Below are 114997 nucleotides of genomic sequence, written 5' to 3'. Positions count from 1 at the left end.
CTCCAACATAAGGAAAAAGATGGCCTTCCCGTCTTGACTCACGTGGGACGAGACGTGGCGCGCATTCCAGTCGATCCGCGAATGGCCCGCATGCTCGTCGAGGCCAATACATCAGGCTGCCTTACCGACGTCATGATCATTGTCGCCGCCATGACTATCCAAGACGTGCGCGAGCGCCCTATGGACAAGCAAACTCAGGCAGATCAGTCCCATGCTCGCTTCAAGGACAAGACCTCCGATTTCCTGTCCATGCTCAACCTCTGGGACTTCGTACAGGAAACCCGCGAGGAGATGAGTGGCAATGCTTTTCGCAAACGAATGAAAGCGGATTACCTACACTATATACGCATCCGCGAGTGGTTCGACCTCGTGCGCCAATTGCGTGACGTGGCCAAGCAACTGGGGTGGAAGGCTCAGGAAGGCACGGAACGGCGCCCAGATGACATCCATATATCTCTGCTTTCTGGATTGCTCTCCAACATTGGCGCCCGCGACGGCAATTCCAAGGAGTTTATTGGCGCGCGGAATACCCGCTTCCTTGTCTTTCCAGGCTCCGCGCTAGCGAAGAAACCTCCGGAATTCCTCATGGCCGCTGAACTAGTGGAGACCTCCCGGCTGTGGGCGCGCGATGTCGCTGCAATCGACCCTGCTTGGGTAGAAAAGCTGGCAAAAGACCTGCTTAAGCACAACTATTCTGATCCGACGTGGTCTCGCAAACGCGGTTCCGCGGTAGCGACGCAGCGTTCGACGCTGTACGGCGTCACCGTCGTGGCGGACCGTACGGTGCCCTACCACTATGTGGATCAGGCTGCGGCTCGCGATATGTTCATTCGTCACGCGCTTGTCGACGGCGACTGGACCACCCACCACCACTTCTTCCATGACAATAAGCGCAAGCTCGCTGAGGCGTCTGAGTTTGAGGAGAAGGCCCGCCGACGCGGACTCGTCGTGGATGAGGACACGTTGTTCGATTTCTATGACCAGCGTATCCCGGAGAATATCACCACGGCGAAGCACTTTGACTCCTGGTGGAGGAAGCAGAAGAACAAGCATCTCCTTGACTTTGACCCAGCCAAGCTTCTCGACGATGACCATGACGTCACGGAAGAGGCTTTCCCGGATCGCTGGCTCAAGGGCAGTATTGATTACGACCTCTCCTACAAATTTGAGCCTGGTGATCCCCTCGACGGTGTCACCCTCATGGTCCCTGTGCCGCTGCTTGCAGGCCTCGACACCGAGGGTTTCGACTGGCTCGTTCCTGGCCTGCGCCTCGAACTCGTTACTGAGCTCATTCGTTCCTTGCCCAAGGCGCTGCGCCGTACCGTCGTTCCGGCATCGGAATTTGCTGAAAGGGCACTGCCCAAGCTTTTGCCCTACGAAGGGCGCATCACTGAACAGCTTGCAGCCGTTCTCCAGGAGATGGGCGGGCACGGCATCAATGCGAGTGACTTCCGTCCCGACCAGCTGGACCCGCATCTGCGTATGAATTTCGCTGCGGTGGACAAACGCGGCAAGGTCATTGATTCAGATCGTGACCTCAAGGCATTGGTCCAGCGGCAGGCGGGGCATATTTCCTCCTCGGTATCCCGCGTGGGCCGGAAATCTGAATCCAAGGCTGTCAAGGAGTGGTCCGACGACACTTTGGGCAGCATCGATGAGGAAGTTACCACCGTGGTGGATGGCCATGAAGTCACTGCCTATCCAGCGCTGGTGGCAACCAAGGAAGGCGTTGCCCTTAAAGTGCACCCCACTAAGGCGGCTGCCGACGCCTCCATGATCACCACTACACTCACTCTTCTTCTCCGTGAGATTTCCGTGAACACACAGCAAATGGTCAAGGGTCTACCGTTGCAACAACGAGTTGCTGTTGATGCATACCCGCATGGAGGCGCAGATGGTCTCATTAATGACGCCCGTGTTGCCGCTGTACGGGACATCATGATGGAAAAAGGCGGCCCTGTTCGCAGTCCAGCGGAGTTCACCGCACTTCTCAACGCAGTTAAACCAGAGGTACCAGGCCGTGTACGACAGTCTGTAGTTGCGATTGCTCCGGGCTTGGCAGAATATTCCAACCTGTCGGCAGAACTAAAGCACTGGGAAGGCCCGGCTATAGACGATATACGCGCGCAGCTCGAGTTCCTGCTGCCGCCGAATGCTCTGACGATCCACGGTATTCAGCATTTGCGTCACCTCCCCCGCTATATTCAGGCCGCACGGATCCGTCTCGAGGACATGAACCTCGATCCGGACCGTGACGCTGACCGCCAGGCCGACGTTGATGAGGCCAAGGCTTACCTAGCCAATCGTCTCCGTAATTTCCCTGCCGGGCGAGAAAAGACGCGTGAGGTCAAGGACATCTACTGGATGATAGAGGAGCTGCGCGTATCGCTTTTTGCTCAGCGCTTAGGCACTGCTCACGCAGTATCGCTGCGCCGAGTACAGAAAGCAGCCGATAAGTTGCGTTAAAAAGAGTCCCTATCCCGACGGCGCATAAGACGAATCTCCGACTCAAAGTCGTCCGCGCTTTCAAAGGACTTGTAGACCGAAGCGAAGCGAAGGTAGGCAACCTCATCAAGGTCACGCAGGGGTTCTAGGATTGCCAAACCAATGTCATTGGCATTGACTTGGGAAGAACCGTGGCTGCGGATAGTTTCCTCAACTTCCTGCGCCAGCTTCTTCAGCGAATCGTCGCTGACGTCGCGGCCCTGGCAGGCTCGCTGCACACCGCGAATAAGTTTGTCGCGACTGAAGGGTTCCGCGAGGCCACTGCGTTTGACCACCAACAGAACGGCTTTTTCAACCGTCGTAAAACGGCCTTTACACGCAGTGCACTCTCGCCGACGGCGGATCGAGGTACCGCTATCTACTACGCGAGAGTCAATAACGCGCGACTGTTCATTGTGACAGAACGGGCAATACACGGCGCGGCATCCTTCCTCGGGGTCGTACACATGTGCCGCTCCGAGTGAACTAACCCAGAAAATGGGCCGTTGATTCTCATAAAACAAGGCGCGGCATATCGCCCCGTAGTCTACTCACTGCTTAACCGACTGGGTACCTACCAGTCCCGTTGTTGGCCCCTAGTGAGAAGATGCCACTGCAGAAGGCGACGATGCCGGCACAAACGACGCCTCACTGTCGATGCTCAGCCCTCCCCACACAGTGCCGACGAATACTGCTACACCAAAGACAGCGCCAAGGACATAGTTACCTACGTTCGAGCTACCCCAGCGTCGATTCGAGTCCGAATTCAGGGTAGAAGCACGAGAGCGAAGCTTTTCCCGGCTACGCTCCTGTGTTCTATCTATCGGAGATAAAGTTCGAACACCAGGAGAGTGACGCAATGATTGACGTGGTGCGGATTGAGGTGCCGCAGGTTCCCACACCATCGCTGGCGGAACAACTGCAGGTCGAGAAACTCCTACCTCGTCACGAGAGATTCCGCGCTTGTTCGGGGTGTTAAGTACGATAGCCATATTCTTCCCTTTCAGATTGCAATAACTCGGTAGCGATGATGACTAGAGTGTAGGAAACCAGTCCGACACTTTCGAACATCTCCATCGACCAATCGTTCGATTTGGTCTGTATGTTCGATCTATAACAGCCTCTCGAAAGTTTGTCCACATTTGCGTGGCAACTGTCGAACATTTTTTCTTTCCATGCTAAAAAGGAGACAAGCATTCGATATGCCCTACCCCGTTTACCCCACCCAATAAACGCGCCCACCGCCCTTCCCCGAGTCACAAGGAGAAAACATGGCCCGCAAACCGAAGAAGAGCGATCAACCCACTCTCGAATCTCTGTCCGCTCGCCAGCGTCGCATTCTCGAAGTCATCCACGATGCCGTAATGCTTCGAGGCTACCCACCAAGCATTCGCGAGATTGGGGATGCCACCGGACTTCAATCCACCTCTTCCGTGGCCTACCAACTCAAGCAGCTGGAGGAGAAAGGCTTCCTGCGCCGCGATCCCAACAAGCCGCGCGCCGTTGATGTTCGCCACTTCCCTAGCGCTGATGAGTCCAAGAAACCTGGCCGCAAGTCCGCCGCCACCATGAGCGTCGTCGAGCCTGCAACTGGAGATGTTCCTGAAGAAGCCTCGGCGCCGACATACATCCCAGTCGTTGGACGCATCGCCGCTGGTTCCCCCATCACTGCGGAAGAAAACATTGACACCTATTTCCCGATGCCCGATGACATCGTGGGCAATGGGGAGCTTTACATGTTGCAGGTTGTGGGTGACTCCATGCAGGATGCCGGCATCCTTAATGGCGATTGGGTCATCATCCGTTCCCAGTCCGTAGCGGAAGAAGGAGAATTCGTAGCAGCCCTCCTCGACGGCGAGGAAGCCACCGTTAAAGAGTTCCACCGTGACTCTTCAGGCGTGTGGCTCCTTCCGCATAACGACGCCTACTCGCCCATCAAAGGTGACGAAGCAGAGATTATGGGCAAGGTCGTCTCGGTGTTCCGCAAGCTCTAGCTGTCGCGTACCCACAGCTTTCTTTCCTCCCTCCATTTCCCCCGCTCGATTTCCCCTTCGCTCCACACTCAATGTGGACATATTGAGCGGGGACTATTTATGCTCTTACCCCCTTGTGTGTGTAGATGCCCGATTTATGCCCGCTTAGCGGCCAAGATCACAGATTCCCAAATTTGCTGGACAGAGCTAGGTTTGACGTGAGATTAAGCCTTTTTAATGTGTAGGTCTATTTGTTTAGTTCCGTTTTGCCCGCACGCAATGGGAGAATGGGAACATCACAGCAACACGTGTTGCTCCATCCGCTAAGCCGCCTCGCGAATTACTCCATTCCTACTTGGCGCTGCGACCAGACCCGATGGAGCCCCTCAAAGGGAGGAACTATGTACGCCGAAGAGCGCCGTCGTCAGATTGCCTCGTTGACCGCCGTGGAGGGACGAGTCAACGTCACCGAACTCTCGGAACGTTTCGATGTCACAGCCGAAACCATCCGCCGGGACCTTGCTGTCCTCGACAGAGAAGGTGTTGTCCACCGCGTCCATGGTGGCGCTGTGGCTTCCCAGTCTTTCCAGACCGCAGAGTTCACTTTGGACACGCGTCAACGATCTGCAACTGGCGCCAAAATGGCTATCGCACGGGCCGCTCTTGATCAACTACCAGATGGCGGAAGTATCTTCCTCGATGCAGGTACAACGACTAACGCCCTCGCCGACTTGATTGGGCAACGTTTCTCCGCCGGACAGTTCAGTATTGTTTCTAACAGTCTTCCCATTGCGCTTTCTCTAGCCAGCAATGGGGTGTCTGACGTCCAGCTGCTCGGCGGTACCGTTCGTGCCATTACCCAAGCCGTTGTTGGCGATACCGCCCTTCGCACTATGGCGCTTATGCGTGCCGACGTTGCTTTTATTGGCACCAACGCACTGACCATCGATCATGGGCTCTCTACTGCCGACTCTCAAGAAGCTGCGATTAAGTCAGCATTCGTAACTAACGCTCATCGTGTTGTTGTTCTCTGCGACTCTTCCAAGCTGGGCAATGACTACCTAGTCAGCTTTGCCTCACTCGATGACATCGACGTTGTCATTACTGATGCAGCTGCACCTGAGTCCTTCATCGAGGCTCTCAAGGAGCACGGTATCGACGTCATCATTGCCAAGGACAAATAAGAGGCTTCGCTAGGTCATAGGATTTTTATCCTTCGACGAGGCTTAGGCCTCCGGTCCAGCGATAACACAATCCGCCCCCAATCCTCGACTTTAAAAGTCAAGGGCTGAGGGCGGTTTTCGTGTCGCGCTAGAGACGCACTAGAGACAGAGTGCGGACATCTAGAATTCCTCTAGCAAAGCAATTACTTTCGTACGGGCCTCGGACGGTCCCTCCGCGTTAACGGCGGCTTCCGCCATCTTCTCGCACTGCTCGAAGGTAAGCTCAGCCAGCTGCGCGCCAACACCAGCAACGGCTGTCGACGCAGCCGAGAGCGATGTCACGCCCAAACCAGTAAGAACACAGGCCAGCATCGGATCAGCTGCTGCCTCACCGCACACGCCAACCGGAACGTTGTTGTCACGGCCCACCACACAAGTGTGCTGAATAAGGCGCAGAACAGCAGGCTGCCATGGGTCGGTCAAGTAGGCCAGCTGCGGTGACAGTCGGTCTGCTGCCATCGTGTACTGCGTAAGGTCATTGGTACCGATTGACACGAAGTCCAAGTGCGGCATGATGGTGTCGGCCATGAGGGCCGCTGCAGGAACCTCAATCATGGCTCCAGCAGTGAGTCCGCGCTCACGACACAGATCTGCAAACCACTTCGCCTCCACAGCGGTGGCGACCATCGGAGCCATAACCCACGTGGTTGCCTCCTCACCACGGTTGGCTGCAGCTTGAGCAATAGCGTCAAGCTGACGGGTGAGCAGTGCCTCATTATCGCGAGCCACGCGCAGTCCGCGCACGCCCAGTGCTGGATTCTCCTCAGAATCTAGGGTGGCGTAAGAAATTGGCTTATCCGAACCTGCATCGAGGGTGCGAACAACCACCTTGGATTCAGGGAAGGCATTGAAGACCTTTCCGTAGATTCGTGCCTGCTCGTCAACTGTCGGTTCCTCGCTCGCAGAGAGGAAGGAGAGCTCTGTACGATACAGGCCAATGCCTTCTGCCTGAGAGTCCGAGGCAATACGTGCAGCGTTTCCATCGGCGACATTGGCAAGCAACTGCACGCGGTGACCATCCTTGGTCTGCGCTGGGCCACGCCACTCAGCAACACGCGCAGCCTTCTCGCGGTACTCCGCCACTGCTTGAAGAGAGCTCTCACGGTCAGCACCAAGTGCAACCGTGCCCACCGAGCCATCAACAAAGACCTGGGTACCAGCTTCGATTGTGCGCAAATCTGCCCCGACTGCCACGATGCAAGGAATATCGAGCTGACGGGCGATGATTGCCGTGTGGCTGGTCGGACCGCCGAGCTCAGTGACGAGAGCCTTGATGTGGGAGGTATCGAGGGTAGCGGTATCAGCGGGGGCCAAGTCGTCTGCAAGCAAGACAGCCTCGCCTTCAACCATGGGCAGACCCGGTTCCTGTTCACCACGCAGCTGCGCGATCACACGATCACGCACGTCCTTCAAGTCCGTCGTGCGCTCGGCCATAACACCGCCAGCGGCTTCAAACATCGTGACAAACTTGTCCGTGGCTCCCACGGTTGCGTATTCGGCGTTCTTGCCACCACGGATTCCTTTACGCACTGCCTTGTGCCAGCCACGGTCCTTCGCCATGCCGGCCGTAGCGCCGAGCACCTCGGCAGCTTGTCCTTCGGCACCAGCAGCTCGCTGCTCTAGGCGGCTGGCCACAACATCGACGGCTTCCAGAAAACGGTCGTACTCAGCATCGCGCTTGTCCTCCGCGATGGTTTCACCGGCCTTAGGTAGTTCTGGACGGGGGCGGACCCACACTGCCTCAGCATATGCAACGCCGGCGACAACTCCGGTTCCTTTGATTGTGGATGGGGATGCGGTTTCCATGACACATTTCCTTAACGGAGACGATTGTTTCTCTACCCCAGATCATCACAAGTCGGATGAAAATGCAACGAAAACCACAGTGATTCTATTGACTTTCGGACACAATCAGACAACAATCGGAATAGAAGCAACATCTATATGTCGCTGACTGGGGCAACCCGCGTCGTGGCACCAATCGCCGCGAAGCGCGTTGGCACCCAATATACGCACACTGCGAAAGGGGACGATTGTCCAGAATGATTCTTACCTTGACCCCCAACCCCAGTATCGACGCCACGATCTCTCTGAACGATTCCATACGTCCGGGTTCCGTTCACCGCGCCGAATCTGTCTCCCATGTCGCAGGTGGCAAGGGAGTCAACGTAACCCACGCGGTAACGATGGCAGGCGTCGACAGCCTTGCCCTCTTACCAGCGGCGGCGTCCGATCACTTCCTCGCTCTAGCAGCCGCAGACTCCATCCCTGTGCACGCAGTGCCTATCGACGGCACCGTTCGCACCAACACCACCCTCACCGAACCTGACGGTCGCACAACGAAGCTCAACGGCCCGGGCCCCACACTAACGGCAGAGGACCGCAGCGCTATCGCTGCTGCGCTGAAGGAACATGCCCCACAAGCCGAGTGGCTCGTCATGTCAGGCTCTCTTCCGCGGGGAGTTCCCACCGAGTGGTACACCGAACTGATGAGCGTTGCTCGCACCGCCAACCCTGAGCTCCGCGTCGCTGTGGATACCTCCGACGCCCCCATGGCGGCCTTGGGTGAGAACCTCAGCACCGCGGCCCCAGACCTCATAAAGCCCAATGGCCTCGAGCTGGGTCAGCTTGCGGGCGTCGATGGCGAAGCGCTGGAGGCCAACGCCGAAAAGGGTGACTTTAGTGGTGTGGTGGAATCCGCAAGAGTCATCGTCGAACGCGGCATCCCTGAGGTGCTCGTCACCCTCGGCGGAGCTGGCGCCGTGCTCGTCACCGCAGATGAAGCATGGGTCGCTACTCCCCCGCCAATCAGCGTGAAGTCCACAGTGGGCGCGGGTGATTCATCCCTGTCTGGATACATCCTCGCGCGCCGAAACGGTTCCTCCTACGCGGAGGCGCTGCGACAGGCTGTCGCTTATGGTTCCGCGGCCGCTTCCCTGCCTGGGACTCAACTGCCTTCCCCAGAACAACTCGATATCGATCAAACTGCAGTTTCTGCAGTGCCCGCCCTATAGCACCTGTTAGGAGTGCATAAACATGGCATCCGATCTTATTACCACCGACCTCGTGGCGCTCGATGCCGACTTCGGTGACAGCATCGAATCCGTCATTACTACCCTCGCCACACTGGTTCATGATACCGGCCGCGCTAGCAGCGTCGATGAGCTCGCCGCACCTGCCATTGCTCGTGAAGCCAAGGCTGGCACAGGCGTTCCCGGGGGCGTCGCCATTCCCCACTGTCGTTCTGCAGCAGTCACCGAACCAACTCTGGCCTTTGCCCGCTTGTCTCGCGGTGTCGACTTCTCAGGTCCCGATGGTGACGCACAGCTGGTTTTCCTCATCGCCGCTCCGGAAGGCGGTGGCAAGGCACACCTGAAGATCCTTTCGAAGCTAGCCCGCGCGCTGGTGAAGAAGGACTTCCTCGAGGCCTTGCGCAACGCAGAGACCAAGGACGAAATCGTCAAGGTCGTTCTCGACGTGGTCAACGCTGAAAAGCCCAAAAAGAAGGCTGTACCAGCAGAATCTGCGGCTGCCGGCGCCACTGTTCCCGCTTCTACTTCTTCATCCGCTTCCACGGACGAGGCCAAGGGTTCGAAGAAAACGCGCATCGTCGCTGTGACTGCCTGCCCCACCGGTATCGCGCACACGTACATGGCTGCTGATGCCCTTACCCAGACCGCCGAAGAGCGCGACGATGTCGAGCTCACCGTTGAGACGCAAGGTTCCTCCAACAACACCGCTGTGTCCGCTAACGTCATCGAGAATGCTGACGCCGTCATTTTCGCCACCGACGTCGGAGTGCGCGACCGTGAGCGCTTCGCAGGTAAGCCGGTCATCGAATCCGGAGTCAAACGCGCCATTAACGAACCGGGCGTAATGATCGACGAGGCTATTGCTGCCTCGAAGAACCCGAACGCTCACAAGGTGTCAGGCACTGCTGGTGCCGCTTCCTCGAACGCTCAAGAGGAAGGCGAGGGCCTCGGCTGGGGCAAGCGCATCCAGCAAGCCATCATGACCGGCGTGTCCTACATGGTGCCCTTCGTCGCCGCAGGCGGCCTTCTCCTGGCGCTGGGATTCTTGCTTGGCGGCTACGACGTAGCCAACGGATGGCAGGCCATCACCACCGACTACTCGCTGACGAACCTGCCTGGCCATGACGTAGTGGTCGACGGCGCAACGATGACGTTCAAGCACTCAGGCCTTGGTCTCTACCTTGGCGCCGTGCTCTTCGCCATCGGCCAAGCGGCGATGGGATTCATTGTCGCGGCTCTCTCCGGCTATATTGCCTTCGCACTGGCGGGACGCCCAGGCATTGCGCCGGGCTTCGCCGGCGGCGCCATCGCCGTCACCTTGGGCGCCGGCTTCATCGGCGGTCTGGTCACCGGTCTTATCGCTGGTTTCGTTGCCATGTGGATTGGCAAGTGGAAGGTCCCACGCTGGGTCGGCTCCCTCATGCCGGTCGTCATCATTCCGCTTCTTGCCACCATGATTACTGGTCTGCTCATGTACCTGCTACTCGGTGCTCCATTGGCCGCCATCATGAACGGTTTGCAGAACTGGCTCGCCTCCATGTCCGGCTCCTCCGCTGTGTTGCTGGGCATCATCCTCGGTCTCATGATGTGCTCTGACCTGGGCGGTCCGGTCAACAAGGCCGCTTACCTCTTCGCCACCGCAGGTCTGTCCACCGGTGACGAAGCTTCCATGAAGATCATGGCCGCTGTCATGGCCTCCGGTATGGTCGCCCCCATCGCACTGTCTATCGCTACCTTCGTGCGCAAGAACCTCTTCACCCCGGCGGAGCAGGAGAACGGCAAATCCGCATGGCTGCTGGGCCTGTCCTTCGTCTCCGAAGGTGCTATCCCGTTCGCTGCCGCCGACCCGCTTCGCGTCATCCCGTCCATGATGCTCGGCGGTGCGGTCACCGGCGCACTGTCGATGGCGCTGGGTGTCATGTCCCGCGCTCCGCACGGCGGCATCTTCGTCATCTTCGCAATCGAGCCTGCATGGGCTTACTTCGTGGCCATCCTCGCGGGCGTGGCGGTGGCGGCCATCGCTGTCATCGCTATGAAGCAGTTCTGGCCAAATAAGACCGCGGAAGAGGCTGCTGCGAAGGCAGAAACCGCCAAGGCTGCCGCATAAACTGCGCCGTCTTTCTTAGAAGGCGCGTACACTTGAAACCACGAAAAATCTTTAAGTCGAAAGGACTATCATCATGGCTTCTAAGACCGTCAAGGTTGGTTCCTCCGTCGGATTGCACGCACGTCCGGCTTCCATCATCGCTGATGCCGCTGCTGAGTTTGATGAGGACATTTTCCTGACCCTCGTTGGTGACGATGACGAGGATGAGACCGATGCTGCTTCTTCCCTGATGATTATGGCTCTCGGCGCCGAGCAGGGGGACGAGGTCACTGTGACCTCCGACAACGAAGAGGCTGTTGAGAAGATTGCTGGCCTCATCGAGCAGGACCTCGACGCTTCCTAAACAGCGCCCCGCCGATTAAAAGCATTCGCTCCCGCTTCCCTCATAGTTGAGGGTAGCGGGAGCTTTTCGTTTCGCCTTTCTAGGGCGTCTCGGACTCTGCATCTTTTTCATCGCCGCTCGATGAAGTGACCCGCTGTGTTAGTGTCAAAGATATGACCGACCAGCCCATAACGCCCTCAGACTTCGGCATCGAAGCGCTGAATCTGGCGCTGATTGCGGAATGCTTAGCCCCGCGCTTGGATAGCTTTACCGCTTCCGAGAATCATTACCGGCACGAGGGCATGTGGAAAGAACCGAAATTCACCGTCGTCGCGCTCATTAGGCACAAGCTGGCCATCGATACTGTGCTGGCCATTGAGACTGAACGCGAACAGGGATTGGCCTTTCTGGGCTACGAAGTCATGGGAGCGTTGACCCGGTTCCGCAGCGACCTCGATACCGATACGCTCCATCACGGAGTTGCCTCACTCCTCTGGGCCGATCAGCTAGCTGGAGACTATCCAATTGGAAAGGCAGATTTCACCCATCCCGAAAACGTCACGTGGCCGACTCATACTGAAGACGAGGTCTATGTGCAGACGGTGCGAGAGCTGCTTGACTACATACAGGCTCGACCCGGCAGTGATGATGTCTGGCTGAACGACGATTTCGTTGCGAGGCTGAAGCCTCAGTGGAAAGTACCAGAGTAATAGCACCTTATGCAGTTTCCTGCACGGATTCACCTGGGGATTTAGCTGAAATCGGCTCCAAATGGTGCCTTTACTCCCCTCCCGCCCCTGCCTCGGAAGCAATGTCCCACGGAGGCAGCGCAGGGCACGGCTAGTACTTGGCGTGCTGCCCCTCACCAACGGACTCGTAGAGCTTCTTCATGACTGGGTACAGCACGATGATGCCTACTGATCCCCAGGCGATGCCCTCCAAGGTGACACCGAAAACGTCGAGAGTGTTAGGACCACGGATTTAGTAACGCCGTGGTGAGCAAGCAGTAACGCCCGGGTGAGTATTGAGTAACACCCGGGCGTTGACTATGAGCAACTATTCTGCGTTGGCTTCTAGGCGCATGTTGGGTCCTTCCAGTGTGATGATCTCAGCGCCAACGACGAGTCGATTCAGGATTGACTCGGCGATGACAGCGTCCGGGATGGATTTGTACCACTCATCGGGCGTGAACTGGGAGGTCACGATCGTTGATCCCCGGTGTTCGCGTTCGGCAAGAATATTGAGCAGCTGGTGTGCTGTGGCAGCATCAATCGGGGTTGTTAGGAAGTCGTCAAGAACGAGGACGTCTGCCAGGTGCAGGTCTTGAAGAAACTCCATGCGTGCTGTGTCATTATGGCGTAGCACCATTAGCTGGTTGGCTAGTGTGTCTGTGCGGAAGAAACGGGCGGAGTAGTCGTTTCTGCACGCGGCGGTAAGCAGTGCTTGGGCCAGGTAGGTTTTGCCGACGGATGATTTGCCGAGGATGACAATGCTTTGCGCTTTTTGACACCATTGGCAGTGAGCGAGTCTGGTGATTTGCTCTTTGTTGAGGTTGCGGCTGGGCGCGTAGGTGATGTCTTCGATACATGCATCGAGATTTGGCGATCGGGATGCTTTGAGTAATTTGTTGACTCGTCTCTCACGCTTGGCCGCGACTTCTTTATCGAGTGCGTAGAGCACCTTGTCGGAAAAACTCCACGAGTCGAAGACAGGATCTGCGGCAATATCAATCACGGTTCGCCCGAAGGCCGTCATTCGCAGATCGGTAAAGATCGGCAGGACCGATTCATCTAGAAAGCGTGCTGATGCTGATGCTGGTTGTGGCTGTGTCATGACTTCGAAGGTCCTTTCTTCCTAAGGTTTTCCATGCTGAACTGGGCAGACCCACCCAGATACGCGCCGCGGGTATCACGTGCGTGAACTGCTGGTGGTGTTTCAGGCGGTGTTGTTGGCGCAAGATCATGGCCTGTCGGGCGGGTGGATTGGTCTTTGCGTACCGCAGCCATCATGTTTTTCACCGCGGTATACGACACGGCCCTCCTTGCGCCATCAGGTGCGATCAAGCGGGCACAGGCTTGTTCCAAAATCGCCTTGTTGGCGTGCTTGCCCATATTTAGTACGTTTCGACACGACTGATACGCCTGGGCAGGGATTGCCTTTGCGCTGATGAGTTCTGCGATGACTTTCTGGGTCGCTGGCCCGATCTTGGCCGCTTCACGGTAGAAGTAGTCACTGGTCCACAGCCCTGTGGTATCAGCCATGTTGGCAGGAATATGATCCACGTCAGTGACATAGATCCCCCGGGCTTGGGCAAGCCGGTGGGTGGCAACACGCTGCCCAGCGTCAAAGACAGTAACTTCGTTGCCAGTGATACGTACATCGACAGTCCGGCCGACGAGCTGGTAGGGCACCGAATAGTGAGCAGTATTGACGGTGATGTGGAAGTTGGGGGCGACTTTCGCACGTTTCCATTCGGTATGCTGCCACGGTGTTGTGGGAAGTTGGCCAAGCACATCACGTTCAAACTCATTAAAGAGCATTCTTCTGCTGGTGTAGGTGCCACGAAACGGGACCGCGTCATTGATATCGTCAACTAGGCTGCGGATGCGTGCATTGAGTTCATCAAGCCCAACGCATTGATGCCCGTGGAGGGTATGGATGACTTTTTGGGTGATGATCTTGACAGCCGCTTCCACGTTCGCCTTGTCCTTCGGACGCCGAGCACGAGCAGGCAGCGCGGCAGTGTTGTAATGCTCGAGGAATTCCTCGTAGGTGGAATTAACCTGCCGGTTGCGGTCAGCAGCACCAATTGCGTGTGACGCTGTCGAAGCATTATCAGGCACAATGACTTCAGCAACGCCACCGAAGTATTCAAACGCTTGGATATGTGCCCACAGCCACGCCGCTTGCCGCTGGTTCGGGCAAGCACAGGCAAACAGCATTCCCGAATATGGCAGTGACGCCACGAAAATACTGACTTTTGTACCCCGGGCATCAATCGGGTCAAACAGCCGCATCGTGGTACCGGCCCAGTCGACTTGCATAGTGTGTGCCGGGATATGCGTAATGCGTGCGGTAAGTCCTGTGGCATCAACGTGTTCGGCGACAAGCTGGCGGAACCGCTCGTAGCTGTAGTAACGCTGAGACGGACGAGCAGGTTGGGTGGTGTAGCGACCCCACAAGACTTGGAGAGTGACTTTGTTTCGGCCGGTGCGTGCTTTAGCCACCGCGTCGAAGTCGATGGGCACGAAATCTCCTTGGGCAAGACTTCGACCATCAACAAACCATGTGGCCATTTCTTCGTCGGTGATACCGGCGAGTTGTTCATCGGTTGCGATCTGGTGTGCCGCCATTGCCTGGCGGGCCTTTTGAACTGTGGTATGCGAGCAACGCACAGTCGAGCAGATTTGACGGACGGACCAGCCTTGTAAGACAAGATCCATCACGGCCCGGTAATCAGTCACGATCGGACTCCTCTGATTATGCCGCGAGCCCTTTTGTCACGCGGTCAGAAGAATCTTCTCCCAAAGTGTTACTCGATACTCACCATCCCGTTACTGGATAGTCACCACGGTGTTACTAGATACCCCCGCGCAACATCGAGAGTGAGGTTACCAATGCCGGCAATGAGCGCCACAGCCGCAGCAGTGAGGTTGACAGGGTTGTTGAAGTTGACCTTGTTGTCCATCCAGATGCGCACACCGAGCATGCCGATGAGCCCGTAGAGCACCAGGCAGGCACCACCCAATACGCCAGTAGGGATGGTGAAAATGAGCGCGCCAAACTTCGGGACGAAAGCCAGCGCAATAGCGGTGAGAGCAGCGACCCAATAGGCGGCCGTGGAGTAGACACGAGTTGCAGCCATGACACCGATATTCTCAGCGTAGGTCGTGGTGCCGGAGCCACCGAAGCCACCAGCTAGGGAAGTCGCGAGGCCGTCAGCAATAAGGGCATCGCCGGCCAGATCATCGAGGTCACGCTTCGTCATTTCGGAGACGGCCTTGACGTGGCCGACGTTCTCAGCGATGAGGACGACGAGAACCGGCAGCGCCGCCAGGATGGCAGAGACATGGAACTCTGGGGCATGGAACTGCGGGAAGCCAATCCAAGCAGCCTCACGAATAGATTCCACGGCACCCTCCCCCAGGTTGCCGGTGACGGCCGCGAAAGCCCACCCCACAACAACGCCAATGAGGATAGACAGGCGCGAGACCATGCCGCGGCCGGCCACAGTAGCCAAGATGATGACTGCCAGGGTCACGGTGGCCACGAGGGGCTGGCTAGAGAAGTTGGAAGCCGCATTAGGCGCCAGGTTTAGGCCGATGAGTGCCACGATGGCGCCGGTGACCGCAGGTGGCATGACTGCGTCAAGTACCTTGCGGCCAGCGGCCTTCACAGCGAAGCCGATGAGCACGAGAACCAGGCCGGTCACGAGAACCGAACCGGCCTGCGCACCGATGCCATACTGCTGCGAGGCGGTCAGTGGTGCAATGAACGCAAAGGACGAGCCCAGGTAGGAGGGCAAGCGGTTGCGCGTGATCATGAGGAACAGAATCGTTCCCAGACCAGAGAAGAGCAGTGTGGTGTTGACCGGGAAACCGGTCAGCGTGGGCACAAGCAGCGTCGCGCCAAACATGGCCACGACATGCTGCATACCGATGCCAATGGTGCGGCCCCAGCTCAAGCGTTCTTCGGGCGCGACAACCGCACCCGGTTTAATAGTTTTTCCGTCCCCATGGACGTCCCAGGAAAAGATACTCACGAGCTTTTATTATGGCCCACCCGAGCGCCGAATCCTAAGCGGAATCCTCCACGCGGAACTCGGCTAGCTCGGCGACGACGGAAGCTGGAAGGCGGACGTCGACAAGCGTGCCCTCTCCCGAGTACTCCTCGCTGCGCACGGTACCTTCAGCGTGGAGGCGGGCCACCACGTCACCGCGAGTAAAGGGGATAAGCAGCTGCACGTGTTCGTCGCGGGAGTTAAGGAAAAGCTCCACGCGTGCCGTGAGCTCGTCCACGCCCTCGCCCGTCTTTGCGGACACGTAGACCACATTGTCGCGATCGAGCACGTGGCGCAGCTCTGCCAGAACGAGTGGATCGGCCTGGTCAATCTTGTTGATAACGATGATCTCCGGCGGGGCTTCCTCGCCGGTTTCCTTCACGATGTCGTAGATAACTTGGTTCACCGCTTCAATCTGCTTGAGCGGGAACGGGTCAGACCCATCGACCACGTGCAGCATGAGATCTGCGGCGAGGACTTCTTCCAGCGTGGACTTGAAGGCTTCCACCAACTGCGTCGGCAAATGGCGCACGAAGCCGACGGTGTCGGTGAAGACGACCTGGCGGCCGTCGGCAAGCTCGGCTCGGCGTGTGGTGGGATCCAGCGTGGCGAACAGGGCATCCTCAACCAGCACGCCTGCGCCCGTCATCGCGTTGATGAGGGAGGACTTTCCAGCATTGGTGTAGCCGGCAATAGCGATTTGCGGCACGGTGGAGCGCTGCCGCTTCGCGCGTTTGACCTCACGGGCGGTTTTCATCGCCTTGAGTTCTTTGCGCAGCAGCGCCATTTGGGTACGGATGCGGCGACGGTCCGTCTCGATCTTGGTTTCACCAGGACCACGCAGGCCCACACCGCCGTTGGAACCGGCACGGCCACCTGCCTGGCGCGAAAGATTGCCACCCCAACCACGCGTGTGCGTGTAGAGGTACTCCAACTGTGCCAGGGAGACCTGCGCCTTGCCTTCCTTGGACTTCGCATGCTGCGCGAAGATGTCCAAAATGAGCATGGTGCGGTCAATGACCTTGGTGTTGAGAGCACGCTCGAGGGCAGAGAGCTGGCCGGGGGTGAGCTCACCATCGCAGACGACGGTATCGGCGCCGGTAGCGGCCACAATATCTTTGAGCTCTGCGGCCTTGCCTGAGCCGATATAGGTACCTGGGTCGGGCTTCTCACGTTTCTGGTAGAGCGCCTCCACCACCTCGGCGCCAGCGGTTTCCGTCAGCGCCGCCAGCTCAGCCATCGTGGCCTCCACTTCGGCCACGGTTCCCTCGGTCCACACACCAACGAGGATCACTTGCTCCAGACGGAGCTTTCGGTACTCCACCTCGTAGCCGTCAGTAGTGTCTTCGGCACGGATGGTGGTCTCACGCGTCACACGGCGGAAGGCATTGCGCTCGGCAAGGTCCAAGTCACCGATCGTCGGATCCTGCGGCGCGGGGGCAGGCTCACCAAAAGCCTGCGCGAGGAGTTCATCATGGGTCTGTTTCGTCATATGCTCCCTATTCTTGCACGTCGACATGCTGAAACGGGAATTGCGTGAGTGCGAAGGCAGAGGTCACTGACCTTCTCAAGGCTATTTTTGACTCCTCGACGCGGCGGATACAATAGTGGCCATGACTGTCAACGAGAAGATCCACCCAGAGATGCAGGCCATTGGCCTGAACTACGAGCGCTGGCAGGACGCCGTAGAGGCAGCAATCTCCACCAATCAGCTGGCTGTGACCGGCGAGGTACGGGGCGGGCAGCTTATCCAGTTTGCGGATCCTTCCGGCGCCCAGCTCAACATTCTCGCAGTCGAGCCATTTGCCACCTTCATCGGTTTCGACTCCGTTACCCAGGGCTTTGCGCACGTCTCCATGATCAATGACGTCCTTGCCTACCTCGACATCATCGATCCTTTTGGCACCGTCCTAGCGCAGGCCACCGCGAACCTAGCGCAGGGCCCGCTGCTTGTCGACGAAGACACGCAGCAGTGGCAGCAGGTTAAACTCACCGCAATGGGTCTCGACGTCACACACTTCGACAGCACCGAGGCTTATGAGTCCGAGAAGGGCTCCTACCCCGCTACTTTTGAGTCCGAGGGCGCACAGATTGTCGCTTCTGGTTCGGGGGCTGCCGCTCCGACCCCGGGCTGCACCTTTGCTGCGCGAGTCATGGAATCAGAGTGGCGCCACAACCAGCTCACCGGACAGCGCTTTATGCACTTGGTCATGGATGGTGTGTTCCCGTTTGACTTGTGCCTCCCCGAGAGCTTTGGTGAACTGCCAGCCAAGGATTCTGTGTTGGCGGGCATGGCGATGCTGACCGCGTCGATTGCGATGCCGACTGGCGGCTGTGGTGGCGAGGGCGGTTGTGGCTGCGGTTCCGGCGGCTGTGGCTGCGGCGGCCACTAAACCACCGAGAGAACTAATGCCGTAAAGTTGTTGCCATGAACTTTTCCGCATCTCAGCGTCGCGGGTTTGCCCTGCTCCTCGCCGCGGTTACGGCCGTGGTGTTGGTAGTGACGCTGAAGCTGCAGGGAGTCATCCTCGCCATTCTTGTCTGCGGCGCGCTGTGGCTTATTGCCGGCGCCCGCCCGGATGCCTCAGAGCAATCAGCTCTACGCGCCTCTATCGCCTTGACGGTCGAGGACATCACCGACGTCATCCAGGATTACACGACCTTCGCCACGAGCGAGGACTCTGATGCGTTGGCGGATCGCACGCTGCACCGCCCAGCGCTTGTCGACGTTGACTGCACCAACCCCTCCATCGAGGCCTTCCACTACGAGATGCATGGAGCGCAGCGTTTCCTTCGCCGACTCAATGCGCGGATTAACGCCCCCGATGTCGAAACCAGCGAGCTGGAATCCTTGCTCAAGGTGGCCGATGAACGCGCGGCGGAACTCAAGGAATCCTGGCTGGCCGCGCGCCGCGCTGCCTTGGCGCTGGGCACAGATTACAAATAGACGCCCCGTCTTAACTACAGCGACGTCTCTCCGGTAGCCACGATGCGCGATGGCCCAGTGAGTGTGGAGCCGTCCTCAGTAATCTCCACTGTGACCTCACCACCGGGGACAATGACACGGACGGTGCCGGTTGCCCGGGAGGCGTCGGCAAGCGCGGCACGTGCAGCCGCCACCGTGCCGGTACCGCAGGAACGGGTCTCCCCGACCCCGCGCTCGAATACCCGCATGTGAACAGTGCCTGCTTCCAAGGGAGTCACGATCTCAACATTCACTCCCACCGGAAAGAACTCAGTATCGATCAGCGGCTGCTCAAGGGTCCTTTGGGCCAACGCCTCAGCGCTCAGCCCCGGGATAACCGCAGCCAAATGCGGGTTTCCCATATCCACGCCCAGGCCCGCGAACTTCTCCCCCGCCATCGAGGCGGTGGACACACCGAGCACAGTGGCCGGGCCCATCTCCACACTGACCTCAGCATCGGTCTCAGTGAAAGAGTGAACGGTCACACGTTTGGCTCCTGCTCGAGTACCCACCGTGAAGGTGTCCTTGTCCACCAGCCCACGGGAGCGCACCCAGTGGGCAAAGACGCGAGTACCATTGCCACACATTTCTGCTACTGAACCATCGGCATTGCGGTAATCCATAAACCAGTCCTGCGCATCAATGCCCGGCGCGAGCTCATCGATGTCACCAGCTTCCAGCAATTCTCCGGCGCGGATGACGCGGAGCACGCCATCGCCGCCGATGCCGGCGCGACGATCGCACAGCGCCTGGACTTTCTCTGGTGGAAGGGGCTGGGTTCCTTCCACAATGACAAAGTCGTTCTCAGTTCCGTGTCCCTTGGCAAAGTTCATGTTTGTAGAGTCTAACGGCTCTCCAGGACACGCAAAGCTTGATCCCGTGTATCGCCGGCGGCATCCAACCAAGAAATGCGCTTATCCCTGTTGAACCAGGCGCGTTGCCTACGCACATAACGCCGCGTGCCGGTGATGGTGCGCTCAATGGCCTCGTCCCAGGTCAGCTCCCCGCGCTGAGCATCGAGGACCTGGGCGTAGCCGATGGCCCGCCCCGCTGTGGAGTCTGCAACCAAGCCCTGAGTCTGGAGCTTCTCAACTTCCTCGATGAGACCGTTGTCGAACATGAGACGACTGCGCAGTTCAATACGGGGATTAAGCCATTCAGCATCCGTGCGAAGCCCAAGGATGCGCGTGCCCCACCGCGGCGGAGCGTTCTTGGGTGGCTGGCTAGCTTTGAACGGCTTGCCAGTCAGCTCGATGACTTCCAGGGCGCGCACGGTGCGACGGGGGTCTTTGTCCTCGATGATTGCTGCTGCGGCAGGATCGATCTCGGCGAGCTCCGCATGCAGAGCATCCGTACCAATCTCTTGGCGGCGTGCTTCAAAACGAGCACGAACCGCAGGATCGGTCGGCGGGAATTGCCAATTATCCACCAGCGACTGCACGTACAGCATGGAACCGCCCACCAAGATCGGGGTTTTCCCACGGGAGAGAATGTCCTCCACATCAGCGATAGCAGCAGCCTGGTAGCGGGCTACGGACGCGGTGTCCGTCACCTCCCACACATCAAGTTGATGGTGCGGAATCCCCTCACGTTCGTCCAGGCTTAGCTTGGCTGTGCCAATGTCCATGCCACGGTAAAGCTGCATGGAATCCACGTTGACGACTTCACCCTCCAGCTCATGGGCAAGGGACACACCCAGCGCAGACTTTCCGGAGGCCGTGGGCCCCACCACCGCGATGGGGGTTGGCGCAGAGGAGTTCATCAGCGCTGCCACCCCGCTACATAGCGGCCAACGCCGAGGGTTGAATCGGCTGCCCGCAACTCCGCATAGTGTGGGTGCACAGTCGCCAGCTGTGCCCACAAGGCGGTTTCCAGGACTCCCGCTGAACGCAGTTTTTCCTCATCACAGTGAACGTCCGCTCCGGATAAGACCGATTCACACCACAAATGCGCATCGCGCGCGCCGTCTACCAAGGCAAGCGGGGCGCGGTCGGTCAATCCAGCAGAGCCGTCGATGCATACCACCGTCAGCCGCCCTTCCATGATTTCCTCAATATCGGACCGTGAGTCCATGACCTCAAAGCCCTCTGTGCCTAGCGCCTGGGTAAGGACATAGCGAGCCATGAGCTCTGGGAGGTAATGCCCGCCACCGACGTTGACTTGTGGGGCACCCCATGCGCGCAAGCTTCCCGGTAGCTCAGTGCGCCAGCGCGGATCGCGGGAGCCCACGATGTCTACCTGCAGTGGCGTGGCGCCTCCAGTAATCACGCGTGCGGCATCACGAACCAACTCGCATGCGGCACGCAGGAGTGCACGGGAAGCATCGTCGCCCGGTGAGAGTTCTTCTGCTAGCGCCGGTGAGGCCGGCATAATCATGAGATTCTGCATCAACTCCCATCTTATAAGGTCACAAATGTGGGGTTAGCACGCGGCTGCGCGGCGGAAACGGTAGTGTTGTGTCACATAAGTTCTGGCAGCCGTGTCGCGCGGCGCGATTGTACCGAAGGTGGTTTCCTACCATGTCCGCTATCCCCAGCCCTGGAGCAATGCCCCGCAAAGGCGCTCGCCCCGGCCCTAAGCCCTCCGCACCGGCAGCACGCCCCGCTCAGCCCCCGAAGAATGACCCAGCCAAGTGGGGTCGCGTCGATGCTGATGGCTCGGTGTACGTCAACGCCCCTGAGGGCGAGCGCAAGATTGGTGACTGGCAAGCCGGTACTCCGGAGGAAGGACTCGCTCACTACGGCGCACGCTATGACGACCTGTCTACGGAGGTTGAGCTGCTCGAGTCGCGTCTGAATACCCACCCGGGGGATGCTTCCTCTATCAAGACCACCGCTGCGGAACTCCGCGAATCGCTCCCGACTCAGGCCGTCATTGGCGATATCGCTGCTCTGGACAAGCGCCTCGCAGCCGTTATCGAGCACTCCGTTGAGGCCGGTGAGCAGGCACAGGCTGATAAAGCCCGTCGCCGCGAAGAAGCCATTGCGAAAAAGGAGAAGCTCGCCGCTGAGGCAGAGGACATCGCCGCTAACTCCACCGAGTGGAAGGCTGCCGGTGACCGCATCCGCGCCATTCTGGAGGAATGGAAGCAGATCCGTGGCATCGACCGGAAGACCGATGATGCACTGTGGAAGCGGTACTCCCGCGCTCGTGATTCGTTCAACCGCCGCCGCGGCTCTCACTTTGCGGAGCTGGACCGCAACCGCGCCGCTGCCCGCGCTAAGAAGGAAGAACTGGTAGAGCGCGCCGAGGCTATCAAGGAATCCACAAACTGGGGTGAGACTGCCCGCGCGTACCGTGACCTGATGACGGAGTGGAAGGCAGCTGGCCGCGCTCCACGCGAGGTGGACGATAAGCTCTGGGCCAAGTTCCGCGCAGCCCAGGATTACTTCTTCAATGCCCGCAACGCAGTCAACGACGAGCGCGATAAGCAATTCGCTGAGAACGCCGCAGCCAAGGATGCACTCATTGAGGAGTATGACTCCCAGATTGATCCGTCTAAGTCCATCGATGGGGCCAAGGCCAAGCTGCGTGAGCTGCAGGAGAAGTGGGAAGAGATTGGTTTCGTCCCGCGCAACCAGGTTCGTGAATACGAGGCCAAGATTTCTGCGCTGGAAAAGCGCGTGAGCGAAGCCGAGGACTCCGAGTGGCGCCGCACTGATCCGGAGGCCCAGGCCCGCGTGGCCCAGTTCCAGTCCAAGGTCGATGACTTCACTGCCCAGGCAGACGCCGCGGAAGCAAAGGGCAACACTAAAAAGGCCGAGGACCTTCGCGCCCAGGCCGCTCAGTGGCAGGAGTTCGCGGACGCCGCCGCGGCTGCTGTCAACGACAAGTAAACGCCTTGATCAACCACCACTGAGGTGTTTGTTCAGATTGTCGCCCCTCCGGGCTCAGCCCATGCTGAACCGGCGGATTGTCTGCGAAGTTTCGTCTTTGACGCGAACCTTGCAGCCCAAGAAGCCAGCGGTGATCCGGCCGCAAGTGGCTCCCCGCGCCGCGTACTCCAACGCCTCCAGGGTTCGACGGAGTCCCGCACACTGCTTTTTGGGTTGACTGATTCGGCGCTGGGTGAAGCAGGTGAGCTCGGGCTTCCTGTAATTTCCGCGGCGGAACCCAGCCCGGAGATAGATTTTGATGGATTCATCCATATTTCCTTACCGCTGCTGGAGGAAACCGAGAACGCCGATATCGAATGTGTGCTGTCGGCGGAACTCTTGCCCCTGCCCGGGGAAGAGCTGGATCCGGATGCCCTCGAGGTAACGCGCGCTCTAGCGCAGGAGGCCTTACGCTTGACCCGCCAGCTCGGTCGCCGCACCGCCCAGGTGGGCATGCTGTACCCGCCGGATGCGGACTATACCTACGATCCGATGTCACAGGCCTACCTTGAGCTGGGTTTTAAGCGTAAGCACGCCGAGCATCAGCTGTATGTCGACATCAGGCCTACTCCCCCAGTGCTCGGCGCGCAGGTGTGGGCGGACTATGACATCCCAGAGGAGTTTCTCGATGACGTCCTCCGGCTGCTCACTGTTGCCTCCACCGATGCCATCTTTGGGGACTTAAGTGTGGAACCTATTGTCTGGACGCGCCAACGCCTCGCTGAGGCGCATGCACGGCTGCGCTCCCGCGGTGCTCACACTCTGCTCGTCGGGCTCATTGAGAACGGCAGCGTCGTCGCCCTTACGGAACTTTCCCGGCATGGCGACGCTGACCCAGAGGTCTGCGAGTGGACGCTCACGGTCACTGACCGCGAACACCGTCGCCGCGGGCTCGCCACGCGTGCCAAACAGCATGCTCAGCATGCGGTAGCGCAGCACTGGCCCGATGTGCGCCGCGCCTATTGCTCCGTCGCGGATGCCGATCCCGCCATGAATGCGTTATATGCGCGGCTAGGCGCACACGCTATTTCTGCCAGCAGCGCCTACGAGCTGACCGTGTAGAAGGGATAGTCGGTATAACCACGCTCACCGCCGGTGTAGAACGTGGACTCGTCCGGTGCGGCAACCGGCAGCTGCTCCTCCCAGCGACGCACGAGGTCCGGGTTAGAAATGACCAAACGGCCAACGGCCACAGCGTCTCCATGCTGCACGAGCGTTTCAGCTTCCGCATGCTGGGTCACGTGGCCAAAGCCCGAGTTGAGGATGATGCGGGTGCGCCCATTAGCGCGGGCACGTGAGCTGAGTTCGCTGATGAGCTCGCCCGTCGGGTCCGCATGCAAGAAGGACACGTACGCTAGGCCGAGGTCCGCGGTGGCGTCGAGAAGCCCGCCATACGTAGCGAGTACGTCATCGGCGTCCAGTTCCTCGATACCTTGAATGTTGTTCTGGGGTGAGAGGCGGAGAGCAACGCGGTCTGCACCAATCTCCTTTGCCACTGCACGCACAATCTCCTTAACGAGCCGGTAGCGATTCTCCGGGGAGCCACCGTAGGCGTCCTCGCGGTGATTCGAGTTTGGGGAAAGGAATTGGTGGAGAAGATAGCCGTTCGCGCCATGAATCTCCACTCCGTCCAGTCCAGCGTCAATAGCGTTGCGCGCTGCGTGTCGGAATTGCTCGACGATGCCCGGCAGTTCAGAGCTGTCGAGCGCTCGGGGCACTGGGCACTCCTTCCGAGACTCAAAGTCACGCACCGCAGTGCCGGAGGCCAACGCTGATGGTGCGACAGGTTCAGCGCCATCCTGCAGGCTCGCATGGGATAGGCGCCCACCGTTCATGACCTGCATGAAGATGCGTCCGCCCGCCTCGTGGACAGCATCTGCTACGCGACGCCAACCCGCGATCTGTTCCGGAGTTTCAATGCCCGCTTGACCTGGGAAGGTACGGCAGCGCACCGCAGGAAAAACACCTTCCGCCACGATCAAACCCAGAGAAGCACGCTGTGAGTAATAGGTCTCGTGCAACTGAGTGGGGACGCCATCACGACCAGCACGCGAACGAGTCAGCGCCGCCATAGTCACGCGGTTCGGCAGGGTTAGTCGTCCAAGGTCAAGTGGTTCAAAAAGCGTAGCCATGCCTTCCACAACGAGGGAAGACGAGCAGCTATTCCACACGCCTTAGTTGTCGTCAGAGTCTTCCTGTTGACGGCGGTGGCGGGAGGCCGCTTGGGAGCGACGGTTATCGATGAGCAGCGGATTCTCTTCGGCCGGAACATCTGTTGCGGCCTCCGATTGCAGAACACCTACATGATCCAATTGTCCCGAAACCTCGCGCACCCGTTCTGCTGCCGCGAGCTGCTCCGGGCTGCGGCGAAGCGCCACCTGGCAGTAGACGATGAAGGCGATAAACGTGGATAGCGCGCCTACGTACATGCCAATTCCGGCGCCGTCCGCTGCGCTGTCGCGGTACCAAAAGCCCCAGAGGTTCGCGAAGAAGGAAACCGTGGTCATCATCCAGGCCACTAGTGCCAGAGCGGTGCGCCGCGTCACGATGGTGGCGGTCGTGAGCACTCCCACGCCGACCAATGCCAACCATGCGCTGATTGCCTCCACGAGCGAAATCTTGACACCCTCAGAGGTTGTTCCCAACATGAGTGCTTCCCAGCCATGAGCTTCGCCGGCATACGGAAGGAGCAGATACGCTATCCACAACACCACCGAAACGATGAGCGCATAGCGGTGAGCACCGAGCTCGATAGTCTTGGCAGCACGGCGCTCAGCGGCAACGGCGTCCTGCACGGCATTCAGGTCATCACTCATGTACGTGGAGCCTACTCTCCCCTAGCAACCACACGCGTCGGCTGACGCGGCTGGGGCGCTAGGCTTGCCGACGCCCGGCAGACCCAACCCCACACCAATCGGTGCGGTAGTAGGCGTTTGACCAGCCGCGGACATGTCACCAGCCGTAGTGCGGCGATGCTCGGTTACTCCGGAATCGGCGACGAGGAAGAAGGAACCAGAGTCCGTCACTGTGGTGTGGACGACATCACCGGCGCGAATCTCGTCGGAGATGTCCTTCCCCGTGGCGTCGACAGGCGCGAAGTGCACTAGGCGGCCATCGCGGGCACGGCCAGACATGCGGTGCGTTTCGTCGTTCTTGCGGCCGCCCTCGGCTTGGACCAGCAGCTCAACGTCCGTACCCACAAGCTTGGCATTCTCTTCCGCCTGAATGGAATCCTGCAGCGCGACGAGGCGCTCGAATCGCTCTTGGACAACTTCCTTGGGGATCTGATCCTCCATCTCAGCTGCCGGGGTACCAGGGCGAGGCGAATACTGGAACGTAAAGGCGGAGGCGAAACGCGCGCGGCGCACCACATCCATGGTGGCCTCGAAGTCCTCTTCAGTCTCCCCTGGGAAACCCACAATAATATCGGTGGTGATGGCCGCATGCGGCATCTTCTCGCGCACCTCATCGAGGATGCCGAAGAACTTCTTCGTACGGTAGGAGCGGCGCATGTCTTTCAGTACCTTGTCCGAACCTGATTGCAGCGGCATATGCAGCTGTGGACACACAGACGGGGTCTCTGCCATCGCATCAATAACATCTGAGGTGAACTCCGCTGGATGCGGCGAGGTAAAGCGCAGACGCTCCAAGCCTTCAATCTTGCCCACTTCACGCAACAGCTTGGAGAAAGCAAAACGATCACGTGGCATGTCCGGATCCGCGAAGTTTACACCGTAGGCATTGACGTTTTGGCCCAGCAAGGTCACTTCAGATACACCCTGGTCCACGAGCGCCTGGACTTCAGCGAGGATATCGCCGGGTCGGCGGTCCTCTTCCTTGCCGCGCAGAGAAGGCACGATGCAGAAGGTACAGGTGTTGTTACAGCCCACTGATACCGAAACCCAGCCGGCATAGGCGGACTCTCGTTTGGCCGGCAGTACGGAGGGAAAGGCCTCGAGGGAGTCAACGATCTCCACCTGGGCCTCATCATTGTGACGGGCGCGCTCCAGCAGTGTCGGCAGGGCCGCCATGTTGTGGGTACCGAATACAGCATCCACCCAGGGCGCGTGATCGAGGACCGTGTCCTTATCTTTCTGTGCCAAGCAACCACCAACGGCAATTTGCATACCCGGGTGGTTTTCCTTGGTCTTCTTCAACGCGCCGAGTGTTCCGTACAAGCGCTTATCAGCGTTTTCTCGCACCGCGCAGGTGTTGAAAACAACGAGATCCGGTTCAACGTCAGCAGGTGCGGCGATGTAGCCGGCCTCTTCAAGAAGGCCGGAAATACGCTCAGAATCATGCACGTTCATCTGGCAGCCAAAGGTGCGCACCTCATAGGTGCGGGGCTGGTGTTCAGTTACAGGGGTGCTCACGTGGGGACATTCTAACGGCCACGTCCCGCTACTCCTAATGCCTCGCACAGTCCCAAGCGTTATGCATTCGTTACCTAAAGGACCACCATCCCCTATCTCCACACCCTATTCTTCTACCTATGATCCAGTTCACTTTAACTAAGGGGATGTGGCATGCCTGACACACGGCGCCCCATGATTGAAATCTCCGGAGTCAACAAATACTTCGGCGATTACCACGCTCTCCGCAATATCAATTTGGAGATCGGCCGCGGAGAGGTGGTCGTCGTCCTCGGTCCCTCCGGTTCCGGAAAATCCACGCTCTGTCGCACGATCAACCGCCTCGAAACCATCGAGGAAGGAAGCATCTCCATCGACGGCACCCAGCTCCCCGAAGAAGGCCGCGACTTGGCCAAACTGCGCGCTGACGTCGGCATGGTCTTTCAGCAATTCAACCTCTTCCCGCACAAGACCATTAAGGACAACGTCACCTTGGGGCCGATCAAGGTTCGCAAGATGAAAAAATCGGAGGCTGAGGACCTCGCCATGCAGCTGCTGGAGCGCGTAGGTATTGCCAATCAGGCAGAGAAATACCCCGCTCAGCTCTCTGGTGGCCAGCAGCAGCGCGTGGCTATTGCACGCGCTTTGGCAATGCGCCCCAAGGTCATGTTGTTCGACGAACCTACGTCCGCGCTGGACCCAGAAATGGTCAATGAGGTCCTCGACGTCATGACTGACCTCGCTAAAGAAGGAATGACCATGGTCGTGGTCACCCACGAAATGGGCTTCGCGCGCCGGGCTGCTGACCGCATCCTCTTCATGGCGGACGGAAGCATCGTCGAAGATACCGACCCTGAATCTTTCTTCACCAACCCGCAGTCGGATCGCGCCAAGGACTTCCTCGGCAAGATTCTTCAGCACTGACCGTCACTACCCCCACTACCCCACACAACTTTCCATCTCACTCTATTCAAGGAGAATCTCATGTCCCGCACCTTTACCCGCGTCACCGCCACCGTTGCTGCTCTCGCTGCTTCGAGCTCGCTACTCGTTGCCTGTGGTGGCGATTCCGCTGATTCCGCCAAGGGCGGCGAAGGCCTGCTCGCACACATCGAGGCAGGTAACGTCACACTCGGAACTAAGTTCGACCAGCCAGGTTTGGGCCTGCGCGAGGGCGATGGCTCCATGACCGGTCTCGATGTAGATATCGCGACCTACGTGGTGAACCACATCGCCGAGGCCAATGGCTGGGAAGAGCCAGAGATCGAATGGCGTGAGACGCCGTCTGCGCAGCGTGAGACGCTCATTGAGAACGGTGAGGTCGACCTCATCACCGCCACGTATTCCATCAATGCCTCACGCGCCGAAAAGGTCAACTTCGCAGGCCCTTACCTCGTTACGCACCAAGCACTGCTTACCCAGGAAGACAACTCGGATATCACGGGTCTGGATGGACTCGACGGCAAGATTCTCTGCTCGGTGACCGGCTCAACCCCAGCCCAGAAGGTCAAGGAAGCCCTCCCGAGCGTTCAGCTGCAGGAGTACGACACCTACTCATCCTGTGTGGAGGCTCTGAGCCAGGGCAACGTCGACGCTATGACGACGGATGCCACGATTCTCAATGGTTACGCGGCTCAGAACCCGGGCAAGTTCAAGGTGGTGGAGCTGGAAAAGGACGGCAAGCCGTTCACTGACGAATACTACGGTGCCGGCCTGAAGAAGGACGACCAGGAAGCTACCGACGCCGTCAATAAGGCGTTGGAGGAGCTGCATTCCTCCGGTGAATTCGACAAGCTCGTGTCGAAGAATTTGGACAAGGGCGAAGGTATCGACGAAGCCACCATCGGTGACCTTTCCTTCCTCGAATCCTAAGCACTAGTCACTTACGCCTTTCCCGTAGTCTGCGCCGAGGCCACTCTGTTCCTCGGCGCAGACGTATTCCTAGGAGAATCTTATGGACTCCATGTGGGCTGCACTTGGCCCTAATCTATGGCCGGCCTTTTGGCTCACCATCCAACTGACTTTCTGGTCCGCCATTGGCGCGATGATTCTAGGCACCATTCTCACCGCAATGCGTGTCTCCCCGGTCAGCATCTTGCGGTGGATTGCCACTACATACATCACAATGGTACGCAATACCCCACTCACGCTCATTATTCTGTTCTGTTCTTTTGGTCTTTACCAAAACCTGGGCTTAGCGCTGGCGAGTAGGGATTCTGCGACATTCCTTGTGGACAATAACTTCCGCCTCGCCATCTTGGGCTTCATCCTCTATACCTCGGCTTTCGTAGCGGAGTCGCTGCGCTCCGGCATCAACACCGTGGACTTTGGCCAGGCTGAGGCAGCTCGTTCATTGGGCTTGAGCTTTACACAGACGTTCAGCACCATCATTTTCCCACAAGCGGTCCGCGCAGCGATCGTCCCACTGGGCAACACGCTTATCGCACTCACTAAGAACACAACTATCGCCTCAGTGATTGGCGTAGCCGAAGCGTCACTGCTCATGAAGTCCACGATTGAAATGCATGCCAGCCAGCTGTTCCTCATCTTCTTTATCTTCGCGGTCGGCTTTATCCTCCTGACCCTGCCCATGGGACTTGGACTGGGCAAGCTTTCTGAGAGTCTGGCGGTGAAGAAATAATGTCTGTACGTGCAACAGTGCTTTACGACGCCCCTGGCCCCAAAGGCAAGCGTCGCAACCTCATCTACACCATCATCACCTTCGTACTTTCTGCAGCGGTTCTTTATTGGGTGCTGTCCACCTTGCATGAGCGTGGACAGCTCGCGTCCGAGTTATGGTCCCCGTTTCTCAATAGTCAGACGTGGACGACGTACCTCATCCCTGGCTTACGGGGAACTATCTTCTCCGCAGTGGCCTCGATTGTCTTCGCCATTATTTTCGGCGTGATTTTCGGGCTCGGCCGGTTGAGTGAGAACGTCATCATCCGCACTGTGTGCGGAGTGGTCGTCGAATTCTTCCGTGCCATTCCCGTACTGCTGCTCATGATTTTCGCCTACCAGCTTTTTGCCATTTATGACGTCGTGCCGTCTAAGCACCTAGCATTCAGCGCCGTAGTCTTTGCCCTGACTCTGTACAACGGCTCGGTGGTGGCAGAAATTCTTCGCTCGGGCATCAAGTCCCTGCCCAAGGGCCAGACGGAGGCTGCCCGCGCACTAGGCCTTTCGCACAATCAAACCATGCTCACCATCCTGCTCCCGCAGGCAGTGGCCGCTATGCTGCCGGCATTGATTTCGCAGATGATCATCGCGCTCAAGGACTCTGCCTTGGGCTACCAGATTGGCTACGTCGAGGTGGTGCGCTCCGGTATCCAATCGGCGTCTTATAACAAGAACTACCTAGCTTCGCTCGTTGTCGTCGCCATCATCATGATTCTCATCAACTGGGGGCTCAGCCTTCTGGCCGAGCGCATTGAGCGCCAGCTGCGCGCTGGTCGTGCCCGCAAAAACATTGTGGCGAAGGTCCCTGAGCAGCCGGACCAAGGCCTCGATACCAAGGACAACGTCAACGTGGACTGGCACTCGAAGGGTTACACGGAAATCCGCAACCCCGCCGAGTAAACCTGTTGATCTACAGCAGTTAGCGGGGTGCGGCTCAGGCCAGTTCAGCGATGCGGGCATCCAACGCCTCGATGGATATCCGCATCGTCAGGCTGTGGCTGTAGCCGCGGCGTGCCAGCGTCCCCACTATTCGTCTGAGGAACTTTTCACGCTCATGTCGGTCCGCGGGCACCTTCTTGATCGTCCGCGCTTTCTTCTCCGCCACCTTGCGGGCAGTTGCTTCTTCCGATTCCTCGGTGATTTGTTCCAAAGCCACCGCACGGTCAGCAGCATCGACGCCTTTATCCTTGAGCTCCATGTTCAAGGCGCGTGCAGATTTGCCACGACGCACATGCCGTTGACGTACCCACTCGCGTGCGAAGCTCTCGTCATTAATAAGGCCCACACCCGCAAGATCATCAAGGACGACATCGATAACATCCGGCTCGAACTCTGCCGCAAGGAGGCGTTCGCGTAGTTCTTCGCGCGAACGTGCCCGCTGGTCAAGAAGCCGTAGTGCTCGGGAGCGCACTGAGGCCTTTGCCTCCTCGGCCTCGACATCAATGAGCTGTCCGCCCGCAGCACCCGATTCATAGTCTTCGAGTGCTTGGCGCAGCTTCTCTATCTTCTCCAGTGAGGGTTGGACCATCTCCGACGCGGCTTAGTCGTCGTCGAAGTCGACGTTCGGGACCAAGCCGACAGACTCATCAGTCAGCGGATCATCTGCGCCCGGAACATCCATGGCTACGTCATCCCCAGCCTCAGCAGCAGCGGACCCCACGCCAAGCTTGACGAAGATCTTCTTCTCAATCTCATCCGCCAAGTCTGGGTTCTCCTTCAGGAAGTTGCGGGCCTTCTCCTTGCCTTGGCCCAGTTGGTCGCCTTCATAGGTGAACCACGAACCAGACTTCTTGATGAAACCGTGCTCGACGCCCAGATCAATGATGGAGGATTCGCGTGAAATACCTTCGCCATACATGATGTCGAATTCCGCAATCTTAAACGGCGGAGAAACCTTGTTCTTCACAATCTTCAGTTTGGTGCGGTTACCAATGGCATCCTGACCATCCTTCAGAGTCTGAATGCGGCGAATATCGCAGCGCACGGAGGCGTAGAATTTCAGCGCCTTACCACCGGTGGTGGTCTCCGGCGAACCGAACATCACACCAATCTTCTCACGCAGCTGGTTAATGAAGATGGCGGTCGTCCCAGAGTTGTACAGTGCACCGGTCATCTTACGCAGTGCTTGGGACATCAGGCGAGCCTGCAAGCCCACATGGCTGTCACCCATCTCGCCTTCAATCTCCGCCTTCGGCGTCAGTGCCGCCACGGAGTCAATGACGATGATGTCAATAGCGCCGGAACGCACGAGCATGTCTGCAATTTCCAACGCCTGTTCACCCGTATCCGGCTGGGAAACCAACAAGTTGTCAGTATCCACGCCCAGAAGACGTGCATACTCAGGATCGAGGGCGTGCTCAGCATCGATGAAAGCCGCGATTCCACCTTCCTTTTGCGCCGAGGCAATAGCGTGCAGAGCCACCGTAGTCTTACCAGAGGATTCAGGACCGTAAATTTCCACGATGCGTCCGCGCGGGAATCCTCCCACACCCAAGGCAATATCGATGGCAGTGTTACCGGAAGAAATAGCCCGGATTGGCGGGCGGTCATCGTCGCCCAAGCGCATAACAGCGCCCTTGCCGAAATCCTTTTCAATCATGGACATTGCGGCGTCAAGGGCTTTCTGACGATCGTCACCCTTGCTTGCTGCCGAGGACTTCTTCTTCGTAGCCATTTATTTCCTCACTACTTTGTCGAGTGTTTTTACGATGAGCGATAACTGGTGTGATAGCTGATTTTTAATGTGGTTTTCGTGCCGCTGACGCGGGAGTCACCAATTTAGACTGCCGCACAGAGGCTTCGGTTCCCAGGTCTGTCAACAATTGCGGTTTCGCTTTTGTTTCACACCACGACGGTACTCTAACGCCCCTAGCGGACTCCCCACTCACAATACACACACAAGTGTTCGATTTGCGACTCTCCACCCTGGCATGTCGAACACTTATTGCTTCACCCAGGGGCCATCCTGTTCGGAGCGCACAAAGGTCACTTCTTCGCTTGCCGGCAGCACGGCAACAACACCGCCCATGTTTCGACACACATCAAGATCGTCTTCGGGAGCGAAAGAGGTGACATACTTGGAAAATCCCGAGCCTTCAGTGTCGCGATAAATCTCCACGGTGCCACGCGATGGCGGATACCACTCATCATCTTCATCAGAGCCTCCCTGCCAGGTTCCGCCACTCGCATCATCAACATCGGATTCAGTGGCACCTGAGCAAATAAAAATCACGCGCTGATACTGGGTATCGAAGATATCGCCGACAGGCATCGTGACCTCTCCCACTTCACCGTCGGCAACGCCTGCAGCCGCATCGATATTCTCAATCACGTTTGCAGAGTTGATAAGCGAACACCCCGACATCACCACCGAAGCCGCAACGATGACAGCACCGCCGCACACTGCCTTGCTTGCCCGTAATTTATTCATGCCCGAAGAGTACCCCATATGGGGTAGTTTCGTCGGCCAAAAGCCAAGCTTGAACGGTGTTCAAAACAGTCCATTTGCTGCTAACTTCTCCTACTAGATAAACTTTGGCCCATGAAAAAGAATTCTGTCGCTCTCGACATCGCCTACGTCGCGGTCTTTACCGCACTCATCATCGTTTTCGCGTTTGTGTCTATCCCCACCCCAACCGCGGGCGTGCCGATCGTCATCCAGAACGCCGTCATTATTCTTGCCGGCCTCGTCCTGGGCGGTCGCCGTGGCTTCTTCGTTGGCCTCCTCTTTATGGCCCTCGGCCTGGTAGGCCTTCCTATCTTGGCTGGTGGCCGCAGCGCGCTCAGTGCCATCGCCGGCCCCACCGTGGGATACCTCGTCGGCTACATCATTGCCCCCGCCATCACGGGTCTCATCGCCTACCGCGCACCGCGGAATAAGGGCGGCATGATTGTCACGCTCGCTATCGCCGGCATCATTGGCCTTGCTATCCAATATCTCTGCGGCAGCCTCGGTCTCATGGTTCGCTCTGATATGTCCTTTGGCGCCGCGATTCTGGCCCAGGGACCATTCATCGTCCCTGACCTCATCAAGGTAGCCATCGTGGTCGCCATTGCAGCCGGTGTCCACGCCGCTTTCCCTGATCTCATGGGGCGCCGCGCTCAGAAACCACAGCTACAAGCCCAGAACTAAGCTGCCGCCGTGCCTCAGGTTGATTTTCACAACGTCTCTGTTTCCTTCGACGAAAAGAAGGTCCTTGACAGTGTTTCGATGACGTTGACCGAACAGCGTATCGGCATCATCGGTGCCAATGGCGGCGGCAAATCTACCCTCGTTCGCCTCATCAACGGCCTTGGGGAGCCTACGGAAGGCACTGTGCTGGTGGACGGAGTGGACGTCGCCAAGCACGGCAAAAACGTTCGCCGCAAGGTGGGCTTCGTCTTCTCCGATGCAGAGAACCAAATCGTCATGCCAAATGTACGGGATGACGTGGACTTTTCACTGCGCAGGCTCAAGTTATCCAAAGAGGAACGAGCTGCGCGGGTTGATGCTGTACTTGATCGTTTTGGATTGACCCCTCTGTCTGACCAATCTCCCCACACACTGTCGGGCGGGCAAAAGCAGCTGCTCGCCCTCGCTGCCGTCCTCGTCATGGAACCCACCGTCATCATTGCCGATGAACCCACGACATTGCTGGATTTACGTAACCGCGACCGCATTCGCCGCGAATTCGCAAGCCTCGAACAGCAACTGATTGTGGTAACCCACGACCTGGACTTTCTCTCAGACTTCGACCGCGTGATATGCATCGATAATCATCACGTCGCCGCTGATGCCCCTCCCGATGAGGTCATCCCCTTCTACACCAATCTCATGGCCTCACGCCCGCTCTAGAATCATGCCCAAGAACATCCCACTCGGTTTTTATGTCGACGCAGACACGATTATTCACCGCATCCCTGCTGCGGTGAAGTTCCTTACCCTTATCGTTTTCATCCTCGTCACCTCGTTAGCGGTGAAGACGGTTGTGTGGGCAGCCTTAAGCCTTGCTATTCCTCTTGTGCTCTTCCCTGTCGCTCACATCCCCCTCCGGGTGGCAGTAGGTCAGCTCGCTCCCCCGCTCTATTTGTTGGTTGCGCTCGCGGCGTTTCAGTGGTGGCAAAAAGATCTCACCTCGGCTGCGATCATGTTTCTTACGGTCTATGCGGCCGTCACTGCGGCCGTGCTGCTAACCCTCACCACGAAGGTTTCGGAGATGATGGATTCCTTCGACCGCGCTCTCGCACCTCTTGGCAAACTGGGTGTGCCCGTAGAGAACATCACGCTGGCGATGTCTCTCACCATCCGCCTCCTGCCACTCATGCTTGGCACTGTCCTCGAAGTGCTTGACGCACGAAAAGCCCGGGGTGCCACGGCCTCACTGACCGCATTCGGTACCCCGGTTATCATTCGTTCTATTCGCCGCGCCCGCGCTATGGGCGAGGCCCTTCACGCACGCGGCGTCGGCGACTAGAAAATCTCAGCTCTTACTCGCCACGCAGCTCACGCAGGCGGGCCTGGACAGCATCATCGGCCGCGCTCGGCTGGGCGTTGTTCTCACCCGCACCAATAGCCTGCTGAGAGTTGCCCTCCACAGCCTTAGTGCTATTCATCTCTGCGCGAATCTGCTCGAGGCGCGAGTGGCCAGCCAGTTGCACGCCTGCCTGCTCAATTTCCTGCATGCGGTTAGATACGGAGTTCTCAGCCAGCTCTGCCTGGCCCAGCGCCTTGGAGTAACGGCGCTCAATCTTGTCGCGCACGGCATCGAGGGACGGAGAATTGCCGTTAGCAGTGAGCTCGTTCATCGAGTTCAGAGACTCGGATACCTTCTCCTGCATCTTGGCCTGCTCCAGCTGGGACAGCAGCTTCGAGCGCTCATTAACCTTCTCACGCAAGGCCATGCCATTGCGCTCGACTGCCTTCTTAGCCTGATCTGCCTGCTGCAGTGCCTGATCGTGCAGCTTCTTCGTGTCTTCCACGGACTGTTCTGCAGTCACGAGCTGGGCGGCGAAAGCCTCAGCGGCATTCTCGTACTCCGTAGCCTTCTGTACATCGCCCTCAGCGCGGGCCTTGTCCGCGAGGTTCAGGGCATTGCGGGTATTCTGCTGCAGCTTCTCAATTTCGCTCAAGCGACGGTTGAGCTGCATCTCCAGCTGACGCTGGTTACCAATGACCGCAGCTGCCTGCTGGGACAGCTCTTGGTGCTGACGCTGCGCTTCTTCGATGGCCTGCTCGATCTGTACCTTCGGATCCGCGTTCTCCTCAATCTTGGAATCGAAGAGAGCCATCAAGTACTTCCACGCCTTTACGAATGGGTTCGCCATGACAGAAGATGCCTTTCTCAGCAGTTAGGAATGTTCACGTTGATTATTTACGCCACTCACCGAGTGGATGTTCTACCCGTCCAATAGTAGCGAAGCCAATGGAAATGCGTCGCCGATTAAATCCAGATGTGGGATAGGGCTTAAAGTTCCGATGCAGCCGGCGCAGTGGAGGCTAGCTCTTCATCCATCGACGGCAATGCCATGTATCCGGCTGCCTCAATAAGGACATCAGACACGCTGACATCAAGCGCATGGCACACCGATGCCAGAAGCTCAGAGGAAACCTCTTTGCGTCCGCGCTCCAACTCCGAAAGGTACCCCGGGGACACACGTGCCACACCTGCGAGTTCACGCAAGGTCACGCCTTTATCTGCACGGAAGGCTCGCAGCGTCAACCCCAGCGCCTCACGAAGAAGCGGCTCTGGAGCTCGCTCTGCGGTCCGGGCTACTGCCGGAGTGGGTTTTTCAAGAAGTGCAACTGAAGTGTTCATCACTCGGTATAACGGCCGAGCGCCTCATCTTGTTCCCAAAATCGCCTACTTTTCTTGAATAGTTGATAGAAGCAGGCTCAAGGCCGACTCCACGGCGGCCGAACGAATGGCGTTTCTTTCCCCCTCATCGAGTTCGATGAGAACGCCGCGCTTAACGACGTCCCTCCGGTACAGCCCCACATACACCGTCCCCGCAGGTTTTCCCTCCTGCAGGTCTGGCCCAGCCACGCCGGTAAGCCCGATGCCCCAGTCAGCGCCGGTTTCCATACACGCTGCGTGTGCCATCTCCACGGCCGTGTCTGCGGAGACAACTCCCTGTTCTTCGAGGCAGTCTACCGACGTGTGAAGGAAGTGCGCCTTCACCTCAGTGGCATACGTGACCAACCCGCCGCGCAAAACTGCAGACGCCCCAGGCACGCTAGCTACACTCGCCGCTGCGAGACCGGCAGTGAGGGACTCACAGAACGCCACTGTCTCCCCGCGTTCGCGAAGTACTGCGACAAGGTCGCCCTCAACGCCCATTGGCTTGCCCCGCCTTGTTTTCTTTGTAGCCGTCGATGAGGTACTGAATACCCGTGACAACGGTGACGATGACAGCGGCAATCATGACGATAAAGCTGGGAACGTCCATCCAGCTGGGCAGCGGGCACAGGTAGAGTGCCACCGCCAATGTCTGCAGTGCCGTCTTGAGCTTTCCGCCTTGGGAAGCCGGCACGACCTTACCTTGACGCAGCAGGACAAAGCGCCAGATCGTAATGCCAAACTCACGAACGAGAATCAGAACGGTCACCCACACCGGCAACACGCCAATGATGTTGAGGCACACAAAGGCCGCGGTCATGAGCGCCTTATCCGCAATGGGATCAGCGATCTTTCCAAAGTTGGTGACAAGACCCCGCGACCGCGCAATATCACCGTCCAGCTTGTCCGTGATCATAAGAAGCACGAAACAGCCGAAGGCCCACCAGTCATGCCCGCCAAGCACGAGCCACACGAAGAGCGGGATGAAAAGGATACGCACACTCGTCAGGATGTTAGGCAGGTTCCAATTGGATACCTCGGGGTTAACATCCGTGGCATGAGATTGGTTTTGCGCATCCTGGGAATTCTTCACGCCCATCATCCTACCGTGAGCACCCCACCCTCAGTGCCACAACGGCACAACCAAGGCAGCACCCTCCCTACCCATATGCTGAACGTCCCTCTCACGCACCCGCTGCGCACTAGCATGGACTACATGAAGTATTTCGCAGTGTCCTATGAGTACAACCCCCAAAACCCGATCATCGCCCAGACCCGCCCACAGCACCGCGAGTTCATTGGCGCGTTGCATGAGAAGGGCCAGATTTGCGGTTCCGGCCCGTTTACTGATTCCAAGGGTGGCGCACTCATCGTGCTCCAATTTGAAGATGAGTCCATCGAGGTAGCTCAGGTCATCGAGCTCATGGACCAGGATCCCTTCTACACGGAAGGCGCGGTCACCGGCCGAGCCTTCCGCGAGTGGAACCCAGTCATTAATTCCTTCTAGGTCCCACGTCGAGTCGGTCTTACCTGGAGCGTCGGTCTTGGCTGACACGCCTCATTAGGGCAGCTCAGACTTAGGAAGCTCGTCCGCCTTGCCAACGAGCTCGCCTTCATGGTTGCGAACAATCTTGTTGCCAAAGTCATCCCAGTCATAGTGGTTGTGGGAAATTACCACACCACCTTGGGCTTGATCGCGCTTGTCTTTCCACACCGAAAGCAACACCGTGATGCCGAGAACTCCGACGATGACCAAAAGTGAGGTAAGAGTCGTAATTTCCGGAACCGCGCTGACGTTTTCGCCACCATTGATAAACGGCAGGTTGTTTTCGTGCAGGGCGTGGAACAGCAGCTTGACGCCGATGAAGAGCAGGATAATACCCAGGCCATAAGGCAGGTAAACAAGGCGGTCCAGCAAGCCATCAATGAGGAAGAACATCTGGCGCAGACCCATCAGGGCAAACGCATTGGTGGTGAATACCAAGAAGGGCTCCGACGTAATGCCATAGATGGCGGGGATGGAGTCGAAGGCAAACATGACGTCGATAAGCCCGATGGCCGCCAAGGCCACAAAGAGTGGTGTCAAGGCAAACTTGCCCTTCTTTTCACCGGACTCTTCGCGGTGAGTGAGCTTGTCGCCGTGGTAGCGCGGGGTTACGTGTACCACCTTGCGCAGCCACTTAACCACCAGCATGTCATTGGGATCGGTCTCAGGCGTGCCATTTATCTCATCAATGAGCAGCTTCACCGCTGTGTAGATGAGGAAGATTGCGAAGATGTAGAAAACATCAGACCAGGCAGCGATGATAGCCGCACCCATCAAAATGAAGGCGAGTCGGAAGATCAGCGCCAGCACGATGCCAATGAGCAGCACCTTCTGCTGATACCTGCGCGGGATTTTGAAGGATCCCATGATAAGAGAGAAGACAAACAGGTTGTCGACACTCAGCGCCTGTTCCGTTACCCAACCGGTATAGAACTGCGCTGCATGTTCGCTATCCCACAACACCCACACGACGCCGCCAAAGACGACGGCCATCGCCATGTAAAACAGGGTCCAGCCGCCGGATTCCTTAATGGTCGGCTCATGTGGTGAACGAACATGACTGTAGAAATCGAAGATAAAGAAGCCCAGGATCACAGCGATGGTGATGGCCCAGACCCACAATGGTACGTGCATAGTGCCCTATCCCTCCGGTCGGCGTGGCTACAAAGACCGGAGGTCTCCCCCGCTAGCAGCCTCCATACAGGGCATTACCAGCCGACGCGACCGGGAACTGTCTCGCAGTTGCCGTGTTGACGATCAGCGCCGAAGAGTGGGGTACTCCCCTCCAAGACTTGTCCTATCCTACACGTAATCTAGAACGCGCCTGCAGAGGGGTTGGCGTTGATCTGAACGGTGCGCGTGTCGTCGTCGCTAGACGCTTCGGTACTCTCACCGTCAGCCTCGGCGTCCTGAATCTCCTTCGGAGCCTCGGCAGGATCAGCGCCCTTGATCATCCAGATGATGGTGTCGAGCTCTTCCGGCTTTACCAGAACCTCTCGAGCCTTCGAGCCTTCCGACGGCCCCACAACACCACGGGATTCCATGAGGTCCATGAGGCGACCAGCCTTGGCAAAGCCGATACGCAACTTGCGCTGCAGCATCGACGTCGAACCCAGCTGGGAGGTGACCACAAGGTCGACGGCCTCGAGGAGGTCGTCCATATCCTTGCCAATCTCCTCGTCAATCTCCTTCTTTGCCTCGGAGGTCTTGTCGTCCGTCACGCCCTCGGTGTAGTTCGGGGTGCCCTGGGCCTTGGCGGCGTCGACAACTGCCTGCACCTCTTCGTCGGAAACGAAGGCACCCTGCATACGCACCGGGCGTCCGCCCTGCGGGATGAAGAGGCCATCGCCCATACCAATGAGCTTCTCTGCTCCACCCTGGTCCAGGATGACGCGGGAGTCCGTAAGCGAGGAGGTTGCGAACGCCAGACGGGAGGGCACGTTGGTCTTGATAAGGCCCGTCACCACGTCCACGGACGGACGCTGCGTTGCCAGCACCAGGTGGATACCCGCCGCACGTGCCTTCTGAGTGATGCGGACGATGGAATCCTCAATCTCCTTCGGAGCCGTCATCATGAGGTCAGCCAACTCGTCTACAACGCAGACGATGTACGGGTAGGGGCGCATTTCACGTTGCGAGCCGGCCGGCGCCTGGTACTCTCCGCTGCGAACCTTGCGGTTGAAGTCCTCGATCTTGCGCACGCGAGCTGCCTGCATATCCATGTAGCGCTGCTCCATTTCTTCCACCAGCCACTGTAGAGCGGCCGCAGCCTTCTTCGGCTGCGTAATGATCGGAGTGATGAGGTGCGGAATACCCTCGTACGGCGTGAGCTCCACCATCTTCGGGTCAACGAGGATGAGGCGCACATCTTCCGGCGTCGCGCGCGTGAGCAACGAGACGAGCATGGAATTCACGAATGCCGATTTACCGGAACCAGTAGCACCGGCGACAAGCAAGTGCGGCATCTTCTTCACGGAGAAGGACGTGTACTCGCCTTCGATGTCCTTGCCCAAACCAATAAGCATGGGGTCGTGGTCAGCCCGCAGCGCTGGGGAATCGAGCACATCGCGCAGGCGCACCATCTCGCGGTCAGCGTTCGGCACCTCGATCCCCACAGCGGACTTGCCCGGAATCGGCGTCAGCAGGCGCAGGTTATCCGTCGCCACGGCATAAGCCAAGTTGGACTGCAGGTTCGTGATCTTGGAAACCTTGACGCCTGGGCCCAGCTCAATCTCGTAGCGCGTGACTGTCGGTCCACGGCTAAAGCCAGTGACCTGGGCGTTGACCTTGAACTCCTCGAAGACCTCAGTGATGGCCTCGATAATGCGGTCGTTGGCTTCGGTACGAGCCTTGGCTGGTTTTCCGGCAGTGAGCAAGTCCGTCGTCGGGACGTCGTAGCCTCCGCCAAGCGCTGTGTCTTCAGCACCGCTGGGTTCTGCCGGGGTTTCCTGCTGTGCCGGCGGCTCTTCATCTACCTTGGCGCCGGTCATTGCATCGCGTCCAGAACGCTGCTGGAAGAGGCGCACGGCTTCTGAATGCGCGTCGGAGACGACATCACCGCTAGCGGCAGCCTTTTGGGCCGCGCTTGCCGACGTCCCCGCTGCCGCCGCACCGAGTGCCGCACCGGCTGCCCCGCCGACATCCACGCGCGGACGCTTCTTGGGAGCAGGCTTCGGTGCCGGAGCCGGTTGAGGTCCTGGCTCCGGAACAGCAGGGAACTCATCAGTGTCATCAATCTGAGCCGTGCGCTCAGAGTCGAAGGACGGACGACCGTGTTGGATTGGCTCTTGCTGAACCGGCTCGTTCTGCACCGGCTTTGCGGACGCCGCGGAATCGAAGGACACCGTGGCATTCTCGTCCGGCTCCGCTATTGGATAAGCCTGTGCGGGGCGCGGACGCGGTCGAGGTCGCGGAGTATAAGACTGGCGTTCGGGGCGCTCGCGCCCCTCGGCAATCGCATCGATGTCATCGGTGACGTAGCCGTAGTCGTCCTCGGGGACGTCGTCAAGCAGCTCCTCGTCCCTGCCCCGCTTGCGGTTACGCACACCATGGACCACTGCGGAGAACTGCGCTGCCACGAAGTCATAGGCTTCACGCAGGGTAATGCCCGTGACATTGAGAGCTCCATAAACGATGAGCAGGAACAACAGAGGCACGGCCACGTAGCTGGAGAAAGCCGCAACGAGCAGCTCACCGATCCCGAAGCCGATGGCACCACCTGCTTCGCCGGCCGCATTATTCTTCCACGTTAGGTCTGGAAGACCAGCAAAAATATGAATCAGACTGAGCATGCACACGATGATGAGCGACGTTCCGCCCACGACACGCGGCTTAAAATGTCCGGCAGGGCCTGAAAAATCCATCATGAGCGCGATAGCGACCGCCAGGAGGCCAACAGGCAGGACATACGCACCCGCGCCAATGACGTAGCGCACGGCATCGGTCAGGTATTCACCGATGATGCCCGCGACCTGGAACCACGTGGCACAGGCCAGAATGATGGCGATGCCAATGAGCACTAGAGCCACAGCATCTGGGTTTGAGATGCGAATGCTCTTCTCCGTTGACGTCGGGCGATCCATGACAGTGGTAGCTGCGTCCCCATCAACGTCGCGCGCGCGGGTCACTTTGCTCTTCTTCGACGCTGCCTTAGCCGCTGCTTCATGTGTGGTGTTCGTAGCCTTCTTGTTTTTCGCGCGCCCAGAAATTGCCCCTGGCTCCCTCAACTCGTCGTAATCCTCGTACGCTTCTGCTTCATAAGCGTCATAGGCATCATAGTCACCGCCGTAGACATTCTCGTCTCGGTCACTGTAATCAGCCGGTTTCAAACCAGCCAAGCCATGGCCGACGCCTCTCGCCATGCCACCCATTCCGCGGGCGGTTGCGCCAAAAACGGTTCCTAAGCCTCGCCCTACGGCACGAAAGGCGCTGCCGGTCCTCTCTTCGGAGGTCTCAGCAGCGCGAGTTGCAGACGTCAGCGAGTAACTGCTTCGGCCGGACGGCCGCGAGCGATCAGCGGCGCGACCTCGACCGGAAGCGCGAGACGGAGCGTTTTTGACAGACATGTCTGACACTCTAGTAGCAAATGCACCATTAACAACATAAGCCACACGCGTGTGGCGAAATTTCCAGCGGGTTCAGTCTAGAGACTTGACCTGGTGATGGCGCTCTTATCCCCCACAATCTCGACGTGAGCAGCATCGCGCCCGAACGCCCACAACAAGATTTCGGACACAGTGCCACGCACGCGAACGATGGCGTCACCCTGTTCCGCGACACCATGTTTATCCGCTGCCACGATGGGCGGGAACCCACTCGGCTCTAGTACCACGGGAAGACTCGACTGTGATAGCAATCCTGCCCCCATCGTCTTCAAAGTAAGAAGAAGTTCTTTCTGCGCAGCATGGGAAAATTCACGCGCTTCGGTACGTCCATTCGCGCGGCGAATGTCCTCGTGATGCACAAAGTGCTCAGCCGAATTAACTAGCTTGTCGGCGTAGCGGAAAGGGTTAAGTTTGCTTGCCCCACTCCCCCAGTCATCCACCAGCTCGTCATAATCGCGTTTGAGCGCTTCCTCCGTCGCCTTCTCAAGGCGCGAAGAAAGAGCCGGCACGAAGAGCCCAGCGGAGGCATCAAGACGGTTTTCGCGTACCCACAAATGTGCGGCGAGGTCACGGGTAGTCCATCCTTCACACAGCGTGGGTGCGTCGGGGCCTAGCTCATGAAACAGCGCCACCATCTTGGCGCGCTCAGCAGATGAAAACGACATGCGCCCCAGCATACCTACCGTTGGCAGGAACGCTGGGGCGCAATCGTCGCTGTTTTAGAGCGACTCGCGGGAGGCGAGCACCTCGTCGTCGTCCGGCAACAGGATATCCGAGTTGGTCGGAACGATCGTCGGCAGGATAACCGGCTCACGCTTGTACTTCGAAGACATGAGCTTGGCTACCTTACGGCGAATCTTCTGCACCATTCGGTAGGTATCGTTCTCACCCTCTGCGGCGAGATCGTTCATGGTATCCTCCACCATCTCTGCGACCTCCGGCACGATGCCGCGGTCGTCATCAGAGAAACCAGTAGTGGAGACCGTTGGGTGCTCGAGCAGACGCGAGGTGCGGTTGTCGATCACACAGGTAATCGACACCACGCCTCCTGCACCCAAGTTGGTGCGGTCTGCCAAGGTGTCCGCGTCGACGTCACCCATGGACACGCCATCGACGTAAAGGTTGCCCACCTGGATCTGGCCGACGACCTCGGCGCGGCCATTGCGCAAGTCAACCACGACACCGTTCTGAGCAAGGACTACGCGATCACGGGCAACACCCGTGGAGATTGCGAGCTCCTTGTTCGCGCGCAGGTGGCGCCATTCGCCGTGAACCGGCATGGCGTTCTTCGGGCGTGCTGCGTTATACAGGAACAGCAGCTCACCACCGTAGCCGTGGCCGGAGGCGTGAACCTTGGCCTCCTTATTGGTGATGACTTCAGCACCAATCTGGGACAGCATGTTGATGACTCCGAATACTGCTTCCTCGTTACCCGGGATGAGGGAGGAGGAGAAGATGATGAGGTCACCATCACGGACCGTGATCTGACGGTGCTCGCGACGAGCCATGCGGGACAAAGCGGCCATCGGCTCGCCCTGGGTACCCGTGGTGATGAGCAGAACCTTGTGCGGAGCCATCTTGGCTGCCTCATCGATCGGGATGATGGTGCCGCGCGGAACCTTGAGGAAGCCCATCTTTTCCGCAATCTCCATGTTGCGCATCATGGAACGGCCGTTGAATGCGACCTTTCGGCCGGCAGCCACGGCAGCGTCGATAGCCGCCTGCACGCGGTACACGTTCGACGCGAAGGACGCGATAATCACGCGCTGCTTGGCTCCAGAAACCAAACGCTTAAAGGTTGCCGGAATGTCACCTTCAGAGGCAGAAACACCCGGGATGTTGGCGTTGGTGGAGTCACACAGCATGAGGTCCACGCCCTCATCACCGTAACGCGACAGTGCTGGGAGGTCAGTCGGGCGGTTATCCAGCGGGGTCTGGTCCAGCTTGATATCACCGGTGTGAATGATATTGCCAGCCGGGGTGCCGAGCATGACACCAAGTGCGTCCGGGACCGAGTGGTTCACTGCCCAGAAGCGGCAGCGGAACGGACCGTAGTTCACATCAGACTTCTCGTTGACTTCAACGAACTTCGGCTTCTGGCGGTGCTCCTTACACTTTGCAGCAATGAGCGCGATGGTGAAGCGCGATGCCACGATCGGGATATCCGGGCGCAGCTTCAAAAGCCACGGGATAGCGCCAATGTGATCCTCGTGCGCGTGGGTTACGACGAGGGCCTTGACCTTGTGAATCTTCTTCTCAATCGGACCAAAGTCCGGCAGAATAAGATCCACGCCCGGCTCACCGGAGGACGGGAAAAGCACACCACAGTCGATGATGAGAAGTTCATCCTGATACTCAAAGACGGTCATGTTGCGACCGATCTCAGAGATACCACCCAGAGCATAAATGCGCAGGGCATCCTTTTGTTGCTTCGGAGGTTCCGGCAAACGCTTGGTCAGGTCCGCGCCCTGCATGGATTTAGGCACGTTGCGGCGGCCACGGTTGTTATTGCGGTTGCGGCCGTTGTTGCGACCACCATTGTTGTTGCCGTTATTACCGTTATTGTTAGCGCCACCATTGCCACCGCGGCCGCGGCCACGGCCGCCGCGGGAACCACGGGAACGGGAGCGGCGGTTGCCGTCCTCGGAATTTGAGTTGTTCGAGTTGTCAGACTCGTTCGAATTAGTGCCAGTCGCAGCCGATTCATTCGGCGCTTGGAAAACCGGCGAAGCCGCCTCATTCGAGGCGGTCTCAGTCTCCGCAGGCGGGCCCGCCTTGCGGGTTACCTTGCGGGAGCGGTTACGGGATTCAGTCATTCTTAAAGGACTCCAGCCTTCTCCAAATCGTGGCGGAGAGCCTCTACCTCCTCCGCGTCAGCCGCGGATACCGGAAGTCGAGGATCCCCTACTTCAATACCCTGCAGACGCAGGGCAGCCTTAACAAGAGTTGCTCCGCCCAGACGGCCTTGCGCCTGGATGAGCGGGGTTAAAGTTTTCGCGTTAATCTCTCGTGCACGTGCGATATCGCCCTCATCGAAGGCCACGTAGAGATCAGCCAGGGCGCGCGGTGCAAGGTGACCAATCACGGAAATGACACCCGATGCGCCAAGGGCAAGCCATGGCAGGTTGAGGCCATCATCTCCGGAGTACCACGCTAAACCGGTCTCCTGGATAAGCGGTGCGGCCGCAACAAGGTCGCCCTTAGCGTCCTTGACGGCCTGAATGTTCGGCACGTCCGCGAGACGGAGAATCGTCTCCGTTTCAATCGGGATGCCCGAGCGGCCAGGAATGTCGTACAGACAAATCGGAAGATCCACGGCGTTAGCCACGGCAGTGAAGTGCGCGTACACACCAGCCTGGGAGGGCTTGGAGTAGTACGGGGTAACAACCAAAAGGCTATCCGCACCTGCATCAGCAAAGGCGCGTGCCGCCTCGACGCTGGTAGCGGTGTTGTTGGTTCCCGCACCAGCACAGAGGGTGGCTCGGTCCCCTACCTCTTCCTTCACAGCCGCAAACAGCTCCAGCTTTTCATCCAACGACGTCGTGGGCGACTCGCCCGTAGTACCCGACAAGATGAGCGAGTCGACGCCGTTATCAACAAGATGAGCTGCTAGGCGACGTCCCGCAGACACGTCTAGCGCACCGTCCTGGTCAAACGGGGTGACCATCGCTACGCCCACGCGTCCGAAAGTGTCGACGCCTGTCTGTGCTGTCATACCTGTGCTCATAGGCGTCAAGATTACCCGCTTTGCGCCCTATTAGCTGAATCGGGGCGGTGCGCGAGTCTTAAATTTCTCCTTAAGCGTAGGGGCTCGACGCCATTTCAGTGCCATCGCTCAGGGAGGTGATATTGAAATCGTCGAAAAGCACTGGCGATTGCTCTCGCAACAGTTTCAGACATGTCACCGCTAGCTGCCGCATCTCCGTATCCGCCTGTTCCGTCGCCCGCGCGCCGATGAAGTGACGCCACGCCCGGTAGTTGCCGGTCACGACGATGCGAGACTCCGCCAGGTTGGGTAGCACTGCACGGGCGGCCTGGCGTGCCTGCTTCTTGCGCAGCAATGCATTCGGTTCCTGCTCGAGCTTCGATTCAAGAGCGTCGAGGAGCTCTTCATAGACAAAACGTGCATCGTCCGCCGCCTGCAGAGTCAGGCGTGTGAGCTGTTCATCCTCCGCGATGAGTTTCGGCAGCACCACTTCAGCTTCTTCGGAATGAACAAAGCGCTGCGAGAGTTGCGAAAAAGAGAAATGTCGGTGGCGAACTAGCTCGTGCGTTGCCGAACGCGACAAACCACGGATATACAGCGTCGCGGTTGCGTGCTCGAGCAGCGCATCATGCCCAACCTCGAGGATGTGATGCAGATAAGCCTGGTTCGACGCAGTACGTGGGTTCGGCTTATCGAAGGACTCGTAACAAGCTCGCCCAGCGAACTCGACAAGAGCCTCGCTTTCCGACGCCTCCCCGTCCACCTCCCAGTCCACTCCCTGCGGCGCGTGGAAAGAAGTGGCCGCGATGAGCTGGACATCAAGCTCAGTGACCTTAGCCATTACAGCTCCAAGTACTTTTCCAGGCCCACGGTCAGCCCTGGATGAGACTCAATTTCCCGCACACCCATGAGCACGCCTGGAGTGAAAGAGGAACGGTCATAAGAATCTTGACGGATCGTCAGCGACTGGCCCTGGGTACCGAAGATAACTTCTTCATGCGCCACCATTCCTTGCATGCGGACTGCGTGAACATGGACGCTGTCAACATCCGCGCCGCGTGCTCCGTCGAGGGACTGCTCGGTCTTGTCCGGCATTGCATCCAATCCAGCCTCTTTGCGAGCCTTCGCGATGCCCTGTGCGGTATGAACCGCGGTGCCGGACGGCGCATCGAGCTTGTTCGGGTGGTGATACTCAACCACCTCAGCGCTGTCGAAGAATTTCGCAGCTTGCGCCGCGAAGACCATGGTCAGCACAGCCGAAATAGCAAAGTTGGGAGCGATCAACACGTGGCCCGCGCCGTCCTCCTTCGTCCATTCCTCCACTTGCGCCAGACGCTCGGCGTCGAAGCCCGTGGTCCCCACGACGGCGTGAATGCCATGCTGAGTACAGAATTCAAGGTTGCCCATAACGGAAGCAGGCTGGGTGAAGTCAACGGCTACCTGCGCGCCAGCTTCGACTAGCTTCTCAAGCGGAGTATCGCGATCGATTTCAGCAACAAGCTCCAGATCCTCTGCAGCGTTGACGCCCTCCACGATTGCTTGTCCCACGCGGCCCTTAGCGCCGAGGACACCCACCTTGATAGTCATTCACAATCCCTTCATCCGTGTTCGTGCGGTTAACTGTGCCCAGTCTATCCCTGAAGATATGCAGCGCTCAGAAAGGGGCATGTGGCGCCATCTTTCTTCGATTGCACCATTCACCTACCCCCGTTGTTGTGTATGAGTAAAACCTATACCCCAGCTCGGCAAGAGTCGAACACACAACCTAAAGCACTGCTTGACACCCCCATGCTTCTTGATTTGTGAAGTTTATCCCCGCAGGCTATAGACCTGGTGCGGTGACACCACTAGGATTGGGTTTAGAACACTTCTTCTAACTAGATCATTTTCGGGGATACGCCAATGAGCACCACCACCATCCGCCCGGACGCCTTCTTTAGTATTACCAACCCTGATAACCCACACGCTGTTGCGCGCAGCATTGCCAGGAAAGCCACCTACCAGGCCTGGCTTAGTGGTAAACCACAGCTTGAAGACGATATCGACACCACAGCACTCAGCCTCGTCAACACCTGGGCATTAACCGAAGGACACATCAAAGCAGGCCTTAGAGCCCTCCACCGCCTGGATACCCTGCCGAAGGTCAAGGCCGTGCAAGAAGAGCACTATGTACTTGATATCGAATCCCTTATCGCTATTGACCAACCCATGTCAGCCCTTGCCGGGCCTACTACTGCCACACTTACGCTCATTGATGGCATGCTGGCAGACTATTTCACCCCCACCACACCCAACCAGGCTTTTCCTACCCGCAGCCAAATAAGACGCAAAGTCCGCGACTTATGCAAAGCACTCGATGACACCATCGCCTACCGGGACACCCGCCCGAAAGACACCTACACGTTCTACTCCAACGGCACTACTGCGTGGCTTGAACTTGGAGTCGATGAGAATACCGGCATCAAACTCGATGCCTTCATCCGCAAAACCGCCGCCCACGAAGGCCTAAGCCTTACCGAGGCCGTAAAGAAACTTCTCAGCGGTGAAATCACCCCACCGGCAACCGTTATCCTCAATACTTATAGAGCCTGCGATGTTGACAATGCCCCAACCTATGTTGAGGGCTTTGGGTGGAAAGCCACCCCCATGCCACACGATAAACAACGCGACCTGACAAAACCTAGTGAGGAAACAGATTCCTATCGCCCAGGTGTGGGAATGCGCAAAGAAGTCGAAGGAAGAGACGGCACCTGCCGCATCGACGGATGCACTGAACCAGCCCACCACACCCAACTAGACCACCGGCACAACTATGCCGACGGTGGTGCCACTCACCCCAGTAACTTGGCGTGTTTGTGCCAGAAGCATCACAACATGAAAACCGATGGCACTCTTCACTACCTTCTGGACCCAAATAGCGGGGATATCATCTGGCTATTTCAAAACGGCACCTGGTGCATCACCGAACCAGAAGGACCCCTAGCACCTAAACAAAAACGCTGGGCCCAAACAGTAGGCCAACACATCACCACCACCCGCACACGCATAAGAGAACAAGCCCAAAGACTCAAACAAGCCCTCGACGACTACCACCAACAACAAACCCAAACAAAAGAAACCAAAACAGCAGAAACAGACACCGAAGCCCAAACCAGCGACACCACCGACGACATCCCCTTCTAAACCCCAGCCGTCGAATCAAACGACGAAGGGTCGCAGGAGCCGAGGGCCGGAGGGAGATAGAGAAAGCCTCCCTAAAGGTAAAAGTCGGCGCAGATTCTTGGGCGGAACTTTTAAGAGTTAGGGAGGCTAGCCGGCCGGAGAATGCCCGGCGGGATGTTAAGCAGGGATGCCTACGTGCTGCTGCTCATTATGATGGTCTAGGAAGCTAGATCCTGCTGTCACAGCTGAAGGGATAAAAATGGCTCGCTCTATTGCACCGACCACCGTCATCGGGGTCATCATTGCCGGATGTGCGTTGACCATCACCGCATGCTCTGATGGTGGTTCGCACACCACAAATTCACCTGCCTTTAGTTCGGTTGAATCCAGTCCGCGAGTTGCTGAAGCTCCAGCCAGTGAAAAAGTGACCCCAGAGGACTCGGGAGCGCAAAGCAGCTCGCAGACAACGACTTCAGCACAGTTTGCGGGCATGGGTACAGCAGCCCTGGATAATCAGCATCACATGCCCGAACGGCTTGGAGATCTCACGCCAACTAAGGTGCGTGTGGGGGCTCACAATGGCTTTACCCGCGTAGTTATTGATCTCGAAGGAAGCGGCGAACCGGGCTGGTTTACCACCTACACAGATAGCCCAACTCAACAGGTCTCCGGTTACCCGGTTGAGGCAGAAGGAAGTGCTTTTCTCGACGTCGGAATCGAGGGAACTCCTTGGCCATCTACGCCCGAGCTTGAGGAACGGCATATTCAGCCAGGAGTCACTCCAGGTTCCGGCGTCGTGAGTGAGGTCGTCTACACCAGCTCATTTGAGTCACAATCGCAATTCATCATTGGTCTGCAGAAGAGGACGCCGTACTCGGTGACATTTCTCGAGGACCCCAAACGACTTGTACTTGATTTCCAGGACTAGCAGCACCCAACAAGCTAAGAGCCCCGCCATCGCAGCCCATGAACGAGCTGGAGAGCGGGGCTCTGGCTTATTAGGTTTGGGAATTAGTCTTCCTCAACCGGGACCAGGGAAATCTTGCCGCGGTTATCGATGTCCGCGATTTCGACCTGGATCTTGTCGCCGACGTTGACCACGTCTTCGACCTTTTCGATACGCTCATCGCCGCCCAGCTTCGAGATGTGCACCAAGCCGTCGCGGCCCGGGGTCAGGGATACGAAGGCGCCGAAGGCCACGGTCTTCACCACGGTGCCGAGGAAACGCTCGCCGACCTTGGGTAGCTGCGGATTGGCAATGCTGTTGACGCGCTCGATGGCGGCCTCAGCAGCCTCGCCGGTAGCAGCGGAGACGTAAACGGTGCCGTCTTCCTCGATAGAGACATCAGCGCCGGTTTCCTCGGTAATGGTGTTGATGGTCTTACCCTTCGGACCGATGAGCTCACCAATCTTGTTGACCGGGATGGTCACCGAGGTGATACGCGGGGCAAGGCCAGACATCTCGTCTGGTCCTTCGATAACCTCAGCCATGGTTTCGAGGATGGCGGAGCGGGCATCGCGGGCTTGCTCGAGGGCGTCGGCAAGCACGTGCGATGGAATGCCATCCAGCTTGGTGTCCAGCTGCAGAGCGGTGATGAATTCGGAGGTACCTGCGACCTTAAAGTCCATGTCGCCGAAAGCGTCCTCGGCGCCGAGGATATCGGTCAGCGCCACGAACTTTTCCTTACCCTTGACTTCACCGGAGACAAGGCCCATAGCGATACCGGCCACCGGAGCCTTGAGCGGAACACCTGCGTTGTACAGGGACAAGGTGGAGGCACACACCGAGCCCATGGAGGTGGAACCGTTGGAGCCCAGAGCCTCGGAGACCTGGCGGATAGCGTACGGGAAGTCCTCACGGGACGGGATAACCGGCAGCAAGGCACGCTCAGCCAGCGCACCATGACCAATCTCGCGGCGCTTCGGGGAACCCACGCGGCCGGTCTCACCCGTGGAGTATGGCGGGAAGTTGTAGTGGTGCATGTAGCGCTTGGACTCCACCGGGGTCAGGGAGTCAATCTGCTGCTCCATCTTGAGCATGTCCAGGGTGGTGACACCTAGGATCTGAGTCTCGCCACGCTCAAATAGGGAGGAGCCGTGGGCACGCGGGATGAGATCCACCTCCACGCCGAGGTCACGCAGGTCAGTAACACCACGACCATCAATGCGGAAGCCTTCAGTGAGGATCTTGTTACGGACGATATCCTTCATCACAGCGTTGAAGGCGTTACGGATCTGCTTGGAGGCATCCGCCTCCTCAAGGTCATCGAACTCATCAAGGAGATCGGCTTCGACCTGCTCCATGTACTCGTTCGTTGCATCATCACGGTCTTGCTTACCCGGGATGGTGAGCAGCTTCTGCAGCTTCTTGGAGGCTGCCTTCTCCACTGCTTCGTATACATCCTCGCTGTAGGCCGGGAAGAGCGGGAACTCCTGGGTCTCCTTCGCGGCGCGCTCAGCCAAACCTGCCTGAGCCTCACACAGCGTCTTAATGAAGGGCTTGGCAGCTTCCAAGCCCTCGGCCACGGTGGATTCCTGGGGTGCCGGGGCGCCTTCCTTGATGCGTTCGGCCACGTTCACGCCGGCGCCTGCCTCCACCATCATGATGGCGACATCGTCCTTGTTGCCCTTCTTGACAATGCGGCCGGCAACGACCATCTCAAACAGGGCGCGCTCATGCTGCTCGTTGTTCGGGAAGGCTACCCACTGGCCCTTCGGGTGCTTGTCATCAGCAATGAGTGCCATGCGCACACCTCCCACAGGACCGGAGACCGGCAGGCCGGAGAGCTGGGTAGAGGCAGAAGCACCATTGATGGCAACCACGTCGTAGTACTCTTCCGGGTCCATGGAGAGAACCGTGACGACAACCTGAACCTCGTTGCGCAGGCCCTTCACAAAGGTCGGACGCAACGGGCGGTCAATAAGGCGGCATGCCAGGATAGCCTCAGTGGAGGGGCGGCCCTCCCTGCGGAAGAAGGAGCCTGGGATCTTGCCCGCTGCGTACATGCGCTCCTCGACGTCCACGGTCAGCGGGAAGAAGTCGAAACCTTCGCGTGGCTGGTTGGACGCGGTGGTGGTGGACAGGAGCATGGTGTCCTCGTCCAGATAGGTGGTCACGGAACCGCCGGCCTGACGGGCGAGCTGGCCCGTCTCGAAGCGAATGGTGCGGGTGCCAAAGTCGCCATTATCCAGGGTGGCGATGGCTTCGGTGATGCCATAGTCATCGTCGATAGCGAACTCGACGGTGTTGTTGGCAGTGTGCTTGGTGTTTTTGGCGTTTCTAGCGCTCATGTTTGTGACTCTCCTTGGAGGTGTCCTGGCGATCTTCGGTGCCGCCTCTTCGATTCGGTATTTCTGACAACGTCCAAGGATTTTACCAGATGGCATAAGAAAACCCCCGCAGGGAGTGCGGGGGTTGAATTGGTGCGTGCTTAGCGACGCAGACCCAGACGAGAAATCAGGTCACGGTAACGATCAACGTCGTTGGACTCCAGGTACTTCAGGAGGCCGCGACGACGACCAACCATGAGCAGCAGGCCACGACGGGAGTGGTGGTCGTGCTTGTGGCCCTTGAGGTGCTCGGTCAGGTTGTTGATGCGGGAGGTCAGCAGGGCAACCTGTGCCTCGGTGGAACCGGTATCGGTCTCGTGCAGGCCGAACTCCTTGAGGATTTCTGCCTTCTTCTCGGTGGTCAAAGCCATGGAAAAATCTCCTATTGTATTTCAGTCCACATGAAATAATGCGCAATCAAGCGCTGCTAGTGACTACTGTGGACCGCAGTCAGCAAGCCGAAGTAGAAGTATAGAGGCTGGTGAGCTTCGACATCAAATCATCAACGAAGCGCGGAGCATCCACGCCGACCGCGACGCGTGTCGTCGCAGGAGCAGATAGGCGTTCAGGGTCGCCGATAGTGCGCCCATTCTCCTCGCACCGAAGGTTGAGATCGATGCACTCAACAAACGACGGATCAGCGGCGACAGCTACGGCAAGGGGGTCGTGGAGCCCACAGCCACCTAAGTGCGGCGATGTCGTGGCATAGGCACCGATGTAGTAGTCCACGATGTCGGCATATATCCTCCCTGCCGGGGTAGTGCGCCACTGCGCGGTGTGTTCTGTAGTGAGAAGCGTGCGCAGCGTGACGTCGAGCCCCACCATGGTGAGGTCCTGTGCATGGCGGAACACATAATCTGTGGCCTGCGGATCTTGGAAGACGTTGGCCTCCGCAAAGGGAGTGACATTGCCCGGCACGGTAAGCGCTCCGCCCATCATGACGATGCGAGCGTTGCGTGCGAAGTCCGGGTCCTTCTGCATGGCGGCCGCAATGCTTGTCGACGGCCCCGTGGGCACAATCACCAGCGCTTCCCCATGTTCCCGGACGGATTGGATGAGGAAATCCACAGCGTCGCCCTGTGCGGTACCCCGCGGCGGGGGCAGCAGGATCTCACCGAGGCCATTGCGTCCGTGGATAAAGGCGGAAATCGGCGCTACGGTGAATCCCTCCCTCGTTGGCCCGGTATAGACGGGGACGTTGTCAGCACCGAGCAGCTCCAAGAGGGCAAGTGCATTGCGCACGCCAAGCTCTACAGGCACATTGCCATAGGTTCCGGTAATACCGATGAGGTCGAGGTCGGGGTGCGCCAGGGCATATGCCAAGGCCAAGGCGTCATCGATGCCGGTATCGAGGTCGAGGATGATCTTCATTTAGGACTCCTGGGCAAGAATCTCACGCACACGTGCGACGTCGCGCTTCATGGCGGTGAGCAGCTCATCAACAGAGTTGAACTTTTCCATGTCGCGCACATGGTCCACGAAGTGGACGGTGGCCTCGTGCCCGTATAGGTCAGCATCACGGTCGAGGACGAAGGACTCCACCGAGCGCTCTTCATCCCCGAACGTGGGATTCGTGCCCACAGAAATAGCTGCCGGGTAGGGCACGCCTGGCTCCATATCGCCCTCAACCGGTGCATCGGTGGGCTCAATGACAAACCAACCCGCGTAGACACCATCGGCGGGAATGGCAACGGACTCCGGGAAGTACTGGTTGGCCGTCGGAAAGCCCAGCTCCTTGCCACCACGCCCGGCGCCGCGGACGACGGGACCGGTCACCGAGAAGTGGCGCCCCAATGCCCAATTCGCGCGGGAAATATCGCCACGATCAAGTGCGGCACGAATATTCGTAGAGCAGATGCGCTCGCCGTCGTCACTCAGCAGCGGCACGATATCAACATCGAATCCGAACTCAGCGCCAAACTCTGACAAAGCACTCGCCGTACCCGCAGCCCCGGCACCAAAAGTGAAGTTCTCCCCCACCACAATATGCTTCGAATGCAGGTCGCCAACGAGCAAGTCTTCCACGTACTGACGGGGCTCAACGCCGCGCAATTCCTGAGTGAAGTCGATAACGAGCACAGCGTCGATGCCCATCTCTTCAGCCAACTGCATCCGGCGCTCAAAAGTAACCACGGCCAGCGGTGCACGTTCTGGGAGGAAAACCGACACCGGGTGCGGATCGAAAGTCACCATTACTGCGCGGTAGTCATTGGCACGCGCATGGTCGACGGCCCTAGTAATGAGCTGCTGGTGGCCGCGGTGCACGCCATCGAAGACACCGATGGTCACCGTGGTCGGCCCGAGGTCCGCGGGGATGTTATCGATTCCGTACCAAATATCCACGAGCACCATGCTATCCCACAACTGCCTGTGGCTTAGACTACAGGGCATGACTGATCCGCTCGCACGTTCCGGCCTCGTGGTCGTCGATAAGCCCGCAGGTATGACCTCCCACGATGTGGTTGGAAAACTCCGCCGCTATTTCCACACACGCAAAGTCGGTCATGCGGGCACACTCGACCCCATGGCCACAGGCGTGCTGGTAGTGGGGTTGGAGCGAGGTACCAAATTTCTTGCCCACATGGTCGCTTCAACGAAGGCTTATGACGCAACGATTCGCCTGGGTATGGCAACCCACACCGACGATGCGGAAGGAGAACGCACCTGGGGCGAATCAGCAGGAAACCTGAGCGAGGAAACCATTGCCCAAGAGATCAGCAATCTCACTGGAGATATCATGCAGCGACCCGCCGCTGTCTCCGCCATCAAGATTGATGGCAAGCGCGCGCATGAGAGAGTACGTGCCGGCGAGGATGTGGAGATTCCCGCTCGCCCGGTGACAGTAAGCCGCTTCGATGTCACGGAACTGCGCCGCGAGGGTGACTTCGTTGACCTCGACGTGTCTGTGTCGTGTTCCTCGGGAACCTACATTCGTTCCCTCGCCCGCGACCTCGGGGAGGCCCTCGGCGTAGGCGGGCATCTCACCGCACTGCGCCGCACTGAGGTGGGGCCTTTTACGCTTGACGACGCCCTCCCCCTCTCCACCCTTGAAGAAAACCCCGTGTTGTCCTTGTCTCTCGATGAAGCGCTGGCTCGCAGCTACCCGGTCCTCGATGTTACTGCGGACGAAGCTCGGGCCCTTGCTATGGGAAAATGGCTGCAGCCGCGTGGGTTGAAGAAAACCTATGCCGCCGTCGATCCAGAAGGCCGTTCTATCGCACTGGTAAAGGAAAAGGGCAAGCGCTTAGCCACTGTGTTTGTGGCGCGTCCGTCGACGCTTTAAGCGCCCCCGCTACTTATCGAAGTTGAGTGCGGGCACGGAGGTAGCCACGATGACGTAGCCTTCCCGGATAATCCAACGCCCAGTGATAAACGGCACCGGAGTGGGCCGCGCCAAGATATAGGAGATGAGCGTGCCGTCAAGGCGCAGATCGATTTCGGCTTGGTCGAAGTCGAGCCAGCGCCGCGTCATGGGGAACCATGTTTTATACGTGGCCTCCTTGGCACAGAACAACAACCGGTCGGGGCACGTAACACCAGCTTCCTGCAGCCGGGTTAACTGCGGCATCTCCCCTGCCCGGGCGATCATGGTCAAAACATGGTCCGGCAGCGGTTCAGCGGGTTCGGCATCGAGGCCCATCGAGCGCACGTGGGTCGTAGGTGCAGCTACCGCAGCGCGCAAGCCCTCTGTATGCGTCATCGAACCTGTAAATCCTTCAGGCCACAGCGGCATGCCACGCTCCCCGCGGAGAATGGGCTCGGCGCGGGTGTAGTTCAATTCTTCAAGGGCGCGGTGAGCGCACCAGCGGGCATCGCCAAACTCAGCCTTGCGGATGTCAACAGCTTGGGAGACCACCGAGCGCTCCTCTGGGGAGAGGTGGTTGTAGTTGAGCAGGTCCGTGAACGAGTCATCGGTACGCACGTAGCAGTAGCGAGCGGATTCCGGGAACAGGAAAGGTTCAAGCATGTTCTGCCCTCCCCGTCCTTTCATCTATCACTAATACTGGATACGGCCACGGCTGCAGCTCTCCATGCGCTTGCCATTCGCGTGGATACCCTAACGACACCTCGATGTGATCTACACCGTCAATGTTGGTGCGGTTCGGCATGTGGAGGTGGCCGTAGATAACAGCCTTGGCATTGTAGCGCCGTGGCCAGGCCCTCGTGTGGCGGGTACCGCACCACAAAGCCACCTCGGGCCAGCGCATGTACAACGTTGGTTCCTGGACCAAAGGCCAATGGTTAACCAGAACGGTTTCTCCCTCCACACGGGAGAGCCGCTTGATGGAATAGGCCAAGCGGTCCCAGCACCAAGCGCGGACATCCACAAAAGGCGCGATGGCGAACTCATCTGTCATAACAATCTGTTTTTGCTTGGCGCTAGCCAGCGCGTGCTCGACCGTAGTTCCGGGTGGGCGGAAGCTGTAATCGTAGAGAGTAAACAGCGGAACAATGGTGACCCCGCCAAACACCGGAAAAGGATCCTCAGGGGTAATGACACCGATCTCGCGGCAGCCTTCAACGAGACGGTCATATTTATCCCGGCCCTTATAAAGGTCTTGCCCTCGGGAAAATAGCTCATGGTTACCGGGAGCCCAGATAACGGTGTCGTAGCGGTTCTTCAGGCGAGCGAGGGTGCTGAGAACCAAGTCGATTCGCTCGGCCACGTCGCCCGCCACGATGAGCCAGTCACGGGGATCTGGAGGAACCAGTTCATCGATGCGGTCCCCGTTAACGCGTACAGCGGCATGGAGATCGGAGACGGCCCACAGGGTGGTCATGGCGCCTCCTTCACATAAATATTCCCTCTACTTTTACCACAGGGTTAGACCCGTGCCCACCGCATAGAGTAGAAGCGCCACATCACGCCCACCATGCGGATAAGGATAAATGCCGCAATGCCGCCCCAGACTCCAGCCAAACCGGCGTTGAGGGCATAGGCCAACCACACTCCAGGTAGGAAGCCCAAAAGCACAGACGCCAACGTCAGCGTGCGCAAGAAGGCGGCATCCCCCGCGCCCAGGAGCACGCCATCGAGAGCAAAGACCACCCCGCCGATCACAACGAGAAAGGTCATGACCCACCAAGGGCCAGAAATAACGTCAAGAACTTCTGGGCTGGTGGTGAAAATACGCGGGATAAATCCGGAGCCCAGTGCCAGGACGGCGGCAAGAGCTAGAGAGAATGATGTGGAGTACACCGTCACCTTCGTGCCCACCATGCGGGCATAGCGCGCAGAACCGGCACCCAAAGCAGCGCCAGTCAGCGCTTGGGCAGCAATGGCAAGAGAGTCCAGGACGAGGGCGAGGAAATTCCACATCTGCATCATGATCTGGTGTGCGGCAAGTTGCGCAGTGCCAATTCGGGAAGCCACCGCCGCTGCGGAAAGAAAAGCCACTTGGAAGCTCATTGAGCGCACAATGAGGTCGCGGCCAAGGACCAATTGGCGGCGCACGACGTGCCACTTCACCTCCCATGAGCCTGTGTGCTCACGGCGCAGTTCCCACAGGAAGAAGGCAGCAATGATGCCCATTCCCATCACCGTGGCAGCGGCCGAGCCCGGCAACCCCCACAAATGAACGAAAATGGGTACCGCGATGGCCCCCGGGATCATGCCAGCGAGGGTGAAGTACAGGGGCTTGCGAGTATCTTGTACTCCTCGCATCCAGCCATTGCCGGCCATCTCAATGAGTGTGAGAGGAATAGCGAACGCCGCGATGCGCAACCACTGGGCTGTTCCTTGTGCAGTTTCCGGATTACCGGTCAGCCAGGTTGCAAAGACACCCGCGAAGAGCCACATGATGGTCGCCAAAACCATTCCGACGCCCACTGCGACCCATGTGGCCTGTACGCCTTCGGCCACGGCCTCTTCGCGTTTGCCTGCGCCGAACAGGCGTGACGACCGCGCGGTCGTGCCATAAGAAAGGAAGGTGAGCTGGGTAGTGACTACCGAATGCAGAGTGGCCGCCGCGCCTAACGACGCCAACTGTGAGGCACCAAGCCGTCCCACGACTGCGGTATCGAGCAGAAGGTAGAGCGGCATAGCCGCAAGAACACCGAGTGCGGGAATGGCGAGGCGAAAAACCTCGCCGGCGGTTACCTTGACTGGTTGCTCTGGCTCCATTTAGGTCAGTGCACCTACCAGCTGCGCAGTGACCTCCTCAGGAGTTCCGTGCGCGGTATAGCCGGCAGCTGGCACGTGTCCTCCGCCGCCGAAGGTGAGGGCCACTTCCGCACAGTTGACGGCGGACGATCGCAGAGACACCGCCCATACCTGTGGCGCCTGTTCTTTAAAGACGACGCCGATATCGGTGCCTTTCAAGGCACGGACGTAATCCACGAAGGACTCAATGGCAGAATCTGCGTGGGAGATGACTTCCTCGTACGGCACGAAAAGCACGGCGAGGCGGTGCTCGCCTGCCTCCTGGATAGTGAGCCCCGAAAGCACCCGGCCGATCATCTGGAGGTCATCGGCAGTATTGGAATCCATGAGCTCAAGCGCGATGTTCTTGGTATCAAGCCCATAGAGCATAAGCCGCGCGGCAATGTCATGCATGGCTGGGCGCCCCCACCGGAAGTTTCCAGTATCGGTCACGAGTCCCGCATACAGGCAGTGCGCGATAACCCGGTCAATCTGGACGGAGATTCTATCGAGGATATCGAGCAACACGACCGTCGTGGACTCGCACACTGGATCCACCACGTTAATCGAGCCGAAGCCCTCGTTCGAGGAGTGGTGGTCGATGCACAGAACACGGCCGGCTGCGGCCAACTCTGCGATGCTGTCCGCTACCGAGCCCGTACGGTCCAACGAGCCACAGTCCAGGGTGACGTACAGGTCATAGCCCGTAGGAAGCTCGTCTACCAACTCGATCTCATCCACGGTCGGAATAGAAAATAGGTTGGCGGAAATATCACGACGCTGACCAATGACCGTGCGGGTTTGCTTACCACGTTGGCGCAGGGCAAGAGTTAGCGCCGCTGCCGAACCTACTGCATCAGCATCGGGACGCAGATGTGTAATGATGCAGACACTGCTGGCTTGGACCAGCGCATCTACTGCAGCTTCGTAGTTGGTCCGTGACACTTAGTCCTCTTCCCTATCCGAGGTCTTGTACGGGTTAGCATCACCGGCCGGCTTCGCGTTCTCCTTCAACTTCGCCAGCTCCTCGTCGCGAGCGCGGGCACGAGCAAGGAGGTCCTCCATGTGCGCCGAAGCCTCCGGAACAGTATCAAGCTCGAAGGACAGTGTCGGAGTAAACCGTACTGAGAGCTGGTCGCCCACAATCTTGCGAAGCTGGCCCTTGGCTCGGTTGAGGGCTTCAGCAGCTTGGTCGAAGTCAGGCTCCGCGTCAATATCTTTACCGCGGACGGTGTAGAACACGGTGGCATCATGCAGGTCACCGGTAACGCGGGCGTCGGTGATAGTCACCAATTCAAGGCGGCGATCTTTAATCTGGCGTTCGATAGCACTGGCCACGATGGCCTGGATGCGCTTGGCCATGCGGGCGGCACGTGCGTGATCAACCATGGTGATGCTCCTTTGAGTTCTGTTCGTGATAACTAGTCTAGGATACCGATCCGACACGGCCTGCCTAAACCGCACCGAAAGAACGACGAAGCCCAGCCAGAAATACTGGCTGGGCTTCAATCACAGGCGAGCTTGTTGCACGCGATTAGTCGCGTGGGACCTCGACCTCTTCGTAGGCCTGGATGATATCGCCTACCTGGATGTCCGGGTAGGACAGGACCATACCGCACTCGTAGCCGGCATTGATCTCGTTGGCATCATCCTTTTCGTGACGCAGCGACTCAATCTTCGCATCGCTGGTGACGACGTTGCCGTCACGCACGAGGCGAACCTTGCCGTTGCGCTTGACCTTGCCCTCGGTAACCATGCAACCAGCGATGGTGCCGACAGCGGAGGACTTGAACAGTGCGCGGATCTCTGCGGAACCGGTATCGCGCTCCTCGTAGATGGGCTTAAGCATGCCCTTGAGAGCAGCCTCGACCTCTTCGATAGCGCGGTAAATCACCGTGTAGTAGCGCACATCAACGCCCTCGGCGTTTGCTTCCTCGGTGGCCTTACCCTCAGCGCGGACGTTGAAGGCAATAATGACGGCGTCGGAAGCAGCTGCCAAGGAAACGTTGGTCTGAGTGACGGCACCAACACCACGGTCGATGATGTTGAGCTGTACCTCGTCGTCGACGTCGATCTCCAGAAGCGCATCCTCGAGGGCTTCGACCGAACCGGCGTTGTCGCCCTTGAGAATAAGGTTGAGCGTCGACGTTTCCTTGAGCACTGCATCCAGATCCTCGAGGGACACACGCTTGCGTGCCTTTGCCTGGAGTGCAGAACGCTTACGGGCGTCGCGCTGTGCTGCGATCTGTCGTGCCACGCGGTCGTCTTCAACGACGAGCAGGTTGTCACCAGCTCCCGGCACGCCGTTAAGGCCCTGGACCTGAACCGGACGGGACGGGCCGGCCTCTTCGACGTCGTTACCAAACTCATCAAGCATGCGGCGTACACGGCCGTGCGAGTCACCGACGACGATGGAGTCACCGATGCGCAGCGTACCGCGCTGAATGATGACAGTAGCCACCGGGCCACGGCCGCGGTCGAGGTGTGCCTCGATAGCAGCACCCTGGGCGTCCATGTCTGGGTTCGCGGTGAGCTCCAGCGCAGCATCAGCAGTCAGGATGACAGCTTCCAACAACTCATCAATGTTGATGTTGTTCTTAGCGGAGATGTCCACGAACATGGTGTCGCCACCGTACTCTTCCGGTACGAGGCCGTACTCGGTGAGCTGACCACGAATCTTGTCCGGAGATGCCTCTGGCTTATCAATCTTGTTCACTGCCACCACAACCGGGATATCCGCGGCCTTGGCGTGGTTGATTGCCTCGATGGTCTGCGGCATCACGCCGTCATCAGCAGCAACCACCAGGATGGCCAAGTCGGTGGACTTGGCACCGCGGGCACGCATAGCCGTGAAGGCCTCGTGACCAGGGGTATCCAGGAAGGTAATGGTGCGCTCGCCATCCTCAAGGTCGACGGTGGTCTGGTAAGCACCAATGCCCTGGGTAATGCCGCCAGCCTCATCCGCACCTTCGTTGGTCTTACGGATGGTATCGAGCAGGCGGGTCTTACCGTGGTCAACGTGACCCATAACGGTCACGACCGGCGGGCGCTTCTCCAGAGCCTCTTCGCCGCCCTCGTCCTCACCAAACTGGAGGTCGAAGGACTCGAGCAGTTCACGGTCCTCGTCCTCTGGGGAGACGACCTGAACCTCGTAGTTGATCTCAGAGCCAAGTAGCTGCAGGGTGTCCTCGGAGACGGAAGCCGTTGCGGTCACCATTTCACCAAGGTTGAACAGTGCCTGTACCAATGCTGCCGGATCGGCACCGATCTTCTCAGCGAAGTCCGCCAGGGAAGCACCGCGACGCAGGCGTACAACCTTGCCGCCACCGTCAGGCAGACGTACGCCGCCTACCTCGTGCTTCTGCTGCTCTTCAAACTCATGGCGCTTCTGACGCTTCGACTTCTTGCCACGACGAGGAGCGCCACCAGGACGGCCGAACGCACCGGCAGTGCCGCCGCGACGACCGCCGCGACCACCGCGGAAGCCGCCGGGGCCGCCACCGGGTCCACCGTGGCCCGGACCACCGCGACCACCGCGGCCACGACCGCCGCCACCGCCACCCGGTGCCTTCGACGGCATGCTGGCCGGGTTCGGGTGAGACGGCATCATGGCCGGCGACGGACGGCGACCTCCGCCACCCTTGTTGCCTTCACCCTGCGGGCGTCCGCCGCCCTTGCCACCGCGGGTATCGCCCGGCTTAGCGCCCGGACGCTGACCCTTAGAGCCCCCCGGACGGGGTCCCGGGCTGGGGCGATCGCTGGAGCCGCCCGTGGAGAACGGGTTGTTGGCTACGCGGCGAGTACCGCCCGGCTTCGGCATAGAACGCGGCGTAGCGCGTTCGCCGCTCTTAGCCGAGCTCTTCTGCTGAGCGCCCGGCTTCGGAGCGCCACCCGGCTTGGGTGCGTTTGCTCCCGGCTTCGGGGTTCCGCCTGGCTTCGGTGCAGCTGCACCCGGCTTCGGAGCACCGCCTGGCTTCGGGGCATGAGATCCCGGCTTCGGGGTGGCACCAGGCTTCGGCGCGGACGTAGCAGATTGGTTGGCTGCCGGCTTCTTCGCGGCAGGCTTCTTCGCACTCGAGCCGGATGCGGCGGGCTTATCCTTCTTCTCCCCGCCCTGGTCTTCCTTAGCTTCATAGTGCGCACGCATCTTCTTAACCACCGGCGGTTCGATGGTCGAGGACGCGGTTTTAACGAACTCGCCCTGTTCCTTCAGCGTGGCGAGTAGTTCCTTGCTGGTTACACCGAGCTGTTTTGCCAGCTCGTGTACACGTAGCTTTCCGGGCACTTGTCTCCTCTTTAATCGTCCTAGGAGCCAAGACCGCGGAAATACGGCTTGACCCCTAGTTAATGGCTATGGACTTTCATCGCTGATGCTGCTTCATGGTTGTGCGCTCATCAGTGTTCGGTCTTCCTTTTTAACTCTGGGCCGCACGGGCTAACGCCCGCCGACTGCACCTGCTGCCGTGCAGCAAGGTACTCACGTACGTGACCTGTGTCCACATCAGTGGACAATCGGAGCGCGCGCCTGAAGGCACGTGTTCGCTCCGCCAGCGCTACTGCTTCCAGATTCGGCGTAATCCATGCTCCCCTTCCGGGAAGCCTGCGACGCGGGTCTGGAACAACACGGCGACCTTCAGGATCGTTCCTATCGGCAACGACTCTGAGCAGTTCCGTGTCGGGATGCTTCTGGCGCGTGGCGATACAAGTACGGAGTCGTTGTCCCTGAGACATCCAACTCCTTACGTTGCGCCGCCACTGTTACTACGCCACAGCATTCCTGCATGTGGGCCGTTGTCTAGTCTACGCGAAAACGGGCCAAACCTTTAATTCCGGCGCGGTTTAATCGCGTGCAGCGTCCGAGTGAATATCGATCTTCCATCCGGTCAGACGCGCTGCGAGGCGGGCGTTTTGACCTTCCTTGCCGATAGCCAGCGAGAGCTGGTAGTCCGGCACGGTGACTTTAGCCACCTGCGCCTCTTGATCGAGGACCTCAACGCGGACAACCTTGGATGGCGCCAAGGCATTGCCGACGTAAATGGCAGGGTCCTCATTGAAATCGATAATGTCGATCTTCTCGCCGCCAATTTCCCGCATGATGTTGCTCACGCGTGCACCTTTCGGTCCGATGCACGCACCTTTGGCGTTGAGCCCCTTAGCGTGTCCCACAACGGACACCTTGGAACGGTGTCCTGCCTCGCGAGCGATGGCGATAAGCTCTACGGCGCCGTCAGCAACTTCTGGGATCTCCAGCTCGAAGAGGCCACGCACCAGTTCTGGGTGCGTACGCGACAACGTGATCTGAACCTTGGCACCATTACGGTTGACACCCACAACATAGGCCTTCACACGGTCGCCGTGCTCGAGTTTTTCACCCGGCAGCTGTTCAGCTGGCAGCAAAATAGCGTCCTGCGAATCATGCTCGGTGCCCAATTGCACCACGACGACGCCTCGCTTATTGGCGTGGATATCGCGCTGCACCACGCCCGATACGACGGTTCCGATGAGCTCAGAGTAGGAGTCGTAGGTCCGCTCGGCCTCGTCCTCGCGCAGTTTACGCAGGATGGCATCACGCACTGCCTGGGCACCGATGCGTCCGAAATTCTCCGGGGTGTCATCGTATTCGCTGATGACCTCACCAGTCTCTGGATCGCTCTCGGTGACGATGACAGCCACAGCACCGCTGTCAGCATCGATGTCCACGCGGGACTTCGTGCCGGCCGCCTTGGTCTCGGCAGACTCAGTGCGGTAATCCAGATAAGAATACAAAAGGGCACCCGCGATGGCTTCGAGCAGGTCCTTGACGGGGACGCCACGCTCGCGCTGAATTGTACGGAGTGCCTCTAGGTCAATATTCACTTATTAATCCTCTCGGGTTGCCGAGTTCTGCTCGGCGAAGTCAAACGTCTGCATAGCCGCCTCCAGCTCCTGTGCTGAAGGTTGAGCAAATTCAATTTCTACCACCGCGCGGGTGATGTTTTCCAATCGCTGGGTCTGGTACTGCACCTCCTTCTTCACAGTCGTGATGAGCGCCACTGATTCTTCATCGTCGGATACGGCGCCGATGCGGGCGACGTGGGTGGTATCGGGGGCGCCGACAAGCGCAAAGCCCACGAGACGCTGACGGTTACGGCGCCAATGCCGGGCAGCAGTGAGTGGGAAATCCACGCCTGGAGTTGAGACCTCAAGGGTGTATCCAGCACCAAAGTTGAGCTCGCCGGCCTCTTCCTTCGCATCAAATAATGCAGAAATGTCCTGCGACAGCTCCTCAATGACATCCGAGCTTGGGCGCTCGTCACCGTCGACACGGATGATGACCTGTGATTTCTTTCCTGCCCGCGTGGTCTTCACGTCCTCGACGTCAAGGCCCCGACGCGCGGCGACCGGCTGCAGGATATCAGTAAGTTGTGCGGGTGTTGGGAATGCCATGCGCTCTAGACTAGGCCACGCGGGTAGGGTCTATCGCGTGAACCGCCGAGTAGTAGTACCTGCCTTGTTCCTCTGTGCCGCGCCATGGCTGAGTGGCTGCCAAGCCAGCGATGCCGTCGTCGATTATTTTGGGCCGCACGCTGACCCAGCCCTAGCCTCGCTGGCGCAGGCAGCAAACGCTGATGCTGCGGCGCTGAAGGAGCTCGATACCGACGCCGCGTCGCTGCGCGCGCAGCAGGCTGAGGAGCTCTACGCGGAGATTGATCGTCTGTGTGGCCGCAATGAGGAGGGCGAGGCCCCGCGCTCCTGCGAGGTCGACCAGGATGTCGAGCCGCGGGAAGCTGCAGATGTTTCGGCCGTGTTGGGCGACGCCTCCGCTGCCACCGAGGAGCAGCTCGACCACGTCGCACCTGAGTCCCGAGCACTCGTCGTGGCCCAAGCCATTGCGCTCGAAGCGTGGAACGGCACGGAACCGGGGGACGCGCCTGAGCTCACCACCGCGGAGCAGGATCAGGCGGCGGAGCTACTCGAGTGGGAATACCAGCAGGTTTATGCCCTTGACTTCGCGCGCTCTTATGTCACCCCCGATCTGGAGGCAACCATTGACGAGCGCCTCTCCCTGCATGAGCACCGCATCCTGCGTCTGCAGGCGGCTCTCGCGCAGCTCGACACAGTGCCTCAGCCGAAAGCTGCCTATGACTCCCCCACCGACGGGTTACCGAATGATGCCGACTCCGCTCGTTTCTTCATCGACGAGGTAGCCCACAATGACACGTTGAAATGGACTGATGCCGCGACGCACGCAGCGGTCTCATCAGAAGGCGACAGCGACGATGAAGCCACCACCGCATGGCGGCGATGGCTCATTGCGGTTGCGGCGCAATCGCACCGCTTCCACACCGCCTAAGCGCGTGGCCTAGTTCTTGTCCGCGTACAGCGACCAGGCGTAGCGCATAACAGGAATCTGCAGCGGCAAGCGCACCGCGTGATAGATCTTCTTGCCAGTGGACGCCTTGCCACTCGAAAGATCCTTGTACGCCTGATAGAAGTTCGCAGGCCACACCGCTGCCAGCAAAGCAAAGGCGGACAGGCCACCAAGCTTGCGCGTCGAAGGGTTGGCCAGCAGCCCACCGGTCACCACCTCCCAAGCACCAGAGGTGAAGTTGTAGAAGCGAGCCGACCCCGGCAACTGCGGCGGAATGATCGACTCGAAAGGCTCCGGCTTAGCGAAGTGCATGATGCCCATGGCGGAGAGTGCTCCGGCCATCGGGTACGTCAGTGCGGGTTTGTGTGAACTCATGCCCGCAAGCGTACGCTTCCTGTCAGCTAGCCGCGGATGAGCTCGGTGAGGGTATCCACGATCTCGTCCGCCGGAACCTCGCGGGTCTCTCCACCGCGAATGCGCAGCTCAATGATGCCGTCGGCGAAGGAGCGACCAAGGATTGCAATAAAGGGCATGCCGAGTAGTTCGGCGTCCTTGAACTTCACGCCTGGGGAGACCTTGGGGCGGTCGTCGAAAAGCACCTCAATGCCCGCACGGTCCAAATCCTCCACAAGCTTCTGACCGGCTTTCATGGCGGCAGCGTCCTTATTAGCCACAGCCACGTGCACCTGGTACGGGGCTACGGCCACAGGCCAGTTGAGGCCCTTCTCATCGTGGCGCTGCTCTGCCAAAACAGCGAGCATTCGGGTCACGCCGATGCCGTAGGAGCCCATGGTGGGAACGGCGCGCTTGCCGTTCTCATCGAGAATCTGCACGTCAAAGGCTTCGGTGTACTTGCGACCCAACTGGAAAATGTGGCCCAGCTCAATGCCGCGCTCCAGGGTCAGAGTGCCCTGGCCATTCGGCGCCGGGTCACCTTCCTTGACCTCCGCGGCCTCGATGAACTCATCCACGGTGAAGTCACGGCCGGCCACCAAGCCGACGACGTGGCGCTGCGGGGTATCCGCGCCAGTAATCCACGAGGTGCCGGAGACTACGCGCGGGTCGGCATAAACCTTCACGCCGTGTGCGTTGAGAGCGCGCGGCCCAACGTAGCCCTTGACCAGGAAGGAATTCTTCTTGAAGTCCCCCTCATCGGCGAGCTCAAACTCGGCCGGTTCGAGAGAAGCCTCTAGGCGCTTTTCATCCAACGCGCGGTCGCCCGGAATAAGAACAGCCGCGAGCTCCCATTCCTTCTCTTCCTCCGTAGCCGCAGGGGCAGCCACCTTGATCATCATGCACTTGAGGGTGTCCGCTGCGGTGACCTCGCGGCCAGCGACAGTAATGCCGGCGCTCTTAGCCCACTCCACCAGCGTTTCGATGGTCTCGGACTTCGGAGTCTCATGCTCCTGCGCGTCCGGCTGGCCTTCGAAGGGAATCTCCTCCGGAGCCTGAGTGACCACGGCTTCCACGTTGGCGGCGTACTCTCCCTCCGTGGCGCGGACAAAGGTATCCTCGCCCACCTCGGACACAGCCAAGAACTCCTCGGAGGCCGAGCCGCCCATCGCACCAGAGGTGGCTTTACAGATGGCGTAATCAATCTCCAGACGGTTGAAGATGTTTTGATAAGCCTGGCGGTGGCGGGCGTAGGACTCATCGAGCCCCTCATCCGTCATGTCAAAGGAATAGGAGTCCTTCATAGTGAACTCGCGGCCACGCAGCACGCCGGCGCGCGGGCGCTCCTCATCGCGGTACTTCGTCTGGATCTGGTACAGCGTGACCGGGAAATCCTTGTAGGAGGAGTACATATCCTTCACCGCTGTGGTGAACATCTCCTCATGGGTCGGGCCCAGGAGCATGTCAGCGCCCTTGCGGTCCTTAAGACGGAACAGGTTATCGCCGTATTCCGTCCACCGGTTCGATGCCTCGTAGGGCTCGCGCGGCAGCAACGCCGGGAAGAGCATCTCCTGGCCGCCGATGGCGTTCATCTCCTGACGGATTACGTCTTCAATCTTGCGCATGGCGCGCAGTCCCAATGGCAACCAGGTGTACACACCCGGCGCGACGCGGCGCACATAGCCTGCGCGGACGAGAAGCTTGTGGCTGGGGACTTCGGCATCAGCCGGATCCTCACGAAGAGTGCGGAGGAAAAGCTCAGAAAGACGTGTAATCATGGTTGCTCAGTCTACATCGCTAGCATGTAGCCATGCTGATCATCCTCCCTCCTTCTGAGACCAAAGCACACGGCGGCAGCGGCGCAGCCGTGAACTGGAACAAGCTTTCCTTCCCGGCGCTCAACCCCATCCGCCAAGAAATCGCTGCAGAATTGTCGGCCCTCGACGTCGATGAAGCGCTGGAGGTGCTCAAGCTCTCTGAGAAGCTGCGTGGAGAAGCCGAGTCCAACCGCGAGTTGGCCTCCTCCCCCACCATGCCCGCGCTGGAGCGGTTTACGGGCGTGCTCTACGACGCCCTCGACGCCCCCACCCTTCCCCCGGAAGCGCGGAGCTACCTCGCCGTGGGCGATGCATTGTTTGGTCTGGTGCGCGCCGATGACCTCATCCCGCACTATCGACTCTCCGGTAGTACGAAACTGGGCGGGCGGACGCTGAAGTCTCGGTGGGGTACGGCCATCACGGATGAGCTGCGTGCGCTTGTCGACGCTGGCGAGTTCCTCCTCGATATGCGCTCGGGTACCTACCAGCAACTGGGCAAGCTCAAGGACGCTGCCACGGTGCGCGTGGAGACTGTGCAGGAGGACGGTTCGCGCAAAGTGGTCTCTCACTTCAACAAGCACTACAAGGGGGAGCTCGCTCGCGTACTCGCTCTCAAGGGCGAGAGCGTCTCCACCCTCGAGGATGCCGCCCGCGTAGCCCAAGAGTCGGGCATGAGCACCGAACTGCGCAGCACCGAGCTGGTGCTCGTGGTCTGATTTATCCATTTATCAATTTATCTACGCCCGCCGATTTATCTATTTATCTATTTATCTGGCTCAGGCGAAGCGGGGCCATTCAAACCAATGGGTTATAGCGCAAACTATTGCGCTTGAGCTCGCACTCAGTGGCGATAGAGATGCCGGAAGCAATCTTTCCGCGCTCGCGAAGGCGGAACATGGCGTCCACGACGCGATCACGCAAACCCCACGGATCAATGGTGTTGATGTAGACCTTCGTGCCGCCCTCAAAGCCAGCCAAGGTCGATACCCTGAGCTTGAGCATGACGCGCCACGGCTGAGGCAGGTCCACGCTGGGCGGACGGTGGTGCCATTCTTCATTGCAGGCCACGTCCGGCCCCACCGCGGCGTGGGCCGCGTGAATCAGATCCGACATTCCACGTACTTCCTCCGGGTTCTGTTCCCACGGTTCACAGCGCGGTGACTTGGAGAAGATCTCCAGTGTGGGATAGCGGTGGCCAAATCCGGCGAAGAGCACCGCATAATCATTTTCTGCGATGACGAGGTTGCGCTTTGCCGCATAGCCCACAGCCCAGTCGTTGTACATGTTGGGGTGCGCACGCAGAATCGCATTTTCCTGGTGAGCGGCCATGCCCAGGGCGTCAATCGCGACGAGCTGCTTATGCAAGTGATCGAAGGACGCGCCCGCCGGTGCCAGCCAGTTCTGAAATACAGCGACATAGGAAGCATAGCGGTTGCGCTGGTAGAGCTCGCGCGTCGATTCCGCAGTGAAGGTTGTGAGCAGGAAGTGCTCATCGGGGCTCAGCGTGCCGGAGGAGGCTAGCTGACTATCATCGACGGCCCCATCCACGAAGTGCCGCGAGGAGATAATGACATCATGTCCGCCGCCGAAGAAACCATCGGCGAGGACGAGCAGAGAATCGTCGTCCAGCGCGGTATCCTTGCCCGCTGCCTTGAGTTTGGTGCGCACCACGTTAAGTACGTGCAGGCGCCCAGCCTCGTCGCCTTCGTACTTCTCCTTGTGACGAGCTAGGTCTGGGTCCATGGTGAAGCCATAGTTCTCGTGCCAATAGTCATAAGACACGATTTCAAAAAGGTTCGGAACGCGGCGAAACAGCGGCTGGGAGTTATCCAGCTCGTGCGGAAGAAGGCCGTGTTGAATCTCCCCCGAGGCCAAGATGCGGGACTTTTCCGGCGGGGTATCCAACATGCGGCCTGAGCAAAAAGCACAGCTGTGCGTCAAGGCATCGGGCCCCAGCGGCTGCGGGTCTTTCACCGGATGCGCAAGCGGACGGTTGCCGCGTCCTGGCACGGTCCACACCTCTGTTCCGGAGAAAGGGTTAACCTGTTTGACGGTCCCATCCGCCATGGTCTGGATAGGTTCGACGCGGCTAAAAAGTGCTTCGCTCATGCTGCCCAGCGTAGACCTCCCCACCCGCCGGTGCGACTAGACTTAGGCCTCATGCAGCACCGATTCTTTGAAGTAGATGTCTTCGCCACTGGACCGTTTACCGGTAATCCCCTCGCCGTGGTTGCGGATGCCGATGGTTTGAGCACCGAAGAGATGCAGCGTATCGCACACTGGACCAATTTCTCTGAGACGACCTTCCTGTGCTCACCTACAGATCCTGGCGCGGACTACCGCGTACGAATCTTCACCCCGTACGAAGAGTTCCCCTTCGCCGGTCACCCCACGCTGGGCAGTGCGCGCGTCGCGGCGGAGCTATTAGGAAAGAGCGGGACCCTGATTCAGGAATGCGGTGTCGGGTTAGTCACCGTGCGCCAGGAAGAGGGCCGTTTCGCCTTCGCTACCCCGCCCTTACTGCACCACGGGGAGCTCAGTGAGGCCGAGCGCTCCGAAGCAGCCGCCGTACTCGGAATCGATGAAGAGAGCATCGTTGACTCCGGCTGGGTGGACAACGGGCCTGGCTGGCGCTTGGTCCAGCTCGAATCTGCTGAAACCGTGCGGAAGCTTCGCCCCACACCCACCTCCGGCGTCAAGGTCGGCGTGGTCGGCCTCACCGGGGATACGGAGCCGGCCTACGAGGTTCGCGCTATCACCGGGCAATTCGAGGACCCCGTCACCGGTTCCTTCAATGGCGGAGCCGCCCAGTTCCTCCGTGCCAAGGGCGCCGTTCCTGCCCGCTATACCGCGGCACAAGGCAGCCAAATAGGACGCGATGGCCGCGTCTTTATCGACGATGACGGGGACGAGCTCTGGGTAGGCGGCAACGTCCACATTCGCGTGCGCGGAACCCTGGGGTCCCGCGATGACTAAAAAGCCCCTGCCTTTTGAGCTGCACAACGATTTTGCCCAACGCCTGCCACAGATGGTCACGGCAAGCCGCGGGGAAGAACAGCCAGCTCCACGAATCGTGGCGCTCAATGAGCACCTAGCCGCCGAGCTCGGCCTCGACCCAGACTGGCTGCGCAGCGAGGACGGAATAGAGTTCCTCCTTGGCCGTGGAGCAGTCACTCCGCACGCGATGGCCTACGCGGGCTTTCAGTTCGGACAGTATAACCCGGCAATGGGTGACGGCCGCGCCCTCCTCTTGGGCGAAGTCACCGGCCCCACCACCGCTCACAACCCCACGGACCTGTGGGATCTGCATGCCAAGGGCACGGGGCCGACTCCCTACTCACGCTATGGCTCTGATGGGCGCGGCACGCTGCGCTCAATGCTGCGTGAGTATCTCTTCTCCGAGTCGATGCATGCCCTAGGTGTGCCCACCACTCGGTCGCTGGCGGTTCTTGCCACCGGTCGCCCCATCCAGCGCCAGATGGTGGAAGAGGCAGGGGTTCTCGTGCGGGTGGCCGCGAGCCACATCCGTGTTGGTTCCTTCCACTTTGCCGCGCACTCGCAGGCGCCTGGGCTACTGCAGCGCCTTGCCGCCTACACCAGTGAACGCCACTACCCCGGCGCCGACTTCCGGGAGCTATTCACGCGCGTCATGGAGACACAAGCCGCGACGGTCGCCGGGTGGATGCAGCTGGGCTTCATTCACGGCGTAATGAACACCGATAACACCACGTTATCGGGCGAAACCATTGACTATGGCCCCTGCGCGTTCATGGAAAGCTATGACCCCAACACCTGGTTTAGCTCTATCGATACGCAGGGACGCTACCGCTTTGGGCGCCAGCCCGACATGTTGGGCTGGAACCTTGCGCGATTGGCGGAGTCACTGCTTCCGCTTATCGACGACTCCCCTGACACCGCCCTCACCTGGGCTCAAGAGGCCATTGATACCTTTGGCGAGCGTTATGAAAGAGCGCGTCACCAGGAAGCACAGCGCTGCCTACAGATGCCCGAAGAGCTTTTCCAGGATTACAACGCTGCCCTCGTGCAGGCCGCCCCGGACCTCACACAAGCCAACCGCAGCCTTGTCAGTGCCGCGGCGGGCGAGCCTGCGGCGGCCTATGAACTCCTCAAGGATAGAAGTTTCGTTGATGCCTACTGCGCAAGTAGCCCCGACGCTGTGCTGCTCGAGCGAACCGTGCCGCGCGTGATTCCTCGGCCGCGGCTGGTCGAAAGCGCTCTGGGCGATGCCGAAGAGTTCGCCCGTCTTCTGCACGCCACCACGCATCCTTTTGATGCTGCGCCGGAGTATGAGCAGCCCGGCGGCACCGAAGGCTATCTCACCTACTGCGGAACCTAAGAACCACGAGCGCAAACAGAAGCAAACACACCACCGCCCCGAGGTCTCCGTAGGAAAGGAAACGGAGTCTCGGGGCGGCGGTGCGTCTCTATCTTTCACTGCCACGCTCCCGGTCGGTTTCTCAGGCCGACCGCCCCGCGTGGCTGGGGTTCTCTCTATCTCTCTCGCATGCGCTCTCTCAAACGCACACCATCATTATGGGGCGCTGTCCTTGGTGAAGCGTTCCGGTGCACTGAACGCTTCCTGCCAATTACTGAGAATTACCTGCGAGAGAATCGCCGATGAGGCGAAGAGCGAGATTACTTGGTGTCCAGCTGCAGCGTCTTCTGCGTGTACTCCCACATCTCGTTGTAGAGCTTCTTGTCCTTGGACAGCTTGGTTCCGTAGGAAGGAATCATCTCCTGGATCTTGTCGCCCCACTGAATCATGTTCTCACCGAAGCAGCGCTCCAGTAGCTCAATCATGATGGCTGGGGTGATGGAAGCACCCGGGGAAGCGCCAAGCAGACCAGCGATGTTGCCTTCTGGGTTGTTGATGAGGGTGGTGCCGAACTCCAAGGAGCCGAACTGCGGTGCACCCGCTGGCTTAATCACCTGGACACGCTGGCCGGCGATAACAGTCTCCCAATCAGCCGGATCCGCGCTCGGGACGTATTCCTTCAGGGTTTCAACGCGCTTGTCGAAGTCCTTGAGGACCTCAGTGACCAGGTACTTGGTCAGACCAAACTCCTGTGCTGCCACGCCCAGGTAAGAGGTGATGTTGTCCGGACGGATGGACTTGAACAGGTCCAGGTAGGAGCCCTTCTTCAGGAACTTCGGGGACCAGCCGCCGTAGGGGCCAAACAGCAGGCCTTCTTCACCGTCGATGACACGGGTGTCCAGGTGCGGCACGGACATCGGCGGAGCACCCACAGCAGCCTTGCCATAAACCTTGGCGTGGTGCTGCTTGACCAGCTCCGGGTTCTTGGAGCGCAGCCACAGGCCCGAGACCGGGAAACCGGCGAAACCGGAAACCTCACGGACACCAGCCTTGCGCAACAGGTCGAGTGCGTAACCGCCGGCACCAACGAAAACAAACTTGGCGTGGACAGCCTGGTAGTCACCGGTGTGGAGGTTCTTTGCCACCACGCGCCACTTGGAACCATCACGCTTAATATCAACGACCTCGTGGCCGTAACGGATCTCGGTGCCGGCAGCCTTAGCGGCAGTGAAGAACTGCTTAGCCAGGGCGCCAAAGTTGACGTCGGTGCCCGCATCGGTCCACGAGATGGCAACCTTCTGGGAGTTGAAGTCACGGCCCTGGGACATCAGGGGCAGCTTCTCCTGGAAGGTGGCGTCATCGTCGCTGAACTGCATGTTCGGGAACATGTGGTTATCCTTCAGCGCGTCGAAACGGCGCTTCAGGTAATCCACCTGGATGGAGCCTTGAGCGAAGGACACATGCGGAACCGGGTTGATGAAGGCCTTCGGGTCCGTCAGGATGCCGTTGTTGAGCTGGTGGGACCAGAACTGGCGAGAAACCTGGAACTTCTCATTGATGTTCATAGCCTTGGAAACATCAATGCGGCCGTTCTTTTCTGGGGTGTAGTTCAGCTCGCACAGCGCGGAGTGGCCGGTACCGGCATTGTTCCACGGGGAAGAGGACTCAAGCGCAGGGCCGTCCAAACGCTCGAAGACCATCTGCGTCCAGCTGGGCTCGAGCTCACGCAGCATGGCGCCGAGGGTGGCGCTCATAATACCTGTACCAATGAGTGCGACCTCAACCTCGTCTACTACTTGTGCTGTCTTCTTATCGGAGGACACTGTACTTATTACCTCTTTGAGTCGATGTATTCGTTGTGGTCAAGTGCCCTGCGCATGTGGGTACACAGGGCGCGGTGAGAAAGCGCTCGACGATGCTAGGAAGCAAACCGGCATACAGACCTCCCCTACGAGAGGTCCGTCAAGCATTAATTCCACTTTACGCCCCTAAATGAGAAATAGGCATTCCTGGGAAAATAAATGCCCGAATATGAAACCACTACCCCTTTTGTGGTGCAGGACAACTGTGGCTAGCGCTCCGCCCCGACGGACGCACCTGACTGTACGGCCTATCATGAGCTCCATGACATATGACGAACTCGAATGGTCAACAGATCGCCTCGGGCCCGATTTCCAAGCCGCCACCCTTGAACTCGGCGCCGACCCTGATGGCGAGGGCGATGTGTGCGCGACACTCGTGCGCTACTGTCCCGACACGAATGCCCACGATGACCGCCCCGCCTTGCTGTGGGTCCATGGCATGACGGATTACTTCTTCCACGATCACGTAGCGCGCTATTTCTATGAGCTCGGCTATGCCTTTTATGCTCTCGACTTGCGCAAGTGCGGGCGCTCCCGGAGGGACGGCCAAACCTGGCATTACATCAGCGATATGAAGTATTACGATGCCGACCTCAACGCGGCTCTCGACGCCCTCCCCAACCCGCGTGTCGTCATCATGGGCCACTCCACCGCCGGCACCATCATCGCACTCTGGCTTGATCGCCTTCGCCGCCAGGACCGCGAACGCTTCACCCGCATCTCCGGTGTCGTCTTCAACAGCCCCTGGTTGGCCATGATGGGAATGGCGGATAAGACTTATGAGGTGCTCAAGCACGTAATCTATGCCGGCGCTGCCATCGCCCCAAAGTTCCCGATTCCCGGAGGCGATCTTACTGCCTACGGGGAATCTATCCATTCCGAAGAGCAGGGCGACTGGGATTTCGACCGTCGCCTCAAGCCACTGGGCGGGCACCCGAAATACCTGGGCTGGGTAGCAGCAGTCTTCCATGGCTTCGACGCGATCCATTCCGGTCGCATCGACATGGGACTCCCACTGCTGACCATGACTTCAGGGCGTTCCGAGCTCAATCAGCCTTATAGCGAATCCTCTAACACCGCCGATGTTGTTGTGGACGTACGCCAAAGCCAGCGATGGGCCAAGGAGCTCAGCGCTCGCTATACGCTCCACGTTGTAAGTAATGGGCGCCACGATCTCTTTCTTTCCCGCCCCGAGCCGCTGCAGGAAGCCCTCTCCACCGCCGCGGAATGGTTGCGCACCGTAGCTCCTCTTGAGACGGATTAGACTCGCCCACCTCGCGCTTTTCGGCCTGCACGGGTTGCGGCTAGGCAGCCTCTAGAATGGTCGGCATGACTTCCGCACAGCACTTTGACCTCGTCATCATCGGCACTGGGTCGGGAAATTCAATCCCCTCCCCTGAGTTCGACGATAAATCCATCGCCATCATCGAAAAGGGAACCTTCGGCGGAACCTGTCTCAACGTGGGCTGCATCCCAACGAAGATGTACGTCTACGCTGCCGACGTGGCACTCGCCGCGCGCGAGGCAACCCGTCTTGGGCTCAGCGCCCACGTGGATGCTGTGGATTGGGACGGCATTGTCGAGCGCGTATTCCACAACCGCATCGATCAGATCGCCCGCGGCGGCGAAGAGTACCGCCGTGGCGAGGAAACGCCCAATATTACAGTCTTTGATCAACATGCTCGGTTCATCGGATCGAAAACCCTGCAAGCGGGCGATGACATCATCACCGGTGACAACATCGTTATTGCTACCGGCTCACGCCCTGTACTGCCCGAACCCTATGCCAGCTCTTCCGTGCCGGTCCACACCAACGAGGACATCATGCGGCTTGAGAAGCAGCCGCGCAGCCTCATCGTTGTCGGCGGCGGCTATATCGCCATGGAGTTTGCCCACGTCTTCGACGGCCTGGGTACGGAAGTGACCGTGGTCAACCGTTCGGAAAAGTTCCTCCGTTTCCTTGACGAAGACTTAAGCTCCCGGTTCAACGACATCGCACGCGAACGTTTCGACGTACGCATTGGCACCGCCACAGCACTAGAGGAAACCGCAGACGGTGTACGCCTCACCTTGGATAACGGTGATGTCGTGGAGGCGGAAGCCATCCTCGTGGCCACCGGCCGCCAGCCCAACGGCGATCAGATGGATCTTTCTACCAGCGGTATTGAAATGCACGAGGACGGGCGCATCAAGGTCGACGAGTTTGGTCGCACGACCTGCGAGGGCGTGTGGGCGCTCGGCGATGTCTCCTCTCCTTACATGCTCAAGCACGTAGCCAATGCGGAGCAACGAGCGGTACAGCACAATCTGTTGCATCCTGAAGACCTCCGTCCCATGCCGCACGAGCACATCCCCGCTGCCATTTTCACCCACCCGCAAATTGCGACGGTGGGACTTACTGAGGCACAAGCCCGCGAAGAGGGCTATGACGTCACGGTGAAGGTGCAGAACTTTGGCGACGTTGCCTATGGATGGGCTATGGAAGACTCAACAGGCATCTGCAAGCTCGTGGCCGATCGTGCCACCGGCAAGCTCCTCGGCGCCCACATCATGGGCCCACAAGCGTCCACTCTTATACAGCAGTTGATCACTGCCATGGTCTACGACCTTGATATACGCGAGTTCGCTCGCTCGCAATACTGGATCCACCCGGCACTGCCAGAAGTAGTGGAAAACGCAGTTTTGGGACTAGAGTGGCAGGAGTGAAAGCTACATCGAATTGAGTGATCTTTTTCACATTGCGATTAAACTAATTTCACCAAAAGCCCTGAACCAGGGCACAAGCACTTTTTAACACCAACAACATCTGTCAGCACCCTTTCAGAATTTCACCCATTTTGGGGGTGATAGCCGTGAGGGCTTAAAAGAAGACTCAAACTGACGTGCATTTTGCCTGACCGTTGGCTAGGTTAATTACAGACACCGGAACGAGCCGATACTCTCTACCGGCTCAGTGTGTTTTGGGGATACCAAAATAATCCCTATCCCTGTAAATCAAAGCCTCCTACTCTGGAGGCTTTGCACGTACGACTCTAAGGACTTTTGATATGCGTATCCGCAATGCAGCCATCGCCGGCGCTACTGCTCTCGCTGTTGCTTTCGGCGGCTCCACCGTCGCTTTCGCTGAGGACGCCAACGGCTCCTCCTCCGCTGAGGACAACACCAACTCCGAGGCTTCCCTGTCCTCCAAGATTGGTGACTGGTTCTACGTTGATGAGAACGACAACAAGGGCACTGCGGCTGACGGCCGCGCCATCTTCGGCTCCTCCAAGCACGAGAACTGCGATGCTGACGAGACCGAGGAAGAGTGCACCACTCTCGGCGACCAGCCGGCTTGGGCCAAGGCTTTCTACGGCCTGGGCATCGCTAGCGCCATCGCTTCCGTAGCTGGCTTCATCGGCGTTGTGTACAACTTCTTCGTCCACGGCCCGTCCTTCTAAGACGTCTCCCTTACACACTTTTTCCGAAAGGTTTAAATTTCATGCGTAACTTCCGCACCGCTGCCGTTGCCGCTGCAACCGCCGCTTCCGTTGCTTTCGCCGGCACCTCCGTTGCCTTCGCTGCAGAGGACAACGAGACCGAGAACACCTCCTCTTCCAACCTGTCCTCCGCATACGACAAGGTCAAGGAAGACGACTCCGACGAGACCCTGTCCTCCAAGTGGGGCACCGCTACCGAGAAGGACAGGAAGGTCACCGGCGAGGACCTCTTCGGCAAGAAGCGCGCCGAGGATAACCCGCAGTGGGCTGAGATCTGGCGTGGCGGCACCTACGCTGCCCTCGGCACCGCAATTGCAGGCGCCCTGTTCGCTGCCTACAACTTCGCTGTGTACAACAACATCGTTCCGGCACACGTGCTGGACCCGATTTTCCGCCGCTAATTAAGTTGCGGGTACGCTGACTGACTCAGCGCACTTCGTTAGCGCCCATCCTCGCATCGTGGGGGTGGGCGCTTTTGCATGCCTAGGCACCGATGAACTGTGGAGATACTCTAACTCTCTTAATAATTGCTGAGTGAATTGCTACAGTGGTGTGCCCGACAGGGGGATTTGGCGGCCTCAAGTAAACATCTAAGAGTGGTGCCGTTCCAGTGAATCCTGTCAATGTTTACGCTAGAATCGCTCAAGTGACTTGGGGCACCCTATAGTTACTCCAGTTCCTACGAGGTTTAAAAGGATTCACACTAAGCGCATTCGCAAGGCCACCATTTGCCGGTGCTACCGCTCTCGCTGTTGCATTCGGCGGCACCACCGTTGCTTCCGCTGCAGAGGGCAGCAGCAACGATTCCGCTACCAACTCTTCCGCAACCGCTGGTGAGCAGCAGGGTACCCAGAAGGCTGGCGGCTCCTCCGCACTGGGCAAGGCGCTCGAGGCTGACAAGGAAGCCAACGGCCAGAACATCTTCGGCCAGAACTCTTCTATCTCCACCGAGCCGAAGTGGGCACAGGCTCTTGCTGGCATCGGCATCGTCGCCACCGTCATCACCATCGCTGGTGGTCTGGTTGGCCCGGCACTGAACTACCTCAAGTTCGGCATGTAGTTCTCCCCTTCCCCTTCTAACCCACTTTTTGAAAGGCTTTACTCAAGATGCGTAAATTCCGCACCGCCGCCGTTGCTGCTGCAACCGCCGTCACCGTCGCCTTCGCTGGCACCACCGTTGCTTCCGCCGCTGAGGCCGTTGAGGGCTCCGGCCTGACTGACGCGCAGGTTCAGGAGGAGCTGCAGAAGGATGCTACTTCCTCCGAGATGTCTTCCGCACTCTCTTCTGAGGGCGACGGCTCCCTCTCCTCCAAGCTGGGCGGCGTGACCGACGGCAACATCACCGGTAATGGTGCTGACGCCTTCGGCTCCACCAAGAACCCGTCCCAGGTTCCGCAGTGGCTGGACCTCTGGCGTGGTGGCACCATCGCTATGGTTGCCGCTGCTGCTGTTTCCTCCGCTGTTGCTGCCTACAACTACGCTGTGTACTCCGGCGTTATCCCGGACTACGTTGGCCAGGCCATCAAGAACGTCTCTTTCTAGTTCACGCTTTTACTGGCAGTACAAAGCCCTCCGCCCCACCGTGTACCGCACGGGAGGTGGAGGGCTTTGTTTCTTTTTGGCAATGTTTAGGCGCCTAGCGCTTAAACGCCTGCGCTTAAACGCTAGGCTTCATCCGGAAGGGTGAGAATCTCGTTGCCATCATCGGTGATCACGATGGTGTGCTCGAACTGGGCGGTGAACTTTCCATCCGTGTTCTGGACGGTCCAGCCGTTATCCCAAATCTCATAATCCAGCGAGCCCAGGTTAATCATCGGCTCGATAGTCAAGGTCATTCCGGGCTCGAGGATGTCGCGGTAGGTCATGGAATCGTAGTGCAGCACGACCAGCCCGTTGTGGAAGGTGGGGCCCACACCGTGACCGGTAAAGTCAGTGACCACGTTGTAGCCAAAGCGGTGAGCGTAGGACTCAATGACGCGTCCGATAACGTTAATCTCACGGCCCGGTTTTGCGGCTTTAATGCCGCGCATCATCGCTTCCTTGGTGCGCTCGACCAACAGCTTGTGTTCCTCGGTGACGTTGCCAGCAAGGAAAGTAGCGTTGGTATCGCCGTGGACACCATTCTTGAACGCAGTGACATCGATATTGACAATGTCACCGTCCTCAATCACCGTGGTATCCGGGATGCCATGGCAGACAATCTCGTTGAGGGAAACACAGCAGGATTTCGGGAACCCCAGGTATCCCAGCGTCGACGGATATGCGCCGTGGTCACACATGTACTCGTGCGCAACGCGGTCAATCTCATCCGTGGTCACACCGGGAGCCACAGCCTTTCCCGCCTCCTGAAGGGCGTTGGCGGCAATCCGGGAGGCCTCACGCATGGCCTCAATAACCTCCGGGGTCTGCACGAATGGCTCGCCCTGAGCTTCCTGAACCGTGTCCTTCCAGACGTACTCGGGGCGCTCAATATCCTTCGGTACCTTGCGGATTGGGGTATCTTTTTCTTGTTTCAGCATCGCGCGCTTAGCCATAACTACTCATGGTAGCCCTCTTCCCCAGCACCCGACAAAGAGCCCCATTGGCGCGCTTATGAGCACGCGCTACTGCTCTTGTGCGGGAGCAACCTCGCCGTGGCCTTCCGCGCGGAGGGCGTCCAGACGCTGCAAGAAATCATCGGTGATGTTGACCGAAATCGTCGAGCCACCACCCAAAACGACGAGTGTTGCGAACGCAATGTCATCATCCCGGAATCCGGTGAACCAGGCGTGCGAGCCGCCGTTGATTTCCGCCTCACCGGTCTTGCCGTAGACGGTCCCCTGGGCCTGCATTCCTGCGGCGGTACCGCTCGCCACTACTTGGCGCATCATGTCACGCACGTGAGCCAGGGTTTCCCCGCTGGGCGCGGGGACCTCCTCGGAAACCTTGGTTTCGCGTGACTCGATGAGCGTTGGCGTCGGGGTCTTGCCTGCCGCAACTGTCGAAGAGACAAGGGCCATGCCAAAGGGAGACACAAGGTCCAGGCCCTGACCATAGCCAGCTTCCGTGCGCTCCAGAGGAGTCTCGCCCTCGGGGACGGAGCCAGTGAGCGTCGAGAGCCCCGGCACCTCATAGTCGATGCCCAGTCCGTATTGCTTGCCCACATCGCGCAGCTCTCCCTTCGGCAGGTCCGTCGAGATCTGCGCGAAGGTGGTGTTACAAGATTGCGCGAAGGCTTGGCGCAGCGGCACCGAGCCGAGGGAGAAACCGTTGTAGTTGGTCACGGTTCGCCCATACAGGTCCATGGTTCCGGGGCACGGCACGATGGAGTCTGGCGAAAGGCCTTGCTTGTCGACGCCCGCCGAGGCCGTAATGATCTTAAACACCGATCCGGGAGGGAACTGTCCTTGGAGGGCAATATCGCCCTTCTTATCCGCTTCTGGAGTTTGGGCCACAGCAAGTATCTCGCCCGTCGAGGGGCGCATGGCCACGATCATGGCCTCGTACTCGGGGCGCAGATTGACCGCTTCCTGAGCGGCACGCTGGACGTCATAGTCCAGCGAAACTTTGACGGAAGGGGCTGCCTCGGGTTCGTGATACTCGACGTCGGAAAGCGCGGCGCCGTGCTCGTTGACTACCGAGACGGACCAACCATTCTTGCCGTCTACGTCTTCGGAGACCAGGGAACGCACGCGGGCGAGGATATCCGGGGCCAAACCAGTATCGCGTGTAATGAGCGCCGGTTCCTCGTTAAAGCGAATCCCCTTCTGGTTCTCCAGGACTGGGCGCAGCCGCGCTGCCTGAGCCTCATTGAGCATGGTGACCGAATAAGCGCCATCGACTTCTTCGAGATTCTTGGCTAGCTCACCAGAGTCAATCTCCGGGATGGAATCATCCTCTTGATGAGCTTGGCTCAGCGCGCCGGATACTTTCGCGGCGACGGGGCGTGGGTCGTCTACGGCGTCGGTGTCGACGACGAGCCGGTATTGCAAGCCCGGAGACATGAGTTCCACCCCATCGGAGGAGACCACACCAGCGCGTTTAGGCGCTATCGATCGCAGCTCAAGGTGCTGGTGCGCACCGAGGTCGGGGTGGATAATGCTGGGCTGCCAGCGCACGGTCCAGTCCTTATCCTTGCGCGTCAAGGCCATGGACGTGTCATAGCGCAAGGAACGATTGCGCGGCAGGGCCCACGTCACTGAATAGTGCGCAGTCGCCTTGGCTTCCTCCTGTTCAACGTCGGTCAATTCAACGTCGAGCCCCTCTGCTTGCAGGCCCGCGAAGGTTGCGTCAAGAGTGTTCGTGGCGGTCGTGCCATCATCGACAAGCTGCGCCAAGTCCTTGTTATTGCGGGTTTCCATGTCTTCCAGGAATTGCTCAGCAACTGGGCGCGCGGACACCGGCTTGGGGGTACATCCCGCCAATGACGACGCCGCGATGCTTGCCGCACCGAGCAGCGCCACGAACTTCTTCATGATTGGGCAGCGTAGCAGCCAAGGGCGGCCCGACGGCCGCCCCACACCGCAGGTGAACTACTTGGTAACGCGAACCTCAGCCTTGGCGCCTTCCACGGCTTCCAAGCCCTGCTCTTCTGCCAGACGCATTGCCTCTTCGATGAGCGTTTCCACAATCTTGGATTCAGGAACGGTCTTGATGACCTCACCCTTAACGAAGATCTGGCCTTTGCCGTTACCGGAAGCTACACCGAGGTCCGCATCGCGGGCCTCACCTGGGCCATTCACCACGCAGCCCATGACGGCCACGCGCAGCGGGAATTCCATACCGTCAAGGCCCTCGGTGACTTCGTTGGCCAGCTTGTACACGTCCACCTGTGCGCGACCACAGGACGGGCAGGAGACAATCTCCAGCTTGCGCGGGCGCAAGTTGAGGGACTGCAGAATCTGGTCGCCGACCTTGATCTCCTCGACCGGGTCCGCGGACAAGGACACGCGGATGGTGTCACCGATGCCTTCGGCAAGCAGGGCGCCGAAAGCGACCGAAGACTTGATGGTGCCCTGGAAGGCTGGGCCTGCCTCAGTGACTCCGAGGTGCAGCGGATAGTCGCACTGCGCAGCCAGCTGACGGTAGGCCTCCACCATGATGACTGGATCATTGTGCTTAACGGAGATGGCAATGTCACCGTAGCCGTGCTCCTCGAAGAGGCTGGCCTCCCACAGCGCGGACTCAACGAGTGCTTCCGGGGTAGCCTTGCCGTACTTGTCCATGATGCGCTTGTCCAACGAACCAGCATTGACGCCGATGCGGATGGAGATTCCCGCGTCACCGGCAGCCTTGGCTACTTCCTTGACGCGGCCATCAAATTCCTTGATGTTGCCCGGATTGACGCGAACCGCTGCACATCCGGCGTCAATCGCAGCAAAGATGTACTTGGGCTGGAAGTGGATATCGGCAATAACCGGGATAGGAGACTTCTTCGCAATCGCCGGCAGGGCCTCAGCATCTACTGTTTTCGGGCAGGCCACGCGAACAATGTCACAGCCGCTAGCGGTAAGCTGCGCGATCTGCTGCAGGGTGGCGTTGACGTCGTGCGTCTTCGTCGTCGTCATCGACTGCACCGAGATGGGGTGCTCTGAGCCCACGCCTACCTGGCCGACCATCAGCTGGCGCGTCTTACGGCGCGGCGCCAAGGTGGGAGGTGGGCCGTCAGGGATTCCAAGACCGATGGGGGTCGACATGTGCGCTCCTTGGATAATCGAGGTTTAACGCCCCCACTCTAGCACCGTGTGTGCTTAGCCAAAGAGGCGTACCGGGTTCACCACATCCGCGACGATGATGAGCGCACCCACCGCCATCAGAAGGAACGCAAGCACGTACGTAATCGGCATGAGTCTGGTGTAATCCGCCGGCCCCTTCGGTTCCTTTCCCATGAGGCGGCGAATCCCGTCACGCAGCTTTTCGTAGAGGATTACGGCGATGTGTCCCCCGTCGAAGGGCGGAAGCGGGATGAGGTTGAACAAGGCAAGGAAGAAGTTCAACGAGGCCAGCATCATGAAGAAGGAAGACCATAGGCTGCGCTCCACGAGCTCACCGCCTACTCGGGAGGCACCAACGACGGACATCGGACCATTAACATCGCGTTCGTGCCCGAAGATCGAGGCCACCACACCTGGGATTTTGGCCGGAAATTGTGCGATTCCTTGTACCGTGGCATCCAGCACGAAGCCGGTATAGCGGGCCGTTGCCGGGAAGGCCTCGACAAAGGAATAGGTCTCTACGATGTCAATGAGTTCATTGGTCATGCCAATCGCGCCCACGCTAACAAGCTCGCCTTCAGCGTTGAGGCGAGTTACCGTGTCGAGGGGGATGTCAAAGGAACGCTGAGCTCCATCACGTTCCACCTCAAGCGTCACGGTCTCACCTGGAAGCTGCATAACGATATCGCGCAGCTGCGCAAAGGAGTCCACAGCCTCGCCATTGAGGGCCAGCACGATATCGCCTGGTTCCACGCCCGCCTCCCCTGCTGGGCCCAAGCCTTGGCAGGGCTCGAATTCACCATCGGTCTTTTGATCAGACGTGCAGGATACTTCGCCCACGCGCGGGCGCACGTCCGCATCCGGATTGGGCAAACCCGTGGTCATTGCAATGATGAGCAGGATAATAAAACCCAAAAGCAAATTGACCGTGATGCCGCCAGCCAGCACGATGATGCGCTGCCACCACGGCTTCTTATACATGGCATGTGGTTCCTCTTCTTCAGTGAGGAACTCATCCTGGGCAGTCATACCGGCAATATCGCAGAAGCCGCCCACGGGGAAGGCTGCGAGACCGTATTCGGTATGGCCACGGCTTACTGAAGTCACTTTAGGGCCAAAGCCAATAAAGAAACGGCGCACACGCATGCCAAAGGCGCGGGCAGTGAACATGTGTCCGGCTTCGTGCAGGGCAACAGTAATGCCGATTCCTAGAGCGAAGAGAATAATGCCCAGGACATTTGCCATAGGTGAAGGGGCTTTCTATCGAGCGAGCGAATCCACCAGCGCGTTTGCGCGGCGGCGGGCCTCACCTTCCACGGCGAGGACGTCATCGACGGTAGAGGGTACACCAGCGAACTGCGTCGCTTCACCCAAGACGTGGCTAACAACGTCAACAATTTCCGGAAAATGGAGACGCCCTGCCAAAAAGGCAGCGGCTGCCTCCTCGTTGGCCGCGTTGTACACCGCCGCATGAGTACCGCCCGCGGCGGCCGCCTCGCGTGCTAGCCGCACCGCGGGAAACGCATCGTCATCTAGGGGCTCAAAGCGCCATTCGTGGGCAGTCGAAAAGTCCAAAGCTGGTTGAGCACCAGGCACGCGGTGCGGCCAGTCCAGTGCCAAGGAGATAGGCAGCTTCATCGACGGAGGAGAGCACTGCGCTATCGTGCAGCCATCCGTGAAGGTTGCCATGGAATGCACGATGGATTGGGGGTGAACGGTGACCTCAATGCTTTCCGGTGGGACGTCGAAAAGCAGGGTCGCTTCAATCAATTCAAGGCCCTTGTTGATCAACGTGGCCGAGTTGAGTGTGTTCATCTGCCCCATGGACCAGGTGGGGTGTTGGGCTGCTTGCTGCGGGGTAACCTCCCACATCTCTTCGCGCGTCCACCCTCGGAAAGGGCCACCCGAGGCGGTGAGTACGAGGTGATCGAGCTCTGCTTCGCTGCCACCGCGCAGACACTGCGCCATGGCAGAATGCTCAGAATCCACGGGCACAATCTGCCCCTCTGACGCCAACCGAGTAACGATTGACCCGCCAGCTACGAGGGATTCCTTGTTGGCCAGCGCTAGGACTTCACCCATCTCCAAGGTTGCGATGGTGGAGGCCAACCCCATTGACCCGACGAGGGCATTGAGCACCTTATCTGCTTCCACTGCGCGGACGAGCTGCTCAGCTGAATCCGGGCCGGAGAGAACAGTACCGCCGAGTGCTTCGGAAACCTCGCGTGCCGCCTCAGACTTGGCGACGGCCACGTGGTCAAACGAAAGATTGAGAGCGCGGGCCTGTTCGATAACCAGCTGAGGATTCGACCCGCCGGCAGCAATGCCGACGACGGTGAATTTCTCCGGGTTATCTGCGATAACCTCCAGTGCCTGGGTGCCGATTGAGCCAGTAGATCCGAGGATAAGAATGCGTTGGGTACTCACTCTGTCAACCCTAGTCGGAGTCTCGCGCACAGCGACGACAAGGTTGCGGGGGTGTTTAATCGCGGTTAACGTCGGCATGCTTTAAACTACTACACAGAATAACTGGCATTTTCGTGCGCTCACGCAGGTGAGCTGCGTGTACAGACAAAGGAGAGCAAGTGTCTTCCCACAAGCCGGCATCGCAGGTTTTCGACGGCGTATCCACCGATGACGTCCCGTCCGCAGGTTTCGGTTGGTCCCGCATCAGCCGTTCGGGCGTTCAGATCGCTGGCTGGATTTCCGTCCTGTTCCTGCTGGCCTACAACTTCGGTAACCACAAGGGCCACGTGGAGACCGTCTGGCTCATCGCCCTCGCTATCCTCATTGCCCTCGGTTTGGTGATTTACGCACTGCAGCCGAAGCTCTCCCAGGTGCGTACCCTGACCGCTCGCAACAAGCCGGTAGGCCACCAGGAGCCGGACTGGGCCTATGAGCAGAAGACCGTTCACAATGTCTACGCTGAGCTGACTGATGATGAGCTGCGTGCCCTCAACATTGAGCCGTCCCGCATCGCTCACCTGCGTGGCGCTACCACCGCAGGCGTCAACGCTACCCCGGTCACTGGCCGCCACGCTGCTAAGCCGGTGTCCAACTAAGAGTTTTAGGCCTCTTCACCACCGTTAAATCTCCCCGCTCCACATGCAGTGGACGCGGGGAGCTTTGTTATTTGTGTTTGCAGAGAGGGACACTCAAGCCCGCACGCACGGAGTGCGCGGGCTAGCTGACGTAACGATCAACCTTGGCGTAGATTTCGGGGGCGTGCGTATCAGCGTAGTTTCCGGCACTGCGCCAGACTACAACGTACACCGCCGCTGGTAGCAGTAGCGATATCAGAGGTCCGATAACCAGTGGCCAACCATGGTCATAGGCCATCCAGGAGACGATGATGCCGGGCACCACCGGCAACCATGAGAGGAGTAGACCGGCAAAGGCTGCAACAAAAGCAGCGCCCGAGTAACCAGATTTGTCGTTCCAGCGGCTGGCACCAGGCTCCGACAATGGATAAGGATTCAGCACGGTTAGTCCCATGCTGATGGCGCAGGTAGCAATAAACATGCCCACGCTTGCGCTGACGGCCAGGACTGCTACCTGAGTGTCCTCCGCAAAGATAATGACGATGAGCGCCAGCACAAGGTAGCCCACGAAAGGAACCACCAAGTGAGCTAGATGCCGGGCATGCAGAATCATACGCGGGGGAACAGGAGCAACCATGCTGACCCAGTTGGATGGGCCGTCAAAGCCGTAATCATTGGACAGAGCGGAGGACATCATGACCGCGCTGAAACACAACATGAAATAAGCCACGAAGTCATCGCCGCGCCACAGCTGATAGATAACGAGCACCGCGAACATGGGCATCGCCAACAGTAAGCCCATCAGGCGCTTATCGCGGCGAATATAGCGCAGAGCGCGAGTAAATTCCATGGCGGCCGGGCTCGAGTAGGACCAGGAACCGATCTCGAATGCGGTAACCCCCTCCCCTGTTACCTCCGCTGCGTGATTCTTCCCGGCATCAGGGTTGCGCATAGCCTGGGCCACCTGGCGCATCCACAGCCACATCACTGCCGCAGCGGTGAGAAGCGCGATGAGAAGTTGGGCTACGGCGGTGACAAAGTGGCCATCGGCAAGCGAAAGTGCCCATCCCACCGCAGCACCAAACGGCGACCACGCGGCGATCGACCCCATAGCCCCCACCGACGGTAGATTCTCCAGCACTGACTGCAACTGAAGGACGCCGAAAACAAGCAATCCCAGGACAATCATGACGGCAGCCTGCGCGCCCGACTTTTCGGAACTAGCAATGGCAGTGCCGAGGAACCCGACGCACTCCCCCAAGACGATGGTGGTCAAGCACGCCACAACCATCCCGAGTACGAAAGGCACCGCGTAGATGCCGGCGCCCTGAAGCGAAAGAATGCTGGCTCCGGCAACCGCGTAGACGGTGGAGAAAAGTACCGACAAGATGGCGCGTGTGGTGAGCATACTGGACCACAACAGGCCGGGGTACACCTCTTGTGGCGTTAAAGGAAGTGCACCCAATGTCGAGGGTGAAAGCTGGTTCTCCCCCGCCGGCATGAAGATGGCGAGCATGACATAGATGAGCATGCCGCCGGCAACGCCCAGCGTGAGGGACTGAAAGCCGTGCCCAGGCTGTTCAATATCCGCCCATGCCATAAAAAGGAGGCTGACAAGGCCGCCGAAGCCGTACAAGGCCATGAGCAGTGCCGTCAAAATGGACGAGGCGTTGGATCCCACGCTGCGCCACCACAAGGTGCGGTGAAGGCGGAACAGTGTTGAGGTCATTACTCAGCACCTTCCGTGCCCAGCGATCCCTCTGCCGAGGTTCGCAACCAGCCAAACTTCGACGCATCCAAGTCTCGCCCACCCACGGCTGCAATGAAAAGATCGGAGAGGCTTTGTCCCTGGCGCACATCATCGACGTGGCCAGAGGTGATCACCTGGCCACCGTTAATGATGGCAACGTGATCGCAGAGGCCTTCGACAAGCTCCATGACGTGAGAAGACAAAATGACAGTGCCACCGCGCGAAGCATAAGCGCGCAGTAGCTGTTGAATGAGGCGTCCAGAAACTGGATCCACAGCCTCCAGTGGCTCATCGAGAATGAGCACCTCCGGATTGTGGAGGACAGCACCGGCCAGCAAAATCTTCTTCGTCATGCCGGCGGAATAGTCCACGATGCGTTTGTTGGCGGCGTCGGTAAGCGAGAGGGCGTCGAGAAGCTCCTGCGCACGACGCAACGACTCCCCACGGTCTAGCCGCCGCAGCGCGCCCAAGTAGTGGAGGTACTCAGCGCCAGTCAGCCGGTCAAAGACCGGCGCACCGTCCATAAGCAACCCCATGGATTGCTTGGCCGGAATGGGATCCGCCCACACATCATGCCCAGCGATGAAACTCTGCCCAGAATCGGGGCGCTGCAGACCACATGCCATGGTGAGCATCGTGGTCTTACCCGCACCGTTGGGCCCCACGACACCATAAATAGTGCCTCGGGGGACATCCAGGTTGAGATGGTCAACAGCAGTCTGGTTACCAAAGGTCTTGCACAAGCCACGCACGGCCAAGGCCTGGGTGCGCGGGTCCGGTGCAAGCGCCTCACGATAAGGATGAGTCATAACTGTTAACGGTATCAAGCCCCGTTAACACTGGAAGACCGCTCACGCCTGCCGGGAAATGATTGTTAGGAAACTGTAAGCGGTCTGCTAAGCAGTTTCGCGTTCATCAGCGGCGAGCTGGCCACAGGCCGCGGCAATCTCATCGCCCTTGGTGTCGCGCACCGTGCACGGCACACCTTGAGCAATGACGCGGCGCACGAACTCGTCCTGGCGGGCCTTAGGCGCTGCGTCCCACTCGGAGCCAGGCGTGGGGTTAAGCGGAATGACATTGACGTGAACCTTGGAACCGAGCGCTGCGTGCAGCTTCTGTCCCAGCATGTCTGCGCGGAAGTCTTGGTCATTCTTGTCCCGAATAAGCGCGTACTCGATGGACACGCGGCGGCCAGACTTATCAGCGTAGTAGCGGGCAGCGTCGAGCACGTCATCAACCGGCCAGCGGTTATTAACCGGCACGAGGGTATCGCGCAACTCATCATCCGGGGTATGCAGGGAAACTGCCAGAGTGCAGGAGAGGTCCTCATCGGCCAGCTTGCGAATAGCTGGAGCCAGGCCCACGGTGGAAACGGTGACGTTGCGCTGCGACAAGCCGAAGCCAGTCAAGTCCTGTCCGGTGATCTGACGGACTGCCTGGACGACGCGCTTGTAGTTCGCGAGCGGCTCGCCCATGCCCATAAACACGACGTTGCTCAGGCGGCCACCTTCTGCCTCCATGAGGCGTGCGGCGTGGCGGAACTGCTCCACAATTTCAGCCGTGGACAGGTTACGGTCTAGGCCGCCCTGGCCGGTAGCACAGAACGGACACGCCATGCCGCAACCAGCCTGGGAAGAAATGCACAGCGTAGCGCGGCCCGGGTAGCGCATCAGGACCGACTCCAACAGCGTGCCATCGTGCAAACGCCACAGGGACTTGGTGGTTTCGCCATCATCTGTAGAGGTTTGGCGGATGGGCGTCATGAGCTCAGGGAAGAGCTTTTCTTGGACAGCATCGCGGGAAGCAGCCGGGATGTCGGTCATCTCGGAAACGTCGGCGGTGTAGTGAACGTAGTAGTGCTTGGCCAGCTGCTTTGCTCGGAACTTGGGCAGGCCAAGTTCGGCGAGCGCTTCAATGCGCTCGTCCTCGGTCAAGTCCGCGAAGTGCTTCGGGGGTAGCCCGCGACGCGGAGCAGAGAAGTTCAATTTCAGTGGTTCAGCCATGGTGAGGCCCATTTTTCCACGTTTTTGGCCACATTATCCAATCGAAGCTCCGCTGGAGTGGCGAAAGTGACATGTTGACCTATTTAATAGGTGTATGACGAATCCAGAACATAGCTCTGAAAATCTCCGCTCAACCTCCGGCCCTTTCGCTGACAACGAACCGAGCACAAATTTCGACGCGCAGCCTGACAACACTGCCTACGAGACCACCCCGGATACCGCGGGGGCTGTCGAACCCGCCGGCACGACGACTGATAGCACTACTACGGCGACTTCCCCGGCAACGACCACGGACAAGAACAACGGCAAGGTTAAGGGCTCTTTTGCCGCCAGCACCTGGATTGCCCTCATCGTGGGCTTCTTGCTGCTGATTGTGCTCATCATCTTCATTCTGCAGAACCAGCACGAAGTACCGCTCAACTTCCTCAACTGGTCTGTCGAATTCCCGGCCGGCGTTACCTACCTCATCTGCGCCATTGCCGGTGCACTCATCATGGCGCTCGTCGGCGGCTGGCGTATGTTTGAGCTGCGCCGCCAGGTGCGCAAGCAGGCTCGACGCTAGGCGTCCGAGCACTCCCTAGGGGGTAAGGGTGGCCAGGAAACTCATGGCCACCCAGGTCACCATTGCTGACGGCAACATGCCGTCGAGTCGGTCCATAAGGCCGCCGTGGCCCGGCAACAGGTCCGACATATCCTTGATACCCAGCTCGCGTTTGAATTGTGATTCCACGAGGTCACCCAGCGTGGCACAGAATACGAGTCCAAGGCCCATCAGTGCGCCAACCCACGGGGTATGGTGAAGCAAGAAAGCAAAGCACAGCGCGCCAGTGACGGTGCCGAACACGACAGAGCCAGCGAAGCCTTCCCAGGACTTCTTCGGGCTCACGGCAGGGGCCATGGGGTGCGAACCAAACATGACGCCCGCGATGAAGCCACCGGTATCTGACGCCACCACGCAGAGCATGAAAACAACAATGGACGCCGCTCCGGATGCAAAAGGCGTCTCGACGCGAGACAGCATCGCCGCGAACGTACCGAAAAGCGGAATCCACGTCAGAACGAAGATGCCCACGGACATATCGCGCAGATAGTTAATCGGCGGGCGATGTCGACCATTATGGAAAAGGCGCCCAAACATGAGGGCGAGCACGGCCACGACATAGACCGCTACGAGTCCCGGAGCATTCAGGAACCACGAGACCCACACCATCGCTTGCCCCAAGACGATAAGCAGCGTGCGTGGCACGTAATAAGAGTGCTCGCGCAGGCGTGTCAGCACCTCCCACATAGCCACGCCAAGCGCTGCTGCGACCACCAAGTACCACACGAAGGGGCCAGCCCACACGGCGAAGACAACCAGTGCACCAAGTCCGACGCCTACGCCAATAGCAGCAGGCAGATCTCGGCCCGCATTGTTCTTCGGCTTGGGCATCCGGCGAGTGTGCCGTGAGTGCTCAGTGGTCACGCTAACTCCTTCACACGTAATGGAATGTCATCGTGGGGTCCTACACAGAAAAATGCCGCCGTGCTGGTCGGTGCCCTTGGCGCGGCGGCGGTTCGGAGTTCATAGCAGGAGGCTAGACCTCCATGAGCTCCTCTTCCTTGTTGGCGACGAGCTTGTCTACCTGCTCGATGTAGCCGGAAGTAATCTTTTCCATTTCCTTCTCGGCGGCGATAACCTCATCCTCGCCCGCGTCGCCATCCTTCTGCAGTTTCTTGAGCTGCTCCATTGCCTTGCGGCGAATGTTGCGGATAGCAATCTTGCCATCCTCGCCCTTGCTCTTTGCCATCTTAACCATGTCGCGACGGCGCTCCTCCGTGAGCTGCGGAACAGTCACGCGCAATACCTGACCGTCATTGGTCGGGTTTACGCCGAGATCCGAGTTACGGATTGCGTTCTCAATCTCACCAATCATGGACTGCTCGTAGGGCTTGATAAGCAGCATGCGCGGCTCCGGAACGGAGATAGTGGACATCTGCGTAATCGGAGTCGGCACGCCGTAGTAATCCGCGACCAAGCCGTTGAACATGGACGGGTTCGCGCGGCCGGTACGGATGGTGAGGAGCTGCTCGCGGGCATGCTCCACTGAGGCGGTCATGTGCTCTTCTGCTTCGAGCTGGATCTCGTCGATCATGAGGGTTTACAACTCCCTTGCAATAGTTAAAAGTTCTGGGAAAGAATCTAGCAGGTCGCGGCCGGTTTGTACTAAGACTGGACCAGCGTGCCGATCTTCTCACCATTAACGGCACGCTTAATGTTGCCGTCGGTCAGGAGGTTAAACACCAAGATCGGCATGTTGTTGTCCATGCACAGGCTGAATGCGGTGGCATCTGCTACCTTCAGGCCCTTCTCAATGACCTCACGCGGGGTGATTTCGGAGTACAGCTCAGCATCCGGGTTGGTGCGCGGGTCAGCGGAATATACGCCGTCCACGGCCTTGGCCAAGAAGAGCACCTCCGCCCCAATTTCGAGCGCGCGTTGTGCGGCAGTGGTGTCGGTGGAAAAGTACGGCATACCCATGCCTGCACCGAAGATGACGACGCGGCCCTTCTCCAAGTGGCGATCTGCGCGCAGCGGCAGGTACGGCTCTGCTATCTGGGCCATGTTGATGGAGGTCTGCACGCGGCAGTCGATGCCTTGCTGCTTGAGGAAGTCCTGCAGCGCCAAGGAGTTCATGACGGTGCCCAGCATGCCCATGTAGTCAGAACGCGCGCGGTCCATGCCACGCTGGGAGAGCTCAGCGCCACGGAAGAAGTTGCCACCGCCGATGACCACGGCAATTTCAGTACCCTGGTTAGCCACCTCGGCGATCTGACGTGCGACGTTTTCCACTACATCGGGGTCGATGCCAACCTTGCCTCCGCCAAACATCTCACCGCCCAGCTTCAGCATGACTCGCTTGTATCCGGTTCGCTTCGGTCCAGGGGTCGTCACGGCCTTCATCGTCTCCTTCACGCATGGCGGTGCTCCACATTGAGCATCCGAGTTGAGCACTTCACTTTTTCTGTTCCATCTTAACCATAGCTGCGTCCGTCATAAATATTCACCCACGGCTGTGCGTGAGCAGTGCTTGACGACGTCCCCAAAACGCAAACGTCCCCCTCTCCTACCCCTGTACATCGTGGGGAGGGAGAAGGGGGACGGTGAGTCAGCGCGTCGCGCCTGAATGGCGTTTAGGCGCCTACCTCGTAGCGAACGAAGTTGGTGATGGTGGTGCCAGCCTCGTCAGCAACCTGCTTGACGGTCTTCTTGGAGTCAGACAGAGATGCCTGCTCGAGAAGAACCACAGACTTGTAGAAGCCGTTGAGGCGGCCTTCCACGATCTTCGGCAGAGCAGCCTCCGGCTTGCCTTCCTCGCGGGTGGTGGCCTCAGCGATCTCGCGCTCCTTCTCAACGACTTCAGCCGGAACATCCTCGCGAGTGAGGTACTCGGCGTTCATGGCAGCAATCTGCAGGGCCACTGCGTGTGCGCCTTCAGCGTTGCCCTCGTAGGAAACGAGAACACCGACAGCCGGCGGCAGGTCAGCGGAACGCTGGTGCAGGTAGACAGCAACGTTGTCGCCCTCGATGGTGACTGCGCGGCGTGCCTGCAGCTTCTCACCGGTCTTTGCGGACTCTTCGTCGACGACCTCAGAAACCTTCTTGCCATCGATCTCGAGGTTGTTGAGCTCCTCGCCGGAGTTAACCTTGGCCTCGCCAGCAGCCTCAGCAATCTTGGCAGCGAAGGACTTGAAGGCCTCGTTCTTAGCCACGAAGTCGGTCTCGCAGTTGATCTCGACCATGGTGTTGCCGGACACGGCAATCAGACCCTCGGTAGCCTCGCGCTCAGCACGCTTGGACACGTTCTTCGCACCCTTGATGCGCAGGTACTCGACAGCCTTGTCGTAGTCACCCTGGGACTCGTCGAGAGCCTTCTTGCAATCGAGCATGCCGGCGCCGGTGGCCTCACGCAGTGCCTTAACGTCTGCAGCAGTGTAGTTCGCCATAGTTGGAGCGTTCCTCCTTGGAATTAAACGGTATTCGATGAAACAGCGTAGCTGAATCGCTTCCACCACGTCGCGTTGAGGGGGTGTTAGTGATTCTCAACTCCCCCGCGAGGGTAACGCGCACGACACCGCAGTGCCTGTTGACGGCGTGGTGGCGTGTCACGCGCCATGATGGGGCGCGTGAGAAAAAGCCCCCATCGCCGCGGGTCTGTATGTACCGCGCGGTGCGGGGGCTTTTAGGCAGTGCAGATTACTCTGCGGACTTCTCGGCGTCCTCAGCCTTCTCGGCGGAGGCCGGGTCGGAAGCAGCGGCAGCCTCAGCGGCGTCGCGAGCGTCCTTCTCAGCGGAATCGCCGGCAGCTTCCTTAGCCTGAGCAAGCTGACGCTCTTCGCGAGCCTTCTTGCCCTCTTCCACTGCGGTGGCGATGATGCCGGACAGCAGCTTGGTGGCGCGGATAGCATCGTCGTTGCCCGGGATCGGGAAGTTGACCTCATCCGGGTCGCAGTTGGTATCCAGGATGGCAACAACCGGGATGTTGAGCTTGTGGGCTTCCTTGACCGCGATGTGCTCCTTGTTGGTGTCAACGATCCACAGTGCGGACGGAGCCTTGGTCATGTCGGAGATGCCGCCCAGGACGCGCTCGAGCTTAACGCGCTCGCGGGTAAGCATGAGAACTTCCTTCTTGGTGCGGCCCTTGTAGCCGTCCTCTGCAGCGTCCATAGCCTGCAGTTCCTTCATGCGCTTCAGGCGCTTGGACACGGTCTGGAAGTTGGTGAGCATACCGCCCAGCCAGCGGTGGTTGACGTACGGCATGCCAACGCGGGTTGCCTCTTCGGCAACAGCTTCCTGAGCCTGCTTCTTGGTACCAACGAAGAGGATGGTGCCGCCGTGTGCGACGGTCTCCTTAACGAACTCGAAGGCCTCATCGATGTAGGTCAGCGTCTGCTGCAGGTCAATGATGTAGATGCCGTTACGGTCGGTGAAGATGTAGCGCTTCATCTTCGGGTTCCAGCGACGGGTCTGGTGACCGAAGTGGACACCAGCGTCGAGGAGCTCGCGCATGGTTACAACTGCCATGATTCGCTCGCTTTCTATACGTTGTTTCGGTTTTGCAAAAATTGTGCGGTATTTTATCCCGCACCCTAGCAACGAAGGCCCAGGCCAACACCCCGACTCAACGGGGACCGCGTTAACCACAGACTGTCTCTTCCTTAACCCAGGAAGCGACGACTTCGCCGCGCGTAGTCAATCTAGAGTTCCACTCTTCATGCACCTCGGGCAGGGAGCCTGAAGGACAACACAAGAGCAGTGAACACAGACTGCTGACGGCCAGCTTAGTACTGCACGCGCGAGGATTCCAAAACGACAGACCCTAAACTCACAGGGACTTTGTTGACAGCCCCACCTAGCTTCCCCACGGCTGAAACATACGTTTCTTCTTTAACAGTTTATCCACACCTCACTTTCTCCCCCTTCCCACGACAATCTCAAGCATCAATGCTGGAATCATGCAGCACCGTTGTCACATCACCACCGTTCTTGCGACCGTCGCCGTCCTGGCTCACGTTGCCGTAGTCACTGTTCCGCAGGCCCTGTCTTACGTCGATCCGACGACCGGTTTTCCCACAGCTACTCAGGTATTGCGGGGATTCGAGCCTCCCGAGCAGCGCTGGCTCTCCGGTCATCGCGGTGTTGACTTAGCCCTGCCAGTAGGCGGCTCTGTGCGCGCGGCCGGGGATGGAGTGGTGCACTTCGCGGGTTCGGTCGCTGGTAAACCCGTGGTATCCATCAAGCATGACGACGGGATTCGCACGACCTATCAACCTGTCTTTGCGAGAGTCAAAAAAGGTGACCACGTCACAGAGGGAGACATCATTGGCACGCTGGCGCCGTCCGTCGACGGCTATCCGGGACTCCACTGGGGTGCCGTGGAAGGACGTGAGGACTACATCGACCCATTAGGGCTGTTGGGCGAACCCGTCATCCGGCTCAAGCCCGTGGGTGGGAACGCGCGTAGACGTCCTTGAGTCTCTGCGCCGAAACGTGGGTATAGACCTGCGTGGTCTGCAGCGAAGAGTGCCCCAACAACTCTTGGACAATACGGAGATCAGCGCCGCCTTCTAATAAATGCGTGGCGGCCGAGTGCCGAAGTCCGTGCGGGGTCAGACCCGACTCTCCTGTTACTTGTGCGGCGCGGTCCACAACTCGTCGCACTTGGCGGGCATCAATACGACCACCCCGAGTCCCCACAAACACCGCCTCCGTGTCACCCGCTAGCTGTCCGCGCCCAGAACTCAACCACGCTTCAAGCGCCTCTGCAGCTGCTGCCCCAAAGGGCACAACCCGTTGTTTATTTCCCTTACCGGTTACGCGCGCGGTTCGGCGCGCGAGGTCAACATCGCCGATATCCAGCCCAACCAGTTCCGCAACACGCACGCCCGTGGCGTAGAGGAATTCCAGCATGGCGCTATCACGCAGGAAGTGAACCTCATCAGTGGAGACTGCATTGCCCATGAGCTCACCTGCGGCGGTGGGTGACATGACGGTCGGCAAGTGCTTGCCTACTTTTGGCGTAACGAGGCGTTGAGCCACATCAGTGGCGAGATAACCTTCACGTGCCGCCCACGTCGAAAATGCGCGCAGCGACGCGGTGCGCCGCGCCAGCGTGGACCGAGACTTCCCTTCCTCGACTGCGCGTGCCAGCCACGCGCGCAGCGCAGTCAACGTGAACGAGGCAAAGTCAGGCACGCTGCCACTAAGCAGGCGCAAGTCTGAGCAGTATCCGCGAACGGTGGCGGATGAGCGGCCACGGACAACACGCTGGTGTTCAGCGAAGTCCTCTATTGCTTCCTCCAGCTGCGCCCCGACGCGCCGCCCACCGTTTTCACTTGCGCCACTCATAACTCAAGAGTGTACTCACGTACGCTGCCATAGCGCTCCAGTACGGCTTATCACCCCCATCTTCTGCATCGCCACCAGCAGGTGCACTGTCAAGGCCACGCGCATTCCTGCCGCCGCGGCAATGTCTTCGGCGCTCGCTCCTTCATCCGCGGTTTCAGGAGGCGTGGAGTCATACACCTTGAGCTCGTTTCGAGAAAGCCGCTGAACCGCTGTGGGCTGGAATTCCAGCTCGTATTGTCCCGCCGCGTCCACGGCACCGACTTGGCCAACCAAGCCTCGTACCTCATCAGCAGAAGCCACCAATTGCGCGCGACCTTCCTGGATACGCTGGTGACAGCCCAATGAACCCGACGTTGTTATCGGCCCCGGAACCGCCATAGCTACCCTGCCCAGAGCTTCCGCCCAGTTCAAGGTGTTGAGCGCGCCCGATCTGAAACCGGCCTCCACGACCACAGTGCCCGCCGTCATTGCTGCCACCAGCCGGTTACGAGAAAGAAATCGAAAGCGCTGCGGCCGGGTTCCCGGCGCGAACTCCGAAACAACGCAGCCTGACGCGGCAATCTTCTCAAAGAGCTGTGCGTTGCGCGCCGGATAGGAAATGTCGATGCCGCAGGCGGCCACCGCCACTGTCTGGCCGCCTGCGTCCAAGGCGCTTTCGTGAACAGCGGTGTCCACACCAACCGCGCCGCCAGAGACAACTGTCCACTGGTGTGTGGCTAAGCCACCTGCTAATAATCGGCTTGCTTCCCAGCCGTAGCGGCTAACTGCACGAGTGCCGACCAGAGCAACAGACTGCGCTACGGCCTCACGCAGATTACCGCCGCATACCCACAAACTATGGGGAGGGACGGCTTGGTCATCGAAGGTGGCGGGTGCATCGACAAGCCCCTGTTGATAGAAACCGAAAGCACTGGAGAACTCCTCGCCCGGCCATTCATTGTCGTCTGGGGTAATCAACCTCGCCCCAACTGCTTCCGCGGCGGCTAGGTCTTCATCTTGACGCAACCAGTCACGCCGCGAAGCCGTGGACTGGCGCAACGGACCGATCCAGTCCTCTCCCCTATAAATGCCGTGGGCAATCTCTTCTGCGGGGTAGTGAGTGAGCAATCCATGCAGCTCAGGTGAGGGTCCCTCCACCACGCGGTTGAGATAGGCCCAGGTGTGCTGGGGTGTCGATAGATTGAGCTCACTCATGCCGCCAACCTTTCGATTGTCCCCGCGCCGCGCAGGTCAAGTGCCCGGCTGACGTGGTCGAGGCCTGGGCGGGCTGCGCCATCAAGATCCGCCAGCGTCCAGGCCAATCGCAAGACTCGGTCCACGCCACGTTGGCTGAGCTCTCCTTCGGCCAAGTAGGCCGCCAGCATGATCATGGCGGATTCAGCTGCAGGACGATGACGCCGCAGATACGAGGCCGGAACAGCGCCATTATTCACCACTCCCAGACCGTCGTTCTCCCATCGAGTGGTCATGCGTTCACGGGCTTCGGCTACGCGCTGTGCAATAACAGCAGAGGTTTCCTCGCCTTCGGCATTGAGCACTGCGGACTGGCCGGACAAGGAGACGATAATGTCGAGGCGATCACGCAAGGGACCTGACAGATTGGAGAGATAGTTCATCCGGTCCACGGACCTGCATTCACACCGTGCTGGATCTTCAGTACCGCAGCGGCAGGGGTTCGCCGCGAGCACCAGCTGAAAACGCGCAGGGAATGTGACCTCCCGGCGCGCCCGGGCCAAACGCACCTGCCCTTCTTCCAACGGTGCGCGAAGGCCGTCCAACACCTGGGCAGGTACCTCACTAACTTCATCCAGGAAGAGAACCCCGTGGTGAGCTAGGCTCACAGCGCCCGGCCGCGGGCGGCCCGAGCCGCCGCCAATAAGCGCGGCTCTGGTCACTGAGGCATGCGGGGCGATAAAGGGGGCCCGGGAAATGACTGTCCCCACTGAGCCTGCCACCGAATGAATAGCGGTAGCTTCAACTGACTGGTCGGTAGTCAACCGCGGCAGAATGCTGGGCAAGCGGGAGGCAATCATGGACTTTCCAGACCCAGGTGGTCCGACCATCATGACGTGATGTCCGCCGGCTGCCGCGACCTCTGCTGCCCACTTAGCTTCCTTCTGGCCGGCCACTTCGCTGAAGTCGGCTGGCTCTTCGCGCAGCGCTACGACGTCGCGTGCAACAAGCTCCGCTGCGGCAAGACAATCGCTGCCACAAGCCCAGGCAAAAGCATCCCACAGTGTCTCCGCGACAAGGACCCGCATACCCGGCACAAGTGCTGCTTCAGCCGCATTGCCGGGAGGGATGATGAGCGTGTCATAGCCTTGTGAACGCGCTGCCAGAAGCGCGGGGATGATGCCAGATACTGGACGCACGCGGCCATCAAGTCCCAGCTCCCCCAGCACGATAGTCCCGGTGAGCCGGTTATTGTCCGGCTGTCCCGCTGCCAGAATGGCAAGTGCCATGGGCAAGTCGAAATGGGCTCCAGCCTTGGGCAGCGACGCCGGGGACATCGACACCACGACTTTGGTCTTGGGCCAGGGCAAGTGAGAGTTGCTCACCGCTGTGCGGATGCGGTCGCGCGACTCAGAAATCGCGGCATCGCCCAAGCCCACCACGTGTACTCCCGGGAGTCCTGGCCCGACATTGGCCTCCACCTCAACGACTTTGGCAAGTACGCCATCAAGTGCAATCGTGTCGCACCTACCGAGAGCCATGCTCCACCCCCTGAAAGTACTCCACATCGAAGTCAGCGCCGGATTGTACAAGGCCGAGGACGTCAAAGCGGACGTCGGAAAGCGGCTTGCCATCCAACCAGTAGGCGGCAGCCTTGCGCAGGCGCTGCAGTTTGCGCTTCGTCACTGCCTCTGCGACGCCGTAATTGCGGGTAGCACGGGTCTTTACCTCGACGAAGACAATTGTTCCATCCCGCTCGCGCACAACGAGATCTATCTCCCCTACGGAGTACTGCACGTTCGCAGCTATTACTTGGCTGCCGCGTGCCCGGTAGAAGTCGGCGGCGAATTTTTCACCCGCACGTCCTAAGGCGTCTTGGGGGCGGATGGTCTGGCCCGCAACGGGCGTAGTCAGTGTCCCTGTGCGAGTAGAGGATGCTGAAGTTCTGGTCATGGAGGTGCTCCTTGGAATGGTCGCGCTTTCTACACGCCGCAAGCACGACACAAGCCCAGTCCTCGTGCCGTGGACCTCACGGCACTATCCAGAACACCTCAGGTACCTAGCTCCTGACGAGGGGTCTGCAGCCCCACACGGCATATTTGTGGATAACGAGTCCGGGGTCACCCCACCCCCTCAGGGTTATCCACAGCCTGGGCTAGTCCGGAAGCACAAAGTCCGGCTTGTCCAGCTCCTCGATGTTGACGTCCTTGTAGGTGATAACGCGGACGTAGCGCACGAAACGTGCGGAGCGATACATATCCCAGACCCACGCATCCGACATGCGCACCTCGTAATAGACATCAGGTCCAGACGTGTGTGGGATAAGTTCGACGGCGTTGGCCAGGTAAAACCTGCGTTCGGTCTCCACCACATAGGAGAATTGGCTGACCACATCGCGGTACTCGCGGTACAGCGACAGCTCGACTTCAGCCTCGTAGTTATCGAGTTCCTCAGCGCTCACGGTGTGCTTCTCCTTCGCTCACGTCTCCGGTGGTTGTCACGTGTTGTGACAGAACGTGCCTCAGCTTACTTCCCACACAGCGTTGACGCGCTCAGGCGCGCGCGAGGAAGTCCGCATGAGCGCCGGCAACATTGCGATAACTCATCCGGTGCTCTGGGGTTGCCCCCATCCGGGCGATGGCCTCTTGGTGCGCGGCGGTGCCATATCCCTTGTGGTTGCCCAAGCCATAGCCCGGATAGCGCTCCTCTAGGTCCTCCATGAGACGGTCCCGAGAGACCTTGGCCAAGATACTGGCTGCTGCTATACATCGCGCTGCGGTATCACCACCGACGATCGGCAACTGCGGGGAAGGGATGCCGGGGACTCGGAGGGCGTCGGTAAGCACATAGCCCGGACGGACCTCCAACTGCGCCACCGCGCGGCGCATCCCGGACACATTGGCGTGTTGGATCCCAAACGTGTCGATGTCACGAGCCTCAATGTGCACCACGGACCAGGCTAGAGACCGTCGTTTAATGATCGGTTCCAACTGGGCACGTGCTGCTGGGCTCAGTTTCTTCGAATCATCAAGACGCTCGAGCCCCGGGAGGATACGTTCCGGAAGGATGCAGGCAGCAATGGTCACCGGGCCACAGCAGGCTCCTCGCCCAGCTTCATCCACGCCCGCCACCGGCCCCAGACCCGCCTTTGACAACGCCACCTCATACGTGCGCTTTTGCTTCAGCCGCCTCATAGTTCTGGATGGTCGATCGGGTGCGCGCGGCTGACCGGCAGGACCACGGCTTCGACTTTGCCACGCACATTCTCGACGGGGATGGTGCCCTGCAGCTTATCGCCCAGATGCGCGCGGGAGTCGAGGGAATTAGTGCGGTTATCCCCCATAACCCACAGGTGCCCGTCCGGTACCGTGACCGGACCAAAGTAGGCACCGCCGCACGCTTGGGAGGCCCCGCTACTATCGATGGGAATCTCTGGAGGGTCAAGGACAAAATCCTGGCTCGTTGCATGCCCGTCGACCATGACGGCAGGATCGCCTTCCTCGCAGGACACGGTCTGCCCACCGGTGGCGATGACACGTTTGACCAGGATGTTGTCACCGTTGGGCACCAGCCCCACCACAGCGCCTAGGTTTTGCAGCCCGCGCACGATAACGTTGCGGGAACGTGCGACGTCGAACGAGGTATTCCACGAATCTGGTCCGGAAAAGACCACGACATCTCCCGGTTGCGGGTCAGAGAAATAGTAGCTGACTTTCTGCACGACGATGCGGTCGTTCGCGCACCCAGGGCAGCCATGCAGGGTCGGTTCCATAGATGACGACGGGATAAGGTACATCCGACCTACGAAGGCTTGGATGAGCGCCAACGCAGCAAAGGTCACCGCAAGCGCCCACACCACGTCGCGTGTGCGCAGGCGTGCAGCTTCCTGGCTGCGTTTAGGACTGGATGTCCGGGTCATCGACCCCACCGATGCGGTTGAAGGGGAAGAACACGAACATGACCTTGCCGCGCACGTTCTCCAGGGGGATGGTGCCCTGGTACTCATCCTGCATGTGGTAGCGCGAGTCCGCCGATGCCGTGCGGTTATCACCCATCACCCAGATATTGCCTTCCGGTACGGTCACCGGACCAAAGTAAGCACCGCCGCAGGCATAGGAACCGGTAGTTTCGTCCACGCGGTACGTGGGCGGGTCCTGAACATAGTCCTGATCGATGGGCTTGCCATCCACCATGACGGCTGGGTCGCCCTCTTGACAGGACACAGTCTGCCCACCGGTAGCGATGACGCGCTTGACCAAGGTGTTTTCATCCGGCGGGGTAAGCGAGACATAGCTCAAGGCATCCTGAATACGGTGAATCACCGGGTTATCCGAGCGCGGGGATCGCCAGTTGGTATCCCAATCCTCGGTGCCCTTGAAGACGACAACATCACCCGGCTCTGGGTTCTTGTCACCGTAATAGGAGACCTTCTCGGTGAAAATGCGGTCATTGTTACAGCCAGCGCAGCCATGCAAGGTCGGCTCCATCGAACCGGAGGGGATGACGTACTGGCGGCCCACAAAGTTCTGGAACACACCGACCACCGCGAGTACGCAGACCACGACGATGACGGTCTCCAGGAACCACGGCATCTGCTTCTTTTCTTTCTCCTGCTCCTTCGCAGGCAGTGCAGTGCTTGGCGACGTCCCCCCTACCGCCGCATCCACGTTCTTCTCTGCGCCCTGCTCACCGCTGGTGACACCGTCAGTGAGATTCTCAGAGACACCTTCAGTCATGTCCTTGTCTTTATCCACGCGCTAAATCCTAGCAATGTGCAACGACATCCTCGGTATGTGGCTCGGCAGGAGCAGCGTTGTAAAGCACAAAGCCCTCCGCCTTTCCCACCAGGAAAGGCGGGAAGCGGAGGGCTGAGCAGAGCAGCTAGAACTAGCGACGCTCCTTGATGCGGGCCTTCTTGCCGCGCAGGTCGCGCAGGTAGTACAGCTTGGCGCGGCGAACGCGGCCGCGGCGAACTACCTCGATGGAGGCGATGTTCGGGGAGTGAACCGGGAAGGTACGCTCCACACCGATGCCGAAGGAAACCTTGCGGACGGTGAAGGTCTCGCGGATGCCGTCGCCCTGGCGGCGGATGCAGACGCCCTTGAAGAGCTGGGTACGCTCGGTGCTACCCTCGATAACCTTGACGTTGACGTCGAGGGTGTCACCCGGGCGGAAGGACGGGATATCGTCACGCAGCTGTGCTGCGTCAACCTTGTCAATGAGGTTTGCCATTGAATGTTTTCCTTTTCAGTTTAAGACAGAGGACCCTAGCGCCACCTTTCGGTAGCTGACCGGTTCGTGCCTGTTACATAGAACAACGTCATCTTTCCATACCTCACCCCCACCGGCCAAATTGTTCCAAATGCCTGACATGGCTGGGATTTACCCTCTATGGTGGGAAACGCACTGATACCCCACGGGTGCCCGCAGGAAGCGGGCTGAGAGTGGCGCTGATACCGCGCCTGCACCGTTCGAACCTGTCTGGTTAGCACCAGCGAAGGAAGAGAGGAGCAGCCATGACGGCTACCCATAACCCCATCCAGTCCTCCGACTCCGGAGAGATCCACCCCAAGCACTCCTACTCCCCCATCCGGGAGAAGGGCCTCGAGGTGCCTGAGACGGAAATCCAGCTGGATGATTCCCCCACCGGCCCCAACGAACCTTTCCGCGTATACCGCACCCGTGGCCCGGAGTGTGAACCTGAGGTGGGCCTGCCGGCACTGCGCGCAGAATGGATTGCCGAGCGCGGCGATGTAGAGGCCTACGAAGGCCGCGCCCGCAACTTGGCCGATGACGGCCGCTCCGCAGAGCGCCGCGGTGCTGCTTCCCAGGAGTGGAAGGGCGAGCGTCGCCAGCCGCTGCGTTCAAAGGAAGGCAAGCGTGTGACCCAGATGCACTATGCGCGCCAGGGCATCATCACCAAGGAAATGGAGTTCGTGGCCCTGCGCGAGCACTGCAAGCCGGAGTTTGTTCGCTCCGAAATCGCGCGCGGACGTGCCATCCTGCCCAACAACGTCAACCACCCGGAGTCTGAGCCGATGATTATCGGCCGCAAGTTCCTCACCAAGATCAACGCCAACATCGGCAACTCCGCGGTCACGTCCTCCATCGCTGAGGAAGTCTCCAAGCTGCGCTGGGCCACGCGCTGGGGCGCGGACACGGTCATGGACCTTTCCACCGGCGATGACATCCACACCACCCGCGAGTGGATTCTGCGCAACTCTCCCGTCCCGATCGGCACCGTGCCCATCTACCAGGCCCTGGAGAAGGTGAACGGCGTGGCGGAGGACCTCACCTGGGAAATTTTCCGCGATACCGTCATCGAGCAATGCGAGCAGGGCGTGGACTACATGACCATCCATGCCGGCGTGCTGCTGCCTTACGTGCCACTGACCACGGACCGCGTGACGGGCATTGTCTCCCGCGGTGGTTCCATCATGGCGGGCTGGTGCCTGGCACACCACAAGGAGTCCTTCCTCTACGAGAACTTCGACGAGCTGTGTGAGATTTTCGCGCGCTACGACGTCGCTTTCTCCCTTGGCGATGGTCTGCGCCCGGGTTCGCTGGCGGACGCCAATGACACCGCACAGTTCGCTGAGCTCAAGACTATCGGCGAGCTCACCCGGCGCGCCTGGGAGTATGACGTCCAGGTCATGGTGGAAGGCCCGGGCCACGTGCCGCTCAACATGATTCAGGAAAACAACGAACTGGAGCAAGACTGGGCTTCTGATGCTCCCTTCTACACGTTGGGCCCACTAGTCACAGATATCGCGCCGGGCTATGACCACATCACCTCCGCCATCGGCGCGGCACATATCGCCATGGGTGGCACGGCCATGCTGTGCTACGTCACCCCGAAGGAGCACTTGGGACTACCCAACCGCGATGACGTTAAGACTGGTGTCATTACCTACAAGTTGGCCGCACATGCGGCCGACGTGGCCAAGGGCCACCCAGGTGCACGCGCTTGGGACGATGCGATGAGCAAGGCCCGCTTCGAGTTCCGCTGGCACGATCAGTTCGCGCTCTCGCTGGACCCGGACACCGCGCAGGCCTACCACGATGAGACTCTGCCCGCCGAGCCAGCAAAGACGGCGCACTTCTGCTCGATGTGTGGCCCGAAGTTCTGCTCGATGCGTATCAGTCAAGACATTCGCGATACGTTCTCCGATTCCCTCGGCATGCCCAGCTTCCCGGGCCAAGGCTCCGTTGATCCTGATGTTATCGCTGCTGCCCGCGCAGGTGAGGAGCGCAAGTCGAAGGAGTTTAAGGCGCAGGGTTCACAGCTGTACCACGAGGAAGACGGCGTCAATGCCTGATCTTCGCTGCTACTTCGTCACGGGCGCAGGCTCGCATGCGGACATCGTGCGCATCGCGGCTGCCGCAGCGCGCGGCGGGGCGGGGGTCGTGCAGGTACGTTCTAAGCCGATTTCTGCCCACGACCTCTACCTGCTGGGCCGCGACGTGGCGCGTGCGGTGGCAGAGGCCAATCCAGAAACGCGTGTGCTTATCGACGACCGCGTGGACGTCGCCGCTGCCCTCCGCCGTGACGGCGAAGCAATCCACGGAGTGCACATTGGTCAAGACGATCTGCCCGTGGCAGCCGCCCGCGCACTGTTAGGGCCAGAGGCGATCATCGGGCTAACCACGGGCACCCGCGAGCTTGTCGCGGCCGCCAACGAGGTGGCTGAGTATATTGACTACATCGGTTGCGGCCCCTTCCGTACCACCCCAACGAAGAACTCCGGCCGCCCGCCGCTGGGTCTGGGCGCCTACCCGGAACTGGTAAAGCTCTCCCGCGTTCCCCTCGTGGCCATCGGGGATGTCACCGCTAACGATGCTGCGGACTTGGCTGCGACCGGCGTGGCCGGCCTAGCTGTCGTGCGCGGCATCATGCATGCCGATGACCCAGAAGCCTACTGCCGCGAGCTGTTGTCCGGCTTCGATGAAGGTACGCGATGAGTACCGCCACTGATTCTTCCGTCGTCATTGTCGGCGCAGGTGTAGTGGGCCTAGCCACCGCAGTGGAGCTGGCTTCCCGGGGCCACGAGGTCACCGTGCTGGATCCTGCGCCAGCCTCCGGAGCCACGCACTTCGCCGGAGGAATGCTCGCCCCCACTGCAGAGGTGGTGTACCAGCAGGATCCGCTCTTTCCCTTGATGCGCGCCTCCGGCGAGTGGTACCCGGAACTTATCGATCTGGTGGCTTCCCACACGGAGGTCCCCACCGGCTACCGTGATGAAGGCACCTTCGTCGTCGCCGCTGACCGGGCGGATGCCCAGCACCTTGTTGAGCTGGCTGACTATCAATCTCTCCACGACATGGAGGTCGAACGCATCACCGTACGCGAGGCGCGCCGCGCCGAACCGCTTCTTTCCCCGCGTCTCGCCGCTGCCGTGAGCATCCCCGGTGATACCCAGGTTTTTCCCCGCCAGTGGGCCGCTTCGCTGCTGAGCGCAGCCCAAGAACTCGGCGTGCGTTTCTTTCGTACGGCAGCGCAGTCGGTTGATGCCGCTAGAGGCGTGGTCAGCACTCCCGCTGGTAACTTCCACGCCGATGACGTCGTTCTGGCTGCTGGCCTGGGCGCCCGCGACGTCGACTGGGCACGCTCGGCGGGATTAGAACGCTCTCCCCTCCAACTACGCCCGGTGTACGGCGACATCGTGCGCCTGCGTGTGCCAGAGCACCTGCAGCCGCTGCTTAACCGGGTCGTCCGCGGCTTCGTGGAGGACCGCCCCGTCTACCTCATCCCCCGAACCGATGGCACCTTAGCCGTGGGCGCTACCACCCGCGAGGATACTCTCACCACGGCCCAGGCCGGCGGGGTCTACGCACTGCTTCGCGACGCCATCCGCATCCTCCCCGCCGTCGAGGAGTGCGAGTTCCTCGAGGCCAGCGCAGGTGCTCGTCCCGGCACACCGGATGACCTGCCTTATCTTGGCCGCGTCAGCGACCGGCTCGTCATCTCTACCGGCTATTTCCGCCACGGCATCCTGCTCACGGCCCTGGCCGCGCGCTGTACCCGCGAGCTCATCGACGGCAGCGAACCTAGTATCGATCTCACTGCCTGCAATCCCCTTCGACACCGCAAGGAGCAACAATGATCCTTACTCTCAACGGCCAGCCCTATGACACGGCGGCCAGCACCGTTGCCCAACTGCTGGAGGAAAAAGGCATTGCTGCCGACGGCACCGCGGTAGCCGTCGCCGACCAGGTCGTTCCCCGCTCACAATGGGAAACCACCCCACTTAACGAAGGCGCAACCGTAGAAATCCTCACCGCAGTACAGGGAGGCTAGAAGCTACATGCTCACTATTGCCAATACCACCTTTTCCTCGCACCTCATCATGGGCACCGGTGGGGCCACCAGCCACGAGGCCCTTGAGCGAGCACTCATCGCCTCCGGAACCGAGTTGACCACCGTGGCCATGCGCCGCCACGCCGGCACCAGTGACGGTGAAAGTATCTTTGAACTGCTGCGCCGCCTCAACATCGCGCCGTTGCCCAATACCGCCGGCTGCCGCACCGCGCGCGAGGCCGTTCTCACCGCCCGCATGGCCCGCGAGGCGCTGGGTACCTCGTGGGTGAAGGTAGAGGTCATCGCCGATGAACACACGCTGCTGCCCGATGTCGTAGAGACCCTCGACGCCACCGAGCTGCTCAGCGCCGAAGGATTTACCGTGCTGGCCTATACCAGCGACGACCCTGTGGCAGCCCAGCGACTTGAGGATGCTGGCGCTGCGGCCGTCATGCCGCTCGGCGCCCCCATCGGCACCGGCCTGGGCATCCTCAACTCGCACAACCTCGAGCTCATCTGCTCGCGCGCCTCGGTGCCCGTGCTTGTCGACGCCGGCATCGGCACCGCCTCCGACGCCACCCTCGCCATGGAACTCGGCTGCTCCGGCGTGCTGCTCGCCAGCGCGGTCAACCGTTGCCAGAACCCGGAAGCCATGGCCACCGCCATGCGCCACGCCGTCGAAGCAGGACGCCTCGCACGCAACGCCGGGCGCATCCCGCAGCGCGAGCACGCCCAGGCTTCCTCCACCTTCGAGGGTCTAGCCAACTGGGCTGACCAGGTCCTGTAGCCCACCACCGCCCCTTGTAGAAGGACTGCCATCATGCTCAGCGAGACCGAACTCGCCCGGACCGCGCGCCAACGCCTCCTGCCGGGCTTCGGCGACGTCGCCCAAGAACGACTCAATTCCGCGCACGTGCTCGTCGTGGGCGCCGGCGGGCTCGGTTGCCCCGCCCTTCAGCAGCTGGCCGCCGCAGGAATTGGCCGCATCACGCTCATTGATTCCGATACCGTCGACATCAGTAACCTGCACAGGCAGGTGTTGTTTGGTGCGGGGGACGTCGGCAAGTCCAAGGCGGAGGTCGCAGCCGCACGCGCCCGTGTACTCGCCCCCGAGCTCACCATCACCGCGATTGAGGAACGCCTCGATTCCTCTAACGTCCTCGAGTTGTGCGCTGCCGCTGACCTCGTCCTCGATGGCTCCGATACCTTCGACACGAAATACCTCGTCGCCGATGCCTGCGAGCTCACCTCCACCCCACTGGCCTGGGGGACCGTGCTGCGCTACGGCGGGCAGTCCGCCCTGTGGTACTCCGGCCACAACTGTGCCGACGGGCGCGGGGTGGGCCTGCGCGATCTCTTCCCCTCCCCGCCCACAGGTGAGTCCCTCGAGTGCTCGACAGCTGGGGTTCTCGGGGCCACGACGTCGGTCATTGCCGGACTGATGGCCACCGCAGCCCTCGCCACGCTCGGCGCGCTCCCCCACCACACCGAGCTTGTCGGGCGCGTGACCTCCTACGACGCTCTCCCCGGCAGCTTCCGCTCGCTTCACGTGGGCGCCGACCCTGACCGTCCACTCGTTACTGCATTGTCCGGCCAGCCCACTTTGCCGCCAGAGCTTCGCGAGGGCCACGCCGCCCTCCTCGACATTTCCGAACACCCCAGCCTCACTGCGGCCGCGGTATCACTGCCCTGGCATACCGTCACGGATGACGACTCTGTGCGCCATGCCCTCTCATCCTGCGACTCAGACCTGGTGTACGTGGCCTGTCCTTCTGGCGGGCGAAGCGCCGGTTTTGTCTTGCGCTACGCCGACCTCGCCTCCGAAATGGGCATCGAGCTGCGCAACCTCCCCGGCGGGCTCGGCGCGTACAGCTTCTAGGCGCTTACCGCTACCTTCGGGCGGAAGAGGTGCTCATCCAGGATGCGAGCCGTGCCGTGGTGGCGGGCTCGGAAGACCACGCAGGAGGCCACCAGCGCCAACGCGGTCACGATGAAGAGAACGGCGATACCCGCCCAGAAGGTTCCATCGTGGATACCGTCGGTAGCTCGGGTAAAGGCATTCTTCGCATACGACATCGGGTGGAATGGATGCAGCAGACTCAGCGGGCGTGGAATGGCAGCTACCGGCCACACACCGCCAAAGACCATGATTCCGAGGGCAAAGGCGCCGACGGAAAAGATTGCTCCAATCTTGCGGCCGAAAGTGACAAGGAAGAATTGGTACGTCGCCGCCCCGACCGCCGCAATCGCCGCGATAACGAGCAGCATCATCGGCCAGCTGGCTGGGGACCACCCCACCGTGGCTGACATGAAAGCCATGAAGCCCAGAACCAGGAAGTTGAGACCTGCCACCACACCAAACGCTGCCAGGACGCCACGAACCGGACTGGACGCGGCCCCACTGCGCCGCCCCAGATAGTACGGCAGCGTCATCGCTAGAAGCAGCATAACGAGGAAGCCAAAGACCAGCACGAAGAGCATCGATGCTCCGCCCGTAATGTTCTTGTGCGTCGGGTCGATCGGGTTGACCACGGTCTGCACCGGGTGAACATTGGACGAGGTGAAGTTAATGGGCACCGCCATGTTTTGTGCAGAGGTATCTGGTTGGCTGATGGAGGGAGCCTTCGCGGCGCCATCGGCCAGCTTGGTGGCTAGTTCGTTGGAGCCCTCCTTGAGTTGGTCCATGCCTGCCTTCAACTCTGTGCCACCGGACGCCAACTGGCTCGTTCCGTCTTTCAGTGTGCCCGTGCCGTCATGAAGACGAGTTGCGCCATCGTGAAGCTGGACGACACCACTGCTGAGCTCACCAACACCATTGCGCAGTTCCGTCGTTCCAGCGGCAAGGCGGTGGGCACCGTCATTGAGCGCCGTCATGCCGCCCAGGTACTCCGAGTTTGGGTCGGAGAGATTGTAATAAAGCTGGCCAGTACCGGCCGAAAGCTTCTCTAGTTGGGCCACCATATTGCTGCTAGCGGCCGGGTCGAGTTTGGAGACCAAAGAATACAACTGTTCAGCCTGCTCGGTCATATTGAGGTTTCGGAGGACGTCGACAAGCTGCAGCAGCGCAGGCACAACAGCCTGAGCCTGCTTGAGAAGCGGAATAAGCATGCTCGTGAGCTGATTGACACCGCCATCAATCTGGCCTGCACCATCAGCGAGGCGCCCAGTGCCAGCAAGCAATTTATCCGAGCCGTCTGCCAGTTGAGCAGCACCATCATCCAGTTGGGCGGCGCCAGCACTCAGACGCCCCACGCCTTCATTAAGCCGCGTCGTGCCATCCAGAAGCTGGCCCGTACCATTGTTGAGCTCAGTCGCACCGGAGTCGAGTTTGGTAATACCTTCGACCGCGCGGCCACCACCTTCTTGGAGCTTCCCCGCGCCCTCATCCAAGCGCCCCGCTCCTTCCGCTGCCGTTCCCAAACCTTCGCTGAGCTTGTTGAGCCCCTCAATGACCTGGTCGGCATATTTCTTGGAAATCGCATTCTCCACGCTGGTTTGAACCTGCGGGATGAGGCTCGACGAGATGACCGAGCCATTCGTGCCGTAATAATCGTTGGTGGCGAAGTGAATCTCCGGCTTGACCGGTTTCTCACTAATAATCGTCACGGCCTGCTCAGAGAAATTCTTCGGAATGGTCACGACCATGAGGTACTTACCTTTAAGCAGGCCCTCATCCCCATCGCCCTTGCTGACCTCGGCGAAATTGAGGTACTCCGTTTCCATGAGGCCTTCGACGACCTGATCACCGTAGTTGGTGTACTTGCCTTGCTTCTCGACGCCCACATCCTCATTCACCACCGCCAAGTCAATATTGCGCATGTACTTCGAGGGATCCCACATCGCCCACATCATGGTGCCGGCAACGACAATGGGTGCGACGAGCAGAAAAACAATCAGAACGCGCGACAGTGTACTCCTCGGCCGCCAGTCCAAAACGCGGTGCCACCCCATGGCCTCACTAGCGTCAGCGCACCCGCCCGCTTTTGCTGGCGAAGCATCATTCGCTTCCCGAGTAGTACTCGTTTCGTCCACTTGGCTCATGCCTGTCTCCTCATGGTGATAGTTCAGGTCCGCTTTCAGCGGTCTTTCCAGGCATTTCCGCCGAAAGACCCGACGTGAGCGAGGCCACTATATCGTTTGTTTCAACAAACATACCACTGGTCGAGTTACTGGCGTGTACTTACGAGCATTCGTCGTATTCATGTCGCGAGTTCCCCCTCCGGTTGCGGGGTTTCCTGGGGTGTTTTAGGGTTTTGGGTCATGGGGGATTTAGAGACCTATTTCTCCTACCGCAACTCGGGGATCACGTTGGTGGAGCAAGCGGTAGGAGGCGAGAAACGTTTACGCGCACTCGGCGCTTCGCTAGCTGATGCCACCGAATTGGCACGCCTGAACCACATTTACTTCGGTGCCACGAAATTCACGGGTAAACAACGCCAAGCCCGCCACCGGGCCGCAGAGCAACGCCATGATCTGGCCACGCTCAGCCTCATTGAGTCCTACACGAAGAAGCTGAAGAACCAGCTGCATGCCTGGAACCTGCGTGTAAAGCTTGCCGGCACCCCAGCACCAAACATCCCCGCCGTAGCGGCCAAGCGTTTAAAAGAACTCAAGCCTAAACGTGTGCCGAAACCTGGGGTGCGCATGACCTACCGCTCGGAAGGCCCGCATTCACTCACGATTACCGATGACCCCATGACCGTCACCGAGATGCGCGGCGTTCTAGAATCTCTCAACCAGAACAACCTGCTGGAGGCAGCCAAGCACGTCTTCTTCAACAAGTCCCACGGCGGAACCAAACCCGCCGTATTCACCAGCGTGGTCGTAACCTTGGACAAGCTCGACAAGATTATCTCCGGCGACGGTGATGACATCGTCCTCGAGCTCACCAACGGTGGCCGGATGACCGGCACGGAGTTTTTGAACTACAAGTTTGCTGAGATCGGCTACGTCACCCTCATCCACCCCACCATCGGGCCGGTCTGGCTGCACCGCATGAAACGCCTCGCCGGGTTTGAGCAGCGCATCATGGCTAGTGCCGAGCACCCGACCTGTGCCAGGAAGGGTTGTAATAAACCGGCTGATTATGCCCAGGTGCACCACCTCATCCCGTGGAAAGCAGGAGGTACCACCGATCCGCCGAATCTAACAATGTTGTGTGCCTACCACAACGGTATTAACGATGATGACCCGGAGAAACCCACCGGGGCCGGCTACGTCTTCCGCCTCCGCGGCGAAGTAGGCTACATCCCACCCTGGGCAGAACCAATCACCGCCCAAGCGGCTTACCAACAAGCCCAGAACAACCTCCCCCGGCCAGGCTAAACCCCTCACCTCAACACCACACCGCCCACGCGGACGCCCCCACAAGGCCTCCGCGGCGTTGGCGATCCCGCAGAACACTCCAGCCCTGTCATACGTATAAACCCCCGACCGTTTGATCGATCGGGGGTGGTTAAGCCTGATTAGAAGCCGGCCTTCTTCAGAGCGTCAGCCATCGAGCTGCCGCCGCGATCGGAGCGTCCACCGCGACGAGCCGAAGTGCGGCGAGGGTTCTTTCCACCCGAGCGGCCACCACCGTCGTTCCCGTTGCGGCGCTTGGGGGCTGGTTGGCCGGGTTCATCGTCAAGCCGCAGCGACAAGCCAATGCGCTGGCGCTCCACGTCGACTTCCATGACCTTCACCTTGACAACCTGGCCCGAACGAACCACATCGTGCGGGTCGGAAACAAACTTGCGGCTCATGGCGGAGACGTGGACGAGACCATCCTGGTGCACGCCCACATCGATAAACGCGCCAAAGGCCGCCACGTTCGTCACGGTGCCCTCCAGAATCATGCCCGGTTTCAAGTCCGAGACCTTGTCCACGCCTTCCTTGAACGTCGCGGTCTTGAACTCCGGGCGCGGGTCGCGGCCAGGCTTGTCCAGCTCCGCGATGATGTCCGTAACGGTTGGCACACCAAAGGTCTCGTCAGCGAAGTCGGATGGAGCAAGCTTAGCGAGCACCCGAGAATTACCAATGAGCTCCGACACTCCCAGGCCGGTCTTCTCCGCGATGCGCGCTACCACCGGGTAGGCCTCCGGGTGCACGGCCGAGGCATCGAGCGGATCCTTGCCACCGTTGATGCGCAAGAAGCCTGCGGACTGCTCGAAAGCTTTCGGACCCAAGCGCGGCACCTTCTTCAGCTCCTTGCGCGAAGCAAACATCCCGTTCTCATCGCGGTAGGCCACAATGTTGGCGGCAATCGTGGAATTCACGCCGGCTACGCACTCCAGCAACGGGGCTGATGCCGTATTAAGGTCCACGCCAACGCCATTGACGGCATCCTCCACCACGCCGTCGAGGGTGCGGGCAAGCGCGACCTGGTTGACGTCGTGCTGGTACTGCCCCACGCCAATCGCCTTCGGGTCAATCTTCACCAGCTCCGCCAGCGGGTCCTGCAGGCGGCGTGCGATCGACACTGCGCCGCGCAAGGAGACGTCCATGTCGGGGAATTCGTCGGCCGCCAACTGCGAGGCCGAGTAGACGGAGGCGCCTGCCTCGGACACCACCACCGGCGTGGGGCGAGCACCGCCGGCCTGCGCAATAAGGTCCGCGACTTCACCGGCCAGCTTCTCCGTCTCACGCGAAGCAGTACCGTTGCCAATCGCCATGAGGTCCACCGAGTGAGCAGCGCTTAGCGACGCCAACTCCCTCACCGCCTCCGCCCACTTCTGCTGCGGCTGGTGCGGGTAGACAATCGTGGTGGCTAAGACCTTGCCCGTTGGGTCGACAACCGCGCACTTCACGCCATTGCGGTAACCGGGGTCTAAGCC

Annotated in this window: 107 protein-coding genes, 2 pseudogenes and 1 riboswitch (2 of these 110 running past the window's edge); of the genes and pseudogenes, 41 read left to right on the top strand and 68 right to left on the bottom strand. The window is 59.4% G+C overall.

Annotation, left to right across the window (positions count from 1 at the left end):
- On the top strand, positions 1 to 2466 hold the 3' portion of the coding sequence (hrpA, locus tag I6J72_RS03545) for an ATP-dependent RNA helicase HrpA (RefSeq protein WP_204099941.1). It extends 1410 nt beyond the left edge of the window; 2466 of the gene's 3876 nt are visible here — the last part of the coding sequence; its start codon lies beyond the left edge, outside the window; it ends in the stop codon at positions 2464 to 2466.
- Here hrpA and nrdR read toward each other — a convergent pair.
- Complete coding sequence (gene nrdR / locus I6J72_RS03540; protein ID WP_039675778.1) at positions 2463 to 2921, bottom strand: transcriptional regulator NrdR; 459 nt, start codon at positions 2919 to 2921, stop codon at positions 2463 to 2465. The two genes, hrpA and nrdR, sit on opposite strands and share 4 nt — an antisense overlap.
- Before the next feature lie 834 nt (positions 2922 to 3755).
- Between nrdR and lexA the strand changes: the two genes are divergently transcribed.
- Both lexA and I6J72_RS03530 read left to right on the top strand, forming a co-directional pair.
- Positions 3756 to 4478 carry a transcriptional repressor LexA gene (lexA, locus tag I6J72_RS03535; RefSeq protein WP_039675782.1) on the top strand — a complete coding sequence of 241 codons (723 nt, stop codon included), beginning with the start codon at positions 3756 to 3758 and terminating at the stop codon, positions 4476 to 4478.
- 380 nt (positions 4479 to 4858) lie between these two features.
- Entirely contained in the window at positions 4859 to 5641 is a 783-nt protein-coding gene (locus I6J72_RS03530; RefSeq protein WP_039675784.1) for a DeoR/GlpR family DNA-binding transcription regulator, read from the top strand.
- Positions 5642 to 5800: 159 nt separating this feature from the next.
- Here I6J72_RS03530 and ptsP read toward each other — a convergent pair whose 3' ends face one another.
- Positions 5801 to 7486 (bottom strand): phosphoenolpyruvate--protein phosphotransferase, encoded by a 1686-nt coding sequence (gene ptsP / locus I6J72_RS03525; protein ID WP_204099940.1) that lies wholly within the window; start codon positions 7484 to 7486, stop codon positions 5801 to 5803.
- Between the two features lie 236 nt (positions 7487 to 7722).
- Here ptsP and I6J72_RS03520 point away from each other — a divergent pair, with 236 nt between their 5' ends.
- The 4 genes from I6J72_RS03520 to I6J72_RS03505 all read left to right on the top strand — a co-directional run bounded on the left by I6J72_RS03520 (position 7723) and on the right by I6J72_RS03505 (position 11851).
- Positions 7723 to 8694, top strand: a complete 972-nt coding sequence (locus I6J72_RS03520) for a 1-phosphofructokinase family hexose kinase (protein WP_204099939.1) — start codon at positions 7723 to 7725, stop codon at positions 8692 to 8694.
- A 22-nt stretch (positions 8695 to 8716) separates the two neighbouring features.
- Positions 8717 to 10819: a fructose-specific PTS transporter subunit EIIC gene (locus I6J72_RS03515; protein WP_204099938.1), complete on the top strand. Its 2103-nt coding sequence runs from the start codon at positions 8717 to 8719 to the stop codon at positions 10817 to 10819.
- A 73-nt stretch (positions 10820 to 10892) separates the two neighbouring features.
- The gene (locus tag I6J72_RS03510; RefSeq protein ID WP_070672128.1) at positions 10893 to 11162 is read left to right on the top strand and encodes an HPr family phosphocarrier protein; all 270 of its coding nucleotides are present in this window, start codon (positions 10893 to 10895) and stop codon (positions 11160 to 11162) included.
- A gap of 152 nt (positions 11163 to 11314) precedes the next feature.
- Complete coding sequence (locus I6J72_RS03505) at positions 11315 to 11851, top strand: hypothetical protein (RefSeq protein ID WP_204099937.1); 537 nt, start codon at positions 11315 to 11317, stop codon at positions 11849 to 11851.
- Between the two features lie 130 nt (positions 11852 to 11981).
- On the opposite strand, the pseudogene I6J72_RS03500 reads toward I6J72_RS03505, so the two are convergent.
- The 5 genes and pseudogenes from I6J72_RS03500 to hflX all read right to left on the bottom strand — a co-directional run.
- Positions 11982 to 12116 (bottom strand): annotated as a pseudogene (locus I6J72_RS03500) (nitrate reductase); the annotation flags it as partial.
- Positions 12117 to 12197: 81 nt separating this feature from the next.
- A complete protein-coding gene (locus tag I6J72_RS03495) occupies positions 12198 to 12974 on the bottom strand; it encodes an ATP-binding protein (protein WP_204098643.1) in 777 nt (258 codons plus the stop codon).
- Complete coding sequence (gene istA / locus I6J72_RS03490) at positions 12971 to 14605, bottom strand: IS21 family transposase (protein ID WP_204098642.1); 1635 nt, start codon at positions 14603 to 14605, stop codon at positions 12971 to 12973. The genes I6J72_RS03495 and istA overlap by 4 nt, the downstream gene beginning before the upstream one ends.
- Before the next feature lie 131 nt (positions 14606 to 14736).
- Positions 14737 to 15903 (bottom strand): annotated as a pseudogene (locus tag I6J72_RS03485) (uracil-xanthine permease family protein); the annotation flags it as partial.
- A gap of 34 nt (positions 15904 to 15937) precedes the next feature.
- Entirely contained in the window at positions 15938 to 17413 is a 1476-nt protein-coding gene (gene hflX, locus I6J72_RS03480) for a GTPase HflX (protein WP_204099936.1), read from the bottom strand.
- Between the two features lie 121 nt (positions 17414 to 17534).
- Between hflX and I6J72_RS03475 the strand changes: the two genes are divergently transcribed.
- Positions 17535 to 18314, top strand: a complete 780-nt coding sequence (locus I6J72_RS03475) for a hypothetical protein (protein ID WP_204099935.1) — start codon at positions 17535 to 17537, stop codon at positions 18312 to 18314.
- A 35-nt stretch (positions 18315 to 18349) separates the two neighbouring features.
- Positions 18350 to 18868, top strand: coding sequence for a hypothetical protein (locus I6J72_RS03470; RefSeq protein ID WP_204099934.1), 519 nt, complete (start codon positions 18350 to 18352; stop codon positions 18866 to 18868).
- Between the two features lie 14 nt (positions 18869 to 18882).
- Here the strand turns inward: I6J72_RS03470 and dapF are convergent, their stop codons facing one another.
- Genes dapF through I6J72_RS03455 form a run of 3 tightly spaced genes read right to left on the bottom strand, consistent with a single transcriptional unit; the run spans position 18883 to position 21274 of the window.
- Positions 18883 to 19719 (bottom strand): diaminopimelate epimerase, encoded by an 837-nt coding sequence (gene dapF, locus I6J72_RS03465; RefSeq protein WP_204099933.1) that lies wholly within the window; start codon positions 19717 to 19719, stop codon positions 18883 to 18885.
- Positions 19720 to 19730: 11 nt separating this feature from the next.
- The gene (gene miaA, locus I6J72_RS03460) at positions 19731 to 20648 is read right to left on the bottom strand and encodes a tRNA (adenosine(37)-N6)-dimethylallyltransferase MiaA (RefSeq protein WP_204099932.1); all 918 of its coding nucleotides are present in this window, start codon (positions 20646 to 20648) and stop codon (positions 19731 to 19733) included.
- Positions 20648 to 21274: a hypothetical protein gene (locus I6J72_RS03455; RefSeq protein ID WP_115022539.1), complete on the bottom strand. Its 627-nt coding sequence runs from the start codon at positions 21272 to 21274 to the stop codon at positions 20648 to 20650. The genes miaA and I6J72_RS03455 overlap by 1 nt, the downstream gene beginning before the upstream one ends.
- A 131-nt stretch (positions 21275 to 21405) precedes the next feature.
- Between I6J72_RS03455 and I6J72_RS03450 the strand changes: the two genes are divergently transcribed.
- Positions 21406 to 22722 carry a DUF349 domain-containing protein gene (locus I6J72_RS03450; RefSeq protein ID WP_204099931.1) on the top strand — a complete coding sequence of 439 codons (1317 nt, stop codon included), beginning with the start codon at positions 21406 to 21408 and terminating at the stop codon, positions 22720 to 22722.
- A gap of 24 nt (positions 22723 to 22746) precedes the next feature.
- A complete protein-coding gene (locus I6J72_RS03445; RefSeq protein ID WP_204099930.1) occupies positions 22747 to 23823 on the top strand; it encodes a GNAT family N-acetyltransferase in 1077 nt (358 codons plus the stop codon).
- On the opposite strand, the gene I6J72_RS03440 is transcribed toward I6J72_RS03445, so the two are convergent.
- From I6J72_RS03440 to miaB, 3 genes are read right to left on the bottom strand one after another with little or no spacing between them, the layout of a single operon-like run.
- Entirely contained in the window at positions 23805 to 24893 is a 1089-nt protein-coding gene (locus I6J72_RS03440; protein ID WP_204099929.1) for an alkene reductase, read from the bottom strand. The two genes, I6J72_RS03445 and I6J72_RS03440, sit on opposite strands and share 19 nt — an antisense overlap.
- Before the next feature lie 42 nt (positions 24894 to 24935).
- The gene (locus tag I6J72_RS03435) at positions 24936 to 25577 is read right to left on the bottom strand and encodes a hypothetical protein (protein ID WP_070672151.1); all 642 of its coding nucleotides are present in this window, start codon (positions 25575 to 25577) and stop codon (positions 24936 to 24938) included.
- Positions 25578 to 25598: 21 nt separating this feature from the next.
- Positions 25599 to 27071 (bottom strand): tRNA (N6-isopentenyl adenosine(37)-C2)-methylthiotransferase MiaB, encoded by a 1473-nt coding sequence (gene miaB, locus I6J72_RS03430; protein WP_239107558.1) that lies wholly within the window; start codon positions 27069 to 27071, stop codon positions 25599 to 25601.
- A 237-nt stretch (positions 27072 to 27308) separates the two neighbouring features.
- Between miaB and gluA the strand changes: the two genes are divergently transcribed.
- The 4 genes from gluA to I6J72_RS03410 all read left to right on the top strand — a co-directional run bounded on the left by gluA (position 27309) and on the right by I6J72_RS03410 (position 30692).
- Positions 27309 to 28037, top strand: a complete 729-nt coding sequence (gluA, locus tag I6J72_RS03425) for a glutamate ABC transporter ATP-binding protein GluA (protein WP_204100414.1) — start codon at positions 27309 to 27311, stop codon at positions 28035 to 28037.
- Positions 28038 to 28097: 60 nt separating this feature from the next.
- Positions 28098 to 28985 carry a glutamate ABC transporter substrate-binding protein gene (locus tag I6J72_RS03420; RefSeq protein WP_204099927.1) on the top strand — a complete coding sequence of 296 codons (888 nt, stop codon included), beginning with the start codon at positions 28098 to 28100 and terminating at the stop codon, positions 28983 to 28985.
- Between the two features lie 82 nt (positions 28986 to 29067).
- The gene (gluC, locus tag I6J72_RS03415) at positions 29068 to 29754 is read left to right on the top strand and encodes a glutamate ABC transporter permease GluC (RefSeq protein ID WP_204099926.1); all 687 of its coding nucleotides are present in this window, start codon (positions 29068 to 29070) and stop codon (positions 29752 to 29754) included.
- Positions 29754 to 30692, top strand: coding sequence for an amino acid ABC transporter permease (locus I6J72_RS03410; RefSeq protein WP_070672156.1), 939 nt, complete (start codon positions 29754 to 29756; stop codon positions 30690 to 30692). The genes gluC and I6J72_RS03410 overlap by 1 nt, the downstream gene beginning before the upstream one ends.
- Before the next feature lie 34 nt (positions 30693 to 30726).
- On the opposite strand, the gene recX is transcribed toward I6J72_RS03410, so the two are convergent.
- The 3 genes from recX to I6J72_RS03395 all read right to left on the bottom strand — a co-directional run bounded on the left by recX (position 30727) and on the right by I6J72_RS03395 (position 33222).
- Positions 30727 to 31320: a recombination regulator RecX gene (gene recX, locus I6J72_RS03405; RefSeq protein ID WP_204099925.1), complete on the bottom strand. Its 594-nt coding sequence runs from the start codon at positions 31318 to 31320 to the stop codon at positions 30727 to 30729.
- 12 nt (positions 31321 to 31332) lie between these two features.
- On the bottom strand, positions 31333 to 32466 hold the full coding sequence (recA, locus tag I6J72_RS03400; protein WP_115022561.1) for a recombinase RecA: 1134 nt from the start codon (positions 32464 to 32466) through the stop codon (positions 31333 to 31335).
- A gap of 267 nt (positions 32467 to 32733) precedes the next feature.
- Positions 32734 to 33222 (bottom strand): hypothetical protein, encoded by a 489-nt coding sequence (locus I6J72_RS03395; protein WP_204099924.1) that lies wholly within the window; start codon positions 33220 to 33222, stop codon positions 32734 to 32736.
- 111 nt (positions 33223 to 33333) lie between these two features.
- Here I6J72_RS03395 and I6J72_RS03390 point away from each other — a divergent pair, with 111 nt between their 5' ends.
- From I6J72_RS03390 to I6J72_RS03380, 3 genes are read left to right on the top strand one after another with little or no spacing between them, the layout of a single operon-like run.
- Positions 33334 to 33924: a biotin transporter BioY gene (locus tag I6J72_RS03390; RefSeq protein WP_204099923.1), complete on the top strand. Its 591-nt coding sequence runs from the start codon at positions 33334 to 33336 to the stop codon at positions 33922 to 33924.
- Between the two features lie 9 nt (positions 33925 to 33933).
- On the top strand, positions 33934 to 34626 hold the full coding sequence (locus I6J72_RS03385; protein WP_204099922.1) for an energy-coupling factor ABC transporter ATP-binding protein: 693 nt from the start codon (positions 33934 to 33936) through the stop codon (positions 34624 to 34626).
- A 4-nt stretch (positions 34627 to 34630) separates the two neighbouring features.
- On the top strand, positions 34631 to 35245 hold the full coding sequence (locus tag I6J72_RS03380; RefSeq protein WP_204099921.1) for an energy-coupling factor transporter transmembrane protein EcfT: 615 nt from the start codon (positions 34631 to 34633) through the stop codon (positions 35243 to 35245).
- Positions 35246 to 35258: 13 nt separating this feature from the next.
- Here I6J72_RS03380 and I6J72_RS03375 read toward each other — a convergent pair whose 3' ends face one another.
- The 4 genes from I6J72_RS03375 to pgsA all read right to left on the bottom strand — a co-directional run bounded on the left by I6J72_RS03375 (position 35259) and on the right by pgsA (position 37706).
- The gene (locus tag I6J72_RS03375; RefSeq protein ID WP_039675832.1) at positions 35259 to 36095 is read right to left on the bottom strand and encodes a PspA/IM30 family protein; all 837 of its coding nucleotides are present in this window, start codon (positions 36093 to 36095) and stop codon (positions 35259 to 35261) included.
- A gap of 140 nt (positions 36096 to 36235) precedes the next feature.
- Entirely contained in the window at positions 36236 to 36586 is a 351-nt protein-coding gene (locus I6J72_RS03370) for a helix-turn-helix domain-containing protein (RefSeq protein ID WP_039675834.1), read from the bottom strand.
- Between the two features lie 45 nt (positions 36587 to 36631).
- Complete coding sequence (locus I6J72_RS03365; RefSeq protein WP_204099920.1) at positions 36632 to 37108, bottom strand: CinA family protein; 477 nt, start codon at positions 37106 to 37108, stop codon at positions 36632 to 36634.
- Positions 37098 to 37706 carry a CDP-diacylglycerol--glycerol-3-phosphate 3-phosphatidyltransferase gene (gene pgsA, locus I6J72_RS03360; RefSeq protein WP_204100413.1) on the bottom strand — a complete coding sequence of 203 codons (609 nt, stop codon included), beginning with the start codon at positions 37704 to 37706 and terminating at the stop codon, positions 37098 to 37100. The genes I6J72_RS03365 and pgsA overlap by 11 nt, the downstream gene beginning before the upstream one ends.
- Positions 37707 to 37823: 117 nt before the next feature.
- Between pgsA and I6J72_RS03355 the strand changes: the two genes are divergently transcribed.
- Complete coding sequence (locus I6J72_RS03355; protein ID WP_204099919.1) at positions 37824 to 38114, top strand: YciI family protein; 291 nt, start codon at positions 37824 to 37826, stop codon at positions 38112 to 38114.
- 54 nt (positions 38115 to 38168) lie between these two features.
- Here I6J72_RS03355 and I6J72_RS03350 read toward each other — a convergent pair whose 3' ends face one another.
- From I6J72_RS03350 to dapB, 7 genes are all read right to left on the bottom strand, one after another.
- Positions 38169 to 39287: a TerC family protein gene (locus tag I6J72_RS03350; RefSeq protein WP_115022584.1), complete on the bottom strand. Its 1119-nt coding sequence runs from the start codon at positions 39285 to 39287 to the stop codon at positions 38169 to 38171.
- Between the two features lie 179 nt (positions 39288 to 39466).
- Entirely contained in the window at positions 39467 to 42718 is a 3252-nt protein-coding gene (locus I6J72_RS03345; protein ID WP_204099918.1) for a DNA translocase FtsK, read from the bottom strand.
- Between the two features lie 77 nt (positions 42719 to 42795).
- Positions 42796 to 43434, bottom strand: coding sequence for a TIGR03085 family metal-binding protein (locus I6J72_RS03340; protein ID WP_204099917.1), 639 nt, complete (start codon positions 43432 to 43434; stop codon positions 42796 to 42798).
- A 42-nt stretch (positions 43435 to 43476) separates the two neighbouring features.
- Positions 43477 to 45573 (bottom strand): ribonuclease J, encoded by a 2097-nt coding sequence (locus tag I6J72_RS03335; RefSeq protein WP_204099916.1) that lies wholly within the window; start codon positions 45571 to 45573, stop codon positions 43477 to 43479.
- 2 nt (positions 45574 to 45575) lie between these two features.
- The gene (dapA, locus tag I6J72_RS03330; protein ID WP_204099915.1) at positions 45576 to 46484 is read right to left on the bottom strand and encodes a 4-hydroxy-tetrahydrodipicolinate synthase; all 909 of its coding nucleotides are present in this window, start codon (positions 46482 to 46484) and stop codon (positions 45576 to 45578) included.
- 70 nt (positions 46485 to 46554) lie between these two features.
- The gene (thyX, locus tag I6J72_RS03325) at positions 46555 to 47304 is read right to left on the bottom strand and encodes an FAD-dependent thymidylate synthase (protein ID WP_204099914.1); all 750 of its coding nucleotides are present in this window, start codon (positions 47302 to 47304) and stop codon (positions 46555 to 46557) included.
- Positions 47304 to 48050, bottom strand: a complete 747-nt coding sequence (gene dapB, locus I6J72_RS03320) for a 4-hydroxy-tetrahydrodipicolinate reductase (RefSeq protein ID WP_204099913.1) — start codon at positions 48048 to 48050, stop codon at positions 47304 to 47306. The genes thyX and dapB overlap by 1 nt, the downstream gene beginning before the upstream one ends.
- A 315-nt stretch (positions 48051 to 48365) precedes the next feature.
- On the opposite strand from dapB, the gene I6J72_RS03315 reads away from it, so the two are divergent.
- Together I6J72_RS03315 and I6J72_RS03310 are read left to right on the top strand one after the other, a co-directional pair.
- Positions 48366 to 49646 carry an HNH endonuclease signature motif containing protein gene (locus tag I6J72_RS03315; protein ID WP_204099912.1) on the top strand — a complete coding sequence of 427 codons (1281 nt, stop codon included), beginning with the start codon at positions 48366 to 48368 and terminating at the stop codon, positions 49644 to 49646.
- Positions 49647 to 49884: 238 nt separating this feature from the next.
- A complete protein-coding gene (locus I6J72_RS03310; RefSeq protein ID WP_204099911.1) occupies positions 49885 to 50553 on the top strand; it encodes a hypothetical protein in 669 nt (222 codons plus the stop codon).
- An 83-nt stretch (positions 50554 to 50636) separates the two neighbouring features.
- Here I6J72_RS03310 and I6J72_RS03305 read toward each other — a convergent pair whose 3' ends face one another.
- The 4 genes from I6J72_RS03305 to I6J72_RS03290 form a co-directional block, all read right to left on the bottom strand.
- Entirely contained in the window at positions 50637 to 52916 is a 2280-nt protein-coding gene (locus tag I6J72_RS03305) for a polyribonucleotide nucleotidyltransferase (RefSeq protein ID WP_204099910.1), read from the bottom strand.
- 140 nt (positions 52917 to 53056) lie between these two features.
- A complete protein-coding gene (gene rpsO / locus I6J72_RS03300) occupies positions 53057 to 53326 on the bottom strand; it encodes a 30S ribosomal protein S15 (protein ID WP_039675855.1) in 270 nt (89 codons plus the stop codon).
- A 79-nt stretch (positions 53327 to 53405) separates the two neighbouring features.
- Complete coding sequence (locus I6J72_RS03295) at positions 53406 to 54326, bottom strand: nucleoside hydrolase (RefSeq protein ID WP_204099909.1); 921 nt, start codon at positions 54324 to 54326, stop codon at positions 53406 to 53408.
- On the bottom strand, positions 54327 to 55307 hold the full coding sequence (locus I6J72_RS03290; protein WP_204099908.1) for a bifunctional riboflavin kinase/FAD synthetase: 981 nt from the start codon (positions 55305 to 55307) through the stop codon (positions 54327 to 54329).
- 37 nt (positions 55308 to 55344) lie between these two features.
- Between I6J72_RS03290 and truB the strand changes: the two genes are divergently transcribed.
- Entirely contained in the window at positions 55345 to 56238 is an 894-nt protein-coding gene (gene truB / locus I6J72_RS03285; RefSeq protein ID WP_204099907.1) for a tRNA pseudouridine(55) synthase TruB, read from the top strand.
- 9 nt (positions 56239 to 56247) lie between these two features.
- Here truB and I6J72_RS03280 read toward each other — a convergent pair whose 3' ends face one another.
- The 9 genes from I6J72_RS03280 to rimP all read right to left on the bottom strand — a co-directional run bounded on the left by I6J72_RS03280 (position 56248) and on the right by rimP (position 65523).
- On the bottom strand, positions 56248 to 56922 hold the full coding sequence (locus tag I6J72_RS03280) for a 4'-phosphopantetheinyl transferase (protein ID WP_070672203.1): 675 nt from the start codon (positions 56920 to 56922) through the stop codon (positions 56248 to 56250).
- Entirely contained in the window at positions 56915 to 57736 is an 822-nt protein-coding gene (locus tag I6J72_RS03275) for a metallophosphoesterase (protein ID WP_204099906.1), read from the bottom strand. The genes I6J72_RS03280 and I6J72_RS03275 overlap by 8 nt, the downstream gene beginning before the upstream one ends.
- A 44-nt stretch (positions 57737 to 57780) precedes the next feature.
- Complete coding sequence (locus I6J72_RS03270) at positions 57781 to 59079, bottom strand: MATE family efflux transporter (protein ID WP_204099905.1); 1299 nt, start codon at positions 59077 to 59079, stop codon at positions 57781 to 57783.
- Entirely contained in the window at positions 59080 to 60042 is a 963-nt protein-coding gene (locus I6J72_RS03265) for a bifunctional oligoribonuclease/PAP phosphatase NrnA (RefSeq protein ID WP_204099904.1), read from the bottom strand.
- Positions 60043 to 60486 (bottom strand): 30S ribosome-binding factor RbfA, encoded by a 444-nt coding sequence (gene rbfA, locus I6J72_RS03260; protein ID WP_039675870.1) that lies wholly within the window; start codon positions 60484 to 60486, stop codon positions 60043 to 60045. It abuts the gene before it with no gap.
- Positions 60487 to 60631: 145 nt separating this feature from the next.
- Positions 60632 to 63382: a translation initiation factor IF-2 gene (gene infB / locus I6J72_RS03255; protein ID WP_204099903.1), complete on the bottom strand. Its 2751-nt coding sequence runs from the start codon at positions 63380 to 63382 to the stop codon at positions 60632 to 60634.
- 110 nt (positions 63383 to 63492) lie between these two features.
- Positions 63493 to 63828, bottom strand: coding sequence for a YlxR family protein (locus I6J72_RS03250; RefSeq protein ID WP_204099902.1), 336 nt, complete (start codon positions 63826 to 63828; stop codon positions 63493 to 63495).
- Between the two features lie 108 nt (positions 63829 to 63936).
- Positions 63937 to 64953, bottom strand: a complete 1017-nt coding sequence (gene nusA / locus I6J72_RS03245) for a transcription termination factor NusA (protein WP_039675875.1) — start codon at positions 64951 to 64953, stop codon at positions 63937 to 63939.
- A 3-nt stretch (positions 64954 to 64956) separates the two neighbouring features.
- A complete protein-coding gene (gene rimP, locus I6J72_RS03240) occupies positions 64957 to 65523 on the bottom strand; it encodes a ribosome maturation factor RimP (RefSeq protein WP_204099901.1) in 567 nt (188 codons plus the stop codon).
- A 37-nt stretch (positions 65524 to 65560) separates the two neighbouring features.
- On the opposite strand from rimP, the gene I6J72_RS03235 reads away from it, so the two are divergent.
- Positions 65561 to 66430 (top strand): hypothetical protein, encoded by an 870-nt coding sequence (locus tag I6J72_RS03235; protein ID WP_204099900.1) that lies wholly within the window; start codon positions 65561 to 65563, stop codon positions 66428 to 66430.
- Positions 66431 to 66439: 9 nt separating this feature from the next.
- Here the strand turns inward: I6J72_RS03235 and I6J72_RS03230 are convergent, their stop codons facing one another.
- Together I6J72_RS03230 and I6J72_RS03225 are read right to left on the bottom strand one after the other, a co-directional pair.
- Positions 66440 to 66823 (bottom strand): membrane protein, encoded by a 384-nt coding sequence (locus I6J72_RS03230; RefSeq protein ID WP_039675881.1) that lies wholly within the window; start codon positions 66821 to 66823, stop codon positions 66440 to 66442.
- 26 nt (positions 66824 to 66849) lie between these two features.
- Complete coding sequence (locus I6J72_RS03225; RefSeq protein WP_204099899.1) at positions 66850 to 68619, bottom strand: proline--tRNA ligase; 1770 nt, start codon at positions 68617 to 68619, stop codon at positions 66850 to 66852.
- Positions 68620 to 68651: 32 nt separating this feature from the next.
- On the opposite strand from I6J72_RS03225, the gene yaaA reads away from it, so the two are divergent.
- Positions 68652 to 69374: a peroxide stress protein YaaA gene (gene yaaA, locus I6J72_RS03220; protein ID WP_204099898.1), complete on the top strand. Its 723-nt coding sequence runs from the start codon at positions 68652 to 68654 to the stop codon at positions 69372 to 69374.
- Between the two features lie 79 nt (positions 69375 to 69453).
- Here the strand turns inward: yaaA and I6J72_RS03215 are convergent, their stop codons facing one another.
- Entirely contained in the window at positions 69454 to 70767 is a 1314-nt protein-coding gene (locus tag I6J72_RS03215; RefSeq protein ID WP_204099897.1) for a DUF4921 family protein, read from the bottom strand.
- Positions 70768 to 70818: 51 nt separating this feature from the next.
- Between I6J72_RS03215 and I6J72_RS03210 the strand changes: the two genes are divergently transcribed.
- On the top strand, positions 70819 to 71634 hold the full coding sequence (locus I6J72_RS03210; RefSeq protein WP_204099896.1) for a PhzF family phenazine biosynthesis protein: 816 nt from the start codon (positions 70819 to 70821) through the stop codon (positions 71632 to 71634).
- On the top strand, positions 71627 to 73015 hold the full coding sequence (locus I6J72_RS03205) for a protein adenylyltransferase SelO family protein (RefSeq protein WP_204099895.1): 1389 nt from the start codon (positions 71627 to 71629) through the stop codon (positions 73013 to 73015). Before I6J72_RS03210 ends, I6J72_RS03205 begins: the two co-directional genes overlap by 8 nt.
- A gap of 299 nt (positions 73016 to 73314) precedes the next feature.
- Here the strand turns inward: I6J72_RS03205 and mqo are convergent, their stop codons facing one another.
- On the bottom strand, positions 73315 to 74817 hold the full coding sequence (gene mqo / locus I6J72_RS03200; protein ID WP_204099894.1) for a malate dehydrogenase (quinone): 1503 nt from the start codon (positions 74815 to 74817) through the stop codon (positions 73315 to 73317).
- Positions 74818 to 75118: 301 nt separating this feature from the next.
- On the opposite strand from mqo, the gene I6J72_RS03195 reads away from it, so the two are divergent.
- From I6J72_RS03195 to I6J72_RS13105, 5 genes are all read left to right on the top strand, one after another.
- Positions 75119 to 76120 (top strand): alpha/beta hydrolase, encoded by a 1002-nt coding sequence (locus I6J72_RS03195; protein WP_204099893.1) that lies wholly within the window; start codon positions 75119 to 75121, stop codon positions 76118 to 76120.
- A gap of 56 nt (positions 76121 to 76176) precedes the next feature.
- Complete coding sequence (gene mtr, locus I6J72_RS03190) at positions 76177 to 77562, top strand: mycothione reductase (RefSeq protein WP_204099892.1); 1386 nt, start codon at positions 76177 to 76179, stop codon at positions 77560 to 77562.
- A gap of 341 nt (positions 77563 to 77903) precedes the next feature.
- Complete coding sequence (locus I6J72_RS03185) at positions 77904 to 78296, top strand: hypothetical protein (protein WP_204099891.1); 393 nt, start codon at positions 77904 to 77906, stop codon at positions 78294 to 78296.
- Between the two features lie 41 nt (positions 78297 to 78337).
- On the top strand, positions 78338 to 78736 hold the full coding sequence (locus I6J72_RS03180) for a hypothetical protein (protein WP_070445619.1): 399 nt from the start codon (positions 78338 to 78340) through the stop codon (positions 78734 to 78736).
- Positions 78737 to 79442: 706 nt separating this feature from the next.
- On the top strand, positions 79443 to 79877 hold the full coding sequence (locus I6J72_RS13105; RefSeq protein WP_239107479.1) for a hypothetical protein: 435 nt from the start codon (positions 79443 to 79445) through the stop codon (positions 79875 to 79877).
- Positions 79878 to 79999: 122 nt separating this feature from the next.
- Here I6J72_RS13105 and map read toward each other — a convergent pair whose 3' ends face one another.
- The 5 genes from map to dxr form a co-directional block, all read right to left on the bottom strand.
- Positions 80000 to 80869: a type I methionyl aminopeptidase gene (gene map / locus I6J72_RS03170; RefSeq protein WP_204099890.1), complete on the bottom strand. Its 870-nt coding sequence runs from the start codon at positions 80867 to 80869 to the stop codon at positions 80000 to 80002.
- Between the two features lie 69 nt (positions 80870 to 80938).
- Entirely contained in the window at positions 80939 to 82789 is a 1851-nt protein-coding gene (locus tag I6J72_RS03165; RefSeq protein ID WP_204099889.1) for a penicillin-binding transpeptidase domain-containing protein, read from the bottom strand.
- A gap of 57 nt (positions 82790 to 82846) precedes the next feature.
- On the bottom strand, positions 82847 to 84010 hold the full coding sequence (gene ispG / locus I6J72_RS03160; RefSeq protein ID WP_204099888.1) for a flavodoxin-dependent (E)-4-hydroxy-3-methylbut-2-enyl-diphosphate synthase: 1164 nt from the start codon (positions 84008 to 84010) through the stop codon (positions 82847 to 82849).
- A 54-nt stretch (positions 84011 to 84064) separates the two neighbouring features.
- Positions 84065 to 85273, bottom strand: coding sequence for an RIP metalloprotease (locus tag I6J72_RS03155; protein WP_204099887.1), 1209 nt, complete (start codon positions 85271 to 85273; stop codon positions 84065 to 84067).
- 15 nt (positions 85274 to 85288) lie between these two features.
- Positions 85289 to 86455, bottom strand: a complete 1167-nt coding sequence (dxr, locus tag I6J72_RS03150) for a 1-deoxy-D-xylulose-5-phosphate reductoisomerase (RefSeq protein WP_204099886.1) — start codon at positions 86453 to 86455, stop codon at positions 85289 to 85291.
- 158 nt (positions 86456 to 86613) lie between these two features.
- Here dxr and I6J72_RS03145 point away from each other — a divergent pair, with 158 nt between their 5' ends.
- Positions 86614 to 87090 (top strand): DUF2631 domain-containing protein, encoded by a 477-nt coding sequence (locus I6J72_RS03145; RefSeq protein ID WP_204099885.1) that lies wholly within the window; start codon positions 86614 to 86616, stop codon positions 87088 to 87090.
- Positions 87091 to 87211: 121 nt separating this feature from the next.
- On the opposite strand, the gene I6J72_RS03140 is transcribed toward I6J72_RS03145, so the two are convergent.
- From I6J72_RS03140 to rlmN, 3 genes are all read right to left on the bottom strand, one after another.
- Positions 87212 to 88798 carry an ABC transporter permease gene (locus tag I6J72_RS03140; RefSeq protein ID WP_204099884.1) on the bottom strand — a complete coding sequence of 529 codons (1587 nt, stop codon included), beginning with the start codon at positions 88796 to 88798 and terminating at the stop codon, positions 87212 to 87214.
- Positions 88798 to 89628 (bottom strand): ABC transporter ATP-binding protein, encoded by an 831-nt coding sequence (locus I6J72_RS03135; protein ID WP_039675915.1) that lies wholly within the window; start codon positions 89626 to 89628, stop codon positions 88798 to 88800. The genes I6J72_RS03140 and I6J72_RS03135 overlap by 1 nt, the downstream gene beginning before the upstream one ends.
- 87 nt (positions 89629 to 89715) lie before the next feature.
- The gene (rlmN, locus tag I6J72_RS03130) at positions 89716 to 90822 is read right to left on the bottom strand and encodes a 23S rRNA (adenine(2503)-C(2))-methyltransferase RlmN (RefSeq protein ID WP_039676256.1); all 1107 of its coding nucleotides are present in this window, start codon (positions 90820 to 90822) and stop codon (positions 89716 to 89718) included.
- 94 nt (positions 90823 to 90916) lie between these two features.
- Here rlmN and I6J72_RS03125 point away from each other — a divergent pair, with 94 nt between their 5' ends.
- Positions 90917 to 91384, top strand: a complete 468-nt coding sequence (locus I6J72_RS03125; RefSeq protein ID WP_204099883.1) for a lipopolysaccharide assembly LapA domain-containing protein — start codon at positions 90917 to 90919, stop codon at positions 91382 to 91384.
- A 15-nt stretch (positions 91385 to 91399) separates the two neighbouring features.
- On the opposite strand, the gene I6J72_RS03120 is transcribed toward I6J72_RS03125, so the two are convergent.
- From I6J72_RS03120 to rpsB, 5 genes are all read right to left on the bottom strand, one after another.
- Positions 91400 to 92254, bottom strand: a complete 855-nt coding sequence (locus I6J72_RS03120) for a phosphatidate cytidylyltransferase (protein WP_174519867.1) — start codon at positions 92252 to 92254, stop codon at positions 91400 to 91402.
- A gap of 145 nt (positions 92255 to 92399) precedes the next feature.
- Positions 92400 to 92957, bottom strand: a complete 558-nt coding sequence (gene frr, locus I6J72_RS03115) for a ribosome recycling factor (protein ID WP_039675919.1) — start codon at positions 92955 to 92957, stop codon at positions 92400 to 92402.
- Positions 92958 to 93028: 71 nt separating this feature from the next.
- Positions 93029 to 93766: a UMP kinase gene (gene pyrH / locus I6J72_RS03110; RefSeq protein ID WP_039675921.1), complete on the bottom strand. Its 738-nt coding sequence runs from the start codon at positions 93764 to 93766 to the stop codon at positions 93029 to 93031.
- Positions 93767 to 93996: 230 nt separating this feature from the next.
- The gene (gene tsf / locus I6J72_RS03105) at positions 93997 to 94809 is read right to left on the bottom strand and encodes a translation elongation factor Ts (RefSeq protein WP_039675923.1); all 813 of its coding nucleotides are present in this window, start codon (positions 94807 to 94809) and stop codon (positions 93997 to 93999) included.
- A gap of 250 nt (positions 94810 to 95059) precedes the next feature.
- The gene (rpsB, locus tag I6J72_RS03100; protein WP_039675925.1) at positions 95060 to 95887 is read right to left on the bottom strand and encodes a 30S ribosomal protein S2; all 828 of its coding nucleotides are present in this window, start codon (positions 95885 to 95887) and stop codon (positions 95060 to 95062) included.
- A 431-nt stretch (positions 95888 to 96318) separates the two neighbouring features.
- On the opposite strand from rpsB, the gene I6J72_RS03095 reads away from it, so the two are divergent.
- Positions 96319 to 96837, top strand: coding sequence for a M23 family metallopeptidase (locus I6J72_RS03095; RefSeq protein ID WP_070672255.1), 519 nt, complete (start codon positions 96319 to 96321; stop codon positions 96835 to 96837).
- On the opposite strand, the gene I6J72_RS03090 is transcribed toward I6J72_RS03095, so the two are convergent.
- The 9 genes from I6J72_RS03090 to rplS all read right to left on the bottom strand — a co-directional run bounded on the left by I6J72_RS03090 (position 96800) and on the right by rplS (position 104116).
- Positions 96800 to 97711 carry a tyrosine recombinase XerC gene (locus tag I6J72_RS03090; RefSeq protein ID WP_204099882.1) on the bottom strand — a complete coding sequence of 304 codons (912 nt, stop codon included), beginning with the start codon at positions 97709 to 97711 and terminating at the stop codon, positions 96800 to 96802. The genes I6J72_RS03095 and I6J72_RS03090 overlap by 38 nt on opposite strands.
- Before the next feature lie 15 nt (positions 97712 to 97726).
- Positions 97727 to 98905: a DNA-processing protein DprA gene (gene dprA / locus I6J72_RS03085; RefSeq protein WP_204099881.1), complete on the bottom strand. Its 1179-nt coding sequence runs from the start codon at positions 98903 to 98905 to the stop codon at positions 97727 to 97729.
- Complete coding sequence (locus tag I6J72_RS03080) at positions 98902 to 100425, bottom strand: YifB family Mg chelatase-like AAA ATPase (RefSeq protein WP_204099880.1); 1524 nt, start codon at positions 100423 to 100425, stop codon at positions 98902 to 98904. Before I6J72_RS03080 ends, dprA begins: the two co-directional genes overlap by 4 nt.
- The gene (locus I6J72_RS03075) at positions 100412 to 100837 is read right to left on the bottom strand and encodes a YraN family protein (RefSeq protein ID WP_204099879.1); all 426 of its coding nucleotides are present in this window, start codon (positions 100835 to 100837) and stop codon (positions 100412 to 100414) included. The genes I6J72_RS03080 and I6J72_RS03075 overlap by 14 nt, the downstream gene beginning before the upstream one ends.
- Before the next feature lie 202 nt (positions 100838 to 101039).
- Positions 101040 to 101345 (bottom strand): DUF2469 domain-containing protein, encoded by a 306-nt coding sequence (locus I6J72_RS03070; RefSeq protein ID WP_039675937.1) that lies wholly within the window; start codon positions 101343 to 101345, stop codon positions 101040 to 101042.
- Between the two features lie 91 nt (positions 101346 to 101436).
- Positions 101437 to 102078, bottom strand: a complete 642-nt coding sequence (locus I6J72_RS03065; protein ID WP_204099878.1) for a ribonuclease HII — start codon at positions 102076 to 102078, stop codon at positions 101437 to 101439.
- Positions 102075 to 102803, bottom strand: a complete 729-nt coding sequence (gene lepB / locus I6J72_RS03060) for a signal peptidase I (RefSeq protein ID WP_204099877.1) — start codon at positions 102801 to 102803, stop codon at positions 102075 to 102077. Before lepB (I6J72_RS03060) ends, I6J72_RS03065 begins: the two co-directional genes overlap by 4 nt.
- The gene (gene lepB, locus I6J72_RS03055) at positions 102781 to 103476 is read right to left on the bottom strand and encodes a signal peptidase I (protein WP_204100412.1); all 696 of its coding nucleotides are present in this window, start codon (positions 103474 to 103476) and stop codon (positions 102781 to 102783) included. The genes lepB (I6J72_RS03060) and lepB (I6J72_RS03055) overlap by 23 nt, the downstream gene beginning before the upstream one ends.
- Positions 103477 to 103771: 295 nt before the next feature.
- Positions 103772 to 104116, bottom strand: a complete 345-nt coding sequence (gene rplS, locus I6J72_RS03050) for a 50S ribosomal protein L19 (RefSeq protein WP_115022704.1) — start codon at positions 104114 to 104116, stop codon at positions 103772 to 103774.
- Positions 104117 to 104290: 174 nt separating this feature from the next.
- Positions 104291 to 104405, top strand: a riboswitch (TPP riboswitch).
- Between rplS and thiC the strand changes: the two genes are divergently transcribed.
- The 6 genes from thiC to I6J72_RS03020 all read left to right on the top strand — a co-directional run bounded on the left by thiC (position 104401) and on the right by I6J72_RS03020 (position 110061).
- Positions 104401 to 106203: a phosphomethylpyrimidine synthase ThiC gene (gene thiC / locus I6J72_RS03045; protein ID WP_204099876.1), complete on the top strand. Its 1803-nt coding sequence runs from the start codon at positions 104401 to 104403 to the stop codon at positions 106201 to 106203. (Overlaps the previous riboswitch by 5 nt.)
- On the top strand, positions 106196 to 106846 hold the full coding sequence (locus I6J72_RS03040) for a thiamine phosphate synthase (RefSeq protein ID WP_204099875.1): 651 nt from the start codon (positions 106196 to 106198) through the stop codon (positions 106844 to 106846). Before thiC ends, I6J72_RS03040 begins: the two co-directional genes overlap by 8 nt.
- Positions 106843 to 107988 (top strand): glycine oxidase ThiO, encoded by a 1146-nt coding sequence (thiO, locus tag I6J72_RS03035; protein ID WP_204099874.1) that lies wholly within the window; start codon positions 106843 to 106845, stop codon positions 107986 to 107988. The genes I6J72_RS03040 and thiO overlap by 4 nt, the downstream gene beginning before the upstream one ends.
- Positions 107985 to 108182, top strand: coding sequence for a sulfur carrier protein ThiS (gene thiS / locus I6J72_RS03030; protein WP_204099873.1), 198 nt, complete (start codon positions 107985 to 107987; stop codon positions 108180 to 108182). The genes thiO and thiS overlap by 4 nt, the downstream gene beginning before the upstream one ends.
- A gap of 7 nt (positions 108183 to 108189) precedes the next feature.
- Positions 108190 to 108969 carry a thiazole synthase gene (locus I6J72_RS03025; RefSeq protein ID WP_204099872.1) on the top strand — a complete coding sequence of 260 codons (780 nt, stop codon included), beginning with the start codon at positions 108190 to 108192 and terminating at the stop codon, positions 108967 to 108969.
- Between the two features lie 33 nt (positions 108970 to 109002).
- Positions 109003 to 110061 (top strand): ThiF family adenylyltransferase, encoded by a 1059-nt coding sequence (locus I6J72_RS03020; RefSeq protein ID WP_204099871.1) that lies wholly within the window; start codon positions 109003 to 109005, stop codon positions 110059 to 110061.
- On the opposite strand, the gene I6J72_RS03015 is transcribed toward I6J72_RS03020, so the two are convergent.
- Positions 110058 to 112223: a YhgE/Pip domain-containing protein gene (locus tag I6J72_RS03015; protein WP_204099870.1), complete on the bottom strand. Its 2166-nt coding sequence runs from the start codon at positions 112221 to 112223 to the stop codon at positions 110058 to 110060. The genes I6J72_RS03020 and I6J72_RS03015 overlap by 4 nt on opposite strands.
- A 219-nt stretch (positions 112224 to 112442) precedes the next feature.
- Here I6J72_RS03015 and I6J72_RS03010 point away from each other — a divergent pair, with 219 nt between their 5' ends.
- Positions 112443 to 113507 (top strand): HNH endonuclease signature motif containing protein, encoded by a 1065-nt coding sequence (locus tag I6J72_RS03010; protein ID WP_204099869.1) that lies wholly within the window; start codon positions 112443 to 112445, stop codon positions 113505 to 113507.
- 140 nt (positions 113508 to 113647) lie between these two features.
- On the opposite strand, the gene I6J72_RS03005 is transcribed toward I6J72_RS03010, so the two are convergent.
- Positions 113648 to 114997: the 3' portion of a Tex family protein gene (locus tag I6J72_RS03005; protein ID WP_204099868.1), read on the bottom strand. It continues 945 nt past the right edge of the window; the window shows 1350 of its 2295 coding nt (coding positions 946-2295); the start codon falls outside the window, past its right edge; the stop codon is at positions 113648 to 113650.

The sequence above is a fragment of the Corynebacterium sp. FDAARGOS 1242 genome, assembly GCF_016889985.1.
In the GTDB taxonomy this organism is placed as follows: Bacteria; Actinomycetota; Actinomycetes; order Mycobacteriales; family Mycobacteriaceae; genus Corynebacterium; species Corynebacterium minutissimum_B.
The sequence above is the reverse complement of the archived record's forward strand: the minus strand, read 5'-3'. Positions and strand labels throughout refer to the sequence as shown.

Bases quoted from the DNA above. Each gene is read 5' to 3' on its own strand.
- lexA (WP_039675782.1), top strand. From the start codon at position 3,756: ATGGCCCGCAAACCGAAGAAGAGCGATCAACCCACTCTCGAATCTCTG.
- I6J72_RS03530 (WP_039675784.1), top strand. From the start codon at position 4,859: ATGTACGCCGAAGAGCGCCGTCGTCAGATTGCCTCGTTGACCGCCGTG.
- ptsP (WP_204099940.1), bottom strand. From the start codon at position 7,486: ATGGAAACCGCATCCCCATCCACAATCAAAGGAACCGGAGTTGTCGCC.
- I6J72_RS03520 (WP_204099939.1), top strand. From the start codon at position 7,723: ATGATTCTTACCTTGACCCCCAACCCCAGTATCGACGCCACGATCTCT.
- I6J72_RS03515 (WP_204099938.1), top strand. From the start codon at position 8,717: ATGGCATCCGATCTTATTACCACCGACCTCGTGGCGCTCGATGCCGAC.
- I6J72_RS03510 (WP_070672128.1), top strand. From the start codon at position 10,893: ATGGCTTCTAAGACCGTCAAGGTTGGTTCCTCCGTCGGATTGCACGCA.
- I6J72_RS03505 (WP_204099937.1), top strand. From the start codon at position 11,315: ATGACCGACCAGCCCATAACGCCCTCAGACTTCGGCATCGAAGCGCTG.
- I6J72_RS03495 (WP_204098643.1), bottom strand. From the start codon at position 12,974: ATGACACAGCCACAACCAGCATCAGCATCAGCACGCTTTCTAGATGAA.
- hflX (WP_204099936.1), bottom strand. From the start codon at position 17,413: ATGACGAAACAGACCCATGATGAACTCCTCGCGCAGGCTTTTGGTGAG.
- I6J72_RS03475 (WP_204099935.1), top strand. From the start codon at position 17,535: ATGACTGTCAACGAGAAGATCCACCCAGAGATGCAGGCCATTGGCCTG.
- I6J72_RS03470 (WP_204099934.1), top strand. From the start codon at position 18,350: ATGAACTTTTCCGCATCTCAGCGTCGCGGGTTTGCCCTGCTCCTCGCC.
- dapF (WP_204099933.1), bottom strand. From the start codon at position 19,719: ATGAACTTTGCCAAGGGACACGGAACTGAGAACGACTTTGTCATTGTG.
- miaA (WP_204099932.1), bottom strand. From the start codon at position 20,648: ATGAACTCCTCTGCGCCAACCCCCATCGCGGTGGTGGGGCCCACGGCC.
- I6J72_RS03455 (WP_115022539.1), bottom strand. From the start codon at position 21,274: ATGCAGAATCTCATGATTATGCCGGCCTCACCGGCGCTAGCAGAAGAA.
- I6J72_RS03450 (WP_204099931.1), top strand. From the start codon at position 21,406: ATGTCCGCTATCCCCAGCCCTGGAGCAATGCCCCGCAAAGGCGCTCGC.
- I6J72_RS03440 (WP_204099929.1), bottom strand. From the start codon at position 24,893: ATGGCTACGCTTTTTGAACCACTTGACCTTGGACGACTAACCCTGCCG.
- I6J72_RS03435 (WP_070672151.1), bottom strand. From the start codon at position 25,577: ATGAGTGATGACCTGAATGCCGTGCAGGACGCCGTTGCCGCTGAGCGC.
- miaB (WP_239107558.1), bottom strand. From the start codon at position 27,071: ATGAACGTGCATGATTCTGAGCGTATTTCCGGCCTTCTTGAAGAGGCC.
- gluA (WP_204100414.1), top strand. From the start codon at position 27,309: ATGATTGAAATCTCCGGAGTCAACAAATACTTCGGCGATTACCACGCT.
- I6J72_RS03420 (WP_204099927.1), top strand. From the start codon at position 28,098: ATGTCCCGCACCTTTACCCGCGTCACCGCCACCGTTGCTGCTCTCGCT.
- gluC (WP_204099926.1), top strand. From the start codon at position 29,068: ATGGACTCCATGTGGGCTGCACTTGGCCCTAATCTATGGCCGGCCTTT.
- I6J72_RS03410 (WP_070672156.1), top strand. From the start codon at position 29,754: ATGTCTGTACGTGCAACAGTGCTTTACGACGCCCCTGGCCCCAAAGGC.
- recX (WP_204099925.1), bottom strand. From the start codon at position 31,320: ATGGTCCAACCCTCACTGGAGAAGATAGAGAAGCTGCGCCAAGCACTC.
- recA (WP_115022561.1), bottom strand. From the start codon at position 32,466: ATGGCTACGAAGAAGAAGTCCTCGGCAGCAAGCAAGGGTGACGATCGT.
- I6J72_RS03395 (WP_204099924.1), bottom strand. From the start codon at position 33,222: ATGAATAAATTACGGGCAAGCAAGGCAGTGTGCGGCGGTGCTGTCATC.
- I6J72_RS03390 (WP_204099923.1), top strand. From the start codon at position 33,334: ATGAAAAAGAATTCTGTCGCTCTCGACATCGCCTACGTCGCGGTCTTT.
- I6J72_RS03380 (WP_204099921.1), top strand. From the start codon at position 34,631: ATGCCCAAGAACATCCCACTCGGTTTTTATGTCGACGCAGACACGATT.
- I6J72_RS03375 (WP_039675832.1), bottom strand. From the start codon at position 36,095: ATGGCGAACCCATTCGTAAAGGCGTGGAAGTACTTGATGGCTCTCTTC.
- I6J72_RS03370 (WP_039675834.1), bottom strand. From the start codon at position 36,586: ATGAACACTTCAGTTGCACTTCTTGAAAAACCCACTCCGGCAGTAGCC.
- I6J72_RS03365 (WP_204099920.1), bottom strand. From the start codon at position 37,108: ATGGGCGTTGAGGGCGACCTTGTCGCAGTACTTCGCGAACGCGGGGAG.
- pgsA (WP_204100413.1), bottom strand. From the start codon at position 37,706: ATGGGCGTGAAGAATTCCCAGGATGCGCAAAACCAATCTCATGCCACG.
- I6J72_RS03355 (WP_204099919.1), top strand. From the start codon at position 37,824: ATGAAGTATTTCGCAGTGTCCTATGAGTACAACCCCCAAAACCCGATC.
- I6J72_RS03350 (WP_115022584.1), bottom strand. From the start codon at position 39,287: ATGCACGTACCATTGTGGGTCTGGGCCATCACCATCGCTGTGATCCTG.
- I6J72_RS03345 (WP_204099918.1), bottom strand. From the start codon at position 42,718: ATGTCTGTCAAAAACGCTCCGTCTCGCGCTTCCGGTCGAGGTCGCGCC.
- I6J72_RS03340 (WP_204099917.1), bottom strand. From the start codon at position 43,434: ATGCTGGGGCGCATGTCGTTTTCATCTGCTGAGCGCGCCAAGATGGTG.
- I6J72_RS03335 (WP_204099916.1), bottom strand. From the start codon at position 45,573: ATGACTGAATCCCGTAACCGCTCCCGCAAGGTAACCCGCAAGGCGGGC.
- dapA (WP_204099915.1), bottom strand. From the start codon at position 46,484: ATGAGCACAGGTATGACAGCACAGACAGGCGTCGACACTTTCGGACGC.
- thyX (WP_204099914.1), bottom strand. From the start codon at position 47,304: ATGGCTAAGGTCACTGAGCTTGATGTCCAGCTCATCGCGGCCACTTCT.
- dapB (WP_204099913.1), bottom strand. From the start codon at position 48,050: ATGACTATCAAGGTGGGTGTCCTCGGCGCTAAGGGCCGCGTGGGACAA.
- I6J72_RS03315 (WP_204099912.1), top strand. From the start codon at position 48,366: ATGAGCACCACCACCATCCGCCCGGACGCCTTCTTTAGTATTACCAAC.
- I6J72_RS03310 (WP_204099911.1), top strand. From the start codon at position 49,885: ATGGCTCGCTCTATTGCACCGACCACCGTCATCGGGGTCATCATTGCC.
- I6J72_RS03305 (WP_204099910.1), bottom strand. From the start codon at position 52,916: ATGAGCGCTAGAAACGCCAAAAACACCAAGCACACTGCCAACAACACC.
- rpsO (WP_039675855.1), bottom strand. From the start codon at position 53,326: ATGGCTTTGACCACCGAGAAGAAGGCAGAAATCCTCAAGGAGTTCGGC.
- I6J72_RS03295 (WP_204099909.1), bottom strand. From the start codon at position 54,326: ATGAAGATCATCCTCGACCTCGATACCGGCATCGATGACGCCTTGGCC.
- I6J72_RS03290 (WP_204099908.1), bottom strand. From the start codon at position 55,307: ATGGTGCTCGTGGATATTTGGTACGGAATCGATAACATCCCCGCGGAC.
- truB (WP_204099907.1), top strand. From the start codon at position 55,345: ATGACTGATCCGCTCGCACGTTCCGGCCTCGTGGTCGTCGATAAGCCC.
- I6J72_RS03280 (WP_070672203.1), bottom strand. From the start codon at position 56,922: ATGCTTGAACCTTTCCTGTTCCCGGAATCCGCTCGCTACTGCTACGTG.
- I6J72_RS03275 (WP_204099906.1), bottom strand. From the start codon at position 57,736: ATGACCACCCTGTGGGCCGTCTCCGATCTCCATGCCGCTGTACGCGTT.
- I6J72_RS03270 (WP_204099905.1), bottom strand. From the start codon at position 59,079: ATGGAGCCAGAGCAACCAGTCAAGGTAACCGCCGGCGAGGTTTTTCGC.
- rbfA (WP_039675870.1), bottom strand. From the start codon at position 60,486: ATGGTTGATCACGCACGTGCCGCCCGCATGGCCAAGCGCATCCAGGCC.
- I6J72_RS03250 (WP_204099902.1), bottom strand. From the start codon at position 63,828: ATGTCTCAGGGACAACGACTCCGTACTTGTATCGCCACGCGCCAGAAG.
- rimP (WP_204099901.1), bottom strand. From the start codon at position 65,523: ATGGCATTCCCAACACCCGCACAACTTACTGATATCCTGCAGCCGGTC.
- I6J72_RS03230 (WP_039675881.1), bottom strand. From the start codon at position 66,823: ATGAGTTCACACAAACCCGCACTGACGTACCCGATGGCCGGAGCACTC.
- I6J72_RS03225 (WP_204099899.1), bottom strand. From the start codon at position 68,619: ATGATTACACGTCTTTCTGAGCTTTTCCTCCGCACTCTTCGTGAGGAT.
- yaaA (WP_204099898.1), top strand. From the start codon at position 68,652: ATGCTGATCATCCTCCCTCCTTCTGAGACCAAAGCACACGGCGGCAGC.
- I6J72_RS03215 (WP_204099897.1), bottom strand. From the start codon at position 70,767: ATGAGCGAAGCACTTTTTAGCCGCGTCGAACCTATCCAGACCATGGCG.
- I6J72_RS03210 (WP_204099896.1), top strand. From the start codon at position 70,819: ATGCAGCACCGATTCTTTGAAGTAGATGTCTTCGCCACTGGACCGTTT.
- I6J72_RS03205 (WP_204099895.1), top strand. From the start codon at position 71,627: ATGACTAAAAAGCCCCTGCCTTTTGAGCTGCACAACGATTTTGCCCAA.
- I6J72_RS03195 (WP_204099893.1), top strand. From the start codon at position 75,119: ATGACATATGACGAACTCGAATGGTCAACAGATCGCCTCGGGCCCGAT.
- mtr (WP_204099892.1), top strand. From the start codon at position 76,177: ATGGTCGGCATGACTTCCGCACAGCACTTTGACCTCGTCATCATCGGC.
- I6J72_RS03185 (WP_204099891.1), top strand. From the start codon at position 77,904: ATGCGTATCCGCAATGCAGCCATCGCCGGCGCTACTGCTCTCGCTGTT.
- I6J72_RS03180 (WP_070445619.1), top strand. From the start codon at position 78,338: ATGCGTAACTTCCGCACCGCTGCCGTTGCCGCTGCAACCGCCGCTTCC.
- I6J72_RS13105 (WP_239107479.1), top strand. From the start codon at position 79,443: ATGCGTAAATTCCGCACCGCCGCCGTTGCTGCTGCAACCGCCGTCACC.
- map (WP_204099890.1), bottom strand. From the start codon at position 80,869: ATGGCTAAGCGCGCGATGCTGAAACAAGAAAAAGATACCCCAATCCGC.
- I6J72_RS03165 (WP_204099889.1), bottom strand. From the start codon at position 82,789: ATGAAGAAGTTCGTGGCGCTGCTCGGTGCGGCAAGCATCGCGGCGTCG.
- ispG (WP_204099888.1), bottom strand. From the start codon at position 84,010: ATGTCGACCCCCATCGGTCTTGGAATCCCTGACGGCCCACCTCCCACC.
- I6J72_RS03155 (WP_204099887.1), bottom strand. From the start codon at position 85,273: ATGGCAAATGTCCTGGGCATTATTCTCTTCGCTCTAGGAATCGGCATT.
- I6J72_RS03140 (WP_204099884.1), bottom strand. From the start codon at position 88,798: ATGACCTCAACACTGTTCCGCCTTCACCGCACCTTGTGGTGGCGCAGC.
- I6J72_RS03135 (WP_039675915.1), bottom strand. From the start codon at position 89,628: ATGACTCATCCTTATCGTGAGGCGCTTGCACCGGACCCGCGCACCCAG.
- rlmN (WP_039676256.1), bottom strand. From the start codon at position 90,822: ATGGCTGAACCACTGAAATTGAACTTCTCTGCTCCGCGTCGCGGGCTA.
- I6J72_RS03125 (WP_204099883.1), top strand. From the start codon at position 90,917: ATGACGAATCCAGAACATAGCTCTGAAAATCTCCGCTCAACCTCCGGC.
- I6J72_RS03120 (WP_174519867.1), bottom strand. From the start codon at position 92,254: ATGCCCAAGCCGAAGAACAATGCGGGCCGAGATCTGCCTGCTGCTATT.
- frr (WP_039675919.1), bottom strand. From the start codon at position 92,957: ATGATCGACGAGATCCAGCTCGAAGCAGAAGAGCACATGACCGCCTCA.
- pyrH (WP_039675921.1), bottom strand. From the start codon at position 93,766: ATGAAGGCCGTGACGACCCCTGGACCGAAGCGAACCGGATACAAGCGA.
- tsf (WP_039675923.1), bottom strand. From the start codon at position 94,809: ATGGCGAACTACACTGCTGCAGACGTTAAGGCACTGCGTGAGGCCACC.
- rpsB (WP_039675925.1), bottom strand. From the start codon at position 95,887: ATGGCAGTTGTAACCATGCGCGAGCTCCTCGACGCTGGTGTCCACTTC.
- I6J72_RS03095 (WP_070672255.1), top strand. From the start codon at position 96,319: ATGCAGCACCGTTGTCACATCACCACCGTTCTTGCGACCGTCGCCGTC.
- I6J72_RS03090 (WP_204099882.1), bottom strand. From the start codon at position 97,711: ATGAGTGGCGCAAGTGAAAACGGTGGGCGGCGCGTCGGGGCGCAGCTG.
- dprA (WP_204099881.1), bottom strand. From the start codon at position 98,905: ATGAGTGAGCTCAATCTATCGACACCCCAGCACACCTGGGCCTATCTC.
- I6J72_RS03080 (WP_204099880.1), bottom strand. From the start codon at position 100,425: ATGGCTCTCGGTAGGTGCGACACGATTGCACTTGATGGCGTACTTGCC.
- I6J72_RS03075 (WP_204099879.1), bottom strand. From the start codon at position 100,837: ATGACCAGAACTTCAGCATCCTCTACTCGCACAGGGACACTGACTACG.
- I6J72_RS03065 (WP_204099878.1), bottom strand. From the start codon at position 102,078: ATGAGGCGGCTGAAGCAAAAGCGCACGTATGAGGTGGCGTTGTCAAAG.
- lepB (WP_204099877.1), bottom strand. From the start codon at position 102,803: ATGACCCGGACATCCAGTCCTAAACGCAGCCAGGAAGCTGCACGCCTG.
- lepB (WP_204100412.1), bottom strand. From the start codon at position 103,476: ATGCCGTGGTTCCTGGAGACCGTCATCGTCGTGGTCTGCGTACTCGCG.
- rplS (WP_115022704.1), bottom strand. From the start codon at position 104,116: ATGGCAAACCTCATTGACAAGGTTGACGCAGCACAGCTGCGTGACGAT.
- thiC (WP_204099876.1), top strand. From the start codon at position 104,401: ATGACGGCTACCCATAACCCCATCCAGTCCTCCGACTCCGGAGAGATC.
- I6J72_RS03040 (WP_204099875.1), top strand. From the start codon at position 106,196: ATGCCTGATCTTCGCTGCTACTTCGTCACGGGCGCAGGCTCGCATGCG.
- thiO (WP_204099874.1), top strand. From the start codon at position 106,843: ATGAGTACCGCCACTGATTCTTCCGTCGTCATTGTCGGCGCAGGTGTA.
- thiS (WP_204099873.1), top strand. From the start codon at position 107,985: ATGATCCTTACTCTCAACGGCCAGCCCTATGACACGGCGGCCAGCACC.
- I6J72_RS03025 (WP_204099872.1), top strand. From the start codon at position 108,190: ATGCTCACTATTGCCAATACCACCTTTTCCTCGCACCTCATCATGGGC.
- I6J72_RS03020 (WP_204099871.1), top strand. From the start codon at position 109,003: ATGCTCAGCGAGACCGAACTCGCCCGGACCGCGCGCCAACGCCTCCTG.
- I6J72_RS03015 (WP_204099870.1), bottom strand. From the start codon at position 112,223: ATGAGCCAAGTGGACGAAACGAGTACTACTCGGGAAGCGAATGATGCT.
- I6J72_RS03010 (WP_204099869.1), top strand. From the start codon at position 112,443: ATGGGGGATTTAGAGACCTATTTCTCCTACCGCAACTCGGGGATCACG.